This window comes from Nocardiopsis coralli (assembly GCF_014892575.1).
GTDB lineage: Bacteria > Actinomycetota > Actinomycetes > Streptosporangiales > Streptosporangiaceae > Nocardiopsis > Nocardiopsis coralli.
The window spans coordinates 1-96,125 of the sequence record NZ_JADBGI010000027.1 but is presented as its reverse complement, the minus strand read 5'-3'; the positions used below and the strand labels follow the sequence as shown (position 1 = coordinate 96,125).

At 71.7% G+C, this 96,125-nt stretch carries 82 protein-coding genes; 46 read left to right on the top strand and 36 right to left on the bottom strand.

Features of this window, described 5'->3' with window-relative positions:
* Positions 1 to 134: 134 nt before the first annotated feature.
* Complete coding sequence (locus tag IDM40_RS23875) at positions 135 to 1,082, bottom strand: acyl-CoA thioesterase (RefSeq protein WP_193124301.1); 948 nt, start codon at positions 1,080 to 1,082, stop codon at positions 135 to 137.
* Positions 1,083 to 1,260: 178 nt separating this feature from the next.
* Here IDM40_RS23875 and IDM40_RS23870 point away from each other — a divergent pair, with 178 nt between their 5' ends.
* From IDM40_RS23870 to IDM40_RS23860, 4 genes are all read left to right on the top strand, one after another.
* Positions 1,261 to 2,481 (top strand): TAXI family TRAP transporter solute-binding subunit, encoded by a 1,221-nt coding sequence (locus tag IDM40_RS23870; protein WP_235997894.1) that lies wholly within the window; start codon positions 1,261 to 1,263, stop codon positions 2,479 to 2,481.
* The gene (locus IDM40_RS23865) at positions 2,478 to 4,502 is read left to right on the top strand and encodes a TRAP transporter permease (protein WP_193124299.1); all 2,025 of its coding nucleotides are present in this window, start codon (positions 2,478 to 2,480) and stop codon (positions 4,500 to 4,502) included. The genes IDM40_RS23870 and IDM40_RS23865 overlap by 4 nt, the downstream gene beginning before the upstream one ends.
* Entirely contained in the window at positions 4,499 to 4,933 is a 435-nt protein-coding gene (locus IDM40_RS28905; protein WP_328807111.1) for an MFS transporter, read from the top strand. Before IDM40_RS23865 ends, IDM40_RS28905 begins: the two co-directional genes overlap by 4 nt.
* Positions 4,852 to 6,051: an MFS transporter gene (locus IDM40_RS23860; protein WP_235997892.1), complete on the top strand. Its 1,200-nt coding sequence runs from the start codon at positions 4,852 to 4,854 to the stop codon at positions 6,049 to 6,051. Before IDM40_RS28905 ends, IDM40_RS23860 begins: the two co-directional genes overlap by 82 nt.
* Before the next feature lie 22 nt (positions 6,052 to 6,073).
* Here IDM40_RS23860 and IDM40_RS23855 read toward each other — a convergent pair whose 3' ends face one another.
* From IDM40_RS23855 to IDM40_RS23815, 9 genes are all read right to left on the bottom strand, one after another.
* Entirely contained in the window at positions 6,074 to 7,297 is a 1,224-nt protein-coding gene (locus tag IDM40_RS23855) for a CoA transferase (RefSeq protein ID WP_193124297.1), read from the bottom strand.
* 203 nt (positions 7,298 to 7,500) lie between these two features.
* Positions 7,501 to 8,409 carry a sugar ABC transporter permease gene (locus IDM40_RS23850; RefSeq protein WP_193124296.1) on the bottom strand — a complete coding sequence of 303 codons (909 nt, stop codon included), beginning with the start codon at positions 8,407 to 8,409 and terminating at the stop codon, positions 7,501 to 7,503.
* Positions 8,406 to 10,025, bottom strand: coding sequence for an ABC transporter permease subunit (locus tag IDM40_RS23845; RefSeq protein ID WP_193124295.1), 1,620 nt, complete (start codon positions 10,023 to 10,025; stop codon positions 8,406 to 8,408). Before IDM40_RS23845 ends, IDM40_RS23850 begins: the two co-directional genes overlap by 4 nt.
* A 2-nt stretch (positions 10,026 to 10,027) precedes the next feature.
* Complete coding sequence (locus IDM40_RS23840) at positions 10,028 to 11,266, bottom strand: sugar ABC transporter substrate-binding protein (RefSeq protein ID WP_193124310.1); 1,239 nt, start codon at positions 11,264 to 11,266, stop codon at positions 10,028 to 10,030.
* Positions 11,267 to 11,537: 271 nt separating this feature from the next.
* Complete coding sequence (locus tag IDM40_RS23835; RefSeq protein WP_193124294.1) at positions 11,538 to 12,083, bottom strand: Rossmann-fold NAD(P)-binding domain-containing protein; 546 nt, start codon at positions 12,081 to 12,083, stop codon at positions 11,538 to 11,540.
* A 42-nt stretch (positions 12,084 to 12,125) separates the two neighbouring features.
* Positions 12,126 to 12,761 (bottom strand): TetR/AcrR family transcriptional regulator, encoded by a 636-nt coding sequence (locus IDM40_RS23830; RefSeq protein WP_328807110.1) that lies wholly within the window; start codon positions 12,759 to 12,761, stop codon positions 12,126 to 12,128.
* A gap of 181 nt (positions 12,762 to 12,942) precedes the next feature.
* On the bottom strand, positions 12,943 to 13,548 hold the full coding sequence (gene wrbA, locus IDM40_RS23825) for an NAD(P)H:quinone oxidoreductase (RefSeq protein WP_193124293.1): 606 nt from the start codon (positions 13,546 to 13,548) through the stop codon (positions 12,943 to 12,945).
* Positions 13,549 to 13,589: 41 nt separating this feature from the next.
* The gene (locus IDM40_RS23820) at positions 13,590 to 14,270 is read right to left on the bottom strand and encodes a DsbA family oxidoreductase (RefSeq protein ID WP_193124292.1); all 681 of its coding nucleotides are present in this window, start codon (positions 14,268 to 14,270) and stop codon (positions 13,590 to 13,592) included.
* A 212-nt stretch (positions 14,271 to 14,482) separates the two neighbouring features.
* Entirely contained in the window at positions 14,483 to 16,072 is a 1,590-nt protein-coding gene (locus IDM40_RS23815) for a glycoside hydrolase family 13 protein (RefSeq protein ID WP_193124291.1), read from the bottom strand.
* A 93-nt stretch (positions 16,073 to 16,165) separates the two neighbouring features.
* On the opposite strand from IDM40_RS23815, the gene IDM40_RS23810 reads away from it, so the two are divergent.
* On the top strand, positions 16,166 to 17,203 hold the full coding sequence (locus IDM40_RS23810; protein WP_193124290.1) for a LacI family DNA-binding transcriptional regulator: 1,038 nt from the start codon (positions 16,166 to 16,168) through the stop codon (positions 17,201 to 17,203).
* A gap of 31 nt (positions 17,204 to 17,234) precedes the next feature.
* Here the strand turns inward: IDM40_RS23810 and IDM40_RS23805 are convergent, their stop codons facing one another.
* Positions 17,235 to 17,786 carry a hypothetical protein gene (locus IDM40_RS23805; protein WP_193124289.1) on the bottom strand — a complete coding sequence of 184 codons (552 nt, stop codon included), beginning with the start codon at positions 17,784 to 17,786 and terminating at the stop codon, positions 17,235 to 17,237.
* Positions 17,787 to 18,008: 222 nt separating this feature from the next.
* On the opposite strand from IDM40_RS23805, the gene IDM40_RS23800 reads away from it, so the two are divergent.
* Positions 18,009 to 18,653 carry an MOSC domain-containing protein gene (locus IDM40_RS23800; RefSeq protein WP_193124288.1) on the top strand — a complete coding sequence of 215 codons (645 nt, stop codon included), beginning with the start codon at positions 18,009 to 18,011 and terminating at the stop codon, positions 18,651 to 18,653.
* A 19-nt stretch (positions 18,654 to 18,672) separates the two neighbouring features.
* Here the strand turns inward: IDM40_RS23800 and IDM40_RS23795 are convergent, their stop codons facing one another.
* A complete protein-coding gene (locus tag IDM40_RS23795) occupies positions 18,673 to 20,187 on the bottom strand; it encodes a helix-turn-helix domain-containing protein (RefSeq protein WP_193124287.1) in 1,515 nt (504 codons plus the stop codon).
* A 401-nt stretch (positions 20,188 to 20,588) separates the two neighbouring features.
* Here IDM40_RS23795 and IDM40_RS23790 point away from each other — a divergent pair, with 401 nt between their 5' ends.
* The 4 genes from IDM40_RS23790 to hemW are packed head-to-tail and all read left to right on the top strand — an operon-like array spanning position 20,589 to position 26,759.
* The gene (locus IDM40_RS23790; RefSeq protein ID WP_193124286.1) at positions 20,589 to 21,410 is read left to right on the top strand and encodes an FAD binding domain-containing protein; all 822 of its coding nucleotides are present in this window, start codon (positions 20,589 to 20,591) and stop codon (positions 21,408 to 21,410) included.
* Positions 21,407 to 24,145: a molybdopterin-dependent oxidoreductase gene (locus IDM40_RS23785; protein WP_193124285.1), complete on the top strand. Its 2,739-nt coding sequence runs from the start codon at positions 21,407 to 21,409 to the stop codon at positions 24,143 to 24,145. Before IDM40_RS23790 ends, IDM40_RS23785 begins: the two co-directional genes overlap by 4 nt.
* Before the next feature lie 3 nt (positions 24,146 to 24,148).
* Entirely contained in the window at positions 24,149 to 25,516 is a 1,368-nt protein-coding gene (gene guaD / locus IDM40_RS23780; protein ID WP_193124284.1) for a guanine deaminase, read from the top strand.
* A 10-nt stretch (positions 25,517 to 25,526) separates the two neighbouring features.
* Positions 25,527 to 26,759 (top strand): radical SAM family heme chaperone HemW, encoded by a 1,233-nt coding sequence (hemW, locus tag IDM40_RS23775; protein WP_193124283.1) that lies wholly within the window; start codon positions 25,527 to 25,529, stop codon positions 26,757 to 26,759.
* A 63-nt stretch (positions 26,760 to 26,822) separates the two neighbouring features.
* Here the strand turns inward: hemW and IDM40_RS23770 are convergent, their stop codons facing one another.
* The 4 genes from IDM40_RS23770 to IDM40_RS23755 form a co-directional block, all read right to left on the bottom strand.
* Positions 26,823 to 27,506: a DUF4870 domain-containing protein gene (locus tag IDM40_RS23770; RefSeq protein ID WP_235997883.1), complete on the bottom strand. Its 684-nt coding sequence runs from the start codon at positions 27,504 to 27,506 to the stop codon at positions 26,823 to 26,825.
* Positions 27,507 to 27,577: 71 nt separating this feature from the next.
* Positions 27,578 to 27,907: a DUF4870 domain-containing protein gene (locus IDM40_RS23765; protein ID WP_193124282.1), complete on the bottom strand. Its 330-nt coding sequence runs from the start codon at positions 27,905 to 27,907 to the stop codon at positions 27,578 to 27,580.
* 633 nt (positions 27,908 to 28,540) lie between these two features.
* Positions 28,541 to 29,377, bottom strand: coding sequence for a hypothetical protein (locus tag IDM40_RS23760; protein WP_193124281.1), 837 nt, complete (start codon positions 29,375 to 29,377; stop codon positions 28,541 to 28,543).
* Between the two features lie 120 nt (positions 29,378 to 29,497).
* Positions 29,498 to 30,340, bottom strand: a complete 843-nt coding sequence (locus IDM40_RS23755) for a DUF3097 domain-containing protein (protein ID WP_193124280.1) — start codon at positions 30,338 to 30,340, stop codon at positions 29,498 to 29,500.
* A gap of 172 nt (positions 30,341 to 30,512) precedes the next feature.
* Between IDM40_RS23755 and hrcA the strand changes: the two genes are divergently transcribed.
* From hrcA to IDM40_RS23740, 3 genes are read left to right on the top strand one after another with little or no spacing between them, the layout of a single operon-like run.
* Positions 30,513 to 31,526 (top strand): heat-inducible transcriptional repressor HrcA, encoded by a 1,014-nt coding sequence (gene hrcA / locus IDM40_RS23750; protein ID WP_193124279.1) that lies wholly within the window; start codon positions 30,513 to 30,515, stop codon positions 31,524 to 31,526.
* 4 nt (positions 31,527 to 31,530) lie between these two features.
* The gene (gene dnaJ / locus IDM40_RS23745; protein ID WP_193124278.1) at positions 31,531 to 32,679 is read left to right on the top strand and encodes a molecular chaperone DnaJ; all 1,149 of its coding nucleotides are present in this window, start codon (positions 31,531 to 31,533) and stop codon (positions 32,677 to 32,679) included.
* Positions 32,676 to 33,422, top strand: a complete 747-nt coding sequence (locus tag IDM40_RS23740; RefSeq protein WP_193124277.1) for a 16S rRNA (uracil(1498)-N(3))-methyltransferase — start codon at positions 32,676 to 32,678, stop codon at positions 33,420 to 33,422. The genes dnaJ and IDM40_RS23740 overlap by 4 nt, the downstream gene beginning before the upstream one ends.
* 90 nt (positions 33,423 to 33,512) lie before the next feature.
* On the opposite strand, the gene IDM40_RS23735 is transcribed toward IDM40_RS23740, so the two are convergent.
* Together IDM40_RS23735 and IDM40_RS23730 are read right to left on the bottom strand one after the other, a co-directional pair.
* Complete coding sequence (locus IDM40_RS23735) at positions 33,513 to 34,208, bottom strand: LLM class oxidoreductase (protein ID WP_193124276.1); 696 nt, start codon at positions 34,206 to 34,208, stop codon at positions 33,513 to 33,515.
* Positions 34,205 to 34,735 carry a SigE family RNA polymerase sigma factor gene (locus IDM40_RS23730; RefSeq protein ID WP_193124307.1) on the bottom strand — a complete coding sequence of 177 codons (531 nt, stop codon included), beginning with the start codon at positions 34,733 to 34,735 and terminating at the stop codon, positions 34,205 to 34,207. The genes IDM40_RS23735 and IDM40_RS23730 overlap by 4 nt, the downstream gene beginning before the upstream one ends.
* 280 nt (positions 34,736 to 35,015) lie before the next feature.
* On the opposite strand from IDM40_RS23730, the gene IDM40_RS23725 reads away from it, so the two are divergent.
* From IDM40_RS23725 to era, 6 genes are all read left to right on the top strand, one after another.
* Complete coding sequence (locus IDM40_RS23725) at positions 35,016 to 35,366, top strand: histidine triad nucleotide-binding protein (protein WP_193124275.1); 351 nt, start codon at positions 35,016 to 35,018, stop codon at positions 35,364 to 35,366.
* Positions 35,367 to 35,513: 147 nt separating this feature from the next.
* The gene (locus tag IDM40_RS23720; RefSeq protein WP_193124274.1) at positions 35,514 to 36,626 is read left to right on the top strand and encodes a PhoH family protein; all 1,113 of its coding nucleotides are present in this window, start codon (positions 35,514 to 35,516) and stop codon (positions 36,624 to 36,626) included.
* A 142-nt stretch (positions 36,627 to 36,768) separates the two neighbouring features.
* On the top strand, positions 36,769 to 37,257 hold the full coding sequence (gene ybeY / locus IDM40_RS23715) for an rRNA maturation RNase YbeY (RefSeq protein ID WP_193124273.1): 489 nt from the start codon (positions 36,769 to 36,771) through the stop codon (positions 37,255 to 37,257).
* Entirely contained in the window at positions 37,254 to 38,630 is a 1,377-nt protein-coding gene (locus tag IDM40_RS23710; RefSeq protein ID WP_193124272.1) for a hemolysin family protein, read from the top strand. The genes ybeY and IDM40_RS23710 overlap by 4 nt, the downstream gene beginning before the upstream one ends.
* Positions 38,627 to 38,971 (top strand): cytidine deaminase, encoded by a 345-nt coding sequence (locus IDM40_RS23705; protein WP_193124271.1) that lies wholly within the window; start codon positions 38,627 to 38,629, stop codon positions 38,969 to 38,971. The genes IDM40_RS23710 and IDM40_RS23705 overlap by 4 nt, the downstream gene beginning before the upstream one ends.
* 9 nt (positions 38,972 to 38,980) lie before the next feature.
* Positions 38,981 to 39,949 carry a GTPase Era gene (era, locus tag IDM40_RS23700; RefSeq protein WP_193124270.1) on the top strand — a complete coding sequence of 323 codons (969 nt, stop codon included), beginning with the start codon at positions 38,981 to 38,983 and terminating at the stop codon, positions 39,947 to 39,949.
* A gap of 132 nt (positions 39,950 to 40,081) precedes the next feature.
* Here the strand turns inward: era and IDM40_RS23695 are convergent, their stop codons facing one another.
* On the bottom strand, positions 40,082 to 40,933 hold the full coding sequence (locus IDM40_RS23695; RefSeq protein ID WP_268959389.1) for an IclR family transcriptional regulator: 852 nt from the start codon (positions 40,931 to 40,933) through the stop codon (positions 40,082 to 40,084).
* A 175-nt stretch (positions 40,934 to 41,108) separates the two neighbouring features.
* Here IDM40_RS23695 and IDM40_RS23690 point away from each other — a divergent pair, with 175 nt between their 5' ends.
* Both IDM40_RS23690 and allB read left to right on the top strand, forming a co-directional pair.
* The gene (locus IDM40_RS23690; RefSeq protein ID WP_193124268.1) at positions 41,109 to 42,383 is read left to right on the top strand and encodes a DUF6986 family protein; all 1,275 of its coding nucleotides are present in this window, start codon (positions 41,109 to 41,111) and stop codon (positions 42,381 to 42,383) included.
* A gap of 91 nt (positions 42,384 to 42,474) precedes the next feature.
* On the top strand, positions 42,475 to 43,830 hold the full coding sequence (gene allB / locus IDM40_RS23685) for an allantoinase AllB (protein ID WP_193124267.1): 1,356 nt from the start codon (positions 42,475 to 42,477) through the stop codon (positions 43,828 to 43,830).
* Between the two features lie 65 nt (positions 43,831 to 43,895).
* Here the strand turns inward: allB and IDM40_RS23680 are convergent, their stop codons facing one another.
* Positions 43,896 to 44,474 (bottom strand): TetR/AcrR family transcriptional regulator, encoded by a 579-nt coding sequence (locus IDM40_RS23680; RefSeq protein ID WP_193124266.1) that lies wholly within the window; start codon positions 44,472 to 44,474, stop codon positions 43,896 to 43,898.
* A gap of 42 nt (positions 44,475 to 44,516) precedes the next feature.
* Between IDM40_RS23680 and IDM40_RS23675 the strand changes: the two genes are divergently transcribed.
* Positions 44,517 to 45,767, top strand: coding sequence for an FAD-dependent monooxygenase (locus IDM40_RS23675; protein ID WP_328807109.1), 1,251 nt, complete (start codon positions 44,517 to 44,519; stop codon positions 45,765 to 45,767).
* A gap of 395 nt (positions 45,768 to 46,162) precedes the next feature.
* Here the strand turns inward: IDM40_RS23675 and alc are convergent, their stop codons facing one another.
* From alc to uraD, 6 genes are all read right to left on the bottom strand, one after another.
* Positions 46,163 to 47,290 (bottom strand): allantoicase, encoded by a 1,128-nt coding sequence (gene alc / locus IDM40_RS23670; RefSeq protein ID WP_193124265.1) that lies wholly within the window; start codon positions 47,288 to 47,290, stop codon positions 46,163 to 46,165.
* Between the two features lie 87 nt (positions 47,291 to 47,377).
* Positions 47,378 to 48,307 carry a LysR family transcriptional regulator gene (locus IDM40_RS23665; RefSeq protein ID WP_193124264.1) on the bottom strand — a complete coding sequence of 310 codons (930 nt, stop codon included), beginning with the start codon at positions 48,305 to 48,307 and terminating at the stop codon, positions 47,378 to 47,380.
* A gap of 91 nt (positions 48,308 to 48,398) precedes the next feature.
* Positions 48,399 to 49,892, bottom strand: a complete 1,494-nt coding sequence (locus tag IDM40_RS23660) for a nucleobase:cation symporter-2 family protein (RefSeq protein ID WP_193124263.1) — start codon at positions 49,890 to 49,892, stop codon at positions 48,399 to 48,401.
* Positions 49,893 to 50,158: 266 nt separating this feature from the next.
* Positions 50,159 to 51,055, bottom strand: a complete 897-nt coding sequence (gene pucL, locus IDM40_RS23655; protein ID WP_193124262.1) for a factor-independent urate hydroxylase — start codon at positions 51,053 to 51,055, stop codon at positions 50,159 to 50,161.
* Positions 51,056 to 51,289: 234 nt separating this feature from the next.
* A complete protein-coding gene (gene uraH / locus IDM40_RS23650; RefSeq protein ID WP_193124261.1) occupies positions 51,290 to 51,634 on the bottom strand; it encodes a hydroxyisourate hydrolase in 345 nt (114 codons plus the stop codon).
* A complete protein-coding gene (uraD, locus tag IDM40_RS23645) occupies positions 51,631 to 52,185 on the bottom strand; it encodes a 2-oxo-4-hydroxy-4-carboxy-5-ureidoimidazoline decarboxylase (RefSeq protein ID WP_193124260.1) in 555 nt (184 codons plus the stop codon). The genes uraH and uraD overlap by 4 nt, the downstream gene beginning before the upstream one ends.
* 382 nt (positions 52,186 to 52,567) lie before the next feature.
* Here uraD and IDM40_RS23640 point away from each other — a divergent pair, with 382 nt between their 5' ends.
* The 3 genes from IDM40_RS23640 to gcl all read left to right on the top strand — a co-directional run bounded on the left by IDM40_RS23640 (position 52,568) and on the right by gcl (position 56,264).
* Positions 52,568 to 53,365 (top strand): hydroxypyruvate isomerase family protein, encoded by a 798-nt coding sequence (locus IDM40_RS23640; RefSeq protein ID WP_193124259.1) that lies wholly within the window; start codon positions 52,568 to 52,570, stop codon positions 53,363 to 53,365.
* Positions 53,353 to 54,369: a 2-hydroxy-3-oxopropionate reductase gene (locus IDM40_RS23635; protein WP_328807112.1), complete on the top strand. Its 1,017-nt coding sequence runs from the start codon at positions 53,353 to 53,355 to the stop codon at positions 54,367 to 54,369. The genes IDM40_RS23640 and IDM40_RS23635 overlap by 13 nt, the downstream gene beginning before the upstream one ends.
* 179 nt (positions 54,370 to 54,548) lie before the next feature.
* A complete protein-coding gene (gcl, locus tag IDM40_RS23630; protein WP_193124257.1) occupies positions 54,549 to 56,264 on the top strand; it encodes a glyoxylate carboligase in 1,716 nt (571 codons plus the stop codon).
* 103 nt (positions 56,265 to 56,367) lie between these two features.
* Here gcl and IDM40_RS23625 read toward each other — a convergent pair whose 3' ends face one another.
* The 3 genes from IDM40_RS23625 to IDM40_RS23615 all read right to left on the bottom strand — a co-directional run bounded on the left by IDM40_RS23625 (position 56,368) and on the right by IDM40_RS23615 (position 58,291).
* Positions 56,368 to 56,571 carry a type II toxin-antitoxin system VapB family antitoxin gene (locus IDM40_RS23625; RefSeq protein WP_193124256.1) on the bottom strand — a complete coding sequence of 68 codons (204 nt, stop codon included), beginning with the start codon at positions 56,569 to 56,571 and terminating at the stop codon, positions 56,368 to 56,370.
* Positions 56,568 to 56,885 carry a nucleotide pyrophosphohydrolase gene (locus IDM40_RS23620; protein WP_193124255.1) on the bottom strand — a complete coding sequence of 106 codons (318 nt, stop codon included), beginning with the start codon at positions 56,883 to 56,885 and terminating at the stop codon, positions 56,568 to 56,570. The genes IDM40_RS23625 and IDM40_RS23620 overlap by 4 nt, the downstream gene beginning before the upstream one ends.
* A 98-nt stretch (positions 56,886 to 56,983) precedes the next feature.
* Positions 56,984 to 58,291 (bottom strand): M14 family metallopeptidase, encoded by a 1,308-nt coding sequence (locus IDM40_RS23615; RefSeq protein ID WP_193124254.1) that lies wholly within the window; start codon positions 58,289 to 58,291, stop codon positions 56,984 to 56,986.
* 727 nt (positions 58,292 to 59,018) lie between these two features.
* Here IDM40_RS23615 and leuA point away from each other — a divergent pair.
* Positions 59,019 to 60,728, top strand: a complete 1,710-nt coding sequence (gene leuA / locus IDM40_RS23610) for a 2-isopropylmalate synthase (protein ID WP_193124253.1) — start codon at positions 59,019 to 59,021, stop codon at positions 60,726 to 60,728.
* Positions 60,729 to 60,799: 71 nt separating this feature from the next.
* Here the strand turns inward: leuA and IDM40_RS23605 are convergent, their stop codons facing one another.
* Positions 60,800 to 61,621, bottom strand: coding sequence for a CAP domain-containing protein (locus IDM40_RS23605; RefSeq protein WP_193124252.1), 822 nt, complete (start codon positions 61,619 to 61,621; stop codon positions 60,800 to 60,802).
* A gap of 253 nt (positions 61,622 to 61,874) precedes the next feature.
* Here IDM40_RS23605 and recO point away from each other — a divergent pair, with 253 nt between their 5' ends.
* The 4 genes from recO (at position 61,875) to IDM40_RS23585 (ending at position 65,185) form a co-directional block, all read left to right on the top strand.
* Positions 61,875 to 62,606, top strand: a complete 732-nt coding sequence (gene recO, locus IDM40_RS23600) for a DNA repair protein RecO (protein WP_193124251.1) — start codon at positions 61,875 to 61,877, stop codon at positions 62,604 to 62,606.
* Positions 62,603 to 63,433, top strand: a complete 831-nt coding sequence (locus IDM40_RS23595) for an isoprenyl transferase (protein WP_193124250.1) — start codon at positions 62,603 to 62,605, stop codon at positions 63,431 to 63,433. The genes recO and IDM40_RS23595 overlap by 4 nt, the downstream gene beginning before the upstream one ends.
* A complete protein-coding gene (locus tag IDM40_RS23590) occupies positions 63,433 to 64,251 on the top strand; it encodes an SGNH/GDSL hydrolase family protein (protein WP_193124249.1) in 819 nt (272 codons plus the stop codon). Before IDM40_RS23595 ends, IDM40_RS23590 begins: the two co-directional genes overlap by 1 nt.
* Before the next feature lie 106 nt (positions 64,252 to 64,357).
* Positions 64,358 to 65,185, top strand: coding sequence for an SGNH/GDSL hydrolase family protein (locus IDM40_RS23585; RefSeq protein WP_193124248.1), 828 nt, complete (start codon positions 64,358 to 64,360; stop codon positions 65,183 to 65,185).
* A 137-nt stretch (positions 65,186 to 65,322) separates the two neighbouring features.
* Here the strand turns inward: IDM40_RS23585 and sph are convergent, their stop codons facing one another.
* The 5 genes from sph to IDM40_RS23560 form a co-directional block, all read right to left on the bottom strand.
* Positions 65,323 to 66,282, bottom strand: a complete 960-nt coding sequence (gene sph, locus IDM40_RS23580; RefSeq protein ID WP_328807108.1) for a sphingomyelin phosphodiesterase — start codon at positions 66,280 to 66,282, stop codon at positions 65,323 to 65,325.
* A gap of 101 nt (positions 66,283 to 66,383) precedes the next feature.
* Positions 66,384 to 66,779 carry a Fur family transcriptional regulator gene (locus IDM40_RS23575; protein ID WP_193124247.1) on the bottom strand — a complete coding sequence of 132 codons (396 nt, stop codon included), beginning with the start codon at positions 66,777 to 66,779 and terminating at the stop codon, positions 66,384 to 66,386.
* Positions 66,776 to 67,654 carry a metal ABC transporter permease gene (locus IDM40_RS23570; RefSeq protein WP_193124246.1) on the bottom strand — a complete coding sequence of 293 codons (879 nt, stop codon included), beginning with the start codon at positions 67,652 to 67,654 and terminating at the stop codon, positions 66,776 to 66,778. Before IDM40_RS23570 ends, IDM40_RS23575 begins: the two co-directional genes overlap by 4 nt.
* Complete coding sequence (locus tag IDM40_RS23565; protein ID WP_193124245.1) at positions 67,647 to 68,486, bottom strand: metal ABC transporter ATP-binding protein; 840 nt, start codon at positions 68,484 to 68,486, stop codon at positions 67,647 to 67,649. The genes IDM40_RS23570 and IDM40_RS23565 overlap by 8 nt, the downstream gene beginning before the upstream one ends.
* 31 nt (positions 68,487 to 68,517) lie before the next feature.
* A complete protein-coding gene (locus tag IDM40_RS23560) occupies positions 68,518 to 68,886 on the bottom strand; it encodes a DUF6703 family protein (RefSeq protein ID WP_193124244.1) in 369 nt (122 codons plus the stop codon).
* A 298-nt stretch (positions 68,887 to 69,184) separates the two neighbouring features.
* Between IDM40_RS23560 and IDM40_RS23555 the strand changes: the two genes are divergently transcribed.
* The 3 genes from IDM40_RS23555 to IDM40_RS23545 all read left to right on the top strand — a co-directional run bounded on the left by IDM40_RS23555 (position 69,185) and on the right by IDM40_RS23545 (position 74,777).
* Positions 69,185 to 72,847, top strand: a complete 3,663-nt coding sequence (locus IDM40_RS23555) for a CDP-glycerol glycerophosphotransferase family protein (protein WP_193124243.1) — start codon at positions 69,185 to 69,187, stop codon at positions 72,845 to 72,847.
* Between the two features lie 70 nt (positions 72,848 to 72,917).
* Complete coding sequence (locus tag IDM40_RS23550) at positions 72,918 to 73,208, top strand: antibiotic biosynthesis monooxygenase family protein (protein ID WP_193124242.1); 291 nt, start codon at positions 72,918 to 72,920, stop codon at positions 73,206 to 73,208.
* A 180-nt stretch (positions 73,209 to 73,388) separates the two neighbouring features.
* A complete protein-coding gene (locus IDM40_RS23545) occupies positions 73,389 to 74,777 on the top strand; it encodes a glycine--tRNA ligase (protein WP_193124241.1) in 1,389 nt (462 codons plus the stop codon).
* A 321-nt stretch (positions 74,778 to 75,098) separates the two neighbouring features.
* On the opposite strand, the gene trhA is transcribed toward IDM40_RS23545, so the two are convergent.
* Positions 75,099 to 75,869: a PAQR family membrane homeostasis protein TrhA gene (gene trhA, locus IDM40_RS23540; protein ID WP_328807107.1), complete on the bottom strand. Its 771-nt coding sequence runs from the start codon at positions 75,867 to 75,869 to the stop codon at positions 75,099 to 75,101.
* 437 nt (positions 75,870 to 76,306) lie between these two features.
* On the opposite strand from trhA, the gene ppdK reads away from it, so the two are divergent.
* The 13 genes from ppdK (at position 76,307) to IDM40_RS23475 (ending at position 96,081) form a co-directional block, all read left to right on the top strand.
* Entirely contained in the window at positions 76,307 to 79,003 is a 2,697-nt protein-coding gene (ppdK, locus tag IDM40_RS23535; RefSeq protein WP_193124239.1) for a pyruvate, phosphate dikinase, read from the top strand.
* Between the two features lie 383 nt (positions 79,004 to 79,386).
* Positions 79,387 to 80,814, top strand: a complete 1,428-nt coding sequence (locus IDM40_RS23530; RefSeq protein WP_193124238.1) for an ElyC/SanA/YdcF family protein — start codon at positions 79,387 to 79,389, stop codon at positions 80,812 to 80,814.
* Positions 80,815 to 80,889: 75 nt separating this feature from the next.
* Positions 80,890 to 82,143, top strand: a complete 1,254-nt coding sequence (locus IDM40_RS23525) for a deoxyguanosinetriphosphate triphosphohydrolase (RefSeq protein ID WP_193124237.1) — start codon at positions 80,890 to 80,892, stop codon at positions 82,141 to 82,143.
* Between the two features lie 169 nt (positions 82,144 to 82,312).
* Positions 82,313 to 83,314: a LacI family DNA-binding transcriptional regulator gene (locus tag IDM40_RS23520; protein WP_193124304.1), complete on the top strand. Its 1,002-nt coding sequence runs from the start codon at positions 82,313 to 82,315 to the stop codon at positions 83,312 to 83,314.
* Between the two features lie 103 nt (positions 83,315 to 83,417).
* On the top strand, positions 83,418 to 85,121 hold the full coding sequence (gene araB / locus IDM40_RS23515; RefSeq protein WP_193124236.1) for a ribulokinase: 1,704 nt from the start codon (positions 83,418 to 83,420) through the stop codon (positions 85,119 to 85,121).
* Entirely contained in the window at positions 85,118 to 85,777 is a 660-nt protein-coding gene (locus IDM40_RS23510; protein ID WP_193124235.1) for an L-ribulose-5-phosphate 4-epimerase, read from the top strand. Before araB ends, IDM40_RS23510 begins: the two co-directional genes overlap by 4 nt.
* A gap of 77 nt (positions 85,778 to 85,854) precedes the next feature.
* Complete coding sequence (locus IDM40_RS23505; protein ID WP_235997885.1) at positions 85,855 to 87,213, top strand: L-fucose/L-arabinose isomerase family protein; 1,359 nt, start codon at positions 85,855 to 85,857, stop codon at positions 87,211 to 87,213.
* Positions 87,214 to 87,501: 288 nt separating this feature from the next.
* On the top strand, positions 87,502 to 88,617 hold the full coding sequence (chvE, locus tag IDM40_RS23500) for a multiple monosaccharide ABC transporter substrate-binding protein (protein ID WP_193124233.1): 1,116 nt from the start codon (positions 87,502 to 87,504) through the stop codon (positions 88,615 to 88,617).
* Complete coding sequence (locus IDM40_RS23495; protein ID WP_193124232.1) at positions 88,610 to 90,190, top strand: sugar ABC transporter ATP-binding protein; 1,581 nt, start codon at positions 88,610 to 88,612, stop codon at positions 90,188 to 90,190. The genes chvE and IDM40_RS23495 overlap by 8 nt, the downstream gene beginning before the upstream one ends.
* A 59-nt stretch (positions 90,191 to 90,249) precedes the next feature.
* Entirely contained in the window at positions 90,250 to 91,467 is a 1,218-nt protein-coding gene (gene mmsB / locus IDM40_RS23490) for a multiple monosaccharide ABC transporter permease (RefSeq protein ID WP_193124303.1), read from the top strand.
* A 90-nt stretch (positions 91,468 to 91,557) separates the two neighbouring features.
* Positions 91,558 to 93,438: a DNA primase gene (gene dnaG, locus IDM40_RS23485; RefSeq protein ID WP_193124231.1), complete on the top strand. Its 1,881-nt coding sequence runs from the start codon at positions 91,558 to 91,560 to the stop codon at positions 93,436 to 93,438.
* Positions 93,439 to 93,524: 86 nt separating this feature from the next.
* Positions 93,525 to 94,628, top strand: a complete 1,104-nt coding sequence (rpoD, locus tag IDM40_RS23480) for an RNA polymerase sigma factor RpoD (RefSeq protein ID WP_193124302.1) — start codon at positions 93,525 to 93,527, stop codon at positions 94,626 to 94,628.
* 127 nt (positions 94,629 to 94,755) lie between these two features.
* Positions 94,756 to 96,081, top strand: coding sequence for a glycoside hydrolase family 18 protein (locus tag IDM40_RS23475; RefSeq protein ID WP_193124230.1), 1,326 nt, complete (start codon positions 94,756 to 94,758; stop codon positions 96,079 to 96,081).
* Positions 96,082 to 96,125 lie beyond the last annotated feature (44 nt).

Here is a 96,125-nt window from a genome sequence, read left to right as displayed (position 1 = left end):
ACCCTCACCAGGAACCCCTGTCCGGCAACACCACAGAACGCCTCCCACCCATCCACCCCCGAGGCGCCACCACACAACACCCCACATCTGTGCCGAGACGCCGACCACAAAAGCGGCCCCAGCGAACGACACATCTACAGTGCGGGCGTTCGGACCAGGGCAATCTGGCTCGCCGACACCACATGGGCACCCCGGTCGTCGAAGATCTCGCCGGTCCCCAGCGCCTTGCCGTGCGAGACCGACCCGACCCGGGCGTCGAACTGGTGCCACCGCGACAGGTCCGGCTGGTGGTGGAAGGTGAGGCTGTGCGTCAGGCTCAGGATCCGGCCGCCGGGTTCGTGGCGGGCCGACCCCAGCACACGGAAGGCGTCCTCGATGATGCTCATGTCGCTGGCGTAGGCCACCAGCGCCGCGCGCACCAGGTGGTCGTCGGGCAGCGGCGATGTGGCCCGGATCCACACGGTCTGTCCCGGCTCGGGGGCCTCTTCGACGTGCTCGGCCAGGTACGGCGGGGTGGAGGCCGGACGGAAGTGCACCGGGCGCGGTTCGCTCCACCACGCGGGGATGCGCTCGTCCCCGGCGAAGCGCTCCGACAGTTCCGGCAGGTCCTCGGGCCCGGCCACACGGCGCGGGGTGAGGGCGCCGTAGGAGGGCAGGTCCTCGCGGACGGTGGCCCAGCGTGTGGTCGCGGTGAACAGTTCACGCCCGCGCCCGTCCCGCAGGGTGCTGCGGCGCGTGGACATCGAGACCGCGTCGGAGACCCGTTCGACCTCCCACACCAGGTCCCGGTCGGTGGGAACCCCGCGCACGAAGTCGGCCTGGACGCTCAGTACCCGCTGGTCGTCGGCGGCGGTGTGCCCGGCCGCCACGATCGCCTGGGCCAGGAGCAGTCCGCCGAAGAGCCGGTCCGCCGGGGTGCGCTGGGCCTGGCCGCGCCACCGGGTCAGGTGGGCGCCGGAAGGCTCGAGCGGGCGCAGTTCCAGGAGCGCGAGGACCTCCTCGAGGGAGACACCGCCGGGCTCGGCCGTCGCGGACGGGTCGGATGCAGGGGTGCGTGGGGAGTACGAGGTGTTCGGGGTCACAGGGCCATCATGCCCGGTTCTTGATGCCATGAGCACCCTTGCCCCAGGGGTATTGATGCCATTCGAGTATCAGTGACCGGGGGACAAAGTATTGGAAATCCGCGTGACATCCCAGGCAGAGTGACCCACGACACAGGCTTCCCTGAGTCGATGCCTGGGAGGAAGCGCCCCCTTGAACATGCCCCCCGCCCCGATCCGGTGGTGCGCCGCCGCGCTGGCCCTCGCGGTCGCGCTCGCCGCCACCGGATGCGCGAACCAGGACGACCCGGACGAGGACGGCCTGCCGCGCCAGCTCGTCTGGACCACCTACGGCACCGGCACCTCGACCTACGCCGACGTGGCCGCGGTGGCCGACACCATCACCGCACACGAGGGCAGCCCGGTCCGTGTCATCACCTCCGACACCGCCATCGGCCGCCTGGCGCCCTTGCGCGAGGGCCCGGCGCACTTCTCCCGCACCGGCGACGAGTACATCTACTCGTTCGAGGGCGACGAGGACTTCACCACCGAGCTCTGGGGCCCCCAGGACGTGCGCGTGGTCTGGGCCCCGGTCGCCCCGCACGGCCTGCTCGTGGCCGACGACTCCGGCATCGAGACGCTCGAGGACCTGCGCGGCGCCGACTTCCCCTACATCACCGCCAACCCGTCGGTGAACGACAAGCTCGAGGCCTTCCTCGCCAACGCCGGGCTCACCTGGGACGACGTCAACACCGTCGAGGTCGGTTACGGCGAGCAGCCCGACGCGCTCAAGAACGGTCTCATCGACGTGCTCTTCCAACAGGTCCACGGCTCCTCGCTGTACGAACTGGAGTCCGCCTTCGACGTGCGCTGGCTGGAGCTGGACGACGACCCGGAAGCGGTGCGGAACGTGCTCGAGGTGTCCCCGTCGGTCGAGCTCGGTGAGTTCGAGGGCGCCCCCGGCCAGGAGGAGGGGGAGAGCGACACCGGCATGTTCTACGCGATCCCCGTCGTCACCTATGCCGACACCGACCCGGCGCTGGTGCGGCACACGATCGAGACGATGGTCGACAACTTCGAGCACTACGAGGACTCCACCGCGACCCTCCCGTACTGGTCGGCCGACGAGGTCCTCACCGCACCCAGGCAGGTGCCCTTCCACGACGGGCTCGTGGACTTCCTCGAGGAACGCGGGGACTGGACCCCGGAGGCCGACCAGCTCAATCAGGACCTGGTCGAGCGCGGCGAACGGCTCCGGGAGCTGTGGCCGCAGGTGGCCGAGCAGGACGACCCCCGCGCCGCCTGGCCCGAGACCAAGGCCGACGTCCCCCGCCCCGATCCCCACGCCGCGCAAGAGAGCGAGGGAGACGGGGCCGGGGACAGCCCTGGCGACGGTACCGGCGAGAACGACGAGAGCGACGACGCGGGGGAGAACCGATGAGCCGGGAGAACACCCCCGAGACCACCGGACCGGCCGAGGGGGAGGCCACCGAGCACACCGGTTCCGGGTCCGACCCCGGCGAGCCCGCCCCCTCCGCGGCCCGCTGCACCGGCCCCTGGCGAGCCGTCGTCGTCGCCCTGACCATCGCCGGCCTGCTGCTCACCCTCGGCCAGGTCTTCCACTGGAACCCGTTCGGCCGGCCCCTGCTCATCAACGAGTTCCTGCACCTCGTCCTGGCCTGCTTCCTGCCGATCGTCTTCCTCGCCTTCCCGGTCAGCGCCGAGCACGGACAGGGCAGGGTCCCCTTCTACGACGCGCTCCTGGCCGCGACCGTGGCCGGCGTGAACGTCTACTACGGCCTGCACGGCGAACGCATCCTCACCGAGGGCTGGGACTACATCGCGCCCACCACCGCCACCGTGCTGAGCTTCGTGCAGTGGGCCCTGGTGCTGGAGGCGCTGCGGCGCACCGCCGGGATGATCGTCACCGGCATCGCCCTGGCCTTCTCGCTGTATCCCCTCATCGCGGGCGGCATCCCGATCCCGATCCTGGAGGGCATCCAGTACGACGCGGTCGGCCTGGCGCAGATGCACACCATGGGCGCGGAGTCCGTGCTCGGGCTGCCGCTGCAGACCGCCGCGACCATCCTCATCGGGTTCCTGCTGTTCGGGGTGGTCCTGCAGCACACCGGGGGAGCCGCGTTCTTCTACGACTTCGCGCAGTCGGTGTTCGGCACCGCACGCGGCGGCTCGGCGAAGGTCTCCGTGGCCAGTTCCGCCACGCTCGGCATGATGAGCGGCAGCGCGGTGTCCAACGTGCTGACGACCGGCCCGATGACGATCCCCTCGATGAAGCGGGCCGGCTTCTCCGGGCGTTACGCCGCGGGCGTCGAGGCCACCGCGTCCTCGGGCGGGTCGATCACCCCGCCGATCATGGGCACCGCGGCCTTCCTCATGGTGTCCTTCGTCGGCGTGCCCTACGCCGAGATCGCCCTGGCCGCGGCCATCCCCGCGCTGCTGTTCTTCCTCGGCATCTACGTGCAGGTCGACGCCTACGCCGCCAAGCACCGCCTGCACGGGATCGCCCGCGAGCATCTGCCGCGCACGGTCCCGGTGCTGCTGCGCGGATGGCCGTACCTGCTCGCGATCGCCGCCCTGCTGTTCCTGCTGGTGTACTACCACCGCGAGGCGCAGGCCCCGTTCATCGTCGTGGCCGGACTGCTGCTGTACGCGATGGTGCGCCGCCGCGACCGGCTCGGCGCGCGCCGGCTCAGCGACCTGGTCTTCGGCGCAGGCCGGAGCATCGCCGAGATCGTCGGGATCATCGCCGGGGTCGGCCTCATCATCGGCGGACTGTCGATGACGGGCGTCTCGCTCTCCCTGGCCCGCGAGATGGTCACCGCGCTGGGCGGTTCGGTGGCGCTGGTTCTCATCGCCGGCGCGCTCACCTCCTTCGTGCTCGGCCTCGGCATGACGGTCTCGGCCGTCTACGTGCTGCTGGCGATCGTGCTGGCCCCCGCGCTGGTGGGGATGGGTATCGACCCGATCGCCGCCCACCTGTTCGTCATCTACTGGGCGACCGTCTCCTACATCACGCCGCCCGTGGGACTGGCGGCCTTCGCGGCCGCGGGCATCGCCGGGACCAGACCCATCCCCACGAGCCTCACGGCGATGCGGTTGGGCGCGGTCAAGTACGTCGTCCCGTTCTGTTTCGTGCTCGACCCGGCGCTGGTGGGACGTGCGCCCCTGCCCGAGGTCGGGGCCGCGGTGCTCTTCGCGGTCGTCGGTGTCGTCGCCATGGGGTGCGCGTTCGAGGGCTACCTCGTGGGCGCCGAACGCCCCCTGGGCCCGGTCAGCCGCCTGACCGCCCTCGGCGCGGGCTTCGCCGCCCTGACCCCCGGCCTGGTCAGCAGCCTCGCCGGGCTCGCCGTGGCGGCGGTTGTGGCGCTCGTGGTCCGGTTCGCCCGCCGGCGCAGGGATGCGGGCTCCGACGACCGGCCCCCGACCGGAACGCGGGTGTGAGCGCCCCGAAGCCCCCGGGCCCGGCCGCGCCGCCGGGCCCGGCCTACGTGGTCCTGCTGGCGAGCTCGGCCCTGGGCACGCTCACCAGCACCATCATCAGCGCGCCCATCAACGTCATCGCCGACGCGCTCGACGCCGGGCCCAGCGGGATCGTCTTCGCGGTCAGCGCCTTCACGCTCGCCATGGTGCTGTTCTCCCCGGTCGCCGGGTGGGCCTGCGAACGCCTCGGCCCGCACCGGGTGCTCGTCGGCTCCCTGGGCCTGATGGTGCTGGCCCAGCTCGGCGCGGCGTGCAGCAACCAGCTGTGGTTCCTNGGATCGTCTTCGCGGTCAGCGCCTTCACGCTCGCCATGGTGCTGTTCTCCCCGGTCGCCGGGTGGGCCTGCGAACGCCTCGGCCCGCACCGGGTGCTCGTCGGCTCCCTGGGCCTGATGGTGCTGGCCCAGCTCGGCGCGGCGTGCAGCAACCAGCTGTGGTTCCTCGTGGCCATGCGCGCCCTGCAGGGGATCGCCTGCTCGGCCACCCCGCCCGCCGTGCAGCAGACGCTCGCGCACTTCTGGCCCCGCCACCGCGCCCGGATGATGGCCGCGTGGGCCTCCGCGATCGGTGTCGGCCAGGCGCTCGGTCTGCCCCTGGGCGGTCTGGTGGCCGACCTGCTCGGCTGGCGGGCGGTCTTCGGAACCCACGCGCTGCTGAGCTTCGTGCTCATGCTCCTCATCGCACGCATCGTTCCGGCCGCACCCTCCGGACGCCCGCCTCTGCACATCAGCGGCATGCTCACCCTGGTCATCGGCATCGGATCCCTCGTGGGCGCCTTCACCTGGGCCGGCCAGCAGGGCACCCCGGCCGTGGGCATCGCGCTGGTGGTCGCCGGGGTGGTCGGTCTGGCCGCGCACGCCCTCATCGCGCACCACAACCCCGCCGCGCTCGTCGACCCCCGACTGCTCGTCGAACGCCGGTACCTGCGCAGCACCGCCGCGGCCGGGACCGTCATGGCCTGCCTGGGTGTCGTCGTGGTCGCCACGCCCCTGCACCTGGGCCGCGACCACGGCATGGGACCGGAGACCATCGCCGCGGTCACCGTCGCCCTCGCGGTGTCGATGACCGTCTTCGCGCCCGTGTCCTCCTGGATCGGTGCGCGCCTGACCCCCAGGGCCGTGCTCCAGGGCGGGCTCGCCGCGCTCGGCCTCGGGCTGCTGACCCTGGGCTGGGTCAGCACCGCCGGGCAGGCCACCGCCGTCGCCGTCACCGTCACCGTCGTGGTGCTCGTGGTCGTCGGCTCGGCGATCGGGGCGGTCCAGGCCAACGCCGCTCTCGGGGTGATGCGCTCGGCCGCCGCGAGCCACGGTGCGGCGCTGGGCCTGCACAACATGCTGCGGTTCTCCGGGCTGGCCTGTGGATACGCGTGGGTGGCGATCAGCTTCCCGTGGGGGAGCGTGTTCGTGGTCTACGCGGGCCCGGTCGCTCTGGTCCTGCTCTCGTTCGTGCTGTTGCTCGGCCCGCCCGCCGCCCCCGTGGACGAGCGGGCCGGCACCGCAGGGCAGGGCTGAGCACCCTGCCCTGCGCCGGTGCTCAGGCGGAGGGTGCGTCCGCGGCCGGACGCACGATCCCCTGTTCCACGAGGCGGTCGAGCTCGTCCCCGCCCAGCCCGAGCGCCGAACCCAGCACCGCGTGGGTGTGCTCCCCGACCCGCGGCGCCGGGGCCGGGGGCGTGTGCTCCCCGTTCAGGGCGACCGGGGCGGCCGGGGCCAGATGGGGTTCCACCCCGGCCTGCTCGGCCTCGTGGAAGAGCGGGTTGCCGGGCAGGGCGGCGGCGGTCTCGGTGAAGGTCCGGTACTGCGACCACAGCACCCGGGTGGCGCCCAGGGCCGCACGCACGTCCTCGGCCCCGGTACGCCCGAACCACGACGCCAGGAGCGCAGCCAGGGTGTCCCGGTGCCGGTAGCGTTCGCCCTCCTGCGACAGGTCGGCGCCCAGGCTGCGTTCCAGAGCCCCGACGACCTCGCCCAGGCCGGCCGCCTCCACCAGTTCCGTCCAGTGCCGCGGGGTCAGGGCCACGACCATGAACCGCACCCCGTCGGCGCTGGTGAAGTCGCGGCCGAAGGACCCGTAGACGTGGTTGCCGTCCGGCTCCCGCGGGCTCTCCGGACGCAGCTGCGCCTCGGCCAGGTGCCCGAGTGTGCCCGCGGTCGCCAGGGCCACGTCCTCCAGGGCCAGGCGCAGCCGCCGCCCCTGCCCGGTGGCCGACCGGTGGTGCACGGCGGCCAGGATCCCCGTCGCCAGGTACAGCCCGGCGGCCAGGTCCCAGGTCGGCACCGAGCTGTTGACCGGGCCCTCGTGGTCGGTGGGCCCCGACGCCAGCGGGAACCCGGTGGAGGCCTGCACCGTGTAGTCGACCGCGGTACCGCCGTCGCGCCGTCCCACCAGCGTGGCGTGCACCAGGTCGGGCCTGCGCGCGCTGAGCGCGTCGACGCCGAGGGTCCCGCGGCGTTCGGCGTTGCTGACGACGATCCCGTCGCCCTCCACGATCAGGTCGGAGACCAGGGCGCGCCCCTCGTCCCGGGACAGGTCGACCTCGACGCCGCGCTTGCCGCGGTTGAGCCCGGTCCAGTACAGGCTGGTGCCCTGCGCGCTCAACGGCCAGCGGCCGCGGTCGGGTGCCCCGCCCATCGGTTCCACCCGGATCACCTCGGCGCCGAGCTGGGCGAGCGTCAGCCCGCACAGCGGGGTCGCCACGAAACTGGACAGCTCCACGATCCGCAGACCGGACAGGGGCAGGGGGGTCGGTTCGGACACGGATGCCACCTCTCATGATGTGCCGCAGCGCACATCATGCACGACCGTCCCCGCCGGGACCCGAGGCGGGTCCGGTCCCCGGGGCCGCACCGTGACCGGCCGTCGGCGCGGCCCGCGGGGATCTTGCTACCAGAGCCGGGTTCAGCGCCGATATTGGCTCCAGTAGCAAGATCCCCGGGTGGTGGACCGTCGGGGAAACACCACTAGCCCTTGACCGCGCCCGAGGTGAGCCCCTCGGAGATGTAGCGCTGCAGGAACCAGAAGACCGCGAGCGTGGGCAACGACAGCATGATCGCCCCGACCGCGAACATCCCGAAGTTGGCGTTGCGCTGCGAATCCACCAGTTGGTACAGGCCCAGCCCCAGCGTCTGCGCGCCCGTGTCCCGCAGGAACACACTCGCCAACAGGAACTCGTTGATCGTGTTGATGAAGACCAGCAGGGCCACGATCGCCAGCACCGGCGTCACGAGCGGCAGCATGATCCGGAAGAAGACCTGCGCGTGTGTGGCCCCGTCCATCTGCGCCGACTCGTCGAGCTCCTTCGGGACCGTGTCGAAGAACCCCTTCATCAGCCAGGTGTTGATGCTCAGCGCACCGCCCAGGTACACCAGCAGCAGCCCCCACCGGGTGTCGAAACCGATCGCCGGGTAGAGCTCCCCGAGGTTGGAGAACATCAGGTAGATCGCCACGATCGCCAGGAACTGCGGGAACATCTGGATCACCAGGAGCCCCACCAGCCCCACGCGCCGCCCCTTGAACCGCATCCGGCTGAACGCGTACGCGGCCAGCGCCGACAGCAGCACCGTGGCCGAGGCGTTGGCGACGGCGAAGAACAGCGAGTTCGTGTACCAGGCGCGGAACGGCGTGTTCTGGAACAGGTCGCGCGCGTTGTCCAGGCTCGCCCCGGTCGGCCACAGCTGCGAACTGCTGAGCGTGCCGACCGGGTTGAGCGCGGCCGACACCACGAACAGCACCGGGAACAGCGCGAAGGCGGCCACGACCAGCATCACCGCGTGGCGCCACCCCTGTCGGCGCGCCCACAGGGCGAACCGGGACCCGGCCGTCGGGCGGTACACCGGCCGCACGGCGGTGTCGGCGGTCTCGGCCGTCATCGGTCCACCTCCTGCAGTGCCTTGCTGCGGCTCAGGCTGACCACCGACATCACCGAGACGATGAGGAAGATCATCACCGACATCGCCGCCGCGTACCCGTACTGGGCCGTGGCCTCGCTGAAGGCCAGTCGGTAGGTGTAGGTGATGAGCAGGTCGGTGGCGCCCCCGGACATCGTTCCCTCCGCCGGGAACGGGCCCCCTCGGGTCAGCAGCCACACCGCGTTGAAGTTGTTGAAGTTGAACGCGAACGTCGCGATGAGGATCGGCGCCATCGCCACCATCAGCAGCGGCAGGGTCACGTGCCGGAACGCCTGCCACGGTCCGGCCCCGTCCAGCCGCGCCGCCTGGGACAGCTCGCGTGGGATCGCCTGCAGGGCACCGGTCGCGACCAGGAACATGTACGGGTACCCCAGCCACACGTTGGCCAGGACCACCGCGCCCCGTGCGGCCCACGCGTCGCCGAGCCAGTCCACGTCCGTGCCGAGCATCCGGTTGAACAGCCCGAAGTCGGCGTTGAACATGTCCCGCCACAACAGGTACATCGCCAGTGAACTCATGGCGTAGGGCAGCACCACGAGGATCCGGTACGCGGTCTTGCCGCGCAGGCGCGGGGTGTGCAGCGTCAGCGCGACCGCCAGCCCGACCACGAACACCAGGAAGGTGACCGAGGCGGCGAAGGCGATGTTCCATACCAGGGTCCCGAAGAAGGCCGAGGCGAAGGTCGGGTTCACCAGGAACCGCAGGAAGTTGTCGAACCCGACGCCGACCTGCCAACCCTGCGCCAGGCGCTCGCCGTCCTCGCTGTAGAAGGCGCCGCGTTCGTCGTCGGCCGTGTAGACGGTTCCGGTCTCGGAGTCCTCGATGCAGTCGCAGCCGGCGTCGTAGACACGCAGCGCGGAACCCTCGAAGGCGCTGTTGAGGCCGCTGGAGCGGATCCCCGCCCCGTCACCGGTCGGCACGGCGAACTCTTGGAGCTCGTCGCTGCGGGCGTTGACCTCGTTGGGGGAGAGCACCGTGTAGCCGAAGGCGTCGGTGACCTTGCCGGCGTCGTCGACGCTGGCGCCGGTCAGCCCCTCCAGGCCCTCGGAGTCACCCGCGTAGGCGCGGCCGTCGGCGTCGGTGAGCAGGAAGACCAGCTCGCCGGTCTCGGGGTCGCCCGTGGTCGCGACGGTAAGGGTGTACTCCTCGGCGCTGTCTGCGCTCACCACGGAGTAGGCCTCGATGGAGGCGATCGCCTGTTCCTTGGTGCCGCGGTGGCCGTCGCTCATGTTGGTCAGCGACGTGCTCATCGTGTACAGCACCGGGAAGATCTGGAAGGCCATCAGCAGCAGCACACCCGGAACCAGGTACTTGGCCGGGACCGAACGCCCCGACAGGTACACCCAGTACACGAGCGCCACCACGGCCACGGCCAGGGCGATGCCCCACCAGTTGCCCGCCACGTACAGCGGCAGTACCGCCCAGACGCCCAGGGCGGTGAACAGGCCCAGGAGGGCGATCTTGGCGAGCGTTCCGGTCAGGGACCCGCGTGCGGCGAAGCGGCCCCCGGGCAGGGGCGGGCGCGCGGGAGCCCCGGCGGAGGGGGAACCCGCGGGCCCGCTGTCGTTCGGGCCCACCGCTACTGCCCGATCCGCTCGGCGATCTGCTCGTGGGCGTTCTCCAGGGCCTCACGCGCATCCTCGCCGCCGATGATCTGGGCCTGGGCCACACCGAGGGGCTCCCAGGTCTCGCCCATCTCCGGGAAGTTGGGCATCGCGACGCCGTCCTCACCGGCCTCGGCGACCGCGGCGATGTTCGGGTCGTCCTCGGAGACGGTGTCCAGGGCCTCGGTCTGCACCGGGGTGCGCGGGTCGGCCTCGTACAGGTCGAGCACGAACTCGGTGTCGGTGACGTGGTTGACCACGAACTCCTCGGCCAGGGCGCTGTTGGCGCCGCCCTCGGTCACGAAGAAGGCCTGATACCCGAGATAGGGGCTGGCGGGTTCGCCGTCCTCGAAGCCGGGGATCGCGCTGATCTCGAAGTCGACGTCGGAGGCGTTGGCGTCGGCCAGGTTCCAGGGCCCCGCGATGAAGAAGGGCGCCTCGCCGTCGAAGAAGAGCGCGGCGTCGTTCTCGGTGTCGATGCTCCGGCGCAGCACCCCTTCGCCGTCCTCGCCGTACTCGGCGATGGTCTCCATGGCCTCGATGGTCTCGTCGGAGCCCACACGCAGGTCCTCGGCGTCCCACTCGCCTTCGCCGTCGTGGCCGAAGAGGTCGCCCCCGGCCGAACGCATGAGGGCGTTCATGCGGAAGGGGTCGCCCTCCTGGTCGATGGCCATGGACAGCACCTCGTCGACCTCGCCGTCGTCCTTGAGCTCCGTGCCGGTCTCGACGAGCTCCTCGAAGGTCTCGGGGGCGTCGGGAGCCAGGTCGGTGTTGCGCATGAGGAAGGTGTTCTCCTGCGCGTAGGGCACCCCCAGCAGCTGTCCGTCCAGCTCCATCGCCTCGACCGCGGTCGTGTCCAGGGCCTCGGCGCGGTCGGAGGGCAGCTCGATCGGCTGCACGGCGCCGTTGCGCATCAGGTTGCCGGTCCAGTCGTGGGCGCCCAGGAACAGGTCTGGGGCGTTGCCTGCCTGGTGGGCGTTGACGACGTCGCCCTGGATGTCGTCGAAGGAGACGTTCTGTACGTCGACCTCGACGCCGTTGGCCTCGGCGAACTCCTCGGCGGCCTCCTGGATGGCGCCGGAACGGTCGGGGTCGGACCAGATGACGAGGGTGCCCTCCTGGCTCCCGTCGCCCTCGTCGCCGTCCCCACCGCCGCACGCGGTGGCCATCAGGCTGAGGGCCGCGAGACCGGCCAGGGCCGGGGCGCTGCGCATTCTCATGTGTGTTCCTTCCGGGGGCCTGCAGGGGGAACGCACGCGGTCCGCCGGGGGAGGCGGGCCCGTCGGGGTGTGCGTGGTGATGTGACGTTAGCAATAACTTGCATGGATTGAAATGCCTTGCAGGCCGCCCCGGTAAAGATGTGGAAACACGTGGAGAACAGCCCCGTCATCGTGTGCCCGGGGTGCGTACCGTATGACGGTGGGCGAGCGTCACGGGCGGCCGGTGGTCACGGGCGCGGTCGTCACCCGTGGTCCGTGCACCGCTTCACGGGTGGTCGGACCACGGTTCCACCCGCCCGACGATCTGCTCGGGCGCAGTGTCCCTCAACGCGCGCAGGGCACCGTCGGAGATCTCGCGGTCGGTGAGCCATCGGGTGCCGCGTGCGGTGTCGGCGAACCCGAGCACGACGCTGCGGTAGCTGCGCGGTGGCGAGTACTGGTCCGGCAGGGGCCGGCTGTTGCGGGGGTCGGCGCCGGCGCTGCCCCAGAGCTGGACCACGGTCGCGTCCGGGGAGAGCAGTGGGTCGAGGGTTCGGTGCACACCTTCGTCGTGGGGCGTGTGGACCCACAGGAGCGCTTCGGTCACCGGCCGCCCGACCACGGCCTCCCGCACCGCCTCGCCCAACCGCTGGGGGTCTTTCCAGTCGGCGGCGACCGGTACCAGCCGCCCGCGGTCGGGTGCCCCGGCCGCGGCCCGCTCCGGGCGGCGTGCGACGAGGACGACCCGGGCGCCGGAGTCCAGCAGGTCGTGGACGGCGGGGCGGAGCATGCCGGTCCCGCCCACGACGAGGAGTTCGTGTTCCGTGCTCATCGTTCCCCCACCCGAAGCAGAGTGTCGCTCTTCAGGCCGCCGTCACCGGGGTGCGCACGCCTCCAGGCCGTCGACGAGCGCGTCGAGGACGGCCTCGATGCCGTCGAGGCTGTGTTCGCCGACCTCGAGTTCGTAGGTCACCAGGGTCGCGGACAGCGGAGCGAGGAGAGCGTCGGCCATCACACGGTCGTCGAGATCGGGGCGGGCCAGCCGCAGGAGGCCGCTGACGTGCGCGTGGTGCACCCCGTAGGCCCCCGCGAAGCGCGCGTGCGGCCGGTTCATCTCCGCGGTGACGAGCAGTTTCCCCTGGTGCGCGACCCGGTGCAGCAGTTCGCGCAGGAAGGCGCGCAGCCGGGGGAACGGGTCCGCGCCGGGGCCGAGGGGCGGCGGGCCGGTCATCACCGCGGTCTGCAACTCGCGCTCCTTCTCGTCGAGCAGCGCGTAGGCGAGGCCGGCCTGGCCGCCGAAGCGGCGGTAGAGGGTGCCGACCCCGACGCCGGCCGCCGAGGCGACCTCTTCCATACGGAGTCCTTCGGGGCCGCTTTCGGCCAGGATCCGCGACGCCGCCTCGAGGATCTTGTGCCGGTTGCGCGCGGCGTCGGCGCGTTCGGCCACCGGCTGGTCGGCCATGGGCAGCGCTGCCCGCTGTGCGCGCCGGCCGTCTCTGCTCTCCTCCACTGCAACCCCTCGTGCCAGACATCGGGCCCCGACCGGTGGGTGGGCGGGGCGGCCCAGCATAGCGGAAGGCCTTCCGTTTCCGTTGCTCGTCATGGGGTGCAGGGCGGCTCTTCCGCTCCGTCCGGGCGGTCTCCCGGCCCCGGATCTCGGCGGAAGAGCCGTGGCTCGTGAAGAACCGGGATCAGACCCTGCCCCGGACGAACCGGGCGGCCGTCTCGGCGACCCTGCGGCCCTGGTAGTGCGCCGCGGCCAGTTCCTCCTTCGTCGGGTTGCTCGCACGGTGCGTGCTGCTCGCCCCGTACGGGTTGCCCCCTGCTGCGGAGACCACCCCGTCGGTGTAGCCGAGCGGCACGATGATGGCTCCCCAGTGCATGAAGACGTTGTACATGCTGGTGATGGTGGTCTCCTGGCCGCCGTGTGTCTCATCGGCGCTGGTGAACCCGCTGACGATCTTGTCGGCGAGCTTCCCCTCGAACCAGAGGCCGCCCGTCGTGTCCAGGAACTGCTTGAGCTGGGCGGAGACGTTGCCGTACCGGGTGGGGGTGCCGAACACGTACGCGTCCGCCCACAGCAGGTCGTCGAGCGCCGCCTCCGGGATGTCCTTGGTGGCCTGCTGGTTCGCGTACCAGTCGGGCTCCCCGTCGATCACGCTCTGCGGGGCGAGCTCGGCCGCCCGCAGCAGCCGGACCTCGGAGCCCGCCTCCCTGGCACCGTCGTGCACCTCGCGGGCGAGCTGGTGGACATGGCCCGTCGAGCTGTAGTAGATGACCGCGACCCTGGCTGGCATGGGGGTTCCTCCTGTGGTTGTCGTTGTCGGGGTTCTGTTGGTCAGGGGAGCGCCCTGCGCACGAGGTCGTCGTAGACGCCGGGGTCGTCCCGTTCGACGACCGGGAAGCCGACGCCCTCGGCGCCCTCCCACCGCAGCCGGACGCCGGGGTTGTGCACCCACGTGCCGTCCGGGAAGAACAGGGTCGGGCTGCCCTGGACCGTGCTGCCCCGGCAGAGCGGAACCTGCTCCTCGATGTAGGCGCGCGCCCGCCCGGAGGCGAGGCCCTTGCGGACGGCCTCGACGTCGAGCCCGCACGAGTCGGCGACCGCGAGGACCTCGTGCCGCATCGAGACGTTGCGGCTCTGTCCGAACAGCGCCCTGCGCAGACCGCGGTCCAGCGCCGCGCTCGCCTCCAGCCCCTGGTCCTTCGCGACCTCCACGGCCTCCATCGCGAGCACGGTCGTCACCGGGTAGTCGTGCGCGGGCGCCTGCCACACCTGCCAGCCGGCGGCGGGTTCCAGCCCGCCCGCGACCGGCAGCTCCGCGTCCAGGATCAGCTTGGGCGTGGCCATGTCGTTGATGAGCTCGAGGGGGAACGGGCGGACGTCGATCCGCACGTCCTCCTGCAGCCCGAGCCGTCGGCGGGTGGTGAAGAGCCGGTGGTGCGCCACGTGGGCCCAGGGGCAACCGATGTCGGCATAGAGGACGACGGTCCCCGGGGTCACGTCGATCGGTGGCATGCGCTCAGTCCCATCTCCACGGCCGACAGGGAGGAACCCCCTCTGCACCATCCGGGCGAAACTCCCGTGCCGGCGGCCATCGAGTACGTTCCCGACAGTAAGCGGAACGCGTTCCGGATTGCAAGGTCCCCGGTGGAAACGTGGACCGGACACACGAAGGGCCCGGCCGGGGCGGAACGTGTGTCCCGCGCCCCGACCGGGCCCGCCACGCCTCACACGCGCAGCCACACCGCCGTGTCACCCGGCAGCGTCAGGAGCGCGCCGCTCTCCTGCACCGGACCGCTGGAGGCCAGCACCTCGCCGCCGGGCAGCTCCACCGGCTCCCCGGTCAGGTTCACCGCGCAGCGCACCCCCGAGCCGCGGTCGAAGAAGAGCACGCCCTCGGGGGAGTCCAGCCACTCCAGCTCCCCGTCGCCCAGGGCGTCCAGCTCGCGCCGCAGCCGCAGGGCGCGTGTGTACAGCTCCAGCGTCGAACCCTCCACGCCGCGCTGGGCCGCGCGCGACAGCTGCCCGTAGGACTGCGGCACCGGCAGCCACGGCACGGTCCCCTCCGGACCGAACCCGAACGGGGAGCTCTCGCCCTCCCACGGCAGCGGGACCCGGCACCCGTCCCGGCCCCGGTCGGTGCGGCCCGAACGCTCCCACGTGGGGTCCTGCAGGGCGTCCTCCGGAAGGTCGGTCACCTCCGGAAGGCCCAGCTCCTCGCCCTGGTACAGGTAGGCCGACCCCGGCAGTGCCAGCATCAGCAGCGTGGCCGCGCGCGCCCGGCGCAGCCCCTGCTCGCCTCCGCCGAACCGGGTCACGTGGCGCGTCACGTCGTGGTTGGACAGCACCCAGGTCGTGGTCGCCCCGACCGCGCCGTTGGCGGCCAGCGAGGTGTCCACGACCCGGCGCAGGTGAGCGGCGTCCCACGGGGCGGTCAGGTACTCGAAGTTGAACGCCTGGTGGAGCTCGTCGGGGCGCACGTAACGTGCGATCCGGTCGGCGTCCTCCACCCAGGCCTCGGCGACCAGGGCCCGGTCGCCCTCGTAGGAGTCGGTGATCGAGCGCCAGCGGCGGTAGATCTCGTGCACGCCCTCCTGGTCGAAGTAGGGGAGCCGGTGGTGCCCGTCGAGCAGGCCCGCGTCGGTGCCCTCGGCGACGTCGGGCAGTTCCGGGTCCTTGACCATGCCGTGTGCGACGTCGATGCGGAAACCGTCCACACCCCGGTCCAGCCAGAAACGCAGGACGTCGTCGAACTCCTCGTGCACCTCCGCATTGGTCCAGTCGAGGTCGGGCTGCTCGGCGTCGAACAGGTGCAGGTACCACTGCTCCGGGGTGCCGTCGGGGCGCTTGAGGCGGGTCCAGGCCGGGCCGCCGAAGATCGAGGTCCAGTTGTTGGGCGGTTCGTCGCCGCCGGGGCCGTGCCCGTCGCGGAACATGTACCGCGCCCGCTCCGGGCTGCCCGGTTCGGCCGCCACCGCCTCGCGGAACCACCGGTGCGCCGACGAGGTGTGGTTGGGTACCACGTCGATGATCACCCTGATTCCGAGCCCGTGCGCGGTGGCCAGCAGGGCGTCGAAGTCGTCCAGGGTGCCGAAGCGCGGGTCCACGTCGCGGTAGTCGGCGACGTCGTAGCCGCCGTCGGCCAGGGGGGAGACGTAGAAGGGGGTCAGCCAGACCGCGTCCACGCCCAGTTCCGCCAGCTCCGGGAGCTTCTGGCGGATGCCCGCCAGGTCGCCCTCGCCGTCGCCGTCGGAGTCGGCGAAGCTGCGCACGTAGATCTGGTAGATGGCCGCCTCGCGCCACCAGTGCGACTCCATGGAGGTCCTTCCCAATGGGCCTGTGCAAGTTCTTGCGCAAGATTACCGTCAACTTTCTGTCGTGTGACGGTCATCTCGACTAAAATCGGCCGCATGGGTCCACGACTGGCCGACATCGCGCGGCACGCAGGCGTCAGCGAGGCCACCGTCTCGCGGGTGCTCAACGACAAACCCGGCGTCGGCGGCGATACACGCAAGGCCGTGCTCACCGCGCTGGACGTGCTCGGATACGAACGCCCCGCGCGGCTGCGCCAGCGCTCGGCCGGGCTGGTCGGCATGGTCGTGCCCGAGCTCGGCAACCCCGTGTTCCCGATGTTCGCCCAGGCCGCCGAGGGGGCCCTCGCCCAGCGGGGTTTCACCCCCGTCCTGTGCACCCAGACGCCCGGCGGCATCACCGAGGACGAGTACGTCGAACTCCTGCTGGAGCGCAACGTCTCCGGCATCATCTTCGTCTCCGGCCGGCACGCCGACACCAGCGCGCCCCGTGAGCGCTATGAGTCGCTGGTCTCACGGGGCCTGCCGATCGTGCTGGTCAACGGCTACTCCGAGCACATCCCGGCCGCGTTCGTCTCCTGCGACGACCGCGAGGCCGGGCGCCAGGCCGTCGACCACCTCGTCGCCACCGGACACACCCGCATCGGCTTCACCAGCGGGCCCGAGCGCTACGTCCCGGTGCACCGCAAGCTCGAGGGGTACCACCAGGCCCTGGCCGCGCACGGTCTGGACGGCGAAGGGCTCGTCGAGCTGTCCCTGTTCGGCGTCGAGGGCGGGGAGGCGGCCGCCACCGCGCTCATCGAACGCGGCGTCACCGCCATGGTCTGCGGATCCGACATGATGGCCCTCGGCGCGATCCGGGCCGCGCGCCGACTCGGCCTGCGAGTGCCGAAGGACTTCTCCGTGGTCGGCTACGACGACTCGCAGCTCATCGCGTTCACCGACCCGCCGCTGACCACCGTGCGCCAACCCGTCACGGCGATGGCGCTGGCCGCGGTGCGCACCCTGTGCGACGAGATCGCCGGGCACGCGGTTTCGCGCACCGAGTACATGTTCGCGCCGGAACTCGTCGTGCGCGGGTCCACGGCCGCCGCGCCCTCCCGCACCGCGGCGGTGGCCGAACCCCGGGCCGTCTGACCCGGGATCCGGGGCCTCCGGGCACGAGGGCTCAGCGCAGCACGGGGAAGCGCCGCACCAGCCCGGTGGAGGCCCACCACCGGCCCAGCCCCAGCGTCTCGCCCGAACGCGCGCACGCCAATGCACCCAGGGCCAGCGACTGCACGATGTAGTCGTCCATGAACGGGTTGGTCTCCAGCGGCAGCGACGCCGCGTACATGAACATGAGCAGCAGGGCGCCCGTGGCCGCGGCGATGCGCTCACCCACGCCCAGCACCAACGAGAGCCCGATCGCGCCCAGGCCGAGCATGAACAGCACGTCGGCCCAGGCCGCGCCGGACATCGCGTTGAACACCGGGGCGAAGGGTCCCTCCACCGAGGCCAGGTACCCCTCCGTGGGGCTGCCCCCGGTGAGCCAGGCGCCCTCGGCCGGGGTGGAGCGGCCCAGGCCCAGGAGCTTGTCGAGGAACGCCCACAGGAAGATCCAACCGATGGAGATCCGCACCAGCGCGAGCAGCGTGCGCGCGGCCGGAGCGGCGACGGGGGCACGGTCGTCGCCGGTGGATCCCGGGGTGGTGCGGGGGATGGTCGAGTCGTCGGACATCGTGTGTCCTTTCACCGAGTTCCGGTTGCTTCCGGTACCAGCCAACAGCCCGGTCACGGCGCCGGTGAGGGGATTTGGTACCGCTCCCACGGGACCTGGGGCCCGCCCGCGCGGGGCCTGTGCCCGAGCGCAGGTCGGGGGCGGTCTGCGGGGGCTGCGCGCGGCGTGCTGTGAACGGGATCTCCCTGGCCGGAGAAGGCCGTCGCGGCCTACGCTTCGCACATGGACTCCACCTCCAGCATCCTCTCCGTCCAGACCGGCCGGGCCTTCGACGCCGACTGGGCCGGACGCCTCAAACGCACGGCCATCGACAAGACGCCCGTCGAGGGCGGCGCCCACGTCGGCCCGAACGGTCTCGAGGGCGACCAGCAGGCCGACCTCGAGCACCACGGCGGCCGCGACAAGGCGGTCTACGCCTACGCCCGCGAGGACCTCGACCTGTGGGAGGCCCGCATCGGGCGCACGCTCGCCAACGGGAGCTTCGGCGAGAACCTCACCACGACCGGCCTCGATCTGCTCGACACCGTCGTCGGAGAACGCTGGAGGGCCGGTGGAGCGCTGCTCGAGGTGACCCTGCCGCGGACCCCGTGCGGGGTGTTCCAGGCCTGGCTCGCCGAGCGCCAGTGGGTGCGCCGGTTCACCGAGGAGGGGCGCACCGGTGTCTACCTGCGCGTCTTGGAACCGGGGCACGTCGCCCCCGGCGATCCGGTGACCGTCGAACACCGCCCCGAGCACGGGCTCACGGTCCTGTCGGGGTTCCGCGCCTCCCGCGCCGGCGACGCCGACACCCTGCGCCGCCTGGCCGGCCTGCCCGACGCCGCACCCGTGTGGTCCGATCAGGCCGAGCGCGCCCTCGCCCGCAGCTGACCCGCGCCCGAGGGCCGGCCTAGCCGCACATGAGCGCGGCGCGCAGGTCCAGGCGGTGGTCCAGGACGCTCAGATCCGTCCCGGTCAACCCCTCGATCCGCCGCACGCGGTAGTGCACGGTGTTCACGTGCAGGTGCAGTGCGCGCGCGGTCCCCACCCACGAGCCGTTCTGGTCGAGGAAGACCCGCAGGGTCCGGGCGAACTCGCTGCCGGTGCGCCGGTCGTGCTCCAACAGCTCGCCCAGGGTGCGCTGGTGGTAGTCGCGCCGGACCTCGGCGGGCAGGCCGGCGAGCAGTCCGCCCACACCGCGCATGTCGGCGGCGGCCATCACGGTCGAGCCCTCCGGCCCGCAGCCCGAGACCGAACCGAGCGCGAAACGGCTCTGAGCCACGGCGGTCGGCAGGAGGTCGGCGGTGGAGACCGGCGTGCTCACCCCCGCGTACAGGGTGGCGCCCCGGCCCAGCGCGGTGTGCAGGGCGTTCCAGGATTCGCGCAGCGCCCGGAGGTGCTCTTCCTGCGGTGCGGAGACCACGCCGACGGCGGTCCCCTCCGGTGACGACCCGACGACGGGGCGCTCCTCCACGGGGCGCAGCGCCTCCTCCAGCGCATGGCGCGCCCACTCGGCCGCGGTCCCGGGTCCCGTCACCACCGCGGTGACCACGGACAGGGGAACACCGTCGGGGATGCCGCAGGCCGAGAGCGCGGTGAGCACCGGGTTCCGGTCGCCCCACGTGCGGTGCAGGACCGCGACCAGGTGGTCGGCCGAGCGCCGGTGGTCGTGGCGCGAGGCCTCCGACCGCGCCCGCTCCAACCCGACCACCTCGGCGGCGTCCTGCAACGGGCGGGCGGGGACCATCCGGTCGGCCCACACCCGCAACCACCAGGTCTCCAGCGGTGAGGGTCCGGGGACCGGCGCCACCGCAGGCCGGCCCCCGGCGTGCTCTGCGCCCCCTTGCCCGGGGGAGGCCGACGGGGAACCGGACGCGACCACCCGCCCGGTGGTGGTGACGATGTCGCAGCGCAGCGCGGACAGGGCGGCGGCCACGTGTTCCAGCAGGGCGCGGGCGCCGACCCCGTCCGAGACCAGCGCGGTCAGGTCGCGCCGCATGCGTTCCTCGACGGGGCCGGCCCCCTCACCCCCGCCGTGCTCCTCGACGGACAGCCGATGGTGCACGTACTCCGAGACCTGGTGGAAACCGGTCGAGCTCGGTACCGACAGCAGGGGCATCCCTTGTTCCCGGCAGGCCGCCACGAGCGCCCCCGGGGCGGGTCCGTGCGCGGCCTCACCCGCGAGCAGGGCCGCGACACCCGCCCGCACCGACCGGCGCACGAAGTCGTCCAGCGCGTGGGAGGGGTCGCCGGTGCGCCACCACACCAGTCCGGTCAGCAGAATTCTCCCGCTCTCGAGATAACGGGAAGGGTCGGGAAGGTCAGTGGTGATCGCGCCGGTGATTCTCTGATCCAGAATTCCGCCGGGTGCCCACGTCGCGCGGATTCCCAGCTCTCTTTCGTTAAGCAGATCCCGGACGATCACATTTCCTCCTCGGTAGGGGCATCCCCTTCTCACTCCTGATCGGGTGCGGCACGTGCGAGCCTAACCGGCCCCTCCGGGTGGCAGAAGCGCGGGATCGTCGCTGTTTGGGATGCTGGTCGATCATACGAAGAGGCGCGAAAGGGTGACGGGGATCCCGTGTGACGCACCAATCGACAGTGACGCAGGTCCCTTGTTTGACTCGGTGCACCGGCCGAAGCGGTGGCCGTGCAACACCCCGGGCTGACGGTTCCCCGTTCACGGAAAGGTCTTCCCGTCCTTTTCGGGCCCGGGGTGTTGCGGCCGCGGAAAAGAAACACCGAAGGCGCTATTTCCGCTCAGTGCCATTTCCGTTCGTCCCGGATCCCGAACCGCACGACCCCCCAGGAGAGGAGCGCCGGTCCATGGACCTGAACTCCGTCGACGAGGTGCGGCCGGCCACGGCGACCGACTGGCGGCCCGGCGACGCCTGGCTCGGCGGCGGCACCTTCCTGTTCTCCGAACCGCAGCCGCACGTGTCCCGCCTGCTCGACCTCAAGGACCTGGGCTGGCCCCCGCTGGTGCGCCGCTCCGACCACCTGGAGATCGCGGGAACGTGCACCGTCGCCCAGCTCCGGGCCCTCGAACCCGACCCCGACTGGGCCTCCTTCGCGTTGGTCGACCAGTGTTCGCGCGCCTTCCTGGCCTCCTTCAAGATCTGGAACGAGGCGACCGTCGGCGGCAACCTGTGCAACGGCCTGCCCGCGGGCCCCATGATCTCGCTGACCGCCGCGCTGGACGGTGAGTGCGTCCTCCGGGCCGCCCCGGACCGCGGCCCCGGCCGCACCGTCCCCGTCGCCGAGTTCGTCACCGGCAACGGCCTCAAGCAACTCGAACCGGGCGAGGTGCTGCGCGCCGTCCGCGTCCCCTACCGGGCCCTGCGGCGGCGCTCGGCGTTCCGCCAGGTCTCCCTCACACCCCACGGACGCTCGGCCGCCCTCCTGGTGGGCACGTCCGACCCCGTCGACGGCGCGTTCACGCTCACGGTCACCGCGTCCACGCCGAGGCCGGTCCAGCTGCGCCTGCCGTCCGTGCCCTCCGCGGAGGCACTGCGGACCGCCCTGTCCGACCGGCTCGCCCCCGAGGACTACTTCGACGACATGCACGGCCACCCGCGCTGGCGCCGGCACGTGACCCACCTGCTCGCGGAACAGATCCGCGCCGAGCTCTCCGGAGGTACCACGTGAGCTTCCACGTCAACGGGAAGGAACACCCGCACCGCCCCCACCCCGGCCAGTGCCTACGCACCTACCTGCGCGAACTCGGCCGGCTGGACGTCAAGAAGGGCTGCGACGCCGGCGACTGCGGCGCCTGCACGGTCCACGTGGACGGCGCACCCGTGCACAGCTGCCTGTACCCCGCACACCGGGTCGAGGGGCGCGAGGTGACCACCCTGGCCGGGCTCGGCGCCGACGGCGAGCTGCATCCGGTGCAACGGGCGTTCGTGGACGCCCAGGGTTTCCAGTGCGGTTTCTGCACCGCCGGGATGATCATGACCACCGCCGCCCTCGACGACGAGCAGCGCTCCGACCTGCCTCGCTCCCTCAAGGGCAACCTCTGCCGCTGCACCGGCTACCGGACCATCGAGGACGCCGTGAACCGCGTCCGCAACACCGAGGAACCGTGCGCCGGTGCCGAGACCGGCCGGAGCCTGCCCGCGCCCGCGGCCGAGGCCATCGTGAGCGGACAGGTGCGCTACACGCTGGACGTGGAGACCGACGACCGCGTGTACGTCAAGCTGCTGCGCTCCCCGCACTCCCACGCCCGCATCACCCGGATCGACACCGCCGAGGCGACGGCCCTGCCCGGGGTGCACGCCGTCCTCACCCACGCCGACGCACCCGAACGCCTCTACTCCACGGCCCGCCACGAACACAGCCGCGACGACCCCGACGACCTGCGCCTCCTCGACGACGTCGTCCGCCACAAGGGCCAACGTGTGGCAGCGGTCGTCGCCGACAGCGAACGCATCGCCGACCGCGCGCTCGGACTGGTCCGCGTCGAGTACGAGGTCCTGCCCGCCGTGTACACACCCGAGGAGGCCATGGCCCCCGGGGCGCCGGTCGTCCACGACAAGGGCCCCGAGTCCCGGATCGCCGACCCCGCGCGCAACGTCGTCGCGCAGGTGCACGGCGGGACCGGTGACGTCGAGGCCGGGTTCGCCGAGGCCGACGTGGTGTACGAGGAGGAGTTCCACACCCAGCGCGTCCAGCACGCCCACCTGGAGACCCACTGCGCGATCGCCTGGTGGGACGGCGAGCGCAGAGAGCTCACCGTCCGCTCCAGCACCCAGGTCCCCTTCCTCACCCGGGACGCGCTGGCCACCCTCTACGACCTGCCCCGCGAGAACGTGCGGGTGTACGCCGAGCGCGTGGGCGGGGGTTTCGGCGGCAAACAGGAGACCATGGTCGAGGACATCGCCGCCCTCGCCGCCATGCGCACCGGCCGCCCGGCCCAGATCGAGCTCACCCGCAGCGAACAGTTCACCGGGACCTCCACCCGCCACCCCATGGCCGTCCGGGTGAAGGTCGGTGCCCGCGCCGACGGCACCCTCACCGCCCTCAGCATGCGGATGCTCTCCGACACCGGCGCCTACGGCAACCACGGTCCCGGCGTCATGTTCCACGGCTGCGGCGAGTCGGTGTCCCTGTACCGCTGCCCCAACAAGCGCATCGACGCCCGGGCCGTCTACACCAACACGGTCCCCGCCGGGGCCTTCCGCGGGTACGGGCTCAGCCAGACGGTGTTCGCCGTGGAACAGGCCATGGACGAACTCGCCCGCGAGCTCGGCATGGACCCCCTCGACCTGCGCGAGCGCAACGTCATCCGGCCCGGCGACCCGATGTCTGCACTGCACGAGGACGAGGAGGACGTCGAGTACGGCAGTTACGGGCTCGACCAGATGCTGCGCACCCTCCGCGCCGCCCAGGACGACCCCGGCGCGAACGGTGTGGAACCGCCCCCCGGCTGGCTGGTCGGCCAGGGGATGTCGGTGTGCATGATCGACACCGTGCCGCCCCGGGGACACTTCGCTGACGCCGAGGTCACGCTGCTCCCCGACGGCCGGTACGCGTTGGCCGTGGGCACCGCCGAGTTCGGCAACGGAACCACGACGGTGCACCGGCAGATCGCCGCGACGGTCCTGGGCACGACCGCCGACCGCATCGTGGTCAGCCAGTCCGACACCGACGTGGTCGGCCACGACACCGGGGCGTTCGGCTCGACCGGCACGGTGGTCGCCGGCAAGGCCACCCACCGGGCCGCCACCGCCCTGCGCGAACGCCTGCTGGAGGAGGCTGCGGCGTGCCTGGACGCGGACGCCGGCGTGTGTTCCCTGGACCGCGACGGAGCCCGCGCACACGGGCGCTCGGTCCCCCTCATCCGGCTCCACGACCGGGCCACCGCCTCCGGCCGGCCGGTGAACGCGCACGGGCACTGGGGCGGTACACCCCGGTCCGTCGCCTTCAACGGCCAGTGGTTCCGGGTGGCGGTCGACCCCGACACCGGGGAGGTGCGCATCCTGCGCGCCGTGCACGCGGCCGACGCCGGCCGTGTCATGAACCCCAACCAGTGCCGGGGCCAGGTGGAGGGCGGGTTCGCCCAGGCCCTGGGCGCCGCCCTGTACGAGAACGTGCGCCTGGACACGCTCGGCGAGGTGGAGTCCACGTCCTTCCGCAAGTACCACATCCCCGCCTACGCGGACGTTCCCCGGCTCGAAGTGCACTTCGCCGAGACCGAGGACGCCCTCGGGCCGCTCGGCGCCAAGTCCATGAGCGAGAGCCCCTTCAACCCCGTCGCCCCGGCCCTGGCCAACGCCGTCAGGGACGCGACCGGGCACCGCTTCACCCGGCTGCCGCTGGCACGCGACACCGTGTGGCTCGCCCTCGACGGAGCCCGACCCGCCAGAGAACGGAGCACGTGACCGATGAACCCCGCCCCCCGATCCCTCGACGGGAGGGGCGAGATCACCGCGGTGCGCGGCGACCTCGTCCACTTCACCGGCAGCCCCTTCGACAGTCCGGTCGAGGAGTGCTTCGTCCACCAGCCCGACGGGGTGATCGTGGTCCAGGACGGGCGGATCGTGCGCACGGGCCCCGCCGCCGACGTCCTGCCCGGGCTGCCCGACGGCACGCGCGTGGACCACTACCCCGGCTGCCTGGTCGGGCCCGGGTTCATCGACTCCCACGTGCACTACGCGCAGACCGGGATGGTGGCCGCCTACGGTGACCAGCTCATCGACTGGCTGAACAACCACACCTTCCCGGCCGAGGCAGCGATGGCCGACCCCGGCCGCGCCACCGCCATGGCACGGGAGTTCCTGGGCGAACTGCTGCGCAACGGCACCACCACGGCCATGACCTTCGCCACCGTGCACGCGCACTCCGTGGACGCCCTGTTCGCGGAGGCCTCCGCCGTCGACATGCGGATCATCGCCGGCAAGGTCCTCATGGACCGCAACGCCCCCGGACACCTGTGCGACGACCCCGAGCGCGGCTACGAGGAGTCCCGCGACCTGCTGCGCGCCTGGCACGGCCGCGGCCGGAACATGTACGCGATCACCCCGCGCTTCGCCCCCACCAGCAGCCCGGAACAGCTGCGGGCCGCGGGCGACCTGTGGCGCGAGCACCCCGACGTGCACGTCCACAGCCACCTGGCCGAGAACACCGACGAGGTCGCGTGGGTGCGGCAGCTCTTCCCCGACCGCGCCGGCTACCTGGACGTGTACCACCACCACGGACTCACCGGCCGCCGGGCGCTGTACGCACACGGGGTGCACCTGGGGGAGGAGGACTTCCGGCTGTGCCACGGCACCGGGACCGCCATCAGCCACTGCCCGACGTCCAACTCCTTCCTTGGCAGCGGGCTCTTCCCCCTGCACGAGGCCAAGGACCGGGACCGTCCGGTCCACGTCGGGCTCGGCACCGACGTGGGCGCCGGGACCACCTTCTCCATCCTGGCCACCATGGGCGAGGCGTACAAGGTCGCGCAGCTGCGGGGGCGCTGCCTCGACCCGGTGCGCTCGCTGTACCTGGCCACGCTCGGGAACGCGGTCGCCCTGGACATCGACGACCGCGTCGGCGCCCTGCGGCCCGGGCACGAGGCCGACCTCGTCGTCCTGGACCCGAGGGCCACACCCCTGCTGGCCCGGCGGACCGAACGCGCGGCATCGGTCACCGACGTCCTGTTCGCACTCTCGGTGCTCGGCGACGACCGGGCCGTGCGCCGGACCTACCTGGCCGGGCGTGCGGTGGGACCGCAGGACGTGGGCCGGGGCACGCCGCCGGGTCGGTGACACTGGAGGCATGCCTTCCGTAGCCCTCGACGGCGAAGCCGTACCGTCCACCGGCGCCCTGCCCGAGGAGGCGCTGGCCGAGCTCGGCCGGCGTCCCCTCGGGTTCTACGTCCACGTACCGTTCTGCGTCACACGCTGCGGCTACTGCGACTTCAACACCTACACCGCCGAGGAGCTCGTCTCCCGCGACGGCACCGCCACGTCCTCGCGCGAGACCTACGCCGACCAGGCCATCGCCGAGATCGACCTCGCCGACCGGGTCCTGGGCGGCGCACGCCCCGCGGTCAGCACCGTCTTCGTGGGCGGGGGCACCCCCACACTCCTCCCGGCGGAGGACCTCGGCCGCATCGTCGCCCGCATCCGGGACCGCTTCGGTCTGCTCCCCGAGGCTGAGCTCACCACCGAGGCCAACCCCGAGACCGTCGACCCCGACTACCTCGCCCGCCTGCGCGAGGCCGGCTTCACCCGGGTCTCCTTCGGCATGCAGAGCGCCCGCGAGCACGTCCTGAAGGTCCTGGAGCGCGGCCACACCCCCGGCCGCCCCGAGCAGTGCGTGCGCTGGGCCCGAGAGGCCGGGTTCGACCACGTCAACCTCGACCTCATCTACGGCACCCCGGGTGAGTCCGACGACGACTGGGCCGCCTCCCTGGACGCCGCGATCGCCGCCGGCCCCGACCACGTCTCCGCCTACTCCCTGATCGTGGAGGAGGGCACCCGCCTGGCCGTCCGCGTGCGCCGCGGCGAGCTCTCCGCGCCGGACGACGACACCATGGCCGACCGCTACGTCATGGCCGACGACGCCCTCACCGCCGCCGGCTACAGCGCCTACGAGGTCTCCAACTGGGCGCGCGGTCCCCACGGCCGCAGCGAGCACAACCACCTGTACTGGACCGGTGGGCACTGGTGGGGTGTGGGCCCGGGCGCCCACAGCCACGTCGGCGGAACCCGCTGGTGGAACGTCAAACACCCGGCCGCCTACGCCCAGCGCCTCGCCGCGGGGGAGAGCCCCGGCCACGCCCGCGAGGTCCTCACCGCCGAAGAGCGCCGTTTCGAACGCATCCTGCTGGAGCTGCGCGTGGCCGAGGGCTGCCCGCTCGACCTCCTCGACCCGCACGGGCGCGCCGCGGCCGAGCACGCCGTGGCCAAGGGTCTCCTCGACGCCGACGCCCACGGCAGGGGCCGCGCCGTCCTCACCCGCAAGGGCCGCCTGCTCGCCGACGCCGTCGTGCGCGAGCTCACCTGATCTTGCCGGACACGAAGGAGGGGGCCGCCGCGGCGACCCCCTCCTGCTGTGTGTGCCCCGGGCTCAGTTCACCCAGCTGACGTTGAACGGGAAGCGGTACCACTCACCGCGTCCCGCCGCGCCCGCGGCCTTGATCTGGATCACGATCGAGGTGACGAGCAGCCCGACCCACAGGACGATACCGATCACGACGATGAACAGCAGACCGCTGATGAAGTAACCGATCATCATCAGCAGCTGGAAGTTGAGCGCCTGCGCGGCGTGGTACCGCACATAGGGTGACTCGTCCTTCTTCATCAGGTACATGATGAGCGCGACGAGCACACCGAAGATCCCGCCGATGTGCACGACCTTGGCGGAGTCGCACTCGGCGTGGGTCGGGTGGCCGTGGCCGTACATGCCCTGCTGCTGGGCATACGGGTCACCCCAGGCCTGGCCCTGCTGCGCGTAGGGGTTGCCCCAGCCCTGCCCCTGCTGTGCGTAGGGGTCCTGGTACGGGACCGGGGGCCCGCCCTGCGGATGGCCGGCCGGGGGCATGCCCGGGCCGCCGGGCTGACCGCCGGGCGCGGGCGGCGGGGGCCCGTATCCGCCGGACTGCGGGGGCTGTCCCCCCGTGTGCTGGGGCGGGTAGCCGCCCGGGGCCTGGGCGGGCGGCGGGTAACCGCCGGAAGGGTTGCCCTGGGGCGGCATGCCGCCGTGCTGCCATCCCTGGCCGCCTGGGCCGCCGGGAGGGTTCGGGTAGGACATGTGTGTTCCTCAGTCGTCCTGTTGGTGGTTCGACCTGCCCCCTGGCGGGATCAGGGCACCGGAGGCGGGGGTCACTTGAGCAGGCGGATACTCACCGGGTAGCGGTACCACTGCCCCTTGTTCGCGCTGGTGGCGGCCAGAACGCCGAAGATGATCGCGACGATCCAGATCAGCGCGAACAGCGCCGAGCCGATCCAGGACAGCGTGGGGACGAAGATCCCCAGGCCGATGAAGGTCGCCGCCGCGATGACGTAGGGGATGAGCAGCGTGAACTGGAAGTTGGCCGCCTCGGAGGCGTGGTGGCGCACGAACGCCGACTGCTTGCGCTTGGCGAGGTAGATCGCCAGCGGGGGCAGCCAGCCCACACACGCCAGGATGAAGCCGGACAGGTGCGCCAGCATGCCGACGAGCACCTCGTTGCCGCCGCCGGGGGCCTGCTGGACCGGGGCACCGGGCTGGCCGAAGGTGCCCTGTTCCGGGGCGCCGTACGGGCCGGGGGCACCGGGGCCGCCGGGCTGACCGGGCTGGGGGCCGAACCCGGGCTGCGGCTGACCGTAACCGGGCTGGGGCTGTCCGGGCTGCTGCGGAGCGCCGTAACCGGGGTGGCCGCCGGAGGGCTGGCCGTAGGCGGGCTGCCCACCGGACGGGGGCTGCTGCCCGGGCTGCTGGGGCTGGCCGTAGGGCGGCTGCTGCGGGGGCGGCTGGCCGAAGGCGCCCTGGTCACCGGGCGCACCCGGCTGTCCGGGCTGCTGCGGAGCGCCGTAGCCGGGGTGGCCGCCGGAGGGCTGGCCGTAGGCGGGCTGCCCACCGGACGGGGGCTGCTGCCCGGGCTGCTGGGGCTGGCCGTAGGGCGGCTGCTGCGGGGGCTGCTGGCCGAAGGCGCCCTGGTCACCGGGCGCACCCGGCTGTCCGGGCTGCGGCTGGCCGTACCCCGGCTGCGGGGGCGCGTCCCCGGGACCGGGCTGGCCGGGCTGCTGCGGGGCCCCGTACCCCGGCTGGCCGGGCTGGGGCTGTCCGGGCCGCTGCGGAGCGCCCTAACCGGGGTGGCCGCCGGAGGGCTGGCCGTAGGCGGGCTGCCCACCGGACGGGGGCTGCTGCCCGGGCTGCTGGGGCTGGCCGGAGGGCGGCTGCTGCGGGGGCTGCTGGCCGAAGGCGCCCTGGTCACCGGGCGCACCCGGCTGTCCGGGCTGCGGCTGGCCGTACCCCGGCTGCGGGGGAGCGTACCCGGGACCGGGCTGGCCGGGCTGCTGCGGGGCCCCGTACCCCGGCTGGCCGGGCTGGGGCTGTCCGGGCTGCTGCGGAGCGCCGTAGCCGGGCTGGCCGCCGGAGGGCTGGCCGTAGGCGGGCTGCCCACCGGACGGGGGCTGGCCGGGCTGGCCGTAGGGCGGCTGCTGCGGGGGCTGCTGGCCGAAGGCGCCCTGGTCACCGGGCGCACCCGGCTGTCCGGGCTGCGGCTGGCCGTACCCCGGCTGCGGGGGAGCGTACCCGGGACCGGGCTGGCCGGGCTGCTGCGGGGCCCCGTACCCCGGCTGGCCGGGCTGGGGCTGTCCGGGCTGCTGCGGAGCGCCGTAGCCGGGCTGGCCGCCGGAGGGCTGGCCGTAGGCGGGCTGCCCACCGGACGGGGGCTGGCCGGGCTGGCCGTAGGGCGGCTGCTGCGGGGGCTGCTGGCCGAAGGCGCCCTGGTCACCGCCGGGCACACCCTGCCCCGGCTGCGGCTGCCCGTACTCGGGCGCGTACGGCGACTGCGCCCCCGAGGGCTGCCCGGGCGCCGGCTGCTCGCCGGAGGGCTGCGGCGCAGGCTGCTGCGCGCCGGACTGCTGCCCCTCCTGGGGGTCGTCCGGAGACGGAGGGTTCGTCGGGGTCTCGCTCATGCTTTTCCTTGGCTCCGCTGGTTGGGGGCGCTGATGGTCCTACCGGGCAGTACCGACGACCGTGGGGCCCGGGGTCGGAGGCACGGACCGCGCGCACGTGCTGTGACGCTGCCTGGAATCCTACGGTTCCTCCGGGTGGGGTCCCGTCACGAAATCGATCAGTTCCTCGACCCGCCCCAGCAGGGCGGGTTCCAGATCAGCATAGGTACGCACCGAACCGAGGATCCGGCCCCAGGCCTCACCGGTGCTGCACCGCCACCCCAGGGCGTCCACGACACCCTCCTTCCAGGGGCGGCCCCGCGGCACCTCCGGCCAGGCGTCGATGCCCACCGCACACGGGCGCACGGCCTGCCAGACGTCCACGTAGGGGTGCCCGGTGACCAGCACGTCCTCGCCGCGCACACGTTCGGCGATCCGGCTCTCCTTGGAACCGGTGACCAGGTGGTCGACGAGCACACCCAGCCGGCGTCCGGGGCCGGGGGCGAACTCCGAGACGATCCCGGGGAGGTCGTCCACACCCTCCAGGAACTCCACGGCCACGCCCTCGATGCGCAGGTCGTGGCCCCAGACCTTCTCCACCAGCTCGGCGTCGTGCGCGCCCTCGACGTAGATCCGGCTCTCCCGCGCCACCCGGGCCTTGGCGCCGGTGACCGCCACCGAACCCGAGGCGCTGCGCAGGGGCCCGCTCGGGGAGGACGGCGCGGGCCGCACCAGGGTCACCGGGCGTCCCTCCAGCAGGAAGGCCGCCGGGCCCAGGTCGAAGACCCGCAACTTGCCGGAGCGGTCCTCGAGCGTGACCGTGGCCTTGTCCCAGGACACCACCGCCCCGCAGAAGGCCTCGTCGGCGTCCTCCACCACGAGTCCGCGTTCCATCTCGACCTCGCGGACCGCACCCTTGCGCGGTCGGCGCCAGTCGCCCGCCAGCACGTCTCGGCCGTAGCGGCCGGTTCCCTCGCTTGCCACGGTGGTGCAGTCTACTGGGGTCCGTCCCGCCCGCTCGCGCGCCGGGTCCGCCCTGCTCCGCCGGGCCCCCGGGACGGCGGGGCGGGCGGATCTCACCCCCGCGTCACCGCACGCGTTTGCGAACGGGCATAGAATTAGCACTGTGGACCATGGAGTGCCAGGAGGTGGCGAGTTGCTGAACGAGCGCAAGCTCGCAGTCCTGCGTGCCGTCGTCGAGGACTTCGTCAACACCAACGAACCGGTCGGATCCAGGGCTCTGGCCGACCGGCACCCGCTCGGTGTCTCCCCAGCGACCATCCGCAACGACATGGTGGCGTTGGAGGAGGACGGCTACATCGCCCAGCCGCACACCAGTGCCGGCCGGGTGCCCACGGACAAGGGCTACCGCCTGTTCGTCGACCGGCTCTCCTCGGTCAAGCCGCTCTCCGCGGCAGAGCGCCGCGCGATCGAGTCCTTCCTCGGCAACACCGTCGACCTGGACGAGATCGTCGCCCGCACCGTGCGCCTGCTCGCACAGCTCACCCGCCAGGTCGCGATCGTGCAGTACCCTTCGCTGACGCGTTCGTCGGTCCAGCACGTGGAACTGATCCCGCTCGGCAACCAGCGGATCATGATGGTCGTCATCACCGACACGGGCCGGGTCGAACAGCGTGTCATCGACGGCCTCGAGGCCGTCAGCGAGCGTGCGGTCAACGACCTGCGCGCCATGCTCAACAGAGCCATCGCGGGGTGCTACCTCGGAGACGTCCCCGACGCGGTCGACGACCTGCCCGCACAGGTGCCTCCCGAACACCGCGGCATCGCGGTGTCGGTTCTCTCGGTCCTGCTGGAGAGCCTGGTCGAAAGCCACGAGGAGAAGATCGTGCTGGCGGGGACCGCCAACCTCGCCGCGGTGGATTTCGCAGCCAGCTTCAGGGACGTCCTGGAGGCCTTGGAAGAGAACATGGTCCTCATCCGTTTGTTGGGTGAGGCGAAGGATCCCTCGATGCTCACCGTGAGCATCGGCGAGGAGAATTTCCACGAGGGTCTTCGATCCACCTCCGTCGTGTCGGCCGACTACGGTGTGGGAAACCAGTCGCTGGCCAAGATCGGTGTGGTGGGACCCACCCGTATGGACTACCCCGGGACGATGGGGGCGGTTCGCGCGGTGGCTCGGTATGTCGGACAGATTTTGGCAGGACAGTAACCCAGTGGCCAGAGACTATTACCAGATTCTCGGGGTGCGTCGAGACGCGTCCAAGGACGAGATCAAGAAGGCGTACCGGCGGCTCGCACGCGAGCTGCACCCGGACATCAACCCGGACCCGGCGACCCAGGAGCGCTTCAAGGAAGTGACCCAGGCCTACGAGGTCCTCTCCGACGAGAGCAAGCGTCGGATGTTCGACATGGGCCAGGACCCCTTCGCGGCCGCCGGTGGCGGCGGCGGTGCCGGGGGCTTCGGCGGCGCAGGCGGGTTCGCGTTCGACGACATCATGAACGCGTTCTTCGGCGGCGGTCAGCCCGGCGGCGGCCGCGGCCCGCGCGAGCGTGTCCGGCGCGGGCGCAGCATCAAGATCCGCGTCGAGCTCGACCTCGTCGAGACCGCCTTCGGCGTCACGAAGGAGATCACCTTCCCCACAGCGATCCTGTGCGACACCTGCCAGGGGGAGGGGACCGCGGCCGGCTCCCACCGCACCACGTGCGAGATGTGCCACGGCCAGGGCGAGGTCTCCCAGGTCACCCGGTCCTTCCTGGGCCAGGTCATGACCTCCCGCCCCTGCCCGCAGTGCTCCGGCCAGGGTTCGGTCATCACCGACCCCTGTGTCGACTGCACGGGCGAGGGCCGGGTGCGCGAGAAGGTCACCCGCAAGGTCAAGATCCCCGCCGGTGTCGACGACGGTGTGCGCATCCAGCTCGCCGGCGAGGGCGAGGTCGGCCCCAACGGCGGCCCACGCGGCGACGTGATCGTGGAGATCGTGCAGAAGCCGCACCCGACCTTCGAGCGGCGCGGCGACGACCTGCACTGCACCATCACCGTCCCGATGACGGCGGCGGCGCTCGGTGCCTCCTTCGACTTCGACACGCTCGACGGCACGGAGAACATCGACCTGCGCCCGGGCACCAACTCCGGGCACGTCATCACCCTGCCGGGCAAGGGCGTCACCCGCCTGGAGGGCAGCGGCCGCGGCGACCTGCGCATCCGCGTGGACGTCGAGACCCCGAGCAAGCTGGACGAGGAGCAGGAGTCCATGCTGCGCAAGTTCGCCGAACTGCGCGGTGAGGACAAGACGCCCGGCAAGTTCAGCCCCGGGCACGGCGGGTTCTTCTCGAAGATCCGCGACGCCTTCGGCGCGAAGTGACGCCGCCGGTCTTCCTCGTCGGTACCGACGACCTCTCCTCGGGCCCGGGCTCCACGGTCACCGTGGCCGGGCCCGAGGGGCGTCACGCGGCCGTCGTTCGGCGCATCCGCGAGGGGGAGGCCGTCGACCTCTCCGACGGCGCGGGTCTGCGGGCCCCCGCCGTCGTCGTGGGTGTGGGCAAGGACAGCATCGACTGCCGCCTCGACGAGGTGCACACCGACCCCGAACCCCGTCCCCGGCTGACCGTGGTCCAGGCCCTGCCCAAGGGCGACCGCGGCGAACTCGCCGTGGAGATGATGACCGAGGCCGGTGTGGACGCCGTCGTCCCGTGGGCGGCCGAACGCTGCGTGACCCGCTGGAAGGGTCCGCGCGTGCAGAAGTCGCTGGACAAGTGGCGCAACACCGCGCGGGAGGCGGCCAAGCAGTCCCGCCGGTCACGCCTGCCCGAGGTCGCCGACCTGGCCGACCGCCGCGCCGTCGCCGACCTGCTGGGCGGTGCCGCGCTCGCGGTGGTCCTGCACGAGGACGCCGACCTGACCCTGGCCACGGCGGAGCTGCCCCAGGGGGACGACGCGCACATCGTGCTCGTGGTCGGTCCCGAGGGCGGGTTCTCCGACGCGGAGCTGGAGGCCTTCACCGCAGCGGGCGCCGTGCGCGCGCTCCTGGGCCCGACCGTCCTGCGCACCTCGACCGCTGGGGTGGCGGCGCTGTCGGTCCTGCAGGCACGCACCGGGCGCTGGTGACCCTCTCCGGGCCCGCCCCGGCCCTTCCGTAGGCGCGGCGGGCCGGGGCCCCTCACCCCCGGGCTCGTCGTGCGGGGCGTACGAGGGCGGTCAGGAGACGCTGCCGGAGTTCTCGTTCTCGGGGATCTCCGGACCGCTGCCCTGGTCGTTGTCGTCCTCGTCCTCGCCGTCCTCGTCACCGGGGTCGGGCTCGTCGCTCTCGTCCGGCTCGCTGGGCTCGTCGGAGGGCTCGCAGTCCTCGTCGGTCTCGCGCGTGCCGGGGCCCTCTTCGTCCTCCTCGGCGGGCTTGGTGCCGGGGCTCTCGCGGTCCTCGGGCGGGCAGGAGGACGCGGTCTCGACGTCCTCGTCGTCGGAGGCGGTCGGGCTCTCCTGCGGGTTCGGCTCGGGCTCCGGCTCGTCCGGCGCCTCGCTCTCGGGCTGCGTGGTGCCGTCATCGGAGTCGGTGGAGGTGTCGGGCGCCGCGACCTGACCGTTGTCGTCGGTGCCGTCGCTCTCGACCGGGGCGCTCTCCTCGCGGTCGGCACCGGCCGGGACGAACTCCAGGACCTGGTCGCGCACCTGCGGGCTGGACATGATCACCGACGAGGCGATCAGGACCGCGCCGGCGACGGCGGCCGCGGGGCGCAGCCACGGCAACCCGAGCCAGGACCCGGCACCGCCCTTCTCGGTTCTCTCGCGGATCAGGTTGAGCCCCTCGGCGGAGGGCTGCACGGAGTCGGCCTCGGTCTTGAGGAGCTGACGCAGCTGCGCCTCGAACTCGTCGTGGTTGTCGTGTGGGCTGGTCATGTCGTCTGCTCCAGAACAGAGCGGAGTGCGGTGATCCCGCGTGAGGTGTGGCTCTTGACCGCGCCTCGGCTGATGCCCATCGCGTCGGCGATCTGCGCCTCCGACAGGTCGCCGTAGTAACGGAGCACGATCGCTTCGCGCTGACGGGTGGGGAGCTTGCGCAGAGCGCGGATCACGGCCTCGCGCTCCAGCATGTTCATGGCGCCGTGTTCGGCGCTGGGGGCGTCGGGCAGGGCCTTGGGAGCGTGTTTCTCCACGACCGCCCTGTGGCGAAGGACCGACCGTGCCTTGTTCACGACCGCCTGGCGGAGGTAGGACAGGGCCTTGTTCGGGTCGCGCAGGCGCCGCCAGGCCCCGTGCATGGCCACGAACGCGTCCTGCACGACCTCCTCGGCGGTCGCGTGGTCACGGACCAGGAGGGAGGCGAGCCTCACGAGCGGCCGGTAGTGCTCCCTGTAGAGCTCCGTCACCGCGTGGTCGGCGTCCCACTCCACCGCGAGGGGGGCCGTGGTGGCTCGGGCCACCATGGTTTCTGTCGTCACATCGGTTCGACGCACACCCTTGTCGCGGGGTTTACGAAAGGGCATACCTCTTCTTTTCCAAGTCGTGGTGCGTTTCCATCCGTTGCCGTCCGAACACGCGTGGAAGGGGGCGGGGGCCGTCGAGGCCGACGCGCACGGGTGAAAAGCCTATCGCGCCGGAACCGGGCACACCCACGAACCCGTGACTCACGCAGCTCCGGGGGCGGACGGGCCGGGGCTGCGGCATGATGGGGCCCGACCACCCTCGAGGTAACGGAGGTTCCCGATGGCCGAGGCGGACTGCCTCTTCTGCAAGATCGCCAAGGGCGAGGTGCCCGCGGAGATCGTGCGCGAGGGCGAGCGCACCCTCGCCTTCCGCGACATCAACCCCCAGGCCCCCACCCACGTGCTGGTGATCCCGCGCGAGCACCACCCCGACGCGGCCTCGGCGGCCGCGGCCGGAACCGGCCTGGTCGACGAGGTGGTCACGGAGGCGCACGCGGTGGCCGAGGCCGAGGGCGTCGCCGGTACCGGATACCGACTGGTGTTCAACACCGGAAGCGGCGCCGGTCAGACCGTGTTCCACCTGCACGCCCACGTCCTGGGCGGTCGCGGCCTCAACTGGCCCCCCGGGTAGGCAGGCCTGTCCACAGGCGGGAAAAGCGGCTCGAAGCGGCCCGGGCCCCGTTGGTAGAATCGGGTTCCGGGCCACGCACACACGTACCCACCCGCACCGGGGTGGGGCCGGACCGAAGGGTAGGGACAGCGGCCGCAAGGCCTCACCATGGCCGAGACAACCCACACGCAGCCGCGGCACGAGACTCAGGTCAAGGTCGTGGTGCCCGACGAGCACACGATGGTCAGTCTGCTGGGCTCGGGTGATGAGCTCCTGCGCACCCTGGAGCGCTCCTTCGACAGCGACATCCACGTGCGCGGCAACGAGTTCACCATCAGCGGCGCCCCCGAGGAGACCGCGGTCGTGGTCCGCCTCGTCGAGGAGCTGATCGAGCTCGCCAAGAGCGGTACCCACGTCACCCCCGACACCATCGAGCGCATGATCCACATGCTCGGTGCCGGCGGTGAGCGCCCCGCCGAGGTGCTCACGACCAACATCCTGTCCAACCGCGGCAAGACGATCCGACCCAAGACCGTCAACCAGAAGCGCTACGTCGACATCATCGACCGGCACACGGTGGTCTTCGGCATCGGTCCCGCCGGAACCGGCAAGACGTACCTGGCGATGGCCAAGGCGGTCAAGGCGCTGCAGGACAAAGAGGTCAACCGGATCATCCTCACCCGCCCCGCGGTCGAGGCCGGCGAACGCCTCGGTTACCTGCCCGGCAGCCTCTACGACAAGATCGACCCGTACCTGCGCCCGCTCTACGACGCCCTGCACGACATGCTCGACCCCGAGTCCATCCCCAAGCTGATGGCGGCCGGGACGATCGAGGTCGCGCCCCTGGCGTACATGCGGGGCCGGAGCCTCAACGACTCCTTCATCATCCTGGACGAGGCGCAGAACACCTCGCCCGAGCAGATGAAGATGTTCCTCACCCGCCTGGGCTTCGGTTCCAAGATCGTGGTCACCGGCGACGTCACCCAGGTCGACCTGCCCGGCGGCCAGACCAGCGGTCTGCGCACGATCGAGCACATCCTGGGTGACATCGACGACATCGCGTTCTCCCGCCTGGGCAGCGAGGACGTCGTCCGGCACAAGCTGGTCGGGCAGATCGTGGACGCCTACGGCCGCTACGACGCCCAGCAGAACGGGGATCAGGGCGAGCGCCGGGACCGCGGCGGCCGCCGCGGTCGCAACACCGGCCCGCGCCGGGGCCGCGGCGAGCCCTCGCGGCCGGGTGGCGACGAGCCGAGCGAGCCCGGGGACGGGGCAGACTAGAGACAACGAGTCCCCGCGTACCCGGGACCCACGGACACTGTGTCAGGAGCCGGTGGCCGCACCTCGCGGTCACCGGCTCGTGCAACGCTCGGCCCGAGCAACTCGATCACCCACACGTCCAAGTAAGGCAGTTGCTGTAGCGATGACCATCGAGGTCGCCAACGAATCCGGTGTGACCGGCATCGACGAGGAGCGTCTCTCCCGTCTGGCCCGCCACGTGCTCGACGCGATGCGGGTGCACCCGCTCGCCGAGCTGTCCGTCGTCCTGGTCGACGAGGGCCCCATGACCGACCTGCACGTGCGCTGGATGGACGAACCCGGCCCCACCGACGTGCTCTCCTTCCCGATGGACGAGCTGCGCCCCGGGGGCCCGGGCCGGACCAGTGAGCCCGGCGTGCTCGGCGACGTCATCATCTGCCCCCAGGTGGCCGAGCGCCAGGGTGAGACCGCCGGGCACGGCACCCGGGCCGAGATCGACCTGCTGTGCACGCACGGCATCCTGCACCTGCTCGGCTTCGACCACGCCGAGCCGGAGGAGCACAAGGAGATGTTCGGGCTGCAGGGCGAGATCCTGGCGTCCTGGGCCGAGGGCGAGGCCGCGCGCTCCGACGGGGACGAGAGGTCCCGGTGAACCCCGCGTCCTGGAGTGATCTGGCCCCGTTGAGCACCGGCGAACCGGCCGAGTGGCTCGCAGCCTTCGCGATCGCCCTGGCGCTGACCGCCGTGGCCGGGTTCCTGGTGGCCGCGGAGGCCGCGGTGACCCGCGTGCTGTCGGTGGGCGTGCCCGAGGCCTCCAACGCCGAACGCGCGACCCTGGCGACCCGCTCCTGGGACCGTGTGGCCGCACACCCCACCCGACACCTCAACGTGCTGCTGTTCCTGCGTGTGGTGTGCGAGGTGTGCGCGGTGCTGGCCGCCACGGTCGGCATGGTGTTCCTGCTGGGCCTGGGCTGGCCCGCGATCGCCCTGACCGCAGTGGCGATGGTCGTGGTCGAGTCGGTGCTCATCGCGATCGCACCGCGCATCCTGGGCCGCCAGTTCGCCGGCCCGATCGCCCGCACCAGCGCCGCCGTGATCCAGCCCGTGCAGGTCGTGCTCGGCCCGCTCGCGCAGCTGCTGGTCGGCGCCGGGCGTGCGCTGACCCCGCGCGCCAAGGGCGACCGGGACGGGCCCTTCAGCACGGAGGTCGAGCTGCGCCAGCTGGTGGACCTCGCGGAGAAGGGGGAGGTCATCGACCCCGAGGAACGCGAGATGATCCACTCCGTCTTCAAGCTCGACGACACGTCGGTGCGCGAGGTCATGGTGCCCCGCCCCGACATCGTCTTCACCGGAAGCGCGACGCCGGCCGACGAGGTGCTCACCACCGCCCTGACCAGTGGTTACTCGCGTATCCCCGTCACGGGTGAGGACGAGGACGACGTGGTCGGCATCGTCTACCTCAAGGACCTGGTCGAGCGCATGCGCGACCGCTGGCGCGCCGGTTCGGACGACGCCTCGCCGCTCACCGCCGCCGACGTGATGCGCCCGGCCCAGTACGTTCCCGACACCAAGCCCATCGACGAACTGCTGCGCCAGATGCAGGGCAAGCGCAACCACGTCGCGGTCGCCATCGACGAGTACGGCGGCACGGCCGGGCTGGTGACACTGGAGGACATCGTGGAGGAGATCGTCGGCGAGATCACCGACGAGTACGACCACGAGATCCCCCCGGTGGTGCGCCTGGACGAGGACCGCGTGCGTGTCACGGCCCGGTTGCCGTTGGGCGAGCTGGCCGAGCTCTTCCCCGACACCGACCTGGACGTGGACGACGTGGAGACGGTCGGCGGCCTGGTCGCGTTCGTGCTGGGGCGTGTCCCCGCAGGCGGGGCCCGCGCCGAATACGCTGGCCTGAGGCTGACTCTGGAGGGCAAGAGCAGCCGCCGCAACCGCATGACGACGGTGCTGGTGGAGCGCCTGCCCGAGCAGAGCGCACAGGAGACGCACGTGAGGAGTACGGAGCAGTGACGGACACGACGGAGCTGGGCCCCGAGGACGGCAAGCTCATCACCCTGGCGCGGGCCTCCCGCGCACGCAACGCCGCACCCGAGGGCGCCGCCGTGCGCGACGAGACCGGGCGCACCTACGTGGCCACGACGGTGGAACTGCGGTCGCTGCGCCTGAGCGCGCTGCAGGCCGCGGTGGCCGCGGCGGTCTCCAGCGAGGCCTCCGCGCTGGAGGCGGCGGTCGTGGTGACCGACGCCAAGGAGCTGACCGAGGACGACCGCGCTGTCGCGGACGACCTGAAGACCCAGGTGACGGTGGTCGCCGCCCCGGACGGGGTGCCGACGTCCATCGTCCAGCGCTGAGAAGGACCCATGAACGACCTCGACCTCGAGAAGCTGCGTCTGCCGCTGGAGATGCCCTCCTACCCGGAGGGGTTCCGCAGCGGGTTCGCGTGCTTCGTGGGCCGCCCCAACGTGGGCAAGTCGACCCTGATGAACGCGCTGGTCGGCCAGAAGGTGGCGATCACCAGCAACCGGCCGCAGACCACGCGCCGCACGGTCCGCGGGATCGTGCACCGGCCCGAGGCGCAGCTCGTCATCGTGGACACGCCCGGTCTGCACAAGCCGCGCACCCTGCTGGGGGAGCGGCTGGACTCGCTGGTGCGTTCGACGCTGGTCGAGGTGGACGTGATCGCCTTCTGCATCCCGGCCGACGAGCCCATCGGCCGGGGCGACACCTACATCGCCAAGGAGCTGGCGGAGCAGACCTCCACGCCGGTCGTTGCGGTGGTGACCAAGACCGACCTGGTGGACCAGGCCACGGTCGCCAAGCAGTTGCTGGCCGTCAGTGAGCTGGGCGACTGGGCCGACATCGTCCCGGTCTCGGCCCAGGGCGAGTTCCAGCTGGACACCGTCGCCGAGGTCCTGTGCTCGCACCTGCCGGAGGGGCCGCCGCTGTACCCGGACGGCGACCTCACCGACGAGCCCGAGGAGATGCTCGTCGCGGAGCTGGTGCGCGAGGCCGCCCTGGAGGGTGTGCGCGACGAACTCCCGCACTCGATCGCTGTGGTCGTGGACGAGATGGGCGAGCGCGAGAACACCCGTGACGGCAAGGAGCTCATCGACATCTACGCGTCGTTGTACGTGGAGCGTTCCAGCCAGAAGGCGATCGTGATCGGGACCAAGGGCAAGCGTCTGCGCGACGTGGGTTCGCGGGCCCGCAAGCAGATCGAGGGGCTGCTCGGGCACCGGGTGTTCCTGGACCTGAGGGTGCGGGTGGCCAAGGACTGGCAGCGGGATCCGAAGCTGCTGCGCCGGCTGGGTTTCGACCAGCAGACCTGAGGCGGCGAGGATCTTGCTACTGGAGCCGGGTTCGGCGCTGAATTCGGTTCTGGTAGCAAGATCCCGGCTGAGAGGGCCCGGCGGGGGAGTGTTCCCCTGCCGGGCCCTCGTCGCGTCCGGGGCGGGCCGGTGTCAGCTCTGGTTGTTGAGGTCGGTGGCCAGGGACTCGGCGCACTGCTGCACGATGGGTGCGGCGTGGTCGACGAAGTCCCAGCTCACGCGGGCCTCGGGGCCGGAGACGGAGACCGCCATGCCCGACGGGGCCCCCTCGACGGGCACGGCCACGCAGCGCACGCCGATCTCCTGTTCGCCGTCGTCGATGGCGAAACCGCGGTCGCGGATACGGCCGAGTTCGGCCACGAAGTCCTCGGGCCCGGTGATGGTGCGGTCGGTGGCGGCCGGCATCCCGGTGCGGGTGATCGTGGCCAGGGCCTCGTCGTCGGTGAGCTGGGCCAGCAGGGCCTTGCCGACCCCGGCCGAGTGCGGCAGGACCCGGCGTCCGACCTCGGTGAACATGCGCATGGCGTGCGGCGAGGGCACCTGGGCGACGTAGATGACCTTGTCGCCGTCGAGCATGGCCAGGTTGGCCGTCTCGCCGAGCTCCTCGACCAACTGGGCCAGGTGCGGGCGCGCCCACGTGCCGAGCATGCGGGAGGCCTTGTCCCCGAGGCCGATGAGGCGCGGGCCCAGGGCATAGCGGCGCGAGGGGAGCTGGCGGACGTATCCGTTGCCGACCAGTGTTCTGATAATGCGGTGGATCGTGGGCAGGGGCAGGCCGGAGGAGTCGGCGAGCTGGCTCAGCGAGGCCTCGCCGCCCGCGTCGGCCATGATCTCGAGCAGGGCGAAGGCGCGGTCGAGGGACTGGACGCCGCTCGCGCGCCGGGGAGCGTCGTCCACGGCGGCGGACGGTTCCGTCCGGGGGGTCTGTGAGGGTGCCAAGGATCGTGCTCCCGTGCTGTCGGCCGCGGTTGTCACGGTCATCATTCTGCTATACGAAACCAGCTTCTCACGGCAGGCGGTTCTGGGGCAGGGGATGGCCCGGATGGACCAGAGTGAACCCTTGTTGTTCCGGATGGCAGAAGTTAGTATCCGCATGTAGAAATCGTGGCCGGTTCTCATCCGAGGGCCGGGACCCCCACCGACGGAGGAGGACAGCCACGTGGCGAGGGACGACCTGCAGGGCGTGGACACACTCGCGGCCGGGCTCGACGCCCGCCTCAGTGAGGCCGACACCCGACTGGACCGCGACTACCCCGGCGCCCGCACCGCCCGCCAACCCGTGCACAGCGTCTACGTCCCCGCCGACCGGGTGCACGCCGGCCTGGCCGCCGACTGGGGACGCCAGGCCCTGGAGGCGCTCGACGAGCACGCACCCGAACCGGCCGACCTGGCCGCGGCCACCGGCCTGAGCGAGGCCGCCGTCGCCGACGCCCTGCCCCGCGTGCGCGCCAAACTCGAGAACGACCCGATCGAGGACCTGCGGGCCGACCTCGAGGACGGCTACGGAAACCGCGGCGACGCGGCCGAGGACACCCACGTCCTGGCCGTCGCCGACGCCTTCGTCTCCGACCTGGCCAAGGGGCAGGCCCCCGGGTGGTTCGGGATCCGGATGAAAGGCATGGAGGCCGCCGGCCGCCACCGCGGGGTCCGCAGCCTCACCCTGTTCCTGCAGTCCCTGCTCGAGGGGCACGGTTCCCTCCCGGACGGGCTCGTGCTGACCCAGCCCAAGATCACCTCCGTCGAGCACGTGGAGGCGATGGTCTGGCTCTGCGAGCAGCTGGAACGCCGGCTCGACCTGCCCGAGGGCCGCCTGCGCTTCGAGCTGCAGATCGAGACACCGCAGTCGGTGCTGCTCTCCGACGGCACCGCCGCTGTCGGCCCGATGATCCACGCCGGACAGGGCCGGGTCACCGCGCTGCACTACGGCACCTACGACTACAGCGCCTCCATGGGCGTGGCCGCCGCTTACCAGAGCCTCGCGCACCCCGCGGCCGACCACGCCAAGGCCGTCATGCAGGTGGCCGCGGCCGGGACCGGGGTGTGGCTCTCCGACGGCGGCAGCAACATCATGCCCGCCGGGACCACCGACGAGGTGCGCTCGGCCTGGGGCCTGCACGCCGGCCTGGTGCGCCGCTCCCTCGAGCGCGGTTACTACCAGGGCTGGGACCTGCACCCCAACCAGCTTGTCACCCGCCACCTGGCCACCGCGGTCTTCTACCGGGAGGCCTTCGCGCCCGCCGCCGAACGCCTGCGCGCCTACCTGGGCCAGGTCTCCGGCAACGTCGTCGACGAGCCCGCCACCGCCCAGGCCCTGGCCGCCGTGCTCGCCGCCGGTCTGGGCTGCGGGGCCCTGGAGGAGACCGAGGTCGCCGAGGCCACGGGCACCGACACCGCCACACTGGTGGCCATGGCCCACCGCCGCGTCGGCCAGTAGAGCCCATCACCGGGGCCGGGCCCGCCGCGGCCCGGCCCCGGGACGCACCGAGGAAGGAGAGGGTGCCCGCCGCGGGCGCCCACACACGCCGATGACCAGCCCCAGCTTCGCCGTCCACGCCGACCGTGTCCTCACCCCGCAGGGCCTGGCCCCGCACACGGTCGTGGTCGCCGACGGCACCGTGCAGCAGATCCTGCCCCGAGGTGCCGCCCCCGCCGTCCCGGTCGACCACGAGATCACCCTCGCCGAGGACGAGGTGCTCCTGCCCGGGCTCGTCGACAGCCACGTGCACGTCAACGAACCCGGCCGTACCGAGTGGGAGGGGTTCGCCACCGCCACCCGCGCCGCCGCCCGGGGCGGGGTCACCACCCTCGTCGACATGCCCCTCAACAGCGTTCCGCCCACCACCACCGTGGACGGGCTCGACGCCAAGCGCGCCGCCGCCGAGGGCAAGCTCGCCATCGACGTGGGGTTCTGGGGCGGGGCGGTGCCCGAGAACAGCGCCCCCGGCCACACCAAGGAACTGGCCGACCTGCACGAGCAGGGGGTCTTCGGGTTCAAGGCGTTCCTGTCGCCCTCCGGGGTGGAGGAGTTCGGCAACCTCTCGCCCGATGAGCTCGAGACCGCCGCGAACGCCATCGCCGCGTTCGGCGGGCGCCTCATCGTGCACGCGGAGGACCCCGACGTGCTCGACCGTGCCCCGGACTGCGCCGGGCGCGACTACGCGGACTTCCTCGCCTCCCGCCCCGACACCGCCGAGAACGAGGCGATCGCGCGGGTCATCGACGTGGCCCGCCGCACCGGGGTGCGCGCACACATCCTGCACTTGTCCAGCGCCGCCGCCCTGCCGCTGATCGCCCGGGCCCGGGAGGAGGGCGTGCAGCTGACCGTGGAGTCCTGCCCGCACTACCTCACCCTGGCCGCGGAGGAGATCCCGGAGGGCGCCACCGAGTACAAGTGCTGCCCGCCCATCCGCGACGAGGCCAACCGCGACCTGCTGTGGGCGGCCCTGCGCGACGGGCTCATCGACTGCGTGGTCAGCGACCACTCGCCGAGCACACCCGACCTGAAGGACCTGGACACCGGCGACTTCGGCACGGCCTGGGGCGGGGTGTCCGGGCTCCAGGTGGGGCTGTCGGCGATGTGGACCGAGGCCCGCCGCCGGGGCGTGGGCCTGGAACAGACCGTCGCCTGGATGTCCTCCGGCCCGGCCCGCGTCGCCGGCCTGCGCGGCAAGGGGTCGCTGGTGGAGGGCGCCGACGCCGACCTGGCCGTCTTCGCCCCCGACGAGGCGTTCTCGGTGCACGCCGCCGAACTCGGCCACCGGAACCCGGTCAGCGCCTACGACGGGGCCGAGCTGGTCGGGCGGGTGCGCCGCACGTTCCTGCGCGGGGTGGAGGTCGACGGGACCAGCACCGACGGGCGCATGATCGAGCGCCAGGACTGACCCGGAGCCGACCATGACGGGGGCGGGCGCGCGGTGTCCGTCCCCGTTCGTGTGTGCGGTGGGGGTCAGCCCTGCACGCCGCGCACCATCGTCGCCACGAGGGCCCGCACACCTTCCTGGTCGAAAGCGCCCACGGGGCCGGTGACCAGGGTGAACAGGGCCCCTCCGTACAGCGTGGCCAGGGTCTGCACCGCGGACTCGGGGACCCGGGTCCCCAACGCCCGGTGCAGCGCAGCGGTGTCGGTCACCGCGGTGCGCTCCAGCCGGGTCAGCACCTCCTCCAGCGCCGGCCGCCGCCGTGCCTCCAGGCGGAGCTCGAAGATCGCCAGGTAGCGGCCGCGCAGTACGGTCGCCGCGCCCCACAGCGATTCGGCGATCATGTCGATGAGCTCCTCGGGCCCCGTGGGTGCGGTCGTGCCCTCCGCCGCTGCCGCCATGTCCGCGAAGTGCAGTTCCAGCACGCGTTCGGCGGCGGTGACCAGCAGCGCCTCCCGGCTGCGGAAGTAGTTGGAGGCGGTCCCCGCGGGCACACCCGCCCGCGCCTCCACGGCCCGGTGTGTCAGGCCGTGCGCGCCCTGTTCCGCGAGCAACGCGATGGCGGCGTCGGCGAGGGTACGGCGTCGGGTCCTGTTGGCGGGTGGCACGGTGCCGAGTATAGGCCGCGCCCTCCGTCTACTACGATCGTAGTGAATGAGTCGATCAGCAGGGACGACGGTGTGGAGGGGACCATGAGCGGCGACGATCGGACGGCCACGGTGGTCGGTGGGGGCATCGCAGGTATGGCCGCGGCGGTGGTGCTCGCCCGGGCGGGGTGGCACACCACCGTGCTCGAGAGCCGTACCGGTCCGGGTGAGGTCGGGGCCGGGGTCGCCCTGCCCCTCAACGGCGTCGCGGCCCTGCGGTCCCTCGGGCTCGACGACGACCGCATCGACGCGCTCGGGCACGAGACGCTCGGGACGGGGTTCCGGGACACGACCGGGCGCCCGATCCTGCTCATCCCGGACGACGTCGAGGAGGTGCGCCGGGTCGCCACCATCCACGGGTTCCACCGACGGCGCCTGCACACCGCCCTGGAGCAGAGCGCCCGCGAGCAGGGGGCGGAGATCGTCACCGGGGCCCGGGTCACCGGCCTGACCCCGGGGATCCCCGGCGGAGCGCGCGCCGCGGTGTCGTGGCGGGGTTCCGCGGGCGAGGACAGGCGTGCCGAGTCCGACCTCGTCGTGGGCGCCGACGGGATGTGGAGCGCGGTGCGCGGGGCCCTGTTCCCCGGGATGCGTCCGACCTACAGCGGGAGCACCAGTTGGCGCGCGATCGTCCCGGACACCGAGCTCGACGGGCGGCTCGCCGAGTACTGGGGGCCGGGCGCGGAGTTCGGGGCCATGCGGGTCAGCGACACCGAGCTGTACTGGTACGGGTACGTGCGCGCCCCGGAGGGTGCGGTCGTCGGCGACGAGCACGCCACGGCGCGCGCCCGGTTCGCCGGTTGGGCGCCCGAGGTCGTCGACCTCATCGAGCGGACCACCCCGGACCGGCTGATGCGCCACGACGTCCACCACCTGCGCGGCGGCCTGCCCACCTATGTGCGGGGCCGTGTCGTGATGACGGGCGACGCCGCCCACGCCGCGCTGCCCACCATGGGGCAGGGTGCGTCGACCGCGCTGGAGGACGCCGTGGCCCTGGGGACGTTGATCGCCGACCCGGTCGCCGCAGGCGCGGACCAGGCCGAGGCCCTGCGGCGGTTCGACGCCGAGCGGCGCCCCGTGTGCCGGAGCATCGCCCGGCAGGCCGAGTTCGTGGCGAAGGTGGGCGCGGACCTGGGCGGGGGCGCCCGGCAGACGGTGCGGAACGCGCTCCTGCGGATGGTGCCGGTGCGCGCGCTCACGCTCACCTGGGCGTCCGCCCTCGGCCTGAGCGAGCGGTCCCGGTCCCAGAGCTGACCGCATCCCGATGGCGGTCGCATGGCCCGCCCTACGGCAGGGGCATGGCCCTTGGTGGTCCCGGCCCCAGAGCTGACCGAATCCCGGTGGCGGCCGCGGAGCCCGCCCCGCGGCAGGGGCATGCATGTTGGTGGTTCCGGTCCCTCGTCCAGCATCGGGACCCGCTCGTTTTCGGGTCTGCGCGCGCTCGTGTACCGGGCAGCCCGGCGCTCTGGTGCGTGTTCCGCCCACCGCGGTGTTCGTCCACAGGCCGGAACGTACAGGGTGGCGGCGCCCCGACGGGCGTGGTTCTCTGCTGTTGGGGGAAGTCGTGCCCCCGTTGGCACAGTGCTGCCCGCAACCGCGCGGCCCGGGCCCCGGAGCGGGGCGCGCTCCGCTCCGGGGCCCGTCGGGGATCAGGCCTGCGCGGAGTCCCAGCGCTCCTGCAGCGCCCGGGCGCCGGCCTCGGTCAGCGATCCGTACACGTGCAGGCGCGAGAGACCGCCGTCGGGGAAGACGTCGGTACGCACGTGCGTCGCGGTGACCGGGGTGTCCAGCACGAAACGGTGCTCGCTGTCGGGCTGCAGCTGCGTGCGCGCCACGACCTCGGTCCAGGCCTCGGGGTCGGACCCGTGGGCGTCACGGGCCAGGACGGTGACCCACCCGGCCGCGTTGCCCTTGAGGTAGGCGGTGTCGATCTCCAGCGCCCGCACCTCGGCCTGTGCCGTCAGGCGGAACCGCACCCAGTCGTTGCCGGCGTCGCGGCGACGGCGGTTCTCCCAGCCGTCGTCCATCTTGTGCGAACGGCCCGGGGTGATGATGTTCTCCGGCGCGGAGAAGAACCGGTCGGAGGCGTCCTCGACCGCGCCGCCGTTGAGCAGGGCGGCCAGGTCGAAGGAGCCCTGCGCCGCCAGCCACCGCGGGTCGGAGACCGGCTCGCCGTACACCCGCAGACGGGCCACACCGCCGTCTGGGAACTGCTTGAGGCGCAGGTGGGTCCAGCGGCGGGTGGAGGTCACCTCGAACCCGTTGGCGGCGTGCCCGTACACGGGCGTGCGCGGCACGAGCTCGGTCCACTCGGCGGCCAGCAGCTCCTCGGTCGTGGGGGTGCCGGGCACGCTGGCGGCCTCGACGGAGACCTCGGTCGGGTGGTTGCCGCGGAAGTGCGCGGTGTCGACGTTCACCACGCGCACGAGTCCGGGCAGGGCCAGGCGGATCAGCGCCCAGTCGTGGTCCTCGGCGGTGGGGTGGGGCTGCTCGGCGCTCACGCCGCGGCGGCGCCGGGTCTCCCAGCCGTCCATGACCTTGCCCTTGTGCCCGAAGGCGTGCGGGTCGAACTCGCCCGGGCCGGTCTTGAGGAGGTTCTCGCGGTGGGCGAAGAACTCGTCGTTGGCGGCCAGCACCGCACCGCCGAGACGGCGGTCGGCCAGGTCGACCAGGCCGTCGAGGTCGAGCTTGCTCTCCTTGTAGTCGGCGAAGGGATCGCCGCCGGGGTAGGGCTGCGCGTTGTAGGCGAGGGGATCGAAAGCCGGGGTGGGGCTCATGGGGCTCCTGTCGTGTCGGTGGGTGGGACACGACCAGAGTCTCAGCGGAAACCGATAAGCACCAGCGAAAGTTTCTGATCAGTACGTTCAGGAAGACTGAACTTTGTCCTCGTCGAGCCCGTCGGCGGTCCGGCGCAGTGCCTCCAGCGCCGCCGCGACCCGGGGATGCTCGCCCGCCCCGGCCCGCACTACCGCGATGACGTGGCGCCGCGGCCGTTCACCCGAGGGCACCCGCAACACCGTCCCGGGAGTGTGGCCCGCCGCTGCCAGACGCGGCACCAGCGCCAGGCCCATCCCGGCCGCGACCATGTCCAGGATCGCCCGCCAGTCCGAGGCCACGTGCGCCTGCTCCGGCACGAACCCCGCCTGCGCACACGCGGCCAGGGTGATCTCGCGCCAGGGTCCCGAGGCCCCGTAGATCCAGTCCTCCCCGGACAGCTCCGACAACCGGGGCGCCTGCTCCGCACGGGCCCAGGGGTGGGAGGCGGGAAGCGCCACGTCCAACGGGTCGGCCAGGAGCTCGGAACGGTCGTAGCGCCCGTCCGGGCCGGCCGGGGCCTGCGCCGCCAGCGACAGCCCGATGTCGATCTCGCCCGCGGCGAGCAGTTCGTAGACCTCGGCTGCGTCGGCCTGGTGCACTCGCGTGGACAGCCCGGGGCGTTCCTTCGAGAGCGTCTCCAGCGCCGGGACGACCAGACGGGGGATCGCGGTGGCGAAGGCGCCCACACGCACGGCCCCGGCCTCGCCGCGGGCGAACCCCTCCAGCTCGGCCTCGGCCCGCTCCAACTGGGCCAGGACGGTGTCGGTGTGGCGCAACAGTATCCGGGCGGCCTCGGTCAGGCGCACCCCGCGTCCCTGCGACTCCAACAACGGGGTCCCCACCTGGTGGGCCAGCGAGGACAGCTGCTGCGAGACGGCCGAGGGTGTCATGCACAGCGCCTCGGCGGTCGCCCGCACCGTCCCCAACTCCGACAGCGCCCGCAGTACCCGCAACTTCCGAAGATCCCAGTCGGTCACAGGCCCAGGAGTACCAGCTGCGGGCGCGGACGCCGAACCGCCGGGAGGGGGCGCGGCCCCTCCCGGTCGGCTCTCCCCGCGGGGGCGGGGGTCAGGAACGGTCACCGCCGTGCCGTTCCCCGGTCTCGTCGTCGCGGTAGGCGGCACCCGCGTGGTCGGTGTACTTGGCCTCGCCGGGGCCGGCGCTGCCGATGTCGTCCTGCTCGATGCCGGCCGGGGACCCGTCCTGCGGACGGCGGCCGATCACGTGGAAGCAGATGTTGAGCCCGATCGCGACCACGGCGGCACCGATGATGCCGGAGTGGGCGACCATCTCGACCGCCTCGGGCAGCTGCTCGTAGAAGGTCGGGTAGGCCAGCGGCACGATCGCGACACCGATCGCCGCCGAGACCAGCACCAGGTTGAGGTTGTCGGTGAAGTCGACCTTGGCCAGCGTCTTGATGCCGCTCGCCGCCACACTGCCGAACAGCACCAGACCGGCACCGCCCAGCACCGGGCTGGGGATGGCGGCCATGACACCGCCGAGTACCGGGAACATGCCCAGGACCAGCAGGATCCCCGCGCCCGTGGCGACCACGTAGCGGCTGCGCACACCGGTGAGCGCGAGCAGACCGATGTTCTGGGCGAAGGAACTGGTGGGGGTCGCGCTGAAGATCGGGCCCAGGATCGAACCGCTCACGTCGGCGCGCAGGCCGGCGGAGATGCGCTTGGCGTCCACCTTCGAACCGGTGATCTCACCGACCGCGATGATGTGCGAGGCGCCCTCGGTGAGCACCACCAGCATGATGATGCACATCGTCACGATCGCGGCGACCTCGAACTGCGGGGCGCCGAAGTAGAACACCGACGTCGGGTTGAAGACGGTGTCGGCCTCGTTCACGCGGGAGAAGTCGGCCATTCCGAGCGGGATCGCCACCAGGGTGCCCACGACCAGACCGATGAGGATCGACAGGCGGCCCCAGATGCCCGGGAGCACACGCGAACCCACCAGGATGACGGCCAGCGTCAAACCAGCCAGGGCCATGTTGCCCACCGGGGCGGAGGGCTCGACGGCGTCGCTCTCCATGATCCAGTCGGCGGCCACCGGCATCAGGCTGACACCGATGACGGTGATGATCGTGCCGGTCACCACCGGCGGGAAGAAGCGGATGAGCTGACCGAAGAACGGGGTCAGACACAGGGCGAACAGACCCGCGGCCAGGGAGGCACCGAAGGCCACGGGCAGGTTCTCGCCGTTGCTGCCCGCGGCCAGCGACGTGATCGCGCTGACCGGGACGAAGGAACAGGCCACCACGATCGGCATCTGTGCACCGACGCGGCGGTGTCCCACGGACTGCATGAAGGTGGCGATACCCGCCACGATGAGCGCGCCGCTGACGAGGATGCCCATGGCGGCAGGGTCGTTCGCGAGCCCAGCGGCGGCGCCGATGACGAGGGCCGGCGCGACCGCGCCGGCGTACATGGTCAGGATGTGCTGGAGCCCGTAGATGAAAAGCAGCCGCGGCGGCAGCTTCTCGTCCTCCGGGCGGTCGGTGGTGGAGGCGTTCGGTGTGGCCGGGTCCTTCGCGGACGGACTGTTCGACATGGCCAGATACCAGCCTTTGCGGTGGAGGGCCGCCGGCTACGGCGACCGGATTTCCGGGCTGCAGGAGCCCGTACGGTGACGCATCGGCCCGCGGCGCGGCGTTCTTGCGCACGCCGGAGGGGCCGGAGGCCCGCCGGACGGGGCGGGCCGGGCACAGCTCCCCGTTCCCGGGGCAAGGGGGAGGACGGGGACCGCGTGAGGGCGCGGACCCCGTCGTCACACGAGGGGGATCCCGGGGCGCGGACCCCGGGGAGCAGCGGCAGGGCCTACACGAAGCCGGGCACGTTCTTCCAGGCGTCGCCTGCGTCGGGGGCGTCGTCGCGCTCGACCACGGCCTCGATCTTTCCGTAGGGCCGGTCGGCGGCGAAGAAGACCTCGTTCGGGTTGTCGAGGCCGAACGGGCTCAGGTCCACCAGGAAGTGGTGGTTGTTCGGCATCGAGAAGCGGATCTCGGCGACCTCGGGGCGCGCCTCCAGCACCGCCTTGCCCATCTCGTACAGCGTCTGCTGCAGGGCGAGGCTGTGGGTCTCCGCGAAGGCCTCCAGGCACAGGTCGCGGATGGCGGCGTAGGCCTTGTCGTAGTCGTGGTCGACCCCGATGTAACGCCAGCGCGCGGTCACGTCCGTGGCCAGGATCCGGTCGTCGGTCTCCGGCAGGGTGGTGTACTTGGTCTTCGGGTAACCGTGGAACTCCGAGCCCGTGGACTTGAGCACGGTCAGCGCCTCGAAGCCGGAGACCACCCACTCGCGGTCGCCGTCCTTGTGGATGACGGTGGTGCGGGTCTCGGCACCGTCCCGCGAGAACGCGTGGTCGTGCGGGCCGTGCGCGGTGTTGATGCGGTTCCAGGAGTACTCCTGGACCTCCTGGCGGGCCCCGGACACGTACTCGTGCTCGTCCACGAAGTGCCGGGCCAGGCGCAGGGCGAAGTCCTCGATCGCGCCGGTGCCGCCCCACTCGCGTGCCTTGGCGTAGACGGTGTTCTTCTGGGTGTCGGTCGGCAGGCACTTGGCGTTGTCGCCGACGGTGTGGACGTCCTCCAGGTCCCCCTGCAGCTGCGAGGTGACGTTGAGGTCCTTGATCCGGTGGACGTCGGTGTCGCGGTTGACGTGGACGAGGCGGACCTCGGCCTTGCCGTACTGGTTGTCTCCGAGTCGGATGCCCATCAGGGTTTCTCCATCCGTGTGCATACGTGTCATCACTTGCGCCCATGCGCCGTGCGTCGAGGGAGGACCGCTGCGGTCGTGCGGAAGGACCTGTCACGCACTCGAAGATGGTCAGGTGGCTCACCTGGGGGGATTCGGACCTGGTGGGGCTCCTTCGTCGGTGTCGGACGGTCGGTACCGGGGCTCCGGGCGATCAGGACCCGCGTGGGGCCGGTGCACCCGTCGAGCAGGCCCTCAGGAGCCCCGGTAGGTCGTGTAGCTGTAGCGGTTGAGCAGGATCGGCACGTGGTAGTGGCGGTCCTCCTCGGCGAGGTCGAAGACGATCGTCACCTCGGGGTAGAAGGCCCGCTGCCCGAGGGAGTCGAAGTAGGCGCCGGTGTCGAAGACGATCCGGTAGTACCCGGCCTCGAGCTGGTCGGGGCCCAGGTCGGGCACGCGCCCGTCGTCGTTGGTGCGGCCTTCGGCGACCGGCTTCCAGGAGGTGCGCTCCCGGTCGGCGGCGGCCTCCAGGCGCACCGGGACCTCGCGAGCGGGCAGGCCCAGCGAGGCGTCGAGGATGTGGGTGGTCACGTGGCTCATACGGACTCCAGGAGTTTGACCAGGCGCAGGCCGGCGATCTTGCGCAGTTCGTCGCCGACCACCGCCAGTTCGGTGTCGCGGTCGTTGTACAGGCGCTCGACCAGGTCGGCCAGCAGGTCGCGGGGTCCGCGGCCGCTGGCGCACACGAGGTAGATCTGCCCGAAACGGTCCTCGTACTCCTCCTGCCCGAAGGCGAAGACGCGCTGCACCCGTGCGGTGGCGTCGTCGCTGCCGGAGGCGAAGGCGGACTGCTCCCCGCGTGACCAGTTGGCCTCGGTGCCCTTGCCCTTGGCCTTCTCACCGATGCGCGGGTGGCGGGCCAGGGCCCCGGCCACTTCCTCACCGGTGATCGCGCGCGCGTGGGCGTCCGCGCGGGCCAGGAGGGTCTCGCGGTCGGCGAAGGGTGCTTCGGCGGCCAGGGCCTTCACCCAGCGCTCGATGTCGAGGCACTGTTCGAGCTCGGTGCGCAGGTCCTCGGCGGTGAGCGCGTTGAGGCGCGACAGACCCGGGTCGGGGTCGGTGTCCCCGCCGCGTGGAGTGCTCTCGGGCATGTGTGTCGTCTCCCGGGCCGACCGGTCCCGGTCCGCGGAGGGCCGTATGGCTCGGACCGGTCGGTGATTTCGTAGTGCAGATTGGCGTTTCCGTATTACGGATTGGAGGGACTCTAGTCGACGACCGTGTGATCTTGTCAACACCCGCAAGAGGATCCCGGCGAGAAACTGCGCCATCTGTGTCTTCCCATGAAGAACCAGTGAAGTTGCTGGTCTGTGCGGGGCTCATGACACGGATGTGACGTCTGGGGTCGGGCGCCGAGCGAGTGGAGCGCCAAGTCGGTCCGGGCTCGTGCTTGACAGGTGCCGGTGGCCCGGCGCACACTCAAGTCATTCCTCAAAGTGAAAAGTAGATTCCACATCACGAAATAAGGGAGTCGCCATGAGCCACACCCTCGGCTACACCGTGAACTGCTCCCTGCTGTTCACCGAGCTGCCGGTCAACGAGCGTCCGCGCGCCGCCCGCGAGGCCGGCTTCGACGCCGTCGAGTTCTGGTGGCCCTTCGAGACCGCCACCCCGCCCCAGGCCGACATCGACGCCTTCGTCGCCGCCATCGAGAACGCCGGCGTGCGCCTGACCGGGCTCAACTTCTTCGCCGGACAGCTGCCCGGCCCGGACCGCGGCGTGCTCAGCCACCCCGACCGCATCGCCGAGTTCCGCGCCAACACCGAACTCGTCGCGCAGATCGCCGAGCGCACCGGCGCCACCGGGTTCAACGCCCTCTACGGCCGCACCCAGGACTGGGCCGACCCCGCCGAGCAGCACCGCACCGCGCTCGAGAACACCGTCGCCGCCGCCGAGGCCGTCGCCCGCGTCGGGGGCACCGTGCTCATCGAACCCATCAGCGGCGCCGACGACTACCCCCTCAAGACGGCCGCCGACGGGCTCGCCTTCGTCGAGGAGGCGCGCAAGGCCGGGGCCGACAACGTCGCCTTCCTCGCCGACTTCTTCCACCTGGCCGTGAACGGTGACGACGTCGCGCGGGTCGTGCGCGACCACGCCGCCGAGTTCGGCCACATCCAGATCGCAGACGCCCCCGGCCGCGGCGAACCCGGCACCGGCGACCTGCCCCTGGACGCCCTGCTCGCCGACTCCCAGGCCAACGGGTACAGCGGCCCCGTCGGCCTCGAGTACAAGCCCACCGTGCCCAGCGCCGAGAGCTTCGGCTGGATCCGCTGAGCCCGAACCGGACCCGGCCGGACCCGCCCGACGCCCGGGCGGCCGCGCCGAACCCGCCCCGGCCCACTCCGCACCCGCACACGACCACAGCCACCACAGCCACGAGAGGGGACACCATGGCCCTGCAGAAGATCGCGTTCGTCGGACTGGGCATCATGGGCCTGCCCATGGCCCGCAACCTCGTCCGCGCCGGTTACACCGTCACCGGCCACAACCGCAGCCGCGGCAAGGTCGACGCGCTCGTCGCCGACGGCGGGGTCGGTGCCGACAGCGTCGCCGACGCGGTCGCCGACGCCGACGCCGTCATCACGATGCTTCCCGACTCCCCGGACGTCGAGGCGCTCCTCGCCGGCGAGGGCGGCGTCTTCTCCCACGCCCGGCCCGGCACCCTCGTCATCGACATGAGCACGATCCGCCCGGACGTGTCCCGCACGCTCGCCCAGCAGGGCCAGGAGCGCGGGCTCAAGGTGCTCGACGCCCCCGTCAGCGGCGGCGAGGCCGGTGCGATCGAGGGCGCCCTCTCGATCATGGTCGGCGGCGAGCAGGCCGACTTCGACACCGCGCGGCCGGTCTTCGACGTGCTCGGCAAGACCCCCGTCCTCGTGGGCCCGCACGGCGCCGGACAGACCGTCAAGGCCGCCAACCAGCTCATCGTCGCCGGACACCTCCAGCTCCTCGCCGAGGCCCTGGTGTTCCTCGAGGCGCACGGTGTGGAGACCGGCCCCGGCCTGGAGGTCCTGGGCGGCGGGCTCGCCGGCAGCACCGTCCTGCAGCGCAAGGGCGAGGCCATGCGCGAGCGCAACTTCCAGCCCGGTTTCCGGATCGCCCTGCACGACAAGGACCTGCGCATCGTCACCGACGCCGCGCGGACCTCGGGCGTCACCGTCCCGCTCGGGGCGCAGGTCGCCCAGCTCGTCGGCTCCCTGAACCGTCAGGGCCACGGGGACCTCGACCACTCCGCACTCCTGAAGCTCGTCGAGGAGCTCTCCGGCCGCAAGCACTGACCGGACCGGCCCGCCGCGCCGCCCCCGGGTGTTGGCCGCACCCGAGGACCCGCGGCCCGTGCGGGCCCCGGCCCCGGTTCCCCCGGGACCGCCCCGGGCAGCCGCCCGGCGACCCACCCCTTGCACCCGCACCACCCCTAGCACCAGCAGCACCCCTAGCACTGAAGGGTTCACCAGCCATGCCACAGATGCCCGCGATGAACGCGGTCGTGGAGGTTCTCAAGGACGAGGGCGTCGACACCGCCTTCGGCTGCCCCGGCGCCGCCATCCTGCCGCTCTACAAGGCGATGGAGCAGGTCGGCGGGATCGAGCACCTCATCGTCCGCCACGAAGAGGGCGCCACCCACATGGCCGACGGCTGGTCGCGCACCACCGGCAAGGTCGGCGTGGCCATCGGCACCTCCGGCCCGGCCGGCACGAACATGATCACCGGCCTCTACACCGCCATCGCCGACTCCGTCCCGATGGTGTGCATCACCGGTCAGCAGCGCACCGACCTGCTCGACAAGGAGGGCTTCCAGGCGGTCGACATCGTCGAGATCGCCAAGCCCGTCACCAAGTGGGCCGTGCAGATCAAGGAGGCCGCGACCGCCCCGTGGGTCTTCCGCGAGGCCTTCCGCATCGCCCAGGAGGGGCGTCCCGGCCCGGTGCTCGTCGACATCCCGCTCGACGTGGCGCAGCAGATGATCGAGTACGACGCCGCCCTGGACGCCCCGCTCCAGCGCAACACCGTGCTGCCGCACCGTCCGCGGGTCGAGCGCGCCCTCGACATGCTCCTGGAGGCCGAGCGCCCGCTGCTGCTGGCCGGCGGGGGTGTCATCACCGCCGATGCCTCCGACGACCTGCGGGCCCTGGCCGAGTACCTGCAGGTGCCCGTACAGGTCACCCTCATGGGCAAGGGCTCCTTCGACGAGGACTCGCCGCTGTACTCCGGTATGACCGGTGTGCAGACCTCCCAGCGTTACGGCAACGCCTCGTTCCTGGAGTCGGACCTGGTGCTGGCGGTCGGGGCGCGCTTCGCCGACCGGCACACCGGCCAGATCGACGTCTACCGCGGTGAGCGCCGCTTCATCCACGTCGACATCGAGGCCACGCAGATCGGTCGGGTCTTCGAACCCGACCTCGGTGTGGTCTCCGACGCCCGGGTGTTCCTGCGCGAGATCCTCGCCGAGGCCAAGCGCCGCAACGCCACCGCACAGGTCGGCGCCTGGCGCGAGCGTGTCGTCGAACTGCGCTCGACGATGACCCGTCGCGAGGACTTCGACGCCACGCCGGTCAAGGCGCCCCGTGTGTACAAGGAGATCAACGAGGTCTTCGACGAGGACACCTACTTCGTCACCGCCATCGGCCTCTACCAGATCTGGGGCGGCCAGCACCAGAAGGCCCACAAGCCTCGCCACTACCAGATCTGCGGGCAGGCCGGCCCGCTCGGCTGGGAGATCCCTGCGGCGATCGGCGTGAAGAAGGCGCTCAAGGACACCGAACCCGACGCGGAGGTCGTCGGTGTCGTGGGCGACTACAGCTTCCAGTACATGGTCGAGGAACTGGCCGTGGCCGCCCAGTACGACGTTCCGTACGTGCTGATCATGCTGAACAACGAGTACCTGGGCCTGATCCGCCAGGCCGAGATCCCGTTCGACATGAACTTCGAGGTCGACATCCACTACGACGACTTCGGTACGGACAACGTCAAGATCATGGAGGCCTACGGCTGCTCCGGGCGCCGCGTGATCGACCCGGCCGAGGTCCGCGACGCCCTGGAGTGGGCGCGCAAGGAGGCCCGGAACACCTCGCGTCCGGTGCTGGTGGAGATCATGATCGAGCGCGAGGCCAACACCCCGCACGGTCCCTCCATCGACGCCGTCAAGGAGTTCGAGCCGCTCCCCGGCGCCTGATCCCCTGACCCGGGGCACGGAAGTCGGCAACTTGGTGCCCCGCACGATGGGCCCGGCGGTCACCGACCGCCGGGCCCACACGTGTCCTCACGACTCAGTGCCGTCAGCGGCGCTTGTCGCGTAGTACGTGGATGTCGAGGGCGCCTTCCGCGACGAGTCTTCGCATCTCTGCGAGTGCGGAGGCGCGGTCGCCGGAGATGATCACCCGGAGGGCGGAGCCGACCGTCTCGCTCGGCTCCGTGGTGCCGAGCAGCTCCGCGGCGCGGGCCAACGCCGTTTCGTCGATGTCGATCAGGACCTCGCTCACGTCCGTCCCGGGTACTTGAGCGCATTGAGGTCGACCTTCTCACGCAGTGCCTGCTCCAGATCGACGTCCAGAACGTCCGCCAGCCGCAGGAGATAGGACAGCACGTCGGCCATCTCGTGGCGGACCGCACGCGCGTGCCGGGGGTCCGCCATCACGTCCGCGGACTGCTCAGGGGTGAGCCATTGGAACTCGGCGGCGAGCTCTCCCGCCTCACCCGTCAGAGCCATGGCCAGGTTCTTGGGGGTGTGGAACTGTTCCCACTCACGGTGTTCGGCGAAGTCGGACAGGAGCTCCTGCATCGAACGCAGTGTCATGGTCGATGAGTATCAGGGATCCGCTCCGACGGCACCTCGTCCGTGCTGGGGGCGGAGGGCCTCCCCGTGGGGCCGGCGCCCTCACGGGGAGCGGGGGATCAGCCGCAGTAGGTCTCCTCCTCGCCGATGATCCGGTACGGGCAGTCCGCGTAGCCGAGCAGGTCCAGCACCGGCTCCTCGTTGCGCGCGGTCTCCTCCTCGATGACGTCGGAGGGCGGGTAGAAACCGCCGTCGTCCATCGAGCTCGGGTACATCTCGAAAGTGAAGTTGACGATGCCCTGGTCGGCCCAGAGCCAGTCGTTGATCGACCCGTCGGTGATGTACAGGTCGCTGGACTGCTGCGGCGTGTACCCGTTCGACTCGGCCATCAGCTCGCCGAGTGCCTGGTGGGTGTCGTACTCGTCCTGGATCATGCCGTCGGTGACCTCGTCGTAGGTGTGGCCGAACGGCCACAGCACGAGCTCGCCGAAGGTGTGGAAGTCGATCGCCGTGGTGATCTGCTGCTCGCCGTCCGCCTCGCGACCGCGCACGAAATCCGCGAGCGCCTCGACCTCGGTGGCCGACTCGGGTGCGTGGCCCCGGTAGGTGATGGACTCCGGGTCGTCCGAGGAACCGTTGCAGCAGCCCCAGTTGTAGGCCCAGTTGCGGTTCATGTCGGTGCCCAGGGCGTCCGACCCCTCGTTGGGCTCCCGGGTCTTGCGCCAGTCCTGCCAGGCATCCTCGGACTGGTCGAACTCGGTGCCGTCGGGGTTGGTGTTGGGCAGGACCCAGATCTCGCGGGTCTCCAGGAGCTCGGTGATCTGCTCGTCGGAACCGTGGCCCTCGGTCAGCATCTCCATGATGTGGAGCGCCATCTCGACCGTCAGCGGCTCGCGGGCGTGCTGGGAGTGCGTGAACAGGACCTCGGGCCGGTCCTGGTCGACCGCGGCGTCGTCGCTGATGCGGACCGCCACCAGGTCGCGGCCCTCGTAGGACTGTCCGTAGACCTCGGTGTGCACCAGGTCGGGGTACTCGGCGGCCAGGGCGTCGACCTGTTCCACGACCTCGGGATAACTGGTGTAACCGGGGTCGGGGTGCATCGCCTCGGCGGGGAGCTGCACGCTGTCGACGCCGTAACCGAGCTCGGTGATCTCGTCGACGTCGTCGGGGGTGGCGGTGGCCAGGAGGGTGCCGTCCTCCTCGACGAGATCGATGGACACACCGGTTCCGGCGATCTCCGTACGGTCGGCGGCCGTCTCGGCACCTGAGACGCGCACGAGGCCGGGGTCGTCCTCCTGCGCCGCGGTGGCGCTGCCGGTGCCGAGCGTGCCGGCCAGGAGCGCACCCAGGGCGACGGGAACGAGGGTCTTGCGGAGCGCGGTGTGTCTGCCGGGGGAGGGGGAGTGGGGATGCGGGGGACGGGGCACGAGGCCTCCTTGAGCGGGTCGAGGCATCGGTCATCTGGCCGGTATTGGAGGCGCTGGTGACCCGGGTGTCAATGCCTGTTGCCCTGCGTGACCACCGTGGGGGAGAGCGGGGTTTGGCGGGTGATCCAGGTGGAGCCCGCTGTACGGCGGCGGCCCCGGGAGGTGCGCCTGGCCGGATGCGGCCACGGCGTGACACAAGGTGCGCGCCCGTGGGGGAGCGGGCGCGTGTGGAAGAGAGAAGCCCCGCCGACGGGGCCGGCCGGACCGCCCGCGCGGCTTACGTGTACACGGCGCGTGGGGCGGGGGCCTCGGGTGTTGGCCGCACCCTGGGTCCCGTCGACGGAGCTCGGAACAACCCCCCTAGCACTGAAGGGTTCGCCCTGATTCTACCGGTCGAAGGCGGTCTCTTGAAGTCGAGGTACCTGGAAATCGCAGCTCGTCCGCGGCGCACGGGCGTCTCAGGCGGGCATTCTGTATCGCCCCAGCGCACAGCCCTGCCGTCTCGGAATGTGAACGGGGAGTACCGCGGTTCCGCGAGCGTCTGCTAACGTGACGCCCAATATGCTGCGCGTGCTCCTCCTCCTTAGTGGCCGCGGCGGGGATCGGTAGAAACGGTCGGCTCCCTGCCGCGGGAGTTCGGCATGTTCTGGTCGGCCACTGACCCACGCGTCTCACCTGTCCCGATCGGGACGGGGCGCACCCATTTTTTTTCGAGGAGCCCACCGTTATGGTGCCGCAGCAGCAACCGTCCCAGATGCCCTTCCAGCGTTACACCGCGTTCAAGCCGGTGGACCTGCCCGAGCGCACCTGGCCCTCCAAGACCATCACGCAGGCCCCCCGGTGGCTGTCCACCGACCTGCGCGACGGCAACCAGGCTCTGATCGAGCCCATGGACCCCGCCCGTAAGCACGAGATGTTCCAGCTGCTGGTGCGCATGGGCTACAAGGAGATCGAGGTCGGCTTCCCCGCGGCCAGCCAGACCGACTTCGACTTCGTACGCGCCCTGATCGAGAAGGACCAGATCCCCGACGACGTGCAGATCTCGGTGCTGACCCAGGCCCGCACCGACCTGATCGAGCGCACCGTGCAGAGCCTGGTCGGCGCCAAGCGTGCGACCGTGCACCTGTACAACGCCACCGCGCCCACGTTCCGAGAGGTCGTCTTCAAGGTCGACCGCGAGGCGTGCAAGGCCATCGCCGTCGACGGCACCCGCGACGTCATGCGCTTCGCCGAGCAGTACCTGGGCGAGGAGACCGACTTCGGTTACGAGTACTCGCCCGAGATCTTCATCGACACCGAGCTGGACTTCGCCCTGGAGGTCTGCGAGGCGGTCATGGACGTCTGGAAGCCCGGCCCGGGCCGCGAGATCGTCCTGAACCTGCCCGCCACCGTCGAGCGCGCCACCCCCAACGTCTACGCCGACCAGATCGAGTGGATGTGCCGGAACCTGACGCGGCGCGAGCACGTGGCCGTGTCGGTGCACCCGCACAACGACCGCGGAACCGGCGTGGCCTCCGCCGAACTGGCGGTCATGGCCGGCGCCGACCGCGTCGAGGGCTGCCTGTTCGGCCACGGCGAGCGCACCGGCAACGTCTGCCTGGTCACCCTGGGCATGAACCTGTTCAGCCAGGGCGTGGACCCGATGATCAACTTCTCCGACATCGACGAGATCCGCCGCACGGTCGAGCACTGCACCCAGCTGCCCGTCGCCCCGCGCCACCCCTACGGCGGCGACCTGGTCTACACGGCCTTCTCCGGCTCCCACCAGGACGCGATCAAGAAGGGCTTCACCGCCCAGGAGGAGCGCGCAGCCGAAGCCGGGATCCCGGTCGGGGAGTCCGAGTGGGACGTGCCCTACCTGCCGATCGACCCCAAGGACGTGGGCCGCAACTACGAGGCGGTCATCCGGGTCAACAGCCAGTCCGGCAAGGGCGGCGTCTCCTACATCATGCACCGCGACCACAACCTGGACCTGCCGCGCCGCCTGCAGATCGAGTTCTCCCGCGTCATCCAGACCTACAGCGACGCCGAGGGCGGCGAGGTGGCGGCCGAGAACATCTGGTCGATCTTCGAACGCGAGTACCTGGCCGAGGGCGGCCCCGTGGCGGTGCTGGCCCACCGGTCGAGCACCGACGGCGAGGGCACCTACCGGGTCGAGGCCGACGCGCGCGTGCACGGGGAGATCCGTGAGCTGTCCGGCACCGGCAACGGTCCGATCTCCGCGTTCTGCGACGCCCTGACCGACGTGGACGTCAAGGTCAAGGTCATGGACTACGTCGAGCACTCCATGGGCGGCGACGGCGAGTCCAGCGCCGCCGCGTACGTGGAGGCCGAGATCGAGGGCGACGTGGTCTGGGGCGTGGGCATCCACAGCAGCATCACCACGGCCTCCCTGAAGGCGCTGTGCAGCGCCATCGGCCGTTCCAACCGCATCTGATCCACCCGAACACACACGAGGGGCCCGCGGCGCTGCCGCGGGCCCCTCGCCGTGTCCACCGGTTCACGGGCTCACTCGTACCCGAACTTCTGTGTCCAGGCGTGGCCGGCCTCGCCGACACCGATCGCCTCGAGGTCGCAGTTGAGGATGTTCTCCCGGTGGCCCGGGCTGTCCATCCAGGAGTCCATGACCTGCTCGGCGCTCTGCTGGCCCTTGGCCACGTTCTCGGCGCCCCAGGCGTCGTAGCCGTGGCGCTCGGCACGCTCGCCCGGCCCCTCGCCGTCGGGGCTGTGGTGGTCCATGTAGTCGCGCTGGTCCATGTCCTCGCTGTGCTCCTGCGCGGCGGAGGCCAGCCGGCCGTCGACCGACACCGGGTCGCACCCGTTCTGCGCGCGCTCGGAGTTGACGAGGCTGACGACCTCGTCGGCCATCGGGCTGGAGGAGGCGCTGTTGCCGCCGCCCCCGCCACCGCCGCCGGAGCCTCCGCTGCCGCCACCGGAACCGCCGCCGCTGCCACCGCCGCCCGAACCGGAGCCGTCGTCGGCGTCGTCCTCGTCGGGTGCGGAGGAGGCGGTCACCTGTGCGCCCTGCGGATCGCTGTCCCCCGCGGGGGAGGAGTCGTCGGGCGCACCGGTCGGGTCGTCGAAGAAGTCCTCGTCGGAGGCGGCGTCGGGCACGACCGTCTCGTTGGTCATGCCCTCACCGATCTCCCCGGCGGCGGTGTCGGTGCCGCTGCCGGAGGCCGCCACGAGCGAGGCCGCGACGATGAGCCCGACGGGGACCGCGGCCATGCCCACGGCCAGCGGAAGGATCCGGCGGCGCGGACGGCGTTCGTCCGCGACGGGTTCGCCACTGGGGTCGGTCTTGGGTCTGCGTCGTCGACCACGAGCCATGATCGTCAACCTCCTGCGGAAAGGAAGGCGTGGGGACCGGTCCCGGGTGAGTTCCCGGGACGTGCCGGGCGTGCGGGGCCCGGTGCCGGGTGCGGAGCGCTGCGTCGGCACGTCGCGCTCGGTGGTTCGCACCCTGCCGGGGGAGAGTAGAGCACTTACGGCGAAAAGGGAATTCAAAACGTAATAAAGCAGGTCGTGTCGGTCATCTGAGGGGGCGCGTGAGACCGGTGCCGGCATCCGCGACAATGGAGGGGTGAGTCTCTACCGCGACGAGGGAGTCGTCCTGCGCACCCAGAAGCTGGGCGAGGCCGACCGCATCGTCACCCTCCTGACCCGGCGCACCGGCCTGGTCCGCGCCGTCGGCAAGGGTGTGCGCCGCACCAAGTCCCGCTTCGGGGCCCGCCTGGAACCGTGCACCCACGTCGACGTGCAGCTCCACACCGGCCGGTCCCTGGACGTGATCACCCAGGCCGAGACGGTCCGCTCCTACGGCGAGGCGGTCGCCTTCGACTACTCCCGCTACACCGCGGCCGCCGCCATGCTCGAGACCGCTGAGAAGGTCGTGGTCGTGGAGAAGGACCCCGCTCTGCGCCAGTTCCTGCTGCTCATCGGCGCGCTGCGTACCCTGGGTGAGGGCAGCCACGACGCCCGGCTGGTCCTGGACGCCTACCTGCTGCGCTCCCTGGCGGTGGCCGGTTACGCACCCGCCCTGACCGAGTGCGCACGCTGCGGCAGCCGTGCCGAGCACCGGGCGTTCGCGGTTCACGCCGGCGGTATGGTCTGCTCGGTGTGCCGCCCGCACGGCAGCGTCCACCCGTCCCCCGACACGCTCCGGCTCATGTCGGCCCTGCTCGGAGGCGACTGGGACAGCGCCGACGCGAGCGAGGACCGCCAACGTTCCGAGTGCAGTGGGCTGGTCGCGGCCTACCTACAGTGGCACCTGGAAAACGGAATCCGATCACTGCGCCATGTGGAGCGTTCTTGAGTCTGTTCAGCTTCGATCCCGGTAAGCGGCGGGAGAACCGGGAGTACGCCGCGCCCACCCCCCACCCGAGCGGGGCACGGCCGCCCGAGCTGCCGTCCGATCTGGTACCGCGCCACGTCGCGGTCGTCATGGACGGCAACGGCCGGTGGGCCAAACAGCGCGGCCTGGCGCGGACCGAGGGCCACAAGGCGGGTGAGTCCTCCCTCTTCGACGTCGTCGAGGGCGCCGTCGAGCTCGGCGTGCCCTACCTGTCGGCCTACGCCTTCTCCACCGAGAACTGGAAGCGCTCGCCCGACGAGGTGCGCTTCCTCATGGGTTTCAACCGCGACGTCATCCGCCGGCGCCGCGACGAGCTGCACGCGATGGGTGTGCGTGTGGTCTGGTCGGGCCGCCCGGGGCGCCTGTGGAAGAGCGTCATCTCCGAGCTGCAGGACGCCGAGGAGATGACCAAGGACAACACCGGCCTGACGCTGCAGTTCTGCGTCAACTACGGGGGCCGGGCCGAGATCGTCGACTCCGCCCGCGCGTTGGCGCGGCGGGTCGCGGCGGGGGAGCTGTCCCCGGAGAAGATCACCGAGGACGCCATCGCCCGGAACCTGTACGCACCGGGTGTGCCCGACGTCGACCTGTTCCTGCGCTCGTCCGGTGAGCAGCGCACCTCGAACTTCCTGCTGTGGCAGTCCGCCTACGCCGAGTTCGTGTTCCTGGACCAGCTCTGGCCCGACTTCGACCGCCGCGACCTGTGGCGGGCCTGTGAGATCTACGCGGGCCGGGACCGCCGCTACGGCGGTGCCGTGCCCAACACCGTCGCCGAGGAGGGCGAGTGATGGCGCGCACGAGTTCCGACGAGAACAACCCGCTGCTGAAGCGCGGGATGTCCCTGGTCTCGATCGGGGACAGCTTCACCGAGGGTGTGGGCGACCCGTACCCGGCGGGCCCGGGTGAGGACGTGGTCTTCCGCGGCTGGGCCGACCGGCTGGCCGAGCACCTGGCCGGCCACCTGGGCGAGATCGAGTACGCCAACCTGGCCGTGCGCGGCAAGCTCATGCGCCAGATCGTCACCGACCAGCTCCGGCCGACCCTGGACATGGCGCCCGACGTGGTCACCATCAGCGCCGGAGGCAACGACCTGTTGCGCCCCGGCGGGGACCCCGAGCGCATGGCCCGGATCCTCGACCTGACCGTCTCGCGTCTGCGCGCCGCCGGCACCGAGGTCGTGCTCTTCACCGGGGTCAACGTCTCCTCGGGGTACATGCGCGGCACCATCGGGCTGTTCGCGCGCTACTACATGAACGTGCGCGCCATCGCCGACCGTCACGACTGCTACCTGGTCGACCAGTGGTCGATGGACGTGCTCACCGACGCGCGCGCGTGGGACGAGGACCGCCTGCACATGTCGCCGGAGGGCCACCGCCGCCTGTCGCTGCGGGTGGCCGAGGTGCTGGGTGTGCCGGTGCCCGAGCGCTGGGACGAGCCCTGGCCCGAGCAGGAGCCGGTCGGGTGGGCCGAGGCCCGCCGCGAGGACCTCACCTGGCTCAAGGACTCGCTGGGTCCGTGGATCGGCCGCCGCCTGACCGGGCGTTCGTCCGGGGACACGGTCACGGCCAAGATCCCTGCCCTGACGACGGTCTCCGCGCGCGGCTGAGAGCGCGGGTGAAACACCGCTGACGATGTGACGTCGGACCCAAAACCGCTCACGGGATCAACCTACTGTCGCGTAACCATGGCGCGGAGTTGCAGCATTGGTGACCATGAGCGGTTTTGGGACGACGGACATCATCGACCGGGACATCCTGTCCTACGTCGCTCTCGGGGACAGCTTCACCGAGGGCATGAGCGACCCCTACCCCGACAGCGACACCGTGCCCAACGGCCGCTACCGGGGCTGGGCCGACCGGGTCGCCGAGCACCTGGCCTCCCACATCGGAGAGGTGCGCTACGCCAACCTCGCGGTGCGCGGTCGCCTGATCAGGCAGATCCGCGACGAGCAGGTCCCCGCCGCGGTGGAGATGGCGCCCGACCTGATCACCCTCTGCGCCGGCGGCAACGACATCATCCGGCCCGGCGGCGACCCCGACGAGGTCGTGCAGATCTTCGAGTCGATCGTGGCCGACCTGACCGCCACCGGCGCGCGTGTGGTCGTCTTCACCGGCTTCGACACCGGTATGCACTCGGTCATGCGCCACCTGCGCGGCAAGATCGCCACGTACAACATGCACATGCGCGCCGTCGCCGACCGCTACGGCTGCGACGTCGTCGACGTGTGGTCGATGCGGATCTTCGACGACCCCCGCGCCTGGAGCACCGACCGGCTCCACCTGTCCACCGAGGGCCACCGGCGCCTGTCGCTGGGGGTGTGCGAGGTGCTGGGCGTGCCGGCCGAGGGCACCTGGAACGAGCCGTGGCCGCCGCCGGAACCCCGCGACTGGCGCACCGCCCGCCAGGAGGACCTGTCGTGGGCGCGCGAGTACCTCGTTCCGTGGATCGGGCGGCGCCTGACCGGTCGTTCCTCCGGCGACAACGTCACCGCCAAGCGGCCCACGCTGCGGCGCTGCGACCCCGGGTCCCGCACCGACTAGGGCGGTGTGGTGAACGCCTCGCCACACCGCCGCCCACCGGCAGGGCCCGGGCCACCGGGCCCTCCCTCCGCACGTGCCGCGCCCCCGCGGACCGGTCACCGGCCCGCGGGGGCGTCGTCGTGCTGGCGGGTTCTTGGTCAGGGCGCCACGGGGGAACCGAAGACGGGGTAGTGGTCGGAGTAGTCGTCGTAGGTGTACTCCTGCCCCCACGAGGTGACGGTCCAGGGCTCGCTCTTGACCTCCGCCGTGTGGTTGGCGAAGCCCTCCGGCTCGGCGCCGTTGCGGATCGGCAGCACGTGGTCGAGCTGCTGGGCCTCCCAGTCGGGGTAGCCGTGGCCCGCGATGGAGTTGCCCTGCGGGTCCCAGGAGACGGCGTCACCGGTCCCGACCGGCTCCACCGCGTCGAGGAGCTCGAGCGCGTTCTCCCACTCCTCGGTGCCGCCGATGATGTTGAGGTCCCCGGCGAGGTGGATCTGCTCGCCCTCGGGGATGCCGGCCTCCTCGACCGCGGCCAGGATCTGCTCGAGCTGGGCGGTGCGCACACGCTCGTCCTCGCCCGAGGCGCACAGGCTGTCCTCGGACTGCATGTGGGTGCCGAACACGTGCAGAGGGCCGTCGGGGGAGTCGATCTCGGTGTGCACGAAACCCTTGGCCGAGAAGCGGTCGGCGCCGCAGGCCTCGGAGAAGACGTGCTGCTCGGCCCGGACGATCGGCCAGGCGCTGTGCACGCTTACCCCGCCGTTGGTGGCGGCGCCGGGCCGCAGGCCGGTGCTGTCGTCCCAGCCCTCCTCGGACTCGCCCACGATCGGAGTCCCGTGGGGCAGCTCCTCGGACAGCCCCGAGCGCAGGGTCTCGGCCGAAGAATCGTCGAAGAGCTCCTGGAGCACGACCACGTCGGCGCCCTCGAGCACACCGTCCTCGTTGATGAGGTCGGCCCGGATCTCCTGTCCCCAGTTGGGGTAGAGGGACGTGGGCATGAGGAAGGCGTTGTACGTGGCGATGGTGGGGGCGTCCGCCTCGGCCTGTGCCGGCGTCGCGGCCATGAGGGGGCAGGCGGCCAGCGCGGACACCAGTGCGGTTCTCGTTCTTCTGTTCACGGCGTCCGAGACTAGGGACGCCGTGACACCACTGGGCTACTGGCCGGTAACCATCGGATGGCGGGAAGGTGTGGTGCGGGGCCGGCGGGCCGGCCGCGGGGTCAGACCCCGGCGGGCGACCCGGTCTCGGCGCAACGGGCGCACACACCGAAGAGTTCCACGGTGTGTGTGATGCCGGTGAAGCCGTACTGCGAACCCACCTCGCTGGCCCACCGCTCGACGGTCGGGCCCTCGATCTCCACCGCGGTGGAGCACACCCGGCACACCAGGTGATGGTGGTGGTTCTCGGTCGCGCAGGCGCGGTAGACGGCCTCGCCCTCGTCGGTGCGCAGGACGTCGACCTCACCGGAGTCGCTCAGCGCCTGCAGTGCCCGGTAGACGGTCGTGAGACCGATCTTGGAACCGTCGGCGCGCAGATCCGCGTACAGATCCTGTGCGCTGCGGAAACCGGCGGACTCGTTCAGCGCCTGGCGGACCGTCTCTCGTCTTGTGCTCATGTCACCCTCCCCCGCTCGGTCTGGGGCATCGTACCGGCCCCCGGCACCCCTGCGCCGTGCCGGGGCCGGAGCTTGCGGACGGCTCCGACCCCGACGGCGACGCAGAACAGCGCCAGCGCCAACAGGATGATGGTCGCGCCGGGGGCCAGGTCGGCGTAGTAGGCCGTGGGCAGGCCGGCCAGGGAGGAGACCAGCCCGATCCCGACGGCCAGGGCCATCGTGACCCGGAAGCTCTTGGACAGCTGCTGCGCCGCGGCCACGGGCACGATCATCAGCGCGCTCACCATGAGCACACCGACGATCTGCATGCCGATGACCACCGTGAGGGCGGCGGTGACGGCCAGCAGGACGCTGAGGAAACGCACCGGCAGCCCGTGGGCGCGGGCGACCTCCTCGTCCTGGCAGAGCACGAACAGTTCCCGGCCGTAGAACGCCACGACGGAGGCCACACCCACGGCGAGCGCCCCGACGATCCAGATGTCCTGCTCGGAGACGGTGCTGACCGACCCGAACAGGAACGAGGTCAGGGTGGCGTTGTTGGCGCCCGGGGCCAACCCGATGAGCAGTACACCCCCGGCGATGCCGCCGTAGAACAGCAGGGCCAGCGCCACGTCGCCGCTGGTGCGCGTGCGCACCCGCACGAGTTCGATGAGGATCGCGCCCACCACGGACACGATCGCCGCGGTCAGCACGGGGGAGGTGCTGGTGAGCACGCCCAGGGCGACGCCGGTGAGCGCGACGTGGCCGATGCCGTCACCCAGCAGGGCGAGGCGGCGTTGGACCAGGAACGTTCCGATGACCGGGGTGACCAGGCCCACGAGCACGGCCGCGATGAGTGCCCGCTGCATGAACTCGTACTGCCAAAGTTCAGTCACTGCCGGGCACCTCGAGTCGGATGATCTCCCCGTGCGCGTCGCGCGGCGCGGGGGCGTTGGGGTCGGGATGGGGGTGCTGGTGGTCGTGGCCGGGGCGGGCGCACTCGCCGGTGGGGTGCGGCGGTTCGCCGTCGTGCACGATGTGCCCGTGGTCGAGGGAGACGGCGCGCTGGATCACGTGCTCCAGCGGTCCCAGCTCGTGCAGGACGAGCACGACCGTGGAGCCCTGTTCGCCGAGCATCGTGATGGTCTCGGCCAGTGCCCGCTGGTTCTCGGCGTCCACACCGGCCATGGGCTCGTCCATGACGAAGGTGTCGGGGCGTCCGGCCAGGGCGCGGGCGATGAGTACCCGCTGCTGCTGTCCGCCGGAGAGCTCGCGCACCGACGCGCGGGCGCGGTCGGCCAGTCCGACGGCCTCCAGGGCGTCGGTGACGGCCTGCCGGTCGGAGCGGCTGGTGAAGGACAGGCGGCGGCGTGCGGCGATCTGCCCGGAGGCGACGATCTCGCGCACGGTGGCCGGTACGGCGCCCCCTGCGGTGAGGCGCTGGGGCACGTAGCCGATGCGGCGCCAGTCGCGGAACCGGCGCAGGGGGGTGCCGTGCACCAGGATCTCGCCGGAGGTCAGCGGAACGATGCCCAGCATCGCGCGCATGAGCGTGGACTTGCCCGATCCGTTCGGACCCATGACGGCCATGGTCTGGCCTGCGGGGATCTCGACGTCGACACCGTCGAGCACGGGGACACCGTCGTAGGCCACAGTGGCGTCGACGGCCTGGAGCGCGGGAGGGGCGCCCGGGAGCTCGGCCCCGGCCCCCGTGAACTGGGCAGACACGCCCTTAGTATGGCGAAAACGAAAATGGTTGTCAAAATCCGAGAACGCGGGCAGTGGCGAGCACCAGCACCACGATCACCATCAGCACCCGGGGTGCCTTCTGCTGGCCGGTCAGGCTCGGCCACGTGAGGTAGGCCAACCATCCCAGGAACAGCCCCACCGCGGCGAGGAACACCGCGCCCACCGGGCCGATGGGAAACATGAGCCCGCCGATGAACAACAGCCCCAGCACGAGCGGGGTCACCCACGCGGGGAGCTGGTGCAGCCAGAGCAGGGAGACCGCACTGCGGCGCTCCACCGCACCGCGCAGCCGGCCCGTGTTCCAGGAGGGGTCCGAAGCCCCGCCGCGGGAAGGATCGCGGCCTTCGGGGCGTTCATGGCTGTGGTCGGGGGAGGTCATGGCCGTCTGTATCCTCCGTTGTGGCGGGCTGTGCCCCGCAAAGGCCTGTGGTACTTGTGGCTCAGACCCTAGTGCAGGCCCCGGTCGGAGGTCCCCGGGCCTCCAGCGGCGGGCACCTGCGCGGCCCGCCGTGCGATCCCCCATGGCAGTCCGTGCCCCGGTCGCCCCAGGTCGCAGGCACGGTCCGTCAGCGCTCACTTGCCTGAAGTAGTCCACAACAGTCGTCCGACGCATACGGTGTGACCGTGCTGCCGCCCGTAGCCCGAGTGCTGAGGACCCTCTGGAGGGTGTCACCTTCGTGCCCGAGCCCACTGTCATCGTGACCTTCGACGTCACCGAGCCGAACCTCGGCCACTGCCTGGATTCCCTGGCACGGCAGAGAGACGGACACCACAACCGGGACCACACGGTCCAACCGGGTGAGGTGACCGCCGAGATCCTCCTGGTCCCCTTCAGCGGCCGGCAGGAGCCCGCCGCCGAGGCCGAGGCCGACGACGGCGACCAGGACGAGGACACCGACGAGGACACCCACGGCCACGACGAGGAGGGCGAGGCCGACGAGGAACACGACGAGTCGGTCGAGACCGGCCAGGACGCCCTCGCCGTCGCCGCCGCCTTCGCCGCCGACCCGCCCGAGGGCCTGCGTGTGCGCCTGCTCGAGGGCGAGCCGGACGCGGACCTGCCCGCGGCCCGCCGCCGCGGCGGCCGGGAGGCCTCCGGCAGCCACCTGCTGTTCCTCGAGGGCCGCGACGCCCTCACCGCCTACGCGCTGTCCTACCTGTGGCGCACCGCCTCCGACACCCACTCCGACCTGGTCGTGGGCAACGTCCACAAGTTCAACGAACTGGGCGCATCGCCCTCCAAGACCCACAAGAAGCTGTGCGCCAAGCAGCGCTTCGCCGAGGACCCCCGTGCCGTCCCCGTTCTGGCAGCGGACCCCGTCCTGGGCAACAAACTGTGGCGCCGCGAGTTCTGGCTCGGTCTGCCCGACCACGGACTCCACCCCGACGACGCCGACCTGGACCTGCGCCGCTGCGCGCTCTCGGCCCGCACCGTCGACGTGCTCCCCGGCCCCGTGCTGCTCATGCGCGAGCGCCACGACACGGCGGTGCCCCTGGACAAGGGCGTGCTCACCCGCCGCCTGACCGCCATGAGGGAGCTCACCGCCGACCTGGCCGGCGAGGATCGCAGACTCTGGGACCGCACCCTGCTCCAGGGCGAGCTCCACCGCCTGCTCATGCGTTTCCAGGACGCCGACCCCGAGGTCCGCGAGACCGTCGTCGACCTGCTCAACTCCCACCTCGACCACGTGCCGGCGGCCGAGCTCAACGACCTCACCGTGCTCGAGCGGCTCCTGTACCACCTGGTGCGCAAGCGCCGCACCGACGACATCGTCGAGGTCGCCACCTTCGCCAAGAGCGTCGAGATCAAGAACGCGCGTGTGCACCGGCGCGGGCTGACCTACTACATCGGTTACCCCTTCTTCGAGGCCGATGACCCCGCCAAGGCCGTGCCCCGCGAGATCTACCGCCTCGACGACGAGCTCAAGGTCCGCCAGAAGACCGAGGACATCCGGTGGGAGGACGGCCGCCTGCTCGTCAGCGGCCGCATCGGCATCCGCCACCTGCGCGCCCGCAAGCGCTGGCAGCAGCACCTCATGGCCTTCGCCGTCAACACCACCGACCGCCGCCGCGTGCGGGTGCCCGTCAAGGTGCGCCTGGCCGCCGAGTACCGGCTGCCCGACGTGCCCGAGGCCGCCCGCCACGACTACGGCGGGTTCACCGTCGTGCTCGACCCCGCCAAGCTGCGCACCGGCGGCCGCTGGGAACCGGGGGAGTGGAAGATCGAACTGACCGTGTTCAACCGCGGTCTGACCCGGCGCAAGACCCTGTCGTCCCCGGTCATCGGCGCCCCCGAGCGCCCCGGCTACCAGCAGGTCGACCGCGAGGTCTGGGTGCGCCCGCGCTGGAGCGGCGACCGGCACCTCGTCGTGGCCGTGGAGTCCACCACCGCCCGCGTGGACGCGCACACCTTCGACGGCGGCACCGGGAACCTGACCCTGGAGGGCGAGACGGTCACCGAGGCCGCCGCCGGGGCCACCCAGCTGCGCCTGACGCGCCGCCCGGGCACCGCCGTGCTGACCTACCCGATCTCCGTCGAGCAGGGCCGCTTCAGCGTCGGTATCGGCGCACAGGACCTCTTCGGCCGCGCCGTCACCGAGTGCGGGGGCGTCATCCGCCAGGAGGAGTGGGACGTGCACCTGGTGGACGGCGACCAGCGCGCCGCCACCCTCGTGCTGCCCGACGACGTTCCCACCACCGCCTACGCCTCCGGCGCCGACCACCTGGAGATCTCGGTCCAGCGCACCTCGGCCGGCCACCTCAAGCTGCGCGGCGGCCAGGCCCGCTGCGTGGTCGACGCCGCCCGCTGGGAGGGCCGCGAACTCCACCTGGAGGGCGAGTTCACCGCCGACGCCGAGCTGGGCCTGGTCGCCCGCGCCCGCGGCCGCGACGAGGAGCACACCCTCACCGTGGAGCGCTCGGGCACCCGCTTCACCGCGCGGCTGGCCCCCGCCGACATCGAGACCCTCTCGGGCACGCTGTCCCTGGCCGTGGGCGGTTACCAGCTGTGGGGCCGCGTCGCCGGCGAGGACGGGCGCACCTTCACCACGGGCGTGGAGTTCTCCGACGACCTGGTCGGGGACATGCCGATGGAGATCAAGACCGACGAGCGCAGCTACACGCTCACCTCGCACGGCCACGGCGTTCCGGTGCTCCAGGTCGGCAGCGACCTGCACCCCTCCGAGCGGGGCTCCTTCGCCCAGCGCCGCCTCAAGGAGGTCCACTACCCGGCCCAGCGCCAGGAACCGGTCGTGGACGGGGTCCTGTTCGACACCTACACCGGGCGCCAGTACTCCGACAGCCCGCAGAGCATCTACGCCGAGCTGCGCACCCGCCAGGGCTGGGCCGACTACCCCATGTCCTGGCTGGTCGCCGACGGGCGCGTGAACCTGCCCGACGACCTGTCCCGGGTGCGCCACCGCGGCCGCGAGTACTACGAGGCGCTGGCCCGCAGCCGGTTCCTGGTCACCAACTCCCGGCAGCCGGTGTGGTTCCACCGCCACCCCGACCAGACCGTCGTCCAGACCTGGCACGGCTCGATGCTCAAGCGCATCGGCTTCGACGTGGACAACATCCGGGGCAAGTCCCGCGACTACTTCGACAAGCTCGCGTGGGAGACCCGGCAGTGGGACTACCTGGTATCACCCAGCCCCTGGGCCACGCCGATCCTGCGCAGGGCCTTCCGGTTCGAGGGAGAGATCCTCGAGACCGGGTACCCGCGCAACGACATCTTCTTCTCGCCCGACCGCGAGGCCGTCGCCGAACGCACCCGGCGCGTGCTCGGCCTGCCCGAGGGCAAGAAGGTCGTGCTCTACGCCCCGACCTGGCGCGACGACAAGTACTACACCCGGGGCAAGCACAAGCTCGACCTGCACCTGGACCTGCAGCGCATGTACGACCAGCTGGGCGACGACCACGTCCTGCTGGTGCGCCGCCACCCGCGCGTGGTCGACAGCGTGCCGATCGTGGGCCGGGACTTCGTGTACGACGTCTCGCTGTACCCGGAGATCCAGGAGCTCTTCCTCATCACCGACGTGCTGGTCACCGACTACTCGTCGATGATGTTCGACTTCGCCAACACCGGCCGTCCCATGCTCTTCTTCACCTACGACCTGGAGAGCTACCGGGACAACCTGCGCGGGTTCTACTTCGACTTCGAGGAGACCGCGCCCGGGCCGCTGCTGACCGAGTCCGACCAGGTCATCGAGTCGTTGCGCAACATCGGCGAGGTCGAGGAGCAGGCGGCGCCCGCCTACCGCTCCTTCGTCGACCAGTTCTGCCCGCTCGACGACGGCCACGCGGCCGCGCGTGTGGTCGACCGCGTCTTCGGCCAGGGGTAGGAACCGCGAGCCCCGCTGCCGCCCGGTCCCCGCGGGCCGGGCGGCAGCGTGCGTGCGCCACAATGGGCGGGTGATCGTCATCACCCGTTACTCCGTGCCCGAGGCCGACGCCGAGGCCTTCCGAACCGAGGCCGCGAGCGCCGTGGCCGCCCTGGCCGCCCGCCCCGGGTTCCTGCGCCACCGGCTGGGCCGCGCCGCCGACGACCCCGAGCTGTGGACGCTGGTCACCGAGTGGGAGGGCGCGGGCCCCTACCGCCGGGCGCTGTCCTCCTACGAGGTGAAGGTCGCCGCGGTCCCGCTGCTGTCCCGCGCGCTCGACGAACCCAGCGCCTACGAGGTCGTCGACGAACACAGCCCGTGAGGCGTGCGAAGCCCCACCCGCAAGGAAATCCGTGCGCGCCCGCTTCGCGAGTGCTCTAGCCTGGACTGATGTGGTCACGCGCTGCGACCGTCGCCGGTCGGGGCGGGCCACGACACCCGAAACACACGATGAATCGCTCACCGCGATCCACCGACCGCCAGCCGGATGGAGAGTCTCCCCATGGCCGCCAAGTCAGAGGCAATGGACGCACTGGTCAACCTCGCCAAACGCCGGGGTCTGGTCTACCCCTCCAGCGAGATCTACGGGGGTCTGCGCGCGGCCTGGGACTACGGTCCCCTCGGTGTGGAGCTGAAGTCCAACGTCAAGCGCCAGTGGTGGCGCGCCATGGTGCAGGAGCGCGACGACATCGTCGGCCTGGACTCCAGTGTCATCCTCTCCCGTGAGGTCTGGGAGGCCTCGGGCCACGTCAAGGAGTTCGTGGACCCGCTCACCGAGTGCCAGGCCTGCCACAAGCGTTTCCGCGCCGACCACCTCATCGAGGCCTACGAGGCCAAGCACGGCCGGGAGCCGGAGGAGGGCCTGGCCGCGATCGCCTGCCCCAACTGCGGCGCCAAGCACTCCTTCACCGAGCCGCGCATGTTCAACGGGCTCCTGCGCACCTACCTGGGCCCGGTCCAGGACGAGAAGGGCCTGGCCTACCTGCGCCCCGAGACCGCGCAGGGCATCTTCATCAACTACAAGAACGTCGAGCAGAGCGCCCGGCGCAAGGTGCCCTTCGGGATCGGCCAGATCGGCAAGTCCTTCCGCAACGAGATCACCCCGGGCAACTTCATCTTCCGGACCCGCGAGTTCGAGCAGATGGAGATGGAGTACTTCGTCAAGCCCGGCACCGACGAGGACTGGCACCAGTACTGGATCGACAGCCGGTACCAGTGGTACACCGACCTCGGCATCAACAAGGACAACCTGCGCCTGCACGAGCACCCGCAGGAGAAGCTGTCCCACTACTCCAAGCGCACCGTCGACCTGGAGTACCGCTTCAACTTCCAGGGCAGCGAGTGGGGCGAGCTCGAGGGCGTGGCCAACCGCACCGACTTCGACCTCAAGACGCACTCCGAGGCCTCCGGCGCGGACCTGTCCTTCTTCGACCAGGAGAACAACGAGCGCTACATCCCCTACGTCATCGAGCCGGCGGCCGGTGTGGACCGCGCGGTGCTGACGTTCATGCTCGACGCCTACAACGTCGACGAGGCGCCCAACGCCAAGGGCAAGATGGAGAAGCGCGCCGTCATGCGCCTGGACCCGCGCCTGTCGCCGGTCAAGGCCGCGGTGCTGCCGCTCTCGCGCAACACCGACCTGTCGCCGAAGGCCCGCGACCTGGCCGCGCGTCTGCGCAAGCGGTGGAACGTGGAGTTCGACGACGCCGGTGCGATCGGCCGCCGTTACCGCCGCCAGGACGAGATCGGTACGCCGTTCTGCATCACCGTCGACTTCGACACCCTCGACGACGACGCCGTGACCATCCGCGAGCGCGACACGATGTCGCAGGAGCGCGTCTCCCTCGACCAGGTGGAGCGCTACCTCATCGAGCGCATGCCCGGCGTCTGAGGCCCTCCGCGGCTCACGCTCATGCGCGAGGCCGCCCGTCCCAGCAGGGGCGGGCGGCCTCGTCGTTTCTCCTGGGACGGGCGGGGTGCTTGGACCGGACGCCCCGCCCGCGAAGAGAGAAAGAGACGACCGGGTCCCGGGGGGAAGTGGTTTCCGGCCGCCTCCGGTCCCTGCGGCCGCACACGACCGCGGGGACCGTTCTCAACGTAGCGCCGGCCACAGCGAAGTACGAGGGAGTTTCGTACCCGGTGTCCTTTCGTGTGAGCGAATCGTGACGCGGGGGCGGAGAGCGCCGGATGCGCTCTTCCTTCGGGGGCGCGGTCAGGTCGCGGTGTAGACCACGAACGAGACCGCGATGTAGTGGCACACGAACGCGGCGATGGTCAGCGAGTGGAAGATCTCGTGGAAACCGAACCACCGCGGCGCGGGGTCGGGCCACTTGAGGCCGTAGACCACCGCGCCGACGCTGTACAGGACCCCGCCGACCAGGACGAGGATCCACGTGGCCGGGTGGGTGCCGCCGACGAGCTCGGGGATGAAGAGCACCGCGACCCAGCCGATGGCCAGGTACAGGGCGGTCGAGAGCCAGCGGGGCGCGTTGAGCCACAGGAGCTTGAACGCCACGCCCGCGATCGCGCCGCCCCAGACCAGGGCGAGCATCGCCGTGCGCAGGGTCCCGTCCAGCACCAGCACGATGAAGGGCGTGTAGGTGCCGGCGATGATCAGGTAGATGTTCGAGTGGTCCATGCGCCGCAGCACGCGCTGGGCCCGCGGCGACCAGCGGCCCACGTGGTAAACGGCCGACGTGCTGAAGAGCAGCACGGAACTGAGTGCGTACACCGCCGCCGCGATCATGGCGGGCGGGGTGGGGGACAGCGCCACCAGGACGATGCCCGCGGCCAGTGCCAGCGGGGCGGTGCCCAGGTGCAGCCAGCCGCGGAGCTTGGGTTTGACCGCCTCCAGGAGGTCCCCGGCGGTCTGGGCGGCGCGTTCGGGCACCGACGCCTTGTGTCCGTCGGCGGGGTCCCGTGTGTGCTCGGGGGTGTGGTCGCCCTCGGCCGGTCCGGTCCCGTGTGTCCTCTCGGTCGACACCGTCGCCTCCTCCTCGTGCCGGTCCGCTCCGTCGCGGGTCCACACGAAGCCTAACTTACGGTCGCGTAGGTTACCTGCTGGTATCGCTGTGTCTCGCCGCACACGGCAAGGTTTGCGGCCCTGTGTGCAGGGCGAATTGGTCCGTTGCCCCGAAGTGCGCCCCCGTTGATCGATCATCATCGAACTTCGGTGGAGCCACGTCTCTGACCTGCTCGATCTCGGCGAAGCCGCCCGCCTCTTCTCCGGCTGCGACCTCTGTTCAGCATATGAGAGGTGAACCATTGGTATAGACCTGTTCAACGACCCTGAACTGCGAAAATGCACAAATACCGTGGTTCATGAAAAGGCGAGTCTGCGGTGTGTGGATAGAGTCGGCGCCCGATCAGGCACAGGTCGGCTCAACGCTGAGTCGTCGAGCGAGACGAGGGAGCACCCCCGTGGCCACATACGTCTACAAGTTCACCGAGGGCAACAAGGACCAGAAGGACCTCCTCGGAGGTAAGGGGGCCAACCTCGCCGAGATGACCAACCTCGGCCTGCCCGTGCCCCCGGGCTTCACCATCACCACCCGGGCGTGCCGCCACTACCTGGACCACGGCACCATGCCGGACGGGCTCGACGCGGAGATCGAGGAGAACCTCGCCGCACTCGAACGCGAGATGGGCCGCGAGCTCGGACAGCACGACGACCCCCTCCTGGTCAGCGTGCGTTCGGGCGCCCGCTTCTCCATGCCCGGCATGATGGAGACGGTGCTCAACATCGGCCTCAACGACGAATCCGTCCAGGGGCTGGCCCGCCAGGGCGGCGACGAGCGCTTCGCCTGGGACTCCTACCGCCGCCTCGTGCAGATGTTCGGCAAGACCGTGCAGGACATCGACGGCGAGCTCTTCGAGGAAGCCATCGAGCAGGTCAAGGCCGAGAAGGGCGTCACCGACGACCTCGACCTCGACGCCGGCGACTTCCGCGCCCTCGTCGACCGCTTCAAGGCGATCGTGCAGCAGGAGACCGGGAGCCCCTTCCCGACCGACCCCCGCGAACAGATGCGCCAGGCCGTGCGCGCCGTCTTCGATTCCTGGAACGCGCCGCGCGCCGTGCTCTACCGCCGCCAGGAGCGCATCCCCACCGACCTGGGCACCGCCGTCAACGTGTGCTCCATGGTCTTCGGCAACCTCGGCATGGACTCCGGCACCGGCGTCGCCTTCACCCGCGACCCCGCCACCGGCCAGCAGGGCGTCTACGGCGACTACCTCCAGAACGCCCAGGGCGAGGACGTGGTCGCCGGCATCCGCAACACCGTGCCGCTCACCGACCTGGCCGACATCGACGCCCGCAGCTACGACGAGCTCATGGGCATCATGGAGACCCTGGAGAACCACTACCGGGACCTCTGCGACATCGAGTTCACCATCGAGCGCGGCAAGCTCTGGATGCTCCAGACGCGCGTCGGCAAGCGCACCGCAGCCGCGGCGTTCCGCATCGCCGACCAGCTCGTCGACCAGGGCATGATCACCCTCGACGAGGCCGTTCAGCGGGTGACCGGCGACCAGCTCGCCCAGCTCATGTTCCCCCGCTTCGACGAGAAGGCCGCCGCCCGCGACCAGGCCCACCGCCTGGGCCGCGGCATGAACGCCTCGCCCGGCGCCGCCGTCGGCAAGGCCGTCTTCGACTCCTACACCGCCATCAAGTGGTCGCGCAGCGGTGAGAAGGTCATCCTCTGCCGCCGCGAGACCAACCCCGACGACCTCGAGGGCATGATCGCCGCCGAGGGCATCCTCACCAGCCGCGGCGGCAAGACCTCGCACGCCGCCGTCGTCGCCCGCGGCATGGGCAAGACCTGCGTGTGCGGTGCCGAGGAGATCGACATCGACACCAAGAACCGCCGCCTCGTCGCCCCCGGCGGCGAGACCGTCGAGGAGGGCGACGTCATCTCCATCGACGGCACCAGCGGCGAGGTCTTCCTCGGCGAGGTCCCGGTGGTCGACTCCCCGGTCGTGCGCTACTTCGAGAACGAGATCGACCCCGCCTCCGACGAGGCCGACGACCTCGTGCGCGCCGTCCACCGCCTCATGCACTACGTCGACGCCGCCCGCCGCCTGTACGTGCGCGCCAACGCCGACACCCCCGAGGACGCCGCGCGCGCCCGCCGCATGGGCGCCCAGGGCATCGGCCTGTGCCGCACCGAGCACATGTTCCTCGGCGATCGCCGCCAGCTCGTCGAGCGCCTCATCCTCGCCGACACCCGCGACGAGCAGGACGAGGCCCTCGAAGCGCTCCTGCCGCTGCAGCGTTCGGACTTCAACGGGATCCTCGCCTCCATGGACGGCCTGCCCGTCACGGTGCGCCTGCTCGACCCGCCGCTGCACGAGTTCCTGCCCGACATCACCGAACTGTCGGTGCGCGTCGCGGTGGCCGAGGCCCGCGGTGAGAGCCACGAGAACGACCTGCGCGTGCTCCAGGCCGTGCACCGCCTCCACGAGCAGAACCCGATGCTCGGCCTGCGCGGCGTGCGCCTCGGCCTGGTCGTGCCCGGCCTGTTCACCATGCAGGTCCGCGCCATCGCCCAGGCCGCCGCCGACCGCATCCGCGAGGGCGGGCGCCCGCGTCCGGAGATCATGATCCCGCTCGTGGGCACCGTCCAGGAGCTGGAGATCATCCGCGAGGAGGCCCTGCGCGTGCTGCGCGAGGTCGGCGAGGAGAACGGCGTCGAGCTCGACTTCCCGGTCGGCACCATGATCGAGCTGCCCCGCGCGGCCCTGACCGCCGGGCAGATCGCCGAGACCGCGGAGTTCTTCTCCTTCGGCACCAACGACCTCACCCAGACCGTCTGGGGCTTCTCCCGGGACGACGTCGAGGCCTCGTTCTTCTCCGCCTACCTGGAGAAGGGCGTCTTCGGTGTCTCGCCGTTCGAGTCGCTGGACGTGGACGGGGTCGGACGCCTGGTGCGCATCGCCGCCGAGGAGGGGCGCGCGACCCGTCCCGACATGAAACTCGGCGTGTGCGGCGAGCACGGGGGCGACCCGGCCTCGGTGCACTTCTTCCACGAGGTCGGGCTGGACTACGTGTCCTGCTCGCCCTTCCGCGTACCCGTGGCGCGGCTGGAGGCCGGCCGCGCCGCCGCCCGCACCGACCGCTGACCCGCGGCCCGGACCCGGCGCCCCCGTGCACCCGCGCGGGGGCGCCCGTGTGTCGTGGGGCGGGGGAGAGGCCCGTGTCCGACAGGCCCGTGCTCGCGGGGCATGTGGGCTCCGACACGCCCTAGGATCGGAACCGGTGCACACGGCTGCGGGGAGTCGGACGCACGGATTCCACGTAACCCTTTCGTGATATCTTCTTGGTCGCCGGTATGGCCACGGATCCCCGCTCCCCTCCCTGCGATCGGAGGGCGTGTGCCGACCAGAACCCCCGAGACCACGGTCGGATCGGCCGGGCGAACCGCGAACCAGCGGTGGACAGGGGCCGTCCCAGAGGGAGGCGCCGAGAGCGTCGTCCTGTCAGCGAGTTGTGCGGAGGTGATCCGGTGAGAGCGCCGAACGACGGACGCGGTGACGACCGGTGGCCGCAGGAGAGCGGACGCTCCTCCGCCGACCGCGAGACCACCCAGGCCTTCACCCGGCGCGAGCCGGCGCCCGGCCCGGACGGACAGGGCGGCCCGGTCGCCGGCGAACAGGCACCCCCCGGACCCGAGGAAGCCACACAGCAGTTCACCCGAGGCGCACCCGGACCTGCCGACGCCCCCAGTGCCCCCGGCCCCGACGACCTGACCACCCAGTCCTTCACGCGCGACGCCCTCGCCGGTGCGCAGCCGGACGCATCCCCCGCCGCGCCGCCCGAGGCCGCGCCCGAGGCGGGTGCACAGGCGTGGGAACCGGGAGAGCCCACCGGCGACGGGGAACGCCGCGGATTCACCCGCCGTTTCGTGCGTGGCCGTCCGGCAGGACGTGGGGGTTCCCTGCGCGGGACCCCCGGATCCGCCCCCGGCCAGGATGAGACCGTCGTGGCCCCGGCCGTGGACCGGCCCGAACAGCCCGGTCCGGCCTGGCGGTCCGAGCAGGGGTGGCAGCCCGACCAGGGGCAGGCTCCGGGACACCAGCCCCAGCAGGCGTGGAACCCCGGGGACACGGGCCCCCTGCCCGGCGGCGACCGCACACACGACGGCGCACAGCCCCGCCCGGACGACACCCTCGCCGACCACCGGCCCACCGAGTTCACCGACGCCTTCCGCGACGAGCTCCCGCCCGACCCGGAGCCCCGCGACCCCGAACCCGCGGGCCGCCGCGGTGGCGACGGCCGCGAACCGCCGCCCCGCAGTCCGCGCCGCCGAAGGAAGAGGCGTTTCCGGATGCGCTGGCTGCTCACCATGGTCCTGGTCATCGCGCTGGCGATCCCGCCGGCCACCTGGGGCTGGGTCTGGTACACCGCCCGCCAGGACGACCGCGACGCCTCCGACGCGATCATCGTGCTCGGCGCCAGCCAGTACAACGGGGTTCCGTCACCCGTGTTCGAGGCGCGCCTGCAGCACGCCCAGAACCTCTACCAGCAGGGCGTGGCCCCGGTGATCATCACCGTCGGCGGCAAGCAGCCCGACGACACCTACACCGAGGCCGCCGCCGGGCGCGACTGGCTCGTGGAGGTCGGCATCCCCGACGGCCAGATCGTCGCGGTCGAGGAGGGCGCCGACACCCTCCAGAGCATCGTGGCCGTGGCCGAGGTCTACGACCAGGAGACCTGGGAGACCGGCATCATCGTCTCCGACCCCTGGCACAGCCTGCGCGCCGAACGCATGGCCGCCGACCACGGGATCGACGCCGGGACCTCGCCCGCGCGCTCGGGCCCGGCCGTCATCGAGCGCAGTACGCAGCTCTGGTACATCACCAGGGAGACCGCTTCCCTCTGGTACTACTGGATCTTCAACGACAGCAGCGACATCCGCGTCAACGCCGCCTGATACCGCGTCACGGGCGCGGTCCGATACCGAGTCACGGGCGCGGTCCGTTGACCCCGGCCAGTAGGCTCACAGGCGATGACCAGCCACCCCGGGGACGAGGGTCCCGCACCCGGCTACACCCCCGACGACACCGAACGCCGCGTCCGCGAACGGCGCAAGAGCCGCGCGCGCGGGCCCTTCGAACGCGACCGGGCGCGTGTGCTGCACAGTTCCTCGCTCCGGCGCCTGGCCGCCAAGACCCAGGTGGTCCAGCTCGGCGTCAGCGACTTCCCGCGCACCCGCCTGACCCACTCCCTGGAGTGCGCCCAGATCGGCCGGGAGCTCGGGCAGGCCCTGGGCTGCGACCCCGACCTGGTCGAGGCCGCCTGCCTGTCGCACGACCTGGGCCACCCGCCCTTCGGCCACAACGGGGAGAACGCCCTGGACGAGGCGGCCGCGGACTGCGGAGGGTTCGAGGGCAACGCCCAGAGCCTGCGCCTGCTCGTGCGCCTGGAGAGCAAGGTGATCGCGCCCGACGGGACGGGCGCCGGCCTCAACCTCACCCGCGCCACCCTCGACGCCACCGTCAAGTACCCGTGGGCCCGCGGTGAACGCCCGGACACCCACAAGTTCAACTACTACCCCGACGACGCCGACGTCTTCGCGTGGCTGCGCTCGGGCTCTCCGGACGGGCGGACCCCCTTCGAGTCCCAGGTCATGGACTGGTCCGACGACGTGGCCTACTCGGTGCACGACGTCGAGGACGCCCTGCACGCCGGCCTGGTGAGCATGGCCGCGCTCGGCAGCCCCACCGAGCGCGCCGAGGTGTGCCGGGTGGCCGCGCGGGACTACTGCGACGCCGACCCCTCGGAGCTCGCCGAGGCCCTGGACGGCCTGCTGTCCGCGCCGGTCTGGCCGGAGGAGTTCACCGGGGACCTGCCCTCGCTGGTGGCGTTGAAGAACCTGACCAGCGAGCTCATCGGCCGGTTCCGCCGTGCGGCCGAGAGCGGCACCCGCGCGGTGCACGGCCCCGGGCGCCTGACCAGGTACGGCGCCGACCTGGTCGTTCCGCGCTGGGCCCTGCTGGAGTGCGCTCTGCTCAAGGCGGTCTCGGCGCACTTCGTGCTCTCCCGGGCCGAGGCCATGGAGCACCGGGCCAACGAACGCCGGATCGTCGCCGAGCTCGTGGCCGCCCTGTGGAAGAACGCCCCCGGTGCGCTGGACCCGCAGTTCCGGGCGCCCTTCGAGGCCGCGGCCGACGACGCCGCGGCCCTGCGTGTGGTCATCGACCAGGTCGCCTCGCTCACCGACACCTCGGCGACCACGCTCCACTCCCACCTCGTCGGCTGACCTCCGACCTCGTTCGGGGCCGGGGCAAGGGAGGGGACAGAAGCGGGCAGAGGGGGTCTTGACGGGAGCCATGTGAACGTTAACACTATTGCCTGCGTCACATACCCCTCGATTCCCCACCCCCGGAGGTGAACGCCCTGTGCCCACGACCGGCGGCCGCAACCCGGTCATGTCCGACGTCGCCAAGGTCGCCGGAGTGTCCCACCAGACCGTCTCGCGTGTGGTCAACGGCCACCCGAACGTGCGCGAGGAGACCGTCGCGCGGGTCCGCCACGCCATCTCCGAGCTCGGTTACCACCCCAACTCCACCGCCCGCGCGCTGGTGACGCGGCGTACCAACGTGCTCGGCGCCCTGGCCGTGGACACCACGCTTTTCGGTCCGTCCCAGACCCTGGCCGGCATCGAACAGGCCGCCCGGGAGGCCGGGTACTTCCTCAGCATCGTCTCGGCCGACGACCCCAGCCCTGACGGGGTCGCCGAGGCCATGGACCACCTCGTGCAGCAGTCCGTGGAGGGGTGCGTGGCCATCGCACCCCAGCGCGAACTCGTGCACGCCCTGGCCGCCCTGCCCGGACCCCGGCCCCTCGTGGCGGTCGAAGGGGGAGAGGGCGCCGGGTTCCCGGTCGCCGGTGTCGACCAGGAACAGGGCGCCCGCGACGCCGTCCGCCACCTGCTCGATCTGGGCCACCGCACCGTGCACCACATCTCCGGCCGCTCCGACTGGCTCGAGGCCGAGGCACGTGTGCACGGCTGGCGCGAGGAGCTGCGTGCGGCAGGGCGCACGGTCACCGAACCCCTGCCCGGCGACTGGAGCCCGCGCTCGGGGTACGAGCTCGGCCGCCGGCTGGCCGAGCTCCGGGCCGAGGGCGAGGAGGTCACCGCCGTCTTCGTGGCCAACGACCAGATGGCCGTGGGCGTGCTCAAGGCCCTGCACGAGGCAGGGCTCGGTGTGCCCGGCGACGTCAGCGTCGTTGGCTTCGACGACATCCCCGAGGCCGCCTACCTCACCCCGGCCCTGACCACAGTCGCCCAGGACTTCACCCGCGTCGGCACCGCCGCCCTCGAACTGCTCCTGGGCGCGCTCGATGCCCCCTCCGCCGACGCCCCGGCCGACCGCACCGTGCCCGCGGTGCTCCGTGTGCGCGACTCCAGCGCGCCCCCGCCCGCCTGACCCCGACCCCTGCCGCTTCCCCGCCGCCGTGCCCGGACCCGCACGGCGTGCCACCCCCCGCGACCGCTGCCCGCGTTCCGTACCGCAGTGGAGGAAGGTCCGTATGCCGGTTCCTACGCCCCAGAATGTTAGCGCTCACAAACCCGGTGACGCCGTCGCCGTCGGCATCGACTTCGGGACCCTCTCCGGGCGCGCCGTCGTCGTCCGCGTCTCCGACGGCGCCGAGCTCGGGACCGCCGTGCACCCCTACCGCCACGGCGTCATCACCGACCGGTTGCCCGACAGCAGTGTCACCCTGCCCGCGGAGACCGCCCTCCAGGACCCCGAGGACCACCGGCAGGTCCTGAGCCGGGCGGTGCCCGCAGCCCTCCGCGACGCCGGGGTCGACCCCGGACAGGTGATCGGCGTGGGCACCGCCTTCACCGCCAGCACCTGCATGCCCGTCACCGCCGACGGTGTGCCCCTGTGCGAGGTCGCCCCCTACACACCCCGCCCGCACGCCTGGCCCAAGCTCTGGCGCCACCACGCCGCCCAGCCCGAGGCCGACGCCGTCAACGCCCTGGCCGCCGAACGCGGCGAACCCTGGCTCCCGCGCTACGGCGGCCGCATCTCCTCCGAGTGGCAGATCGCCAAGGCCCTTCAGGTCCTGAAGGAGGACCCCGAGGTCTACCACCGCGCCGACCGGTGGATCGAGGCCGCCGACTGGATCGTCTGGCAGCTGTGCGGCACCGAGACCCGCAACGTGTGCACCGCCGGTTACAAGGGCCAGTACCAGGACGGAGACTGGCCCTCCCGCGACTTCTTCGGCGCCCTGCACCCCGAGTTCGCCGACTTCGCCCGTGACAAGCTCGAGCACCCCCTGTCCCAGCTCGGCGACCGGGCCGGGACCCTCACCGCCGAGGCGGCCGCCCGCACCGGACTGCCCGAGGGCGTCCCCGTGGCCGTGGGCAACGTCGACGCCCACGTCACCGCCGCCACCGCGGGCACCACGGAACCCGGCCGGATGCTCGCCATCATGGGCACGAGCACCTGCCACGTCATGAACTCCGACGTCCTGGCCGAGGTCCCCGGCATGTGCGGGCAGGTGCTCGGCGGCATCGTGCCCGGGGTGTGGGGTTACGAGGCCGGGCAGAGCGGCGTCGGCGACATCTTCGCCTGGTTCGCGGAGCAGCACGCACCACCGGAGGTGCACGAACGGGCGAGGGAACGTGGAACCTCCGTGCACGACGTGCTCGCCGAGGAGACCGCCGACGACCCCGTGGGCGCGCACGGGCTCGTCGCGCTCGACTGGCACAGCGGCAACCGTTCCGTGCTCGTCGACCACGACCTCTCCGGTGTCCTGGCCGGGCTGACCCTCGCCACGCGCCCCGCCGAGATCTACCGCGCCCTCGTGGAGGCCACCGCCTTCGGCACCCGCACCATCGTCGAGGCCTTCGAGAAGGCCGGGGTGCCCGTGCACGACCTCACCGTCGCCGGCGGCATGGTCGACCGCCCCCACGTCCTGCGCATCTACGCCGACGTGCTCGGCAGGCCCCTGCGCCTGGTCTCCTCCGGCCTCGCCTGTGCGGTCGGGGCCGCCATCCACGGCGCCGTCGCCGCCGGGGCCCACCGCGACATCCACGCCGCCTCCGCGGCCATGGGCGGGGTGCGCGAACACACCGTCGATCCCGACCCCGAACGCACCGCCGCCTACGACGAGCTCCACGCCCTCTACACCGAACTGCACGACCACTTCGGCCGCGGGGGGACCCGCAGCCTCCACCGCCTGCGCGACATCCGCAACGCCGCCCGGAAGGGGAACCCGTGACCGGCCTCGACGACCTGCGCGCCCAGGTCTGCGCACTGCACTCCGAACTCACCCGCTGGGACCTGGTCGCCTGGACCAGCGGCAACGTCTCCGTCCGCGTCCCCGGCACCGACCGGATGCTCATCAAGGCCAGCGGTGTCTCCTACGACGCCCTCGCCCCCGAGCACATGGTCGAGTGCGACCTGCACGGCCGGCCCGTGCACGACGGCGGTCCCAACCCCTCCAGCGACACCGCGGCCCACGCCTACGTCTACCGGGCCCTGCCCGAGGTCGGCGGCGTCGTGCACACCCACAGCCCCTACGCCACCGCCTGGGCCGCCCGCGGCGAACCCATCCCGTGTGCCGTCACCGCTATGGCCGACGAGTTCGGCGGCGACATCCCGCTCGGGCCCTTCGCCCGGATCGGCGACGACTCCATCGGCCGCGGGATCGTCGCCACGCTCGAGGGCCACCGCTCACCCGCCGTGCTCATGGACCGCCACGGCGTCTTCACCATCGGCGCCACACCCCAGGACGCGGTCAAGGCCGCCGTCATGTGCGAGGACGTCGCGCGCACCCTCCACCTCGCCCGCCAGAGCGGGCCGCTCGAACGGCTCCCGCAGGACGACATCGACGCCCTGCACGACCGTTACCGCAACGTCTACGGCCAGAAGTGAGGACCCCCGTGGCCACACCCCCCGTGCCCCCGCGACCGCTGCCCGCCCCGCGCCCCCGGATCGGGCTCCTCGGCATCATGCAGCCCCTCTACGACGCAATGCTCCCCGGCATCACCGACCACCAGGCCGAGTACGCCCACCGGGTCGCCCGGCACCTCTCCGACACCGCCGACTGGACCGTCGCCCCGCCCGTGCGCGGACGCGAGGACGCGGAGCGGGCCGTGCGCGACCTCGAGAACGCCGGCGTCGACGGGGTCCTCGTCGTCATGCTCACCTACGGGCCCTCCCTGCGCGTGACCGGCGCCCTGACCCGCACCCGCCTGCCCCTGGCGCTGGCCAACATCCAGCCCGACCCCTCGGTCACCGCCGAGTGGGACATGGCCGACATGACCTACAACCAGGGCATCCACGGAGCCCAGGACACCGCCAACGCCCTCGTGCGCGCCGAACGCCGCTTCGACGTGATCACCGGCGACTGGCAGAGCCCGGGGTTCGCCGAACGCATCGACCGCTGGGCCCGTGCCGCCCGCGCCGCGACCGCGCTCCGGGGCCTGCGGGTCGGCGTCTTCGGTTACCCCATGAACGGCATGGGCGACGCGCGCGTCGACGAGACCGCCCTGCTGCGCGCCCTCGGCCCCGAGATCGAGGTCATCGCGCCCGGGGCCCTGCACCGCGCCACCCTCGACCTGGGCGAGAAGGAGGTCGCCGAACTCCTGGCCTGGGAGGACGAGGCCTTCGAGGTCGACCCGCGCCTGTCCGCGAAGGAACGCGACGACCACGCCCGCATGCAGCTGGGCATCGAACGGCTGCTCACCGAACGGGGGTGCCACGCCTACTCCACCCACTTCGACGCCATCGGCGAGGACGGGCGCTTCGACCGCCTTCCCATGGCCGCCGCCTCCACCCTCATGGCCCAGGGGTACGGCTTCGCCGGCGAGGGCGACGTGCTCGCCGCCACCGTGGTGCGCGCCGGCCACGTGCTCGCGGGGGACGCGCACTTCACCGAGATGTACGCGATGGACTTCCCCTCCGACTCGATCCTCATGAGCCACATGGGCGAGGGGAACTGGCGCATCGCCCGCGGCGACGAACCCCTGCGCCTGATCAAACGCCCCCTCGACATCGGCGGCCTGGCCGACCCGCCCACCGTGCTCTTCCGCTACCGGCCCGGACCGGCCACCCTCGCCTCCCTGGTCGCGCTGGGCGGTGAACGCTTCCGCCTGGTCGTCTCCGAGGGCGAGGTGCTGGACGCCCCGCCCCTGCCGTCCCTGGAGATGCCCTACGGCCAGTACCGCCCCGACACCGGCGTCCGGGACTGCACCGAGGGGTGGCTGCGCGCCGGCGGCACCCACCACATGGCCCTGCACACCGGGCACCGCGCCGCCGACTGGCGGGCGCTGTGCGACATCACCGGCATCGAGTACGTCCGCGTCTGACCCCGAGCCACCGACGAGAGGCGCCCGCGCGCGCACCGGCCCCGGTGGGAGGGCATCGCCCGTCCCGCCGGGATCCAGGGGAGAGGCCTCCCCGTCCCCCCCAGCGCAAGGAGCTCACCATGCGCACCCGACGTCCGTCCCGCCCCCGCCCCGCTCCTCGGTCCGCCCGCGGGCCCGGCCGCCGCGCCGTGCTGCCCCCGGTCTCCTGGACCGCCGTCACCCTCACGACCGCCCCCTGACCCCGGCCCGCCCCGATCCGATTTCACAGCACCGACGGAAGGACCCCCCGTGCCACGCCACCGGACCACCCGCCACCGCCCGCCCGTCCTCGCCGCGCCGGCCGCCCTCGCGGCCCTGGCCCTGGCCGCCACCGCGTGCGGCGGGGTCGGCGACGCCGCCCAACCCGAGGGGGAGGAGGGCGTCGTCGGCATCTCCATGCCCACGCAGTCGTGGGAACGCTGGGTCAACGACGGCGCCAACATGGTCGCCGACTTCGAGGAGCGCGGATACGGCACCGACCTGCAGTTCGCCGAGGACGTCGTCGAGGACCAACTCGCCCAGGTCGAGAACATGATCACCCGCGGCGCCGACGTGCTCGTCATCGCCGCCGTCGACGGGAGCGCGCTCGGGGACGTGCTCGACATGGCCGCCGACAACGACATCCCCGTCATCGCCTACGACCGCCTCATCATGGAGAGCCCGAACGTCGATTACTACGCGACCTTCGACAACCACCAGGTCGGGGTCCTGCAGGGCGAATACATCGTCGACGCCCTCGACCTCGAGGACGAGGGCGGCCCCTTCAACATCGAGCTGTTCGGCGGCGCCCCCGACGACAACAACTCCTACTTCTTCAACGACGGCGCCATGGAGGTCCTGCAGCCCCACGTCGACGACGGCACGCTCGAGGTGCGCAGCGACCAGACCTCCATGGAACAGATCGCCACCGAACGCTGGGACGGCTCGGTCGCCCAGTCCCGGATGGACAACCTCCTCAGCGCCCACTACTCCGACGAGGACCTCGACGCCGTGCTCTCGCCCTTCGACGGCATCAGCCTCGGCGTCATCGAGTCCCTGCGCGCGGTCGGTTACGGCACCGAGGAGCGTCCACTGCCCGTGGTCACCGGCCAGGACGCCGAGGTCCCGTCGGTGCGCTCCATCGTGGCCGGGGAACAGACCCAGACCGTCTTCAAGGACACCCGCGAGCTCGCCGCCCAGACCGTGGACATGGTCGACGCCGTCGCCGCGGGGGATGAGGTGCCGGTCAACGACACCGACAGCTACGACAACGGTGTGACGGTCGTGCCCTCCTACCTCCTCGACCCCGTCTCGGTCGACGCCGACAACTACGAGGAGGTCCTCATCGAGAGCGGCTACTACGACGAGTCCGATCTCGATGGGTGAGCCGCACAACACCGGAACCGGCGGGACCGCCCCGCTGCTGCTCATGCGCGACATCCGCAAGGGTTTCCCCGGCGTCCAGGCGCTGGACGGGGTCTCGCTGTCGGTACGTGCCGGCACCGTGCACGCCCTCATGGGGGAGAACGGAGCCGGCAAGTCCACCCTCATGAAGGTGCTCAGCGGCGTGCACCCCGCCGGCACCCACACCGGGGAGATCCTCGTCGGGGGAGAACCGGCCGCCTTCACCGGGGTCGCCGACAGCGAACGCGCCGGGATCGCCATCATCCACCAGGAGCTCGCCCTCGTCCCGCACCTGTCGGTCAGCGAGAACATGTTCCTGGGAAACGAGCGGTCCCACCGCGGGGTCATCGACTGGGGCAGCACCCACGCGCAGGCCCGCGCCCTGCTCGAACGGGTGGGCCTGGACGAGAACCCGGCCACCCCCGTCGCCCAGCTCAGCGTCGGGGCCCAACAGCTCGTGGAGATCGCCAAGGCCCTGGCCAAGAGCGTGCGGGTGCTGATCCTCGACGAGCCCACGTCCGCGCTCAACGAGGCCGAGAGCGCCCGGCTGCTCGACCTGCTCACCGAGCTGCGCGGCCAGGGCGTGGCCTGCATCCTCATCTCGCACAAACTCGGCGAGGTCATGCAGGTCAGCGACGAGGTCACCGTGCTGCGCGACGGCCGCACCGTCGAGACGCTCCCCGTGGAACGCGACGCCGACGGCGTCCCGTCGGTGGCCGAGGACCGCATCATCCGCGGCATGGTCGGCCGAGACCTCGACCAGCGCTACCCCGACCGCGCCGGCACCGTCGGCGAGGTCCGGTTCGAGGTCCGCGACTGGACCGTCGACCACCCCGTCCAGGCCGGACGGCGCATGGTCGACGGCGCCTCCCTGACCGTGCGCCGGGGCGAGGTCGTGGGCCTGGCCGGGCTCATGGGTGCCGGCCGCACCGAACTGGCCATGAGCGTGTTCGGGCGCTCCTACGGCCGCCACGTGCGCGGAACCCTGCACAAGGACGGGCGCGAGGCCGACACCTCCACCGCCGCCCGCGCCATCGCCGCCGGGCTGGCCTACGTCCCCGAGGACCGCAAAGGCCTGGGCCTGGTCCTCGACGACGACGTCCGCCACAACACCTCCCTGGCCGCCCTCGGCCGCATCTCCACCCGCGGCGTCCTCGACCCCGGCAGGGAAGCGGTCGAGACCGGGGAGACCACACGCGACATGCGCCTGCGCAGCCACGGCCCCACCCAGGTGGTGCGCACCCTCAGTGGCGGCAACCAGCAGAAGGTCGTGCTCGGGAAGTGGATGTTCACCCGGCCCGACCTGCTGATCCTCGACGAGCCCACCCGCGGCATCGACGTCGGGGCCAAGTACGAGATCCACCTCATCGTGCGCCGGCTCGCCGAGGCGGGCGCCTGCGTGCTGCTCATCTCCTCCGAGCTGCCCGAGGTGCTCGGCATGAGCGACCGGATCTACACGATGTGCGAGGGCCGCATCACCGGCGAGGTCCCGGGTGAGGCGGCCGACCAGGAGACCCTCATGAGACTGATGACCGCAACGGGGGGAGCCGCGTGAACAGCACCGACCCCGGCCCCTCCCCCCGGTTCCGCCTCCCCGGAGCCCTGGGCGCCCTGATGCGTGTCAACGCCCGCCAGTACGGCATGGTCATCGCCCTCGTGGCGATCGTGGTGCTGTTCGAGATCCTGACCGGCGGACTGCTCCTCACGCCGCTCAACATCACCAACCTGATCATGCAGAACTCCTACGTCCTGATCCTCGCGATCGGGATGATGATGGTCATCATCACCGGCCACATCGACCTGTCGGTCGGCTCGGTCGTGGCCTTCACCGGCGCTGTGTCGGCGGTCATGCTCACCTCGTGGGGGCTGCCGACCCCGGTCGTGGTCCCGCTGGCCCTGCTGCTCGGCGCGCTCATCGGCGCGTGGCAGGGCTTCTGGATCGCCTACGTGCGGGTGCCCGCCTTCATCGTCACCCTCGCCGGGATGCTCGTCTTCCGAGGGGCGACCATGGCGGTGCTGGGCGGGGAGTCCATCGCGCCGCTGCCGGAGTCCCTGCGCACCATGGCCAGCGGGTTCCTTCCCGGCCCCGAGGTGCTGGGCCTGCACCTGCCCACCCTCGCACTCGGGGCGGCCGGCGCCGCGGCCCTGGTGTGGATCCAGTGGCGGCAGCGTTCCCGTGCACGGCGGCACGGTCTGCCCATGTCGTCGACCGCGGCGGCCGTCGCCGTCTCGGCCGCCTACACCGCGGTGATCATGGTCTTCGCGCACGTGCTCGCCGGATACAACGGCCTGCCCCTGGTCGGGCTCATGCTCATCGCGCTCATCGCCGGGTACGCGTTCCTCATGCGCTCGACCACGACCGGACGGCGGGTCTACGCGGTGGGCGGCAGCGAACAGGCCGCGGCGCTGTCCGGCATCGCCACGCAGCGCACCACCTTCTGGGTCTTCGTCAACATGGGTGCCCTCTCCGCCCTGGCCGGACTCGTCTTCACCGCACGGCTCAACTCGGCCACCCCCGGGGCCGGAACCATGTTCGAGCTCGACGCGATCGCCGCGGCCTTCATCGGCGGAGCCTCCGCCGGGGGAGGGGTCGGCACCATCGTCGGGGCCGTCATCGGGGCCCTGGTCATGGGCGTGCTCAACAACGGGATGTCGCTCATCGGCCTCGGCGTGGACTGGCAGCAGCTCATCAAGGGCCTGGTGCTGCTCCTCGCGGTCGCCTTCGACGTGCACAACAAACGCCGCGCGCAGTCGGCCGGCTCCGTCGCGCCGACCCGGTCCCGGAACCGCAGGTGGGGGAGAGGTCGCTCACCGGGCGGCCCCGGAACCTGACCCGGTCCGGCCCAGCCGCAGGGGCGCTGCCCGGCCGCCGGAGCGCGACCGGGCGGCGCGAACGTCGCCGGGGCGAACTACCCTGAGACCGTGGCTGGCCGGATCAAGGACGAAGACATCGCACTCGTGCGCGAGCGCACCCCCATCGCCGACGTCGTGGGCGAGTACCTCCAGTTGCGCAACGCGGGGGGCGGCTCGCTCAAGGGCCTGTGCCCCTTCCACGACGAGAAGTCGCCCTCGTTCAACGTCACCCCCTCCAAGAACCTGTTCTACTGCTTCGGTTGCCAGGAGGGCGGCGACGTCATCCGCTTCGTGCAGCAGATCGACAGCCTCAGCTTCACCGAGGCCGTCGAGTCGCTCGCGCGCCAGAGCGGGATCCAGCTGCGCTACGAGTCCGGGGAGGGCCGCAGCACCCGCCGGGACGAGAACAAGCGCCAACGGCTGCTGGAAGCGCACAAGGCCGCCGCCGAGTTCTACGCCCAGCACCTGTTCCGCTCGGCGGAGGGCGTCGTCGCGCGGCGGTTCCTCGACGACCGGGGTTTCGTCGGCGCCCACGCCGAACGCTTCGGCCTCGGCTACGCCCCGCGCGGCTGGGAGAACCTCGTCGGCCACCTGCGGGGCAAGGGCTTCACCGACCGGGAACTCGTCGAGGGCGGGCTCGCCAGCCAGGGCCGCCGCGGCGCCTACGACCGGTTCCGCAACCGGGTGCTCTGGCCGATCCGCGAGGTCACCGGCGAGGTCGTCGGGTTCGGGGCGCGCAAGCTCGACGCGGACGAGGACGGCCCCAAGTACCTCAACTCCCCCGAGAGCCCCATCTTCCACAAGGGCCGCATCCTCTACGGCCTCGACCTGGCCAAACGCCAGATCTCCCGCGAGGGCAAGGCCATCGTCGTCGAGGGGTACACCGACGTGATGGCCTGCCACCTGGCGGGGGAGGACACCGCGGTCGCCACGTGCGGAACCTCCTTCGGCGAGGACCACGTCAAGATCCTGCGGCGCATGCTCCTGGGCCGCTCCAACCAGGGCGGCAGGGTCGTCTTCACCTTCGACGGCGACAAGGCCGGGCAGAAGGCCGCCGCCCGCGCGTTCTCCGAGGAGCACGCGTTCTCCTCCGAGACCTACGTGGCCATCCAGCCCGACGGGCTCGACCCGGGCGACCTGTGGCTCAACCAGGGGGCGCAGTCCATCACCGACCTGGTCGACAGCGCCATGCCCATGTACGAGTTCAAGATCAAGGACGTCATCGACGGTTACGACCTCGACACCCCCGAGAGCCGCATGGCCGCGCTCGAGGCGGCGGCGCCCGTGGTCGCGAGCATCCGCGACGAGGGCGTGCGCAAGGGCTGGGGCAAGAACCTGGACCGCTGGATCGGGCTCATGGACGAGAACTACGTCCTGCAGCGCGTCAACCAGCACATGCGCCGCGGGCCCGCGCGCGGCAGGGGCCCGGTGCGCCCCGGACCGGGGGCGGACGCCGGTGCCGCGCCCTACGACCTGAACGACCCGTCGGTGCAGCGCGAACGCCAGGCCCTCAAACTGGCCCTGAAGTACCCGAACCTGGCCCAGGACTTCGACCGGTTCGTGGAGGAGGACTTCACCGTCCCGCAGCACCGCGAGCTCCTGCGGCTCGTGGCCGAACAGGGCGGGGTCGCGGCCGCGGTGCAGGACCCCCAGGGGTGGATCCACCGGTTGCGGGACAGCGCCCCCGAGGAAGCCCAGCGCAACCTCCTGGCCAACCTCACCGCCGAGCCCCTGGAGTTCTACGGAGAAGTCGACGGGCATTTCGCGCGGCAAATGCTGAGCACAATCAGGACTCATTCCATCAACCGCCGCGAGGCAAACCTGAAATCGGAGCTCGCCCGCTTGGACGCGGCCTCCGACCCCGAGGAACACACCCGTGTCTTCACCGAGCTCCTCGCGCTCGGCCAGCAGAAACGCGCCCTGCAGGAGGAGCTCTCCACCGGGGGGTAGCGCGAAGGTGACAATAATGAGTCTCCCTTTTCCGGGGTGACTCCGGGCACAATGTAGGCGTGGCTCCCACAGTTGTGACCAAGGAAATGCCGCCCGTCAGACAGGTGCTCCGGGCGCTGCCCGGCGAGGGTCGGAGAACGGTCACGCGTGACGAGGTCGCCGCCGCCCTGGAACGCCTGGGTTCGTCCTCGCAGGCCCTGGACCGCGCGGTGGTCCACCTCTCCCGCGCGGGGATCGAGGTCGCCGACGCCGAGGAGGCCGACCCACCGCCGGAGGCCGGCCGGCGCACCGGCTCCGACCTGGTCCGCCTCTACCTCCGCGAGATCGGCCAGGTCCCCCTCCTGACCGCCGAGGAGGAGGTCGACCTGGCCAAGGCCATCGAGGCCGGCCTCTACGCCTCACGCTGCACCCCCGGCCCCGCCGGCCGCACCGCCGAGGAGCTCGGCGCCCTCGTCGAGGAGGGCCGCCGCGCCAAACGCCGCCTCATCGAGGCCAACCTCCGCCTGGTCGTCTCCATCGCCAAGCGCTACATGGGCCGCGGACTGCTGTTCCTGGACCTCATCCAGGAGGGCAACCTCGGCCTCATCCGCGCGGTGGAGAAGTTCGACTACACCAAGGGTTTCAAGTTCTCCACCTATGCGACGTGGTGGATCCGCCAGGCCATCACCCGTGCGATCGCCGACCAGGCACGCACCATCCGCATCCCCGTGCACATGGTCGAGACCATCAACCGCCTGGTGCGCCTGCAACACCAGCTCCACCAGCAGCTGGGCCGCGAGCCCGACATCGAGGAGCTGTCCTCCGCGGCGGGCTTCGGCGGCGAGCGGGTCCTGGAGATCCAGCGCATCGCCCGCGAACCGGTCTCCCTGCACACCCCCATCGGGGACGAGGAGTCCGACTTCGGCGAGTTCATCGAGGACTCCGACGCGATCATGCCGGTCGAGGCGGCCGCCTTCACCCTGCTGCAGGAACGCCTGCGCAGCCTCCTGGGCGACCTGTCCGACCGGGAACAGCGGGTGATCCGGCTGCGCTTCGGGATGGTCGACGGCCGCCCGCGCACCCTGGAGGAGGTCGGGCGCGAGTTCGGGGTGACCCGCGAACGCATCCGCCAGATCGAGGCCAAGACCCTCGCCAAGCTGCGCCACCCCTCCCGGGCCGGGCCCCTGAAGGACTTCCTGCGCGGCGGGTGAACCCGGGGCGGCGGCCACAGAACGTACGGGGGCCGCCCTGGGTTCCCGTCCTGGACGATCGTCCTCATGTGGCCGACCGGGGCCGGGGGAGAGGTGCCCGGCGGCGATTCCCCCTACGGTCGGGAGGGTGAACGCCACCCCTCAGCCGCCACGCCCGTCCCCGCGGGGACGCCGCCCCCTCCTCGTCGCCCTGGGCGCGGCCACCGCCGCGGCCCTGCTCATCACCGGGTACCTGATCGTGAACGACGACCGCGAACCCGAACGCCTCGGGTACTTCGCCGACTGGAACGTCGCCAACCGCGGCTTCACCGTCAAGGAGCTCGAGGACAACGGCGCCGCCGAGCGCCTCACCCGACTCATGTGGGCGTTCGGTGACATCGGTTCCGACGGCCTCTGCCACATCCCCGAGGACAACCACGACCAGCCCTGGGAGCTCTACCAGCGGCGGTACGAGGCCGACGAGAGCGTGGACGGGCAGGCCGACAGCTACGAACAGGAACTCGCCGGGAGCCTCAACCAGCTGCGCCTGCTGCGCGAGCGCCACCCGCAGCTGGGGGCGAGCCTGTCGCTGGGCGGGTGGAACTGGTCCACGCACTTCTCCGACGCCGCGCGTACGGCGGAGTCGCGTTCGGCCTTCGTTGCCTCGTGCCTGGACCTGTGGCTGCGCGGCGACCTGCCCGAGTACGACGGCGAACCCCAGGGCGGGCCCGGCGCGGCGTCCGGGGTCTTCGACGGCATCGACCTGGACTGGGAGTGGCCGGGCGGGCAGGGGCACGAGGACAACGTCGAGCACCCCGACGACGCGGAGAACTTCACGCTGCTGGTGGCCGAGTTCCGGGAGCAGCTCGACGAGCTCTCCGCCGAGACCGGCCGGGACTACACGCTCTCGGTGTCGCTGCCGGCGGGGGAGGAGCAGGCGGCCGCCTACGACGCGGAGATCTTCGACCTGGTCGACCTCGCCACGGTCCAGGGGTACGACCTGGCCGGCCCCTGGAGCGAGGAGACCGCCTTCCACTCCAACCTCCACGCGCCCGCGCACGCACCCGACGCCGACAGCGCCGACGCCGCCGTACGCCGCTACCTCGACCTGGGCGCCGACCCCGAACGCCTGGTGCTGGGCGTGCCCGCGTTCGGCCGCGGCTGGCAGGGCGTCGACGGCGACGGCAGCCCGGGCCGGACGGCCGAGGGCCCGGCGGAGGACGCCTACGACGGTCCCACCGCGGCCTTCGCCGACCTGGAGGAGATGGGCGGGCGGCGCCACCTCGACGAGGACGCCGGCGCCTACTGGGTCTTCGACGGCGACGAGTGGTGGACCTACGACAACCCCGAGGTGATCGCGCTCAAGGGCGAGTACGTGCGCGAGGAGGACCTGGGCGGGCTCATGGTCTGGAACCTGGACATGGACGCCGAGGGCGGGCTCGTGCGCGCCATGGACGACTCCCTGCGCGACTGACAGGGCCCCGGGGACGCTTCTATGTCAAGCGGCGGGCCCGTAAA

Excerpts from the sequence above, each read along its gene's own strand:
- IDM40_RS23870 (WP_235997894.1), top strand. The coding sequence starts at position 1,261 with ATGCCCCCCGCCCCGATCCGGTGGTGCGCCGCCGCGCTGGCCCTCGCG.
- IDM40_RS23865 (WP_193124299.1), top strand. The coding sequence starts at position 2,478 with ATGAGCCGGGAGAACACCCCCGAGACCACCGGACCGGCCGAGGGGGAG.
- IDM40_RS23860 (WP_235997892.1), top strand. The coding sequence starts at position 4,852 with ATGGTGCTGTTCTCCCCGGTCGCCGGGTGGGCCTGCGAACGCCTCGGC.
- IDM40_RS23850 (WP_193124296.1), bottom strand. The coding sequence starts at position 8,409 with ATGACGGCCGAGACCGCCGACACCGCCGTGCGGCCGGTGTACCGCCCG.
- IDM40_RS23840 (WP_193124310.1), bottom strand. The coding sequence starts at position 11,266 with ATGCGCAGCGCCCCGGCCCTGGCCGGTCTCGCGGCCCTCAGCCTGATG.
- IDM40_RS23835 (WP_193124294.1), bottom strand. The coding sequence starts at position 12,083 with ATGAGCACGGAACACGAACTCCTCGTCGTGGGCGGGACCGGCATGCTC.
- wrbA (WP_193124293.1), bottom strand. The coding sequence starts at position 13,548 with ATGCCAGCCAGGGTCGCGGTCATCTACTACAGCTCGACGGGCCATGTC.
- IDM40_RS23820 (WP_193124292.1), bottom strand. The coding sequence starts at position 14,270 with ATGCCACCGATCGACGTGACCCCGGGGACCGTCGTCCTCTATGCCGAC.
- IDM40_RS23815 (WP_193124291.1), bottom strand. The coding sequence starts at position 16,072 with ATGGAGTCGCACTGGTGGCGCGAGGCGGCCATCTACCAGATCTACGTG.
- IDM40_RS23810 (WP_193124290.1), top strand. The coding sequence starts at position 16,166 with ATGGGTCCACGACTGGCCGACATCGCGCGGCACGCAGGCGTCAGCGAG.
- IDM40_RS23805 (WP_193124289.1), bottom strand. The coding sequence starts at position 17,786 with ATGTCCGACGACTCGACCATCCCCCGCACCACCCCGGGATCCACCGGC.
- IDM40_RS23800 (WP_193124288.1), top strand. The coding sequence starts at position 18,009 with ATGGACTCCACCTCCAGCATCCTCTCCGTCCAGACCGGCCGGGCCTTC.
- IDM40_RS23790 (WP_193124286.1), top strand. The coding sequence starts at position 20,589 with ATGGACCTGAACTCCGTCGACGAGGTGCGGCCGGCCACGGCGACCGAC.
- guaD (WP_193124284.1), top strand. The coding sequence starts at position 24,149 with ATGAACCCCGCCCCCCGATCCCTCGACGGGAGGGGCGAGATCACCGCG.
- hemW (WP_193124283.1), top strand. The coding sequence starts at position 25,527 with ATGCCTTCCGTAGCCCTCGACGGCGAAGCCGTACCGTCCACCGGCGCC.
- IDM40_RS23770 (WP_235997883.1), bottom strand. The coding sequence starts at position 27,506 with ATGTCCTACCCGAACCCTCCCGGCGGCCCAGGCGGCCAGGGATGGCAG.
- IDM40_RS23765 (WP_193124282.1), bottom strand. The coding sequence starts at position 27,907 with ATGCTGGCGCACCTGTCCGGCTTCATCCTGGCGTGTGTGGGCTGGCTG.
- IDM40_RS23760 (WP_193124281.1), bottom strand. The coding sequence starts at position 29,377 with ATGAGCGAGACCCCGACGAACCCTCCGTCTCCGGACGACCCCCAGGAG.
- IDM40_RS23735 (WP_193124276.1), bottom strand. The coding sequence starts at position 34,208 with ATGACCAGCCCACACGACAACCACGACGAGTTCGAGGCGCAGCTGCGT.
- IDM40_RS23730 (WP_193124307.1), bottom strand. The coding sequence starts at position 34,735 with ATGGTGGCCCGAGCCACCACGGCCCCCCTCGCGGTGGAGTGGGACGCC.
- IDM40_RS23725 (WP_193124275.1), top strand. The coding sequence starts at position 35,016 with ATGGCCGAGGCGGACTGCCTCTTCTGCAAGATCGCCAAGGGCGAGGTG.
- IDM40_RS23720 (WP_193124274.1), top strand. The coding sequence starts at position 35,514 with ATGGCCGAGACAACCCACACGCAGCCGCGGCACGAGACTCAGGTCAAG.
- ybeY (WP_193124273.1), top strand. The coding sequence starts at position 36,769 with ATGACCATCGAGGTCGCCAACGAATCCGGTGTGACCGGCATCGACGAG.
- era (WP_193124270.1), top strand. The coding sequence starts at position 38,981 with ATGAACGACCTCGACCTCGAGAAGCTGCGTCTGCCGCTGGAGATGCCC.
- IDM40_RS23695 (WP_268959389.1), bottom strand. The coding sequence starts at position 40,933 with ATGATGACCGTGACAACCGCGGCCGACAGCACGGGAGCACGATCCTTG.
- allB (WP_193124267.1), top strand. The coding sequence starts at position 42,475 with ATGACCAGCCCCAGCTTCGCCGTCCACGCCGACCGTGTCCTCACCCCG.
- alc (WP_193124265.1), bottom strand. The coding sequence starts at position 47,290 with ATGAGCCCCACCCCGGCTTTCGATCCCCTCGCCTACAACGCGCAGCCC.
- IDM40_RS23660 (WP_193124263.1), bottom strand. The coding sequence starts at position 49,892 with ATGTCGAACAGTCCGTCCGCGAAGGACCCGGCCACACCGAACGCCTCC.
- pucL (WP_193124262.1), bottom strand. The coding sequence starts at position 51,055 with ATGGGCATCCGACTCGGAGACAACCAGTACGGCAAGGCCGAGGTCCGC.
- uraH (WP_193124261.1), bottom strand. The coding sequence starts at position 51,634 with ATGAGCCACGTGACCACCCACATCCTCGACGCCTCGCTGGGCCTGCCC.
- uraD (WP_193124260.1), bottom strand. The coding sequence starts at position 52,185 with ATGCCCGAGAGCACTCCACGCGGCGGGGACACCGACCCCGACCCGGGT.
- IDM40_RS23640 (WP_193124259.1), top strand. The coding sequence starts at position 52,568 with ATGAGCCACACCCTCGGCTACACCGTGAACTGCTCCCTGCTGTTCACC.
- gcl (WP_193124257.1), top strand. The coding sequence starts at position 54,549 with ATGCCACAGATGCCCGCGATGAACGCGGTCGTGGAGGTTCTCAAGGAC.
- IDM40_RS23620 (WP_193124255.1), bottom strand. The coding sequence starts at position 56,885 with ATGACACTGCGTTCGATGCAGGAGCTCCTGTCCGACTTCGCCGAACAC.
- leuA (WP_193124253.1), top strand. The coding sequence starts at position 59,019 with ATGGTGCCGCAGCAGCAACCGTCCCAGATGCCCTTCCAGCGTTACACC.
- IDM40_RS23605 (WP_193124252.1), bottom strand. The coding sequence starts at position 61,621 with ATGGCTCGTGGTCGACGACGCAGACCCAAGACCGACCCCAGTGGCGAA.
- IDM40_RS23590 (WP_193124249.1), top strand. The coding sequence starts at position 63,433 with ATGGCGCGCACGAGTTCCGACGAGAACAACCCGCTGCTGAAGCGCGGG.
- IDM40_RS23585 (WP_193124248.1), top strand. The coding sequence starts at position 64,358 with ATGAGCGGTTTTGGGACGACGGACATCATCGACCGGGACATCCTGTCC.
- IDM40_RS23575 (WP_193124247.1), bottom strand. The coding sequence starts at position 66,779 with ATGAGCACAAGACGAGAGACGGTCCGCCAGGCGCTGAACGAGTCCGCC.
- IDM40_RS23560 (WP_193124244.1), bottom strand. The coding sequence starts at position 68,886 with ATGACCTCCCCCGACCACAGCCATGAACGCCCCGAAGGCCGCGATCCT.
- IDM40_RS23545 (WP_193124241.1), top strand. The coding sequence starts at position 73,389 with ATGGCCGCCAAGTCAGAGGCAATGGACGCACTGGTCAACCTCGCCAAA.
- IDM40_RS23525 (WP_193124237.1), top strand. The coding sequence starts at position 80,890 with ATGACCAGCCACCCCGGGGACGAGGGTCCCGCACCCGGCTACACCCCC.
- IDM40_RS23520 (WP_193124304.1), top strand. The coding sequence starts at position 82,313 with ATGTCCGACGTCGCCAAGGTCGCCGGAGTGTCCCACCAGACCGTCTCG.
- araB (WP_193124236.1), top strand. The coding sequence starts at position 83,418 with ATGCCGGTTCCTACGCCCCAGAATGTTAGCGCTCACAAACCCGGTGAC.
- IDM40_RS23505 (WP_235997885.1), top strand. The coding sequence starts at position 85,855 with ATGCAGCCCCTCTACGACGCAATGCTCCCCGGCATCACCGACCACCAG.
- IDM40_RS23495 (WP_193124232.1), top strand. The coding sequence starts at position 88,610 with ATGGGTGAGCCGCACAACACCGGAACCGGCGGGACCGCCCCGCTGCTG.
- mmsB (WP_193124303.1), top strand. The coding sequence starts at position 90,250 with ATGCGTGTCAACGCCCGCCAGTACGGCATGGTCATCGCCCTCGTGGCG.
- rpoD (WP_193124302.1), top strand. The coding sequence starts at position 93,525 with ATGCCGCCCGTCAGACAGGTGCTCCGGGCGCTGCCCGGCGAGGGTCGG.